The organism is Methylobacterium persicinum (genome assembly GCF_022179525.1).
GTDB classification, from domain to species: Bacteria; Pseudomonadota; Alphaproteobacteria; order Rhizobiales; family Beijerinckiaceae; genus Methylobacterium; species Methylobacterium persicinum.
This window is the reverse complement of sequence record NZ_BPQX01000030.1, coordinates 1-87,829: the sequence shown is the minus strand read 5'-3', so window position 1 is coordinate 87,829 and position 87,829 is coordinate 1. Positions and strand designations below refer to the sequence as shown.

General features: G+C 69.5%; 81 protein-coding genes, 2 tRNA genes and 1 other RNA gene. 62 read left to right on the top strand and 22 right to left on the bottom strand.

Translation table 11 applies throughout. The features are described 5' to 3' along the window. The first annotated feature begins 870 nt into the window (after positions 1-870). From MFF22_RS13345 to MFF22_RS13240, 22 genes are all read left to right on the top strand, one after another. Positions 871-1,311, top strand: coding sequence for a VOC family protein (locus MFF22_RS13345; RefSeq protein ID WP_238249458.1), 441 nt, complete (start codon positions 871-873; stop codon positions 1,309-1,311). Between the two features lie 52 nt (positions 1,312-1,363). Further along, positions 1,364-1,762, top strand: an RNA gene (gene rnpB, locus MFF22_RS13340) — RNase P RNA component class A. A gap of 403 nt (positions 1,763-2,165) precedes the next feature. Then, positions 2,166-3,221, top strand: coding sequence for a 16S rRNA (cytosine(1402)-N(4))-methyltransferase RsmH (gene rsmH, locus MFF22_RS13335; protein WP_238249457.1), 1,056 nt, complete (start codon positions 2,166-2,168; stop codon positions 3,219-3,221). Then, entirely contained in the window at positions 3,218-3,628 is a 411-nt protein-coding gene (gene ftsL, locus MFF22_RS13330) for a cell division protein FtsL (RefSeq protein ID WP_238249456.1), read from the top strand. The genes rsmH and ftsL overlap by 4 nt, the downstream gene beginning before the upstream one ends. Positions 3,629-3,785: 157 nt before the next feature. Continuing rightward, entirely contained in the window at positions 3,786-5,570 is a 1,785-nt protein-coding gene (locus MFF22_RS13325; protein WP_238249461.1) for a peptidoglycan D,D-transpeptidase FtsI family protein, read from the top strand. Further along, positions 5,567-7,021, top strand: a complete 1,455-nt coding sequence (locus MFF22_RS13320; RefSeq protein WP_238249455.1) for a UDP-N-acetylmuramoyl-L-alanyl-D-glutamate--2,6-diaminopimelate ligase — start codon at positions 5,567-5,569, stop codon at positions 7,019-7,021. Before MFF22_RS13325 ends, MFF22_RS13320 begins: the two co-directional genes overlap by 4 nt. A 90-nt stretch (positions 7,022-7,111) precedes the next feature. Beyond that, positions 7,112-8,596, top strand: coding sequence for a UDP-N-acetylmuramoylalanyl-D-glutamyl-2,6-diaminopimelate--D-alanyl-D-alanine ligase (locus MFF22_RS13315; RefSeq protein WP_238249454.1), 1,485 nt, complete (start codon positions 7,112-7,114; stop codon positions 8,594-8,596). Positions 8,597-8,617: 21 nt separating this feature from the next. Continuing rightward, the gene (gene mraY, locus MFF22_RS13310) at positions 8,618-9,703 is read left to right on the top strand and encodes a phospho-N-acetylmuramoyl-pentapeptide-transferase (protein ID WP_238249453.1); all 1,086 of its coding nucleotides are present in this window, start codon (positions 8,618-8,620) and stop codon (positions 9,701-9,703) included. Between the two features lie 221 nt (positions 9,704-9,924). Continuing rightward, positions 9,925-11,286, top strand: a complete 1,362-nt coding sequence (murD, locus tag MFF22_RS13305) for a UDP-N-acetylmuramoyl-L-alanine--D-glutamate ligase (protein ID WP_238249452.1) — start codon at positions 9,925-9,927, stop codon at positions 11,284-11,286. A gap of 312 nt (positions 11,287-11,598) precedes the next feature. After that, entirely contained in the window at positions 11,599-12,765 is a 1,167-nt protein-coding gene (locus tag MFF22_RS13300) for an FtsW/RodA/SpoVE family cell cycle protein (protein ID WP_238249451.1), read from the top strand. Further along, complete coding sequence (gene murG / locus MFF22_RS13295) at positions 12,762-13,886, top strand: undecaprenyldiphospho-muramoylpentapeptide beta-N-acetylglucosaminyltransferase (protein ID WP_238249450.1); 1,125 nt, start codon at positions 12,762-12,764, stop codon at positions 13,884-13,886. The genes MFF22_RS13300 and murG overlap by 4 nt, the downstream gene beginning before the upstream one ends. 48 nt (positions 13,887-13,934) lie before the next feature. Further along, positions 13,935-15,338 (top strand): UDP-N-acetylmuramate--L-alanine ligase, encoded by a 1,404-nt coding sequence (gene murC / locus MFF22_RS13290; RefSeq protein WP_238249449.1) that lies wholly within the window; start codon positions 13,935-13,937, stop codon positions 15,336-15,338. Next, complete coding sequence (locus MFF22_RS13285; protein WP_238249448.1) at positions 15,296-15,880, top strand: endonuclease domain-containing protein; 585 nt, start codon at positions 15,296-15,298, stop codon at positions 15,878-15,880. The genes murC and MFF22_RS13285 overlap by 43 nt, the downstream gene beginning before the upstream one ends. Then, positions 15,877-16,803, top strand: a complete 927-nt coding sequence (murB, locus tag MFF22_RS13280) for a UDP-N-acetylmuramate dehydrogenase (protein WP_238249447.1) — start codon at positions 15,877-15,879, stop codon at positions 16,801-16,803. Before MFF22_RS13285 ends, murB begins: the two co-directional genes overlap by 4 nt. Before the next feature lie 35 nt (positions 16,804-16,838). After that, positions 16,839-17,759, top strand: a complete 921-nt coding sequence (locus tag MFF22_RS13275) for a D-alanine--D-alanine ligase (RefSeq protein ID WP_238249446.1) — start codon at positions 16,839-16,841, stop codon at positions 17,757-17,759. Continuing rightward, positions 17,726-18,688: a cell division protein FtsQ/DivIB gene (locus MFF22_RS13270; RefSeq protein ID WP_238249445.1), complete on the top strand. Its 963-nt coding sequence runs from the start codon at positions 17,726-17,728 to the stop codon at positions 18,686-18,688. The genes MFF22_RS13275 and MFF22_RS13270 overlap by 34 nt, the downstream gene beginning before the upstream one ends. A gap of 59 nt (positions 18,689-18,747) precedes the next feature. Beyond that, a complete protein-coding gene (ftsA, locus tag MFF22_RS13265) occupies positions 18,748-20,070 on the top strand; it encodes a cell division protein FtsA (RefSeq protein WP_238249444.1) in 1,323 nt (440 codons plus the stop codon). A 198-nt stretch (positions 20,071-20,268) separates the two neighbouring features. Further along, positions 20,269-22,032 (top strand): cell division protein FtsZ, encoded by a 1,764-nt coding sequence (gene ftsZ, locus MFF22_RS13260; protein WP_238249443.1) that lies wholly within the window; start codon positions 20,269-20,271, stop codon positions 22,030-22,032. A 393-nt stretch (positions 22,033-22,425) separates the two neighbouring features. Then, positions 22,426-23,370: a UDP-3-O-acyl-N-acetylglucosamine deacetylase gene (gene lpxC / locus MFF22_RS13255; protein ID WP_238249442.1), complete on the top strand. Its 945-nt coding sequence runs from the start codon at positions 22,426-22,428 to the stop codon at positions 23,368-23,370. A 207-nt stretch (positions 23,371-23,577) separates the two neighbouring features. Next, positions 23,578-24,459, top strand: a complete 882-nt coding sequence (locus MFF22_RS13250) for an outer membrane protein assembly factor BamD (RefSeq protein WP_238249441.1) — start codon at positions 23,578-23,580, stop codon at positions 24,457-24,459. A 248-nt stretch (positions 24,460-24,707) separates the two neighbouring features. Then, complete coding sequence (gene recN, locus MFF22_RS13245) at positions 24,708-26,375, top strand: DNA repair protein RecN (protein ID WP_238249440.1); 1,668 nt, start codon at positions 24,708-24,710, stop codon at positions 26,373-26,375. A 180-nt stretch (positions 26,376-26,555) separates the two neighbouring features. Continuing rightward, on the top strand, positions 26,556-26,753 hold the full coding sequence (locus MFF22_RS13240) for a hypothetical protein (RefSeq protein ID WP_238249439.1): 198 nt from the start codon (positions 26,556-26,558) through the stop codon (positions 26,751-26,753). Positions 26,754-26,775: 22 nt separating this feature from the next. On the opposite strand, the gene MFF22_RS13235 is transcribed toward MFF22_RS13240, so the two are convergent. Further along, complete coding sequence (locus MFF22_RS13235) at positions 26,776-27,021, bottom strand: hypothetical protein (protein ID WP_238249438.1); 246 nt, start codon at positions 27,019-27,021, stop codon at positions 26,776-26,778. A gap of 308 nt (positions 27,022-27,329) precedes the next feature. Between MFF22_RS13235 and pstS the strand changes: the two genes are divergently transcribed. From pstS to phoB, 6 genes are all read left to right on the top strand, one after another. Beyond that, a complete protein-coding gene (gene pstS / locus MFF22_RS13230; protein WP_238249437.1) occupies positions 27,330-28,370 on the top strand; it encodes a phosphate ABC transporter substrate-binding protein PstS in 1,041 nt (346 codons plus the stop codon). A gap of 85 nt (positions 28,371-28,455) precedes the next feature. Further along, a complete protein-coding gene (gene pstC, locus MFF22_RS13225) occupies positions 28,456-29,430 on the top strand; it encodes a phosphate ABC transporter permease subunit PstC (RefSeq protein ID WP_238249436.1) in 975 nt (324 codons plus the stop codon). 14 nt (positions 29,431-29,444) lie between these two features. Continuing rightward, positions 29,445-30,332, top strand: a complete 888-nt coding sequence (gene pstA / locus MFF22_RS13220; RefSeq protein ID WP_238249435.1) for a phosphate ABC transporter permease PstA — start codon at positions 29,445-29,447, stop codon at positions 30,330-30,332. Positions 30,333-30,386: 54 nt separating this feature from the next. Then, on the top strand, positions 30,387-31,184 hold the full coding sequence (gene pstB / locus MFF22_RS13215) for a phosphate ABC transporter ATP-binding protein PstB (RefSeq protein WP_238249460.1): 798 nt from the start codon (positions 30,387-30,389) through the stop codon (positions 31,182-31,184). Positions 31,185-31,319: 135 nt separating this feature from the next. After that, a complete protein-coding gene (gene phoU, locus MFF22_RS13210; RefSeq protein ID WP_238249434.1) occupies positions 31,320-32,033 on the top strand; it encodes a phosphate signaling complex protein PhoU in 714 nt (237 codons plus the stop codon). A gap of 266 nt (positions 32,034-32,299) precedes the next feature. After that, entirely contained in the window at positions 32,300-32,995 is a 696-nt protein-coding gene (gene phoB / locus MFF22_RS13205) for a phosphate regulon transcriptional regulator PhoB (protein WP_238249433.1), read from the top strand. A gap of 194 nt (positions 32,996-33,189) precedes the next feature. Here phoB and MFF22_RS13200 read toward each other — a convergent pair whose 3' ends face one another. From MFF22_RS13200 to MFF22_RS13190, 3 genes are all read right to left on the bottom strand, one after another. Further along, positions 33,190-35,358 carry a protein-disulfide reductase DsbD family protein gene (locus MFF22_RS13200; protein ID WP_238249432.1) on the bottom strand — a complete coding sequence of 723 codons (2,169 nt, stop codon included), beginning with the start codon at positions 35,356-35,358 and terminating at the stop codon, positions 33,190-33,192. Positions 35,359-35,482: 124 nt separating this feature from the next. Continuing rightward, on the bottom strand, positions 35,483-37,306 hold the full coding sequence (locus MFF22_RS13195) for an aminopeptidase P family protein (protein WP_238249431.1): 1,824 nt from the start codon (positions 37,304-37,306) through the stop codon (positions 35,483-35,485). Positions 37,307-37,372: 66 nt separating this feature from the next. After that, entirely contained in the window at positions 37,373-38,305 is a 933-nt protein-coding gene (locus MFF22_RS13190; protein WP_238249430.1) for a 50S ribosomal protein L11 methyltransferase, read from the bottom strand. Positions 38,306-38,868: 563 nt separating this feature from the next. On the opposite strand from MFF22_RS13190, the gene modA reads away from it, so the two are divergent. From modA to modC, 3 genes are read left to right on the top strand one after another with little or no spacing between them, the layout of a single operon-like run. Further along, positions 38,869-39,693, top strand: coding sequence for a molybdate ABC transporter substrate-binding protein (gene modA, locus MFF22_RS13185; protein ID WP_370877606.1), 825 nt, complete (start codon positions 38,869-38,871; stop codon positions 39,691-39,693). Further along, positions 39,690-40,385, top strand: a complete 696-nt coding sequence (modB, locus tag MFF22_RS13180) for a molybdate ABC transporter permease subunit (protein WP_238249428.1) — start codon at positions 39,690-39,692, stop codon at positions 40,383-40,385. Before modA ends, modB begins: the two co-directional genes overlap by 4 nt. Then, positions 40,382-41,506, top strand: a complete 1,125-nt coding sequence (modC, locus tag MFF22_RS13175) for a molybdenum ABC transporter ATP-binding protein (protein WP_238249427.1) — start codon at positions 40,382-40,384, stop codon at positions 41,504-41,506. The genes modB and modC overlap by 4 nt, the downstream gene beginning before the upstream one ends. Before the next feature lie 399 nt (positions 41,507-41,905). Here modC and MFF22_RS13170 read toward each other — a convergent pair whose 3' ends face one another. From MFF22_RS13170 to MFF22_RS13145, 6 genes are all read right to left on the bottom strand, one after another. After that, positions 41,906-43,066, bottom strand: coding sequence for a M20 aminoacylase family protein (locus MFF22_RS13170; RefSeq protein WP_238249426.1), 1,161 nt, complete (start codon positions 43,064-43,066; stop codon positions 41,906-41,908). Beyond that, positions 43,063-44,283: a GNAT family N-acetyltransferase gene (locus MFF22_RS13165; protein ID WP_238249425.1), complete on the bottom strand. Its 1,221-nt coding sequence runs from the start codon at positions 44,281-44,283 to the stop codon at positions 43,063-43,065. Before MFF22_RS13165 ends, MFF22_RS13170 begins: the two co-directional genes overlap by 4 nt. Before the next feature lie 69 nt (positions 44,284-44,352). Further along, complete coding sequence (locus tag MFF22_RS13160) at positions 44,353-44,658, bottom strand: type II toxin-antitoxin system RelE/ParE family toxin (RefSeq protein WP_238249424.1); 306 nt, start codon at positions 44,656-44,658, stop codon at positions 44,353-44,355. Beyond that, complete coding sequence (locus MFF22_RS13155; protein ID WP_238249423.1) at positions 44,655-44,945, bottom strand: type II toxin-antitoxin system ParD family antitoxin; 291 nt, start codon at positions 44,943-44,945, stop codon at positions 44,655-44,657. Before MFF22_RS13155 ends, MFF22_RS13160 begins: the two co-directional genes overlap by 4 nt. Before the next feature lie 221 nt (positions 44,946-45,166). Then, complete coding sequence (locus tag MFF22_RS13150; RefSeq protein WP_238249422.1) at positions 45,167-45,919, bottom strand: glycerophosphodiester phosphodiesterase family protein; 753 nt, start codon at positions 45,917-45,919, stop codon at positions 45,167-45,169. Further along, positions 45,916-46,392 (bottom strand): RidA family protein, encoded by a 477-nt coding sequence (locus tag MFF22_RS13145; RefSeq protein WP_238249421.1) that lies wholly within the window; start codon positions 46,390-46,392, stop codon positions 45,916-45,918. Before MFF22_RS13145 ends, MFF22_RS13150 begins: the two co-directional genes overlap by 4 nt. 271 nt (positions 46,393-46,663) lie before the next feature. Here MFF22_RS13145 and MFF22_RS13140 point away from each other — a divergent pair, with 271 nt between their 5' ends. From MFF22_RS13140 to MFF22_RS13130, 3 genes are all read left to right on the top strand, one after another. Beyond that, entirely contained in the window at positions 46,664-47,854 is a 1,191-nt protein-coding gene (locus MFF22_RS13140; RefSeq protein WP_238249420.1) for an aspartate aminotransferase family protein, read from the top strand. 25 nt (positions 47,855-47,879) lie between these two features. Next, a complete protein-coding gene (argF, locus tag MFF22_RS13135) occupies positions 47,880-48,866 on the top strand; it encodes an ornithine carbamoyltransferase (RefSeq protein ID WP_283206178.1) in 987 nt (328 codons plus the stop codon). Between the two features lie 125 nt (positions 48,867-48,991). Next, positions 48,992-49,978: an Hsp33 family molecular chaperone gene (locus MFF22_RS13130; protein WP_238249419.1), complete on the top strand. Its 987-nt coding sequence runs from the start codon at positions 48,992-48,994 to the stop codon at positions 49,976-49,978. Positions 49,979-50,109: 131 nt separating this feature from the next. On the opposite strand, the gene MFF22_RS13125 is transcribed toward MFF22_RS13130, so the two are convergent. Further along, positions 50,110-51,801 (bottom strand): methyl-accepting chemotaxis protein, encoded by a 1,692-nt coding sequence (locus MFF22_RS13125; protein WP_238249418.1) that lies wholly within the window; start codon positions 51,799-51,801, stop codon positions 50,110-50,112. 188 nt (positions 51,802-51,989) lie between these two features. Then, entirely contained in the window at positions 51,990-53,855 is a 1,866-nt protein-coding gene (locus MFF22_RS13120) for a glycoside hydrolase family 15 protein (RefSeq protein WP_238249417.1), read from the bottom strand. Between the two features lie 246 nt (positions 53,856-54,101). Here MFF22_RS13120 and MFF22_RS13115 point away from each other — a divergent pair, with 246 nt between their 5' ends. Both MFF22_RS13115 and MFF22_RS13110 read left to right on the top strand, forming a co-directional pair. Next, on the top strand, positions 54,102-54,821 hold the full coding sequence (locus MFF22_RS13115) for a response regulator (RefSeq protein WP_238249416.1): 720 nt from the start codon (positions 54,102-54,104) through the stop codon (positions 54,819-54,821). Beyond that, a complete protein-coding gene (locus MFF22_RS13110) occupies positions 54,818-56,248 on the top strand; it encodes an ATP-binding protein (RefSeq protein WP_238249415.1) in 1,431 nt (476 codons plus the stop codon). Before MFF22_RS13115 ends, MFF22_RS13110 begins: the two co-directional genes overlap by 4 nt. Positions 56,249-56,454: 206 nt before the next feature. Here the strand turns inward: MFF22_RS13110 and MFF22_RS13105 are convergent, their stop codons facing one another. The 6 genes from MFF22_RS13105 to urtA all read right to left on the bottom strand — a co-directional run bounded on the left by MFF22_RS13105 (position 56,455) and on the right by urtA (position 64,969). Beyond that, positions 56,455-58,611, bottom strand: coding sequence for a methyl-accepting chemotaxis protein (locus MFF22_RS13105; RefSeq protein ID WP_238249414.1), 2,157 nt, complete (start codon positions 58,609-58,611; stop codon positions 56,455-56,457). 181 nt (positions 58,612-58,792) lie between these two features. Then, positions 58,793-59,488, bottom strand: coding sequence for an urea ABC transporter ATP-binding subunit UrtE (urtE, locus tag MFF22_RS13100; protein WP_238249413.1), 696 nt, complete (start codon positions 59,486-59,488; stop codon positions 58,793-58,795). 184 nt (positions 59,489-59,672) lie between these two features. Beyond that, positions 59,673-60,458, bottom strand: a complete 786-nt coding sequence (urtD, locus tag MFF22_RS13095; RefSeq protein ID WP_370877608.1) for an urea ABC transporter ATP-binding protein UrtD — start codon at positions 60,456-60,458, stop codon at positions 59,673-59,675. An 11-nt stretch (positions 60,459-60,469) separates the two neighbouring features. Then, positions 60,470-61,615, bottom strand: coding sequence for an urea ABC transporter permease subunit UrtC (gene urtC, locus MFF22_RS13090; protein WP_238249411.1), 1,146 nt, complete (start codon positions 61,613-61,615; stop codon positions 60,470-60,472). Positions 61,616-61,847: 232 nt separating this feature from the next. After that, on the bottom strand, positions 61,848-63,422 hold the full coding sequence (gene urtB / locus MFF22_RS13085; RefSeq protein ID WP_238249410.1) for an urea ABC transporter permease subunit UrtB: 1,575 nt from the start codon (positions 63,420-63,422) through the stop codon (positions 61,848-61,850). A gap of 251 nt (positions 63,423-63,673) precedes the next feature. Continuing rightward, on the bottom strand, positions 63,674-64,969 hold the full coding sequence (gene urtA, locus MFF22_RS13080) for an urea ABC transporter substrate-binding protein (RefSeq protein ID WP_238249409.1): 1,296 nt from the start codon (positions 64,967-64,969) through the stop codon (positions 63,674-63,676). 151 nt (positions 64,970-65,120) lie between these two features. On the opposite strand from urtA, the gene rocF reads away from it, so the two are divergent. The 14 genes from rocF to MFF22_RS13015 all read left to right on the top strand — a co-directional run bounded on the left by rocF (position 65,121) and on the right by MFF22_RS13015 (position 72,985). Further along, on the top strand, positions 65,121-66,086 hold the full coding sequence (gene rocF / locus MFF22_RS13075; RefSeq protein WP_238249408.1) for an arginase: 966 nt from the start codon (positions 65,121-65,123) through the stop codon (positions 66,084-66,086). Then, complete coding sequence (locus tag MFF22_RS13070; protein WP_238249407.1) at positions 66,083-66,937, top strand: urease accessory protein UreD; 855 nt, start codon at positions 66,083-66,085, stop codon at positions 66,935-66,937. The genes rocF and MFF22_RS13070 overlap by 4 nt, the downstream gene beginning before the upstream one ends. 104 nt (positions 66,938-67,041) lie before the next feature. Then, positions 67,042-67,115 (top strand) — tRNA-Cys (locus tag MFF22_RS13065). A gap of 215 nt (positions 67,116-67,330) precedes the next feature. After that, a tRNA-Asn gene (locus MFF22_RS13060) sits at positions 67,331-67,406 on the top strand. 253 nt (positions 67,407-67,659) lie between these two features. After that, a complete protein-coding gene (locus MFF22_RS13055; protein WP_238249406.1) occupies positions 67,660-68,595 on the top strand; it encodes a phage major capsid protein in 936 nt (311 codons plus the stop codon). A gap of 329 nt (positions 68,596-68,924) precedes the next feature. Continuing rightward, complete coding sequence (locus tag MFF22_RS13050) at positions 68,925-69,503, top strand: head-tail connector protein (RefSeq protein WP_238249405.1); 579 nt, start codon at positions 68,925-68,927, stop codon at positions 69,501-69,503. Next, complete coding sequence (locus MFF22_RS13045; protein WP_238249404.1) at positions 69,503-69,826, top strand: head-tail adaptor protein; 324 nt, start codon at positions 69,503-69,505, stop codon at positions 69,824-69,826. The genes MFF22_RS13050 and MFF22_RS13045 overlap by 1 nt, the downstream gene beginning before the upstream one ends. Then, positions 69,823-70,401 carry an HK97 gp10 family phage protein gene (locus tag MFF22_RS13040; RefSeq protein ID WP_238249403.1) on the top strand — a complete coding sequence of 193 codons (579 nt, stop codon included), beginning with the start codon at positions 69,823-69,825 and terminating at the stop codon, positions 70,399-70,401. Before MFF22_RS13045 ends, MFF22_RS13040 begins: the two co-directional genes overlap by 4 nt. A 2-nt stretch (positions 70,402-70,403) precedes the next feature. Beyond that, entirely contained in the window at positions 70,404-70,610 is a 207-nt protein-coding gene (locus MFF22_RS13035) for a hypothetical protein (protein ID WP_238249402.1), read from the top strand. Further along, a complete protein-coding gene (locus MFF22_RS13030; RefSeq protein WP_238249401.1) occupies positions 70,607-71,041 on the top strand; it encodes a DUF3168 domain-containing protein in 435 nt (144 codons plus the stop codon). Before MFF22_RS13035 ends, MFF22_RS13030 begins: the two co-directional genes overlap by 4 nt. Beyond that, positions 71,038-71,484, top strand: coding sequence for a phage tail tube protein (locus MFF22_RS13025; protein ID WP_238249400.1), 447 nt, complete (start codon positions 71,038-71,040; stop codon positions 71,482-71,484). The genes MFF22_RS13030 and MFF22_RS13025 overlap by 4 nt, the downstream gene beginning before the upstream one ends. Next, positions 71,481-71,918, top strand: coding sequence for a gene transfer agent family protein (locus MFF22_RS13020; protein WP_238249399.1), 438 nt, complete (start codon positions 71,481-71,483; stop codon positions 71,916-71,918). The genes MFF22_RS13025 and MFF22_RS13020 overlap by 4 nt, the downstream gene beginning before the upstream one ends. Next, positions 71,915-72,049, top strand: coding sequence for a hypothetical protein (locus tag MFF22_RS24695; RefSeq protein ID WP_283206176.1), 135 nt, complete (start codon positions 71,915-71,917; stop codon positions 72,047-72,049). Before MFF22_RS13020 ends, MFF22_RS24695 begins: the two co-directional genes overlap by 4 nt. A gap of 156 nt (positions 72,050-72,205) precedes the next feature. After that, complete coding sequence (locus tag MFF22_RS13015; protein ID WP_238249398.1) at positions 72,206-72,985, top strand: hypothetical protein; 780 nt, start codon at positions 72,206-72,208, stop codon at positions 72,983-72,985. 66 nt (positions 72,986-73,051) lie between these two features. Here MFF22_RS13015 and MFF22_RS13010 read toward each other — a convergent pair whose 3' ends face one another. The 3 genes from MFF22_RS13010 to MFF22_RS13000 form a co-directional block, all read right to left on the bottom strand. After that, positions 73,052-73,480 carry a DUF2442 domain-containing protein gene (locus MFF22_RS13010; RefSeq protein WP_238249397.1) on the bottom strand — a complete coding sequence of 143 codons (429 nt, stop codon included), beginning with the start codon at positions 73,478-73,480 and terminating at the stop codon, positions 73,052-73,054. 4 nt (positions 73,481-73,484) lie between these two features. Continuing rightward, the gene (locus MFF22_RS13005; protein ID WP_238249396.1) at positions 73,485-73,712 is read right to left on the bottom strand and encodes a DUF4160 domain-containing protein; all 228 of its coding nucleotides are present in this window, start codon (positions 73,710-73,712) and stop codon (positions 73,485-73,487) included. A gap of 103 nt (positions 73,713-73,815) precedes the next feature. Next, entirely contained in the window at positions 73,816-74,082 is a 267-nt protein-coding gene (locus MFF22_RS13000) for a hypothetical protein (RefSeq protein WP_238249395.1), read from the bottom strand. A gap of 43 nt (positions 74,083-74,125) precedes the next feature. On the opposite strand from MFF22_RS13000, the gene MFF22_RS12995 reads away from it, so the two are divergent. The 12 genes from MFF22_RS12995 to MFF22_RS12940 all read left to right on the top strand — a co-directional run bounded on the left by MFF22_RS12995 (position 74,126) and on the right by MFF22_RS12940 (position 87,332). Further along, entirely contained in the window at positions 74,126-76,336 is a 2,211-nt protein-coding gene (locus MFF22_RS12995; RefSeq protein WP_238249394.1) for a hypothetical protein, read from the top strand. A gap of 3 nt (positions 76,337-76,339) precedes the next feature. Continuing rightward, positions 76,340-76,918 carry a hypothetical protein gene (locus tag MFF22_RS12990; RefSeq protein WP_238249393.1) on the top strand — a complete coding sequence of 193 codons (579 nt, stop codon included), beginning with the start codon at positions 76,340-76,342 and terminating at the stop codon, positions 76,916-76,918. Then, positions 76,915-77,292 (top strand): DUF6950 family protein, encoded by a 378-nt coding sequence (locus tag MFF22_RS12985; protein WP_238249392.1) that lies wholly within the window; start codon positions 76,915-76,917, stop codon positions 77,290-77,292. Before MFF22_RS12990 ends, MFF22_RS12985 begins: the two co-directional genes overlap by 4 nt. An 858-nt stretch (positions 77,293-78,150) precedes the next feature. Then, complete coding sequence (locus tag MFF22_RS12980; RefSeq protein WP_238249391.1) at positions 78,151-78,933, top strand: hypothetical protein; 783 nt, start codon at positions 78,151-78,153, stop codon at positions 78,931-78,933. After that, complete coding sequence (locus tag MFF22_RS12975; protein ID WP_238249390.1) at positions 78,933-79,640, top strand: hypothetical protein; 708 nt, start codon at positions 78,933-78,935, stop codon at positions 79,638-79,640. Before MFF22_RS12980 ends, MFF22_RS12975 begins: the two co-directional genes overlap by 1 nt. 15 nt (positions 79,641-79,655) lie before the next feature. Next, positions 79,656-80,696: a hypothetical protein gene (locus tag MFF22_RS12970; RefSeq protein WP_238249389.1), complete on the top strand. Its 1,041-nt coding sequence runs from the start codon at positions 79,656-79,658 to the stop codon at positions 80,694-80,696. Then, the gene (locus tag MFF22_RS12965) at positions 80,693-81,550 is read left to right on the top strand and encodes a hypothetical protein (protein WP_238249388.1); all 858 of its coding nucleotides are present in this window, start codon (positions 80,693-80,695) and stop codon (positions 81,548-81,550) included. Before MFF22_RS12970 ends, MFF22_RS12965 begins: the two co-directional genes overlap by 4 nt. After that, positions 81,550-83,667, top strand: a complete 2,118-nt coding sequence (locus tag MFF22_RS12960; RefSeq protein WP_238249387.1) for a pectate lyase family protein — start codon at positions 81,550-81,552, stop codon at positions 83,665-83,667. Before MFF22_RS12965 ends, MFF22_RS12960 begins: the two co-directional genes overlap by 1 nt. Positions 83,668-83,865: 198 nt before the next feature. Then, positions 83,866-84,618, top strand: coding sequence for a hypothetical protein (locus MFF22_RS12955; RefSeq protein WP_238249386.1), 753 nt, complete (start codon positions 83,866-83,868; stop codon positions 84,616-84,618). 3 nt (positions 84,619-84,621) lie between these two features. Further along, positions 84,622-85,050, top strand: coding sequence for a 3TM-type holin (locus MFF22_RS12950; protein ID WP_238249385.1), 429 nt, complete (start codon positions 84,622-84,624; stop codon positions 85,048-85,050). Further along, complete coding sequence (locus MFF22_RS12945; protein ID WP_238249384.1) at positions 85,047-85,520, top strand: hypothetical protein; 474 nt, start codon at positions 85,047-85,049, stop codon at positions 85,518-85,520. Before MFF22_RS12950 ends, MFF22_RS12945 begins: the two co-directional genes overlap by 4 nt. Before the next feature lie 333 nt (positions 85,521-85,853). Next, the gene (locus MFF22_RS12940) at positions 85,854-87,332 is read left to right on the top strand and encodes a methyl-accepting chemotaxis protein (RefSeq protein ID WP_238249383.1); all 1,479 of its coding nucleotides are present in this window, start codon (positions 85,854-85,856) and stop codon (positions 87,330-87,332) included. Positions 87,333-87,633: 301 nt separating this feature from the next. Here the strand turns inward: MFF22_RS12940 and MFF22_RS12935 are convergent. After that, a partial coding sequence (locus MFF22_RS12935) for an SDR family oxidoreductase (RefSeq protein WP_238249382.1) occupies positions 87,634-87,829 on the bottom strand: 196 nt, incomplete at its 5' end.

Here is an 87,829-nt window from a genome sequence, read left to right as displayed (position 1 = left end):
TTGTTGCGATGCCGCAACAAGGTCTAAGACCACACCGCCCTAATGGTAAAGCACATTCATCGTGCGGGCTGATGAGGTGCTGGGCATCCTGCTTGGCCGCCTGGCGTTCGGGGCAAGCATTCAGCGCATTAAGCTTAATACGATTGCGGTGTCATCCATCGCTCCGGCCTCCGAGAGATTGAGACAAAGGAAACTTGCACTCGATCCTCTAAGTAACGGGCGAGATGCGATGGAGCGCATGCCCTTCGGTGGGGATGTCCCTCGGCGTTCAAGACCCGTGATGGAGCGCAGCGAGCTCCCCCTTTTGTGGCTCGGCCCCCGGGGGCCATGTCGGGCACGCGTGGCCCAGGCCACCATGACGCGCGCAACCAGCGATATCATGCCTCCACGGCACCGGTCGGGCTGAGGCGACATTCGCCTCTCGCCCCTCCTCAACCCTCCTCCCGAGCGGTATTTGAGCGGAAACCGTTCGAATTCATCGATCCAGCAGATTTCTGCGACGCAAACCAGAACCACGGTTCGCTTCTACCCGTGACGAGTCTTCGGCCTGATCCGTGGCGGCCGCGCCGCTCATTTGGGATGGCTATGGTTTTCCGATCCCTCGACGCCAGTCCGGTGAGACAATGGCGTTCCGGCGGGAAACGGTGGACTCCAAGGAGGCGGCCGGTGGCCCTCGCGATTGGCAGACCCTGGCGCCGTCGGCGAAACGCCGGCCGGGATCGTGGGACTGGCCTACACCGCGAACGTTACGGCGCTAATTGATGCGGCGACCGAAGGGCTTGCCGCGTCGCGCGTTCTGCGGACGCAAAGGCAACCGGCGTCTCGGCCAGACTGCCGTCACGCCATCAGCAAGAACGGGATGGATCCATCATGGAATACCTGCACACGATGGTGCGCGTTGCCGACCTCGACCGGGCGCTTGCCTTCTATGTCGATACGTTCGGTTTGAAGGAAGTGCGCCGCATCGAGAACGAGAAAGGCCGCTTCACACTCGTCTTCCTGGCGGCCCCCGGGGATGTGGCCAGGGCCGAAGCCAGCAAGTCGCCCCTCGTGGAGCTAACCTACAACTGGGATCCGGAGACGTATTCCGGCGGCCGCAACTTCGGGCACCTCGCCTATCAGGTGGATGACATCTATGCATTCTGCGGCAAGCTGAAGGATGCGGGCGTCACCATCAACCGGCCGCCCCGGGACGGACGCATGGCGTTCGTGAAGTCGCCGGACGGCATCTCCATCGAGATCCTGCAGAAGGGCGACGCCAAGGAACCGCAGGAGCCGTGGACCTCCATGGAGAACACCGGCACGTGGTGAGCCGGCGCACCCCTTGACCGCGCGGGCGGCGAGGGCCCATGTCGCCCCCGGATCAGCCGGCCGGGCAGCCGCTCCGGATCCTTTCGGATCCGGGGAGGAAAGTCCGGGCTCCATGGAGAGACGGTGCCGGATAACGTCCGGCGGGGGCGACCCCAGGGACAGTGCCACAGAGAGCAGACCGCCCCGGACTCGTCCGGGGTGAGGGTGAAAGGGTGCGGTAAGAGCGCACCGCGGACGCGGCAACGCGGACGGCACGGCAAACCCCACCGGGAGCAAAACCGAATAGGGGCGGCGCGTCCCCCGTGAGGGGGGCAGGCCCGCTCTCCAGGCCAGTCGCCCGGGTTGGTTGCTCGAGGCGGTCGGCAACGGCCGTCCCAGAGGAATGGCTGCCACGCCGGAAGGTGCGAGCCTTCCGGCCCTACAGAACCCGGCTTACAGGCCGGCTGATCCACCTTTCGCAGAAAACATCAGTCTGGCCAGGGCCTTGCGGCGCGAGCCGGCTGCCGCATTCCCGGCGGAAACTGCCGAAAAACTCACCAACGGTTAACCTTGCCGGGTTCTACATCGGAGCGTGGCGCACGCGCCCTGCGCGCGTTGACGACCTTCCGAGGCCCATGATACCCGGCACCCTCCCGTCAGCGGCGACTATCGGATCGCCGGGCGTTACCTGCGGACCCGCAGGGCTCGTCCGTGCGCGGGTGTTCGCGCCCATCGCCTCCGTCGCTGCTCCCGTCACGCGAGCCGCTCCCGTGCGGTCCGGACCAGGGCGAGATGAGAGTGAGCGCACGTCCCCATGCTTCCGCGCCCTTCGGCGGGCGGGTCGCCTCCGGCCTTCCTTTCTGCGGGGAAGGGGCATGAGGAGCGCGCCCCCGCGGGCAGGTGCGGCCCCCCATCCCCAACCCGGCATGCCCCACGTCCCGGTGCTGATCGCCGAGGTAATCGAGGCCCTTAAGCCCACGGGTGAGGGAACGATCATCGACGGCACCTTCGGCGCGGGCGGCTACACGCGGGCACTGCTGGCCGCGGACCCGGCCCTGCATGTCCTCGCCATCGACCGGGACCCGCGGGCGATCCTCGGCGGGCAGGCCCTGGTGGCGGAGGCGGCCGGCCGCCTCACCCTCGTGCCGGGACGCTTCGGCGACCTCGATACCCTCGCCGCGGAGGCGGGGGCGGAGCCCATCGGCGGGGTGGTCCTCGACATCGGCGTCTCCTCGATGCAGCTCGACACTCCCGAGCGTGGATTCTCCTTCCGCCATGACGGCCCCCTCGACATGCGGATGGGCAACGACGGTCCGAGCGCCGCCGACCTCGTCAACGACGCGGACGAGGCGGAGCTCGCCGACATCATCTATCACTATGGCGAAGAGCGCCGCTCCCGGGCCGTGGCCCGGGCGATCCACGAGGCCCGCCGCCGGGGCCGGATCGAGGGCACCGCGCAGCTCGCGGAGATCGTCGCGGGCGTGGTCCGCGTCGAGCCCGGCAGCCACATCCATCCGGCGACCCGGACGTTCCAGGGGCTCAGGATCGCCGTGAACGACGAACTCGGCGAACTCGTCCGGGCATTGCACGCCGCCGAGCGGGTGCTCGCCCCCGGGGGACGGCTCGCGGTCGTCACGTTCCATTCCTTGGAAGACCGCATCGTCAAGCAGTTCTTCGCCGCCCGGAGCGGGCGCGTCGACCAGGGCTCCCGGCACCTGCCGTCCCAGGGCGGACCGGAGCCGCGCAGCCTGAAGCCCGTCACCAAGGGTCCGGTCCTGCCGGGCGCGGCGGAGCTGGCCCGCAATCCCCGCTCGCGCTCGGCCAAGCTCCGCGCCGTCGAGCGCACGGAATCCCCGGTCCCGGCTCCGCTCGGGGCCCTCGAGACCCTGGCGTCCCTGCCGGAGAGAAGCCGCGGAGGGGTCCGCCGATGATTCGCCTGCTCAACCTGCTGGCGATTGCCGGGCTCGTGGCCTCGGCGGTCTACGCCTATTCCATCAAGTACGACACGCTGTACCAGGCGGGTCAGGTCTCCAAGGTCCAGATCGCCCTGCACAAGGAGCGGCAGGCCATCGCGGTGCTGCGTGCGGAGTGGCAGCTGCTGACCCGGCCGGACCGCCTCCAGGCGGCGGTGGAGAAGCACCTTGCCCTGGTCCCGATCGGCACCGCCCATCTCGGCCGGATCGCCGACCTACCCGCCCGCCCCGAGCGCGGCGACGAGATCGGCCGGCTGCTCGCGGCGACGGCGACGCCCAAGGAGAAGGGCACGCCCGAGCCGCGCACCACGGGCGCCATCAGCCGCACCGTGACGACGACCCGTACCCCGACCGCCACGAGGTAGGCCCTTGTCCGACGCGCAGGATCTTTCGGAGCGCCGGGAGCCGGTCTTCGGCACGCCCGGTGACGAGCCAGCAGACGAGGTTCGGGCGGATCACGCCGGGCAATCCGCACGGGAGCCCGCCGCCGAGCCCGTCTCGCAATCCGATGCCGCGCGCCTGATGCAGGCCGTGGAGGAGGTGCTGGCCCCCCGGGATTCCCGCGCCGTGCGGACGCGCCGCCTCATCGCCAACATGTTCCGCCTCGCCATCGAGCGGTCGCATACCCGGGTGGCCTTGGTCGGCCTCGTCTTCCTGGGCGTGTTCGGCACGATCTCCGGCCGTCTCCTGACCATGGCCATCTTCGGCGAGCCTCCGAGCCAGGAGCACCGGGCCGCCGCGACCTCCTCGACCGCCTTCCGCCCGGACATCGTGGACCGCAACGGCGAGATCCTGGCCACCGATATTCGCACGGTCTCGGTCTTCGCCGAGCCGGGCAACATCTACGACAAGGACGAGGCGGTGGAACTGCTCACCGCGGTCCTGCCCTCGCTGAACGCTTCGGAGCTGCGGGCCAAGCTGGCCTCGCGGAAGGACCGCAAGGGCGCGGGCTTCGTGTGGGTGAAGCGCGAGCTGACGCCCAAGCAGCAGGCCGAGGTCCACCGGCTCGGCATCCCCGGCATCGGCTTCCTGCCGGACCACAAGCGCGTCTACCCGAACGGCACCGCCGCCGCCCACATCCTGGGGGCGACGAACCTCGACGGCGTCGGCATCGCGGGCATGGAGAAGTACATCGACTCCACCGGCCTGCAGGCGCTCAACAGCTTCGGCCTCGTCGCCAAGCAGGCGGATCTCAAGCCGATCCAGCTTTCCCTCGACCTGAGGGCCCAGTTCGCCGTCCGCGACGAGCTGGCCAAGGGCATCGAGCACTTCAAGGCCAAGGCCGGCGCCTCGATGATCCTCGACGTGAAGACCGGCGAGGTGATCGCCCTGGTCTCCATGCCCGACTTCGACCCCAATGATCCCAAGGATGCCCTGGCGCCCGACCGGATCAACCGAATGAATGTCGGCGTCTACGAGATGGGCTCGACCTTCAAGGCCATGACGCTGGCCATGGCGCTGGAATCGGGCAAGTACAACGTCAACTCCACGTTCGACACCCGCGGCGGCGTCCTCAACTGGGGCCGTCAGAAAATCCACGAGTACCACGGCACCAACCGGGTCATCACCATGCCGGAGGTGTTCACGCACTCGTCCAACATCGGTTCGGCCAAGATGGCGCTCGGCGTCGGCGTGCCCGGGCACAAGGCCTTCCTCAAGAAGATGGGCCTCACCGAACGGCTGCGCACCGAGTTGCCGGAGAGCGCGGCCCCCATCGTCCCGTCGCGCTGGAGCGAGATCAACACCATCACCATCGCCTTCGGCCACGGCATCGCCGTCGCGCCGCTCCAGGCGGCCATGGCGGTGGCGGCCATCATCAACGGCGGCGACTTGATCACGCCGACCTTCCTGAAAACCGATTCGGATTCGGTCAAGGCGCGGTCGACCCACGTCATCTCGCCCCAGACCTCCGAGGCGATGCGCTTCATCATGCGCCTCAACGCCACCGAGGGCTCGGCGAAGAAGGCATCGGTCCCGCTCTACTACGTCGGCGGCAAGACCGGGACGGCCGAGAAGGTCATCGGCGGGCGCTACAACAAGAACCGCCTGTTCACGACCTTCATGGCGGCGGCGCCGATGAACGACCCGAAATACCTCTTCGTCACCATCATGGACGAGCCGCAGGGCCTGCCGGAATCCGGCGGCTACGCCACCGCGGCCTGGAATTCCGGCGTCGTCACCGGCAAGGTGATCGAGCGCGTCGCGCCGATCCTCGGCCTGCCGCCACAATTCGAGGCGCCGGTCCGGCCATTCCCGCAGATGGTCAAGCTCAACGCCTATCACGTCAACCAGTTGGGCGGCCCGTGACCCGCCTCGCCGCCCTCTTCCCGGAGGCCGAATCCCTCGCGGATGCGCCGGTCGCCGGCCTGACCGCCGACAGCCGGAAGGTCGTCCCGGGTGGCGTGTTCGTCGCCGTGCCGGGGACGAAGGCGGATGGGCGGTTCTTCGCCGCCAGGGCCGCGGAGGCGGGGGCCCTGGCCGTGGCCGGGGAGGGCGACCGGCCCGCCGACCTGCCCGACACCACCGCGTGGATCGCCGTGCCCGACGCCCGCCGGGCCCTGGCCCTCGCCGCCGCGCGGTTCTCCGGACGCCAGCCCGCCACCGTGCTCGCCGTCACCGGCACCGCGGGCAAGAGTTCGGTCGCCGACTTCGTCCGTCAGATCTTCTCACGGATGGGCCGGGACTCCGCGAGCCTCGGGACGGTGGGCATCGTCACCAACCGGGGCGCGCAATACGGCTCCCTGACCACCCCCGATCCCGTGACGCTGCACGAGACCCTCGCCCGCCTCGCCGACGAGGGAATCACCGAACTCGCCATGGAGGCCTCCTCCCACGGCATCGAGCAGCGGCGCCTCGACGGGGTGCAGCTGACCGCGGCGGGCTTCACCAATCTCGGACGCGATCACCTCGACTATCACGCGAGTATCGAGGACTATCTCGCTGCGAAGATGAGGCTTTTCACCGATTTGCTTCCGCCGGGTTGCCCGGCGGTCGTCAATGGGGACGGAGCCTTCGCGGACCGGGTGATCGCCACCGCTTCGGCCGCCGGACGTCCGGTGCGCACCACCGGACGGAGCGGGAACGACATCCGCCTCGTGGAAGCCCGGACCGAGGGTTTCGCCCAGGCGCTGACCCTCGAAGCCGGCGGCCGGACCTACCGGGCGAGCCTTCCCCTGGTGGGCGGGTTCCAAGTGGAGAACGCCCTCGTGGCGGCGGGCCTCGCCCTGGCCGCGCCGGCCGGCGCCGCCGACCCGGATGGGGTCTTCGCCGCCCTCGACCACCTCACCGGCGTGCCCGGCCGGATGGAGCGGATCGGCATCGCCCGGGGCGGCCTGTGCCTCGTGGACTACGCCCACAAGCCGGAGGCCTTGGAACAAGTGCTCATGGCGCTTCGCCCCTTCGCGACGGGGCAGCTCGTGCTGGTGTTCGGTTGCGGCGGCGACCGGGACCGGGGCAAACGTCCCCTGATGGGCGCCATCGCCCAGCGCTTCGCGAACATGGTGATCGTGACCGACGACAATCCCCGCACCGAGGAACCCGCGGCGATCCGCCGGGCGATCCTCGATACGGCGCCGGACGCGGAGGAGATCGGCGACCGGGAGGCGGCGATCCGTGCGGCCGTCGGGCGGCTCGGGCCGGGCGATGTGCTGGTGGTGGCCGGCAAGGGTCACGAAACCGGCCAGATCGTGGGTGATCGGGTGCTCCCGTTCTCGGATCACGACGTTCTGCGTGCCGCGATCGCCGAAGTGGGGGCGTGATGACTGTCCGGTCTGCGCACCCAACCGAGCGCATCCCCTCTCACCGCCTGCGGGGAGAGGGGACCATCGTCACCTCCGACAGGATCTGAGATGACCCCATCGCAGGACGATTCCCCCCTCTGGACGCCGGACGCCCTCGAAGCGGCCACCGGCGGGCGCTGGATCGGCGACCGACGGTCTATCTCCGGCGCGTCCATCGACACCCGCACGCTTCAGCCCGGCGACCTGTTCTTCGCCATCCGCGGCGATGTCCGGGACGGCCACGACTTCGTCGCGCAGGCCCTCGGCAACGGCGCCGGGGCTGCCGTGGTGAGCGAGGGCCGGGCGGAAGACCTCACGGCCGCCGGCCCGGTGCTCGCCGTGCCGGGGGAGGGGGCCGACCCGGTGCTGACCGCCATGGAGCGGATCGGCCGGGCCGCCCGCGCCCGGAGCCATGCCCAGGTCGTCGCGGTCACCGGTTCGGTCGGCAAGACCGGCACCAAGGAGGCCCTGCGCCACGTCCTCTCGGGGCAGGGCCCGACCCATGCCTCGGCCGCCTCGTACAACAATCACTGGGGCGTGCCCCTGACCCTGTCCCGGATGCCGGCGAGCGCCCGCTACGGCGTGTTCGAGATCGGCATGAACCACCCCGCCGAAATCCTGCCCCTGACCCGGATGGTCCGCCCGCAGGTGGCGCTCGTCGTCACCGTCGAGCCGGTGCATATCGAGCACTTCCCCTCCGTCTCGGCCATTGCCGACGCCAAGGGCGAGATCTTCGCCGGGCTCGAACCGGGCGGCGTGGCGGTGCTCAACCGCGACAACCCGCATTTCGCCCGCCTCGCCGCCCACGCCATGGCCTCGGGGGCAGGGCGGATCGTGAGCTTCGGCGAACATCCGGAATCGGATGTGCGCGCCAACCGGATCATCCTGCGCCCGGACCTTTCGGTGGTCGATGCCTCCGTGATGGGCCAGCCCGTCACCTACAAGCTCGGCATGGCCGGGCGGCATACGGCCCTCAACTCCCTCGGGGTGATGGCGGTGGTCCATTCCCTCGGGGCCGACCTCGCCGCAGCGGCCCTGTCGCTCGCCGCCCTGTCGCCGCCGGCCGGCCGGGGGGAGCGCACGGCGCTGGAGATGCCGGGCGGCACCGCCTGGCTCGTCGATGAGAGCTACAACGCCAACCCGGCCGCCGTCCGGGCGGCGCTGGCGACCCTCGCCGGGATCGAGACCGGCCCCCGGGGGCGCCGGATCGCGGTGCTCGGCGACATGCTGGAACTCGGCACCGCGAGCCCCGACCTGCACCGGGATCTGGCGGGGGCGGTCGAGGCGGCCGGCGTGGACCTCGTCTTCGCCGCGGGGCCGCTCACCCGCCATCTCTACGAGGCCCTGCCCGTCCGCCACCGCGGCGCCGTCGCCGACACCTCCGTCGATCTGGTCGAGCCCCTCACCAAGACCCTGCGGCCGGGCGACGCCGTGATGGTCAAGGGCTCCAACGGCAGCCGCATGGGCCGGATTGTCGAGGCGCTCAAAGCCCGTTACGCGGCGCCGCAGACGCGCCGCGATTCCCTGGGCGGCCCCGCCGCCACCCGCGCCTGAACAGAGGGGCCAAGCGCCCGGATGCTTTATCTCCTTTCGGATCTGAGCAGCACCTTCACGCCGCTCAACGTGTTCCGCTACATCACCTTCCGGACCGGCGGCGCGATGTTCACCGCGGGCCTGTTCGTGTTCTGGTTCGGGCCATGGATCATTTCCCTGCTGCGCCTGCGCCAGGGCAAGGGCCAGCCGATCCGCGAGGACGGGCCGCAGACCCATCTGCTTACTAAGCGCGGCACGCCGACCATGGGCGGCCTGATGATCCTGGCCGGGTTCATCGTGGCGGTTTTGCTCTGGGCGAGCCCGCGCAACCATTACGTCTGGGTGACCCTCACCGTGACCCTCGGCTTCGGGGCCATCGGCTTCTATGACGACTACCTCAAGGTCACGAAGCAATCGCACAAGGGGTTCTCGGGCAAGTTCCGCCTGGGCCTGGAAGGTCTGATCGCCCTGGCCGCCTGCGTGACGATCTCGGCCTATTCGCCCGCGAGCCTCCAGAACCAGCTCGCCTTCCCCGTCCTCAAGGATGCCCTGCTCAACCTCGGCTGGTTCTATGCCCTGTTCGGCGCCTTCGTGATCGTCGGGGCCGGCAATGCCGTGAACATGACCGACGGCCTCGACGGCCTCGCCATCGTCCCGGTGATGATTGCCTGCGCCACCTTCGGCATGATCGCCTACCTCGTCGGCAACTCCTTCACGGCCAGCTACCTGCAGGTGAATTACGTCCGCGATACGGGTGAACTCGCCGTGGTCTGCGGGGCGGTGATCGGGGCAGGGCTCGGCTTCCTGTGGTTCAACGCGCCGCCCGCGCAGATCTTCATGGGCGACACGGGCTCCCTCTCGCTGGGCGGCCTCCTCGGCGTCATCGCAGTAGCGACCAAGCACGAGATCGTCCTGGCGATCGTCGGGGGCCTGTTCGTCCTGGAGATGATGTCGGTCATCATCCAGGTCGCTTCGTTCAAGCTGACGGGCAAGCGCGTCTTCCGCATGGCGCCGATCCACCACCATTTCGAGCAGAAGGGCTGGAAGGAGCCTCAGGTCGTGATCCGCTTCTGGATCATCGCCGTGATCCTGGCCATGGCCGGTCTCGCGACGCTCAAGCTTCGGTGACGTCGATTCGCGCGAGCAGGTGGTGTAACACCTTCGGAACACGGCCATTCCCGGCATTCCCCTCATCCTGAGGTGCTGCGGAGCGGCCTCGAAGGAGCCCTCCAGATCCCCCCGCGATCCCTGGAGCTCTTCGTCGAGGCCCGCTGTCGCGGGCACCTCGGGATGAGGCGGGAGCAGGGAGCGGCAGTCCCGTGCCGTCGTAGCCTTGCTTGAGCTGACCCATGACCCCCGTCACCACCTTTCCTGGCCAGCGTGTGGCCCTGTTCGGCCTCGGCGGGTCGGGGCTCGCCACCGCCCGGGCGCTGATCGCCGGCGGGGCGCAGGTGGTGGCCTGGGATGACGGCGCCGAGGGCGTCGCCAAGGCGCAAGGCGAGGGCATCCCCACCGCCGACCTGCGGGGCGAGGACTGGTCGGGCTTCGCCGCCCTGATCCTCGCGCCCGGCGTGCCGCTGACCCATCCCGAGCCGCACTGGACGGTGCGGCTGGCCCGGGAGGCCGGCATCGCGATCATCGGCGATATCGAGCTGTTCTGCCGGGAGCGGAGGGCCCGGGCGCCGGGGGCTCCGTTCGTGGCCATCACCGGCACCAACGGCAAGTCCACCACCACCGCCCTCATCGCCCATGTCCTGCGCCAAGCCGGGCGCGACGTGCAGATGGGCGGCAATATCGGCACGGCGATTCTGTCCCTGGAGCCGCCGGATCCGGCGCGCGTCCACGTGATCGAGATGTCGTCCTTCCAGATCGACCTGACGCCCACCCTCGATCCCGGCGTGGGGGTGCTGATGAACATCACCCCCGACCACCTCGATCGCCACGGCACGATGGAGCAGTACGCGGGCATCAAGGAGCGCCTGATCCAAGGGGCGGATCTGGCCGTGGTGGGAATCGACGACGCCCCGAGCCGGGCCATCGCCGACCGCCGGGGGGAGCGGCTGGTGCGGGTGCATGTCGGCTCCGGTCCGGCCCCCGCCGAGGGACTTTCGGTGAGCGAGGGAATCGTCCGCGACGCCTCGGGGGAAGACCTCGCCGACGTGAACGGGATCGGGTCCCTGCGGGGTGCCCACAACTGGCAGAACGCCGCGGTGGCGGTCGCGGTGGCCCGGTCCCTGGGCCTCGCCCCGGAGGCGATCCGGGCCGGGCTCGCCTCCTTCCCCGGCCTGCCGCACCGGATGGAGGAGGTCGGCCGCCGGGGCTCTGTCCTGTTCGTCAACGATTCGAAGGCGACAAACGCCGATTCGACCGAGAAGGCCCTCACCGCCTTCCGGGACATCCACTGGATCCTCGGCGGCAAGGCCAAGGACGGGGGCATCTTCCCCCTGGTCCCGTATTTCGAGCGGGTGGCCCACGCCTACCTGATCGGGGCGGCGAGCGACGCCTTCGCCGCGACCCTGGAGGGTGCGGTGCCCTTTACCCGCTGCGGCACCCTCGACGTGGCGGTGGAGAAAGCCGCGGAGAACGCCGCCGCCTCCGGGGCGCCGGAACCCGTGGTCCTGCTCTCGCCGGCCTGCGCCTCCTACGATCAGTTCCGCAACTTCGAGGTGCGTGGCGACCGGTTCCGGGAGCTGGTGAAGGCGCTGCTTTAGGGAACGCATCCCCTCTCCCCGCTGGCGGGGAGAGGGCTGAGCCCCCCTTGTAGGGGGCGAAGCGAGGCGGCAGCCGGGGGTGAGGGGGTCGGCCGGACGAGGCTCATCCTGTGAGCCCCCTCACCGCCGCTCCGGCTTCGCCTCCGCTTCCCGCCGACACGACGAGGTGTCGGCGGGCCTCTCCCCGCAGGCGGGGAGAGGGGAACCCCGCGACATTCCCTGCGAGCCACGTGTCGTAGCGAAGCGTTTACCATTCGGGGACACTCTCCCGGCTCGCGCCGCAGGCCGGCGCCGGGAGGCACCCGCACGCCCATGATGTCCCGCGCCGAACGCACCCCCCTGACGGACTGGTGGTGGACGGTCGATCGCGGCCTCCTCGCGGCGCTCGTCGCCCTGATGGTGGCCGGCCTCGTCTTCCTGATGGGCGGCGGCCCGCCCGTGGCCGAGCGTATCGGCCTGCCGACCTTCTACTTCCTCAACCGCCAGGCGATGTACCTCGCCCCGACGGTCCTGCTGATCTGCGCCGTGTCGTTCCTGAGCCTGCGGGGCATCCGGCGGCTGGCCCTGATGACCTGGGTCGGCGGGGTCGCCCTGTGCCTGCTCGCCGGCAAGTTCGGACCGGAGATCAAGGGCGCGCATCGCTGGATCCAGTTCGGCTCCTTCGGCCTCCAGCCGTCCGAGTTCGTGAAGCCCGCCTTCGTCGTGGTCGCCGCCTGGGCCTTCTCGGAGGGCGCCCAGCGCCGGGACATGCCCGGGGGGCTCTTGGGCCTGCTGATCCTGCCCGTGACCATCATCCCCCTCCTGCTCCAGCCGGATTTCGGCCAGACCATGCTGATCACCATGACGTGGTCGGCCCTGATCTTCGTGGCCGGGCTGCACCTGATCTGGGTGGGCGTGTTCGGCGTCGTCGGGCTGGCCGGCGTCTTCGCCGCCTACACGTTCTTCCACCACGTCCGTGAGCGCTTCAACCGCTTCTTCGACCAGGATTCGGGCGACAGCTTCCAGGAATTCTGGTCGCGGGAATCCTTCCGCTCCGGCAGCTGGTTCGGCACCGGCCCGGGCGAGGGCATCGCCAAGCGCCACCTGCCGGACGCCCATACCGACTTCATCTTCTCCGTCACCGGGGAGGAGTTCGGGGTGATCGTCTGCCTGTGCCTCGTGGCCCTGTTCGCCTACATCGTGCTGCGCGGCCTCAAGCTCGCCCGGCGCACGGACGATACGTTCTCGCGTCTGGCGATCACGGGGCTGACGACCCTCTTCGGCCTTCAGGCGTGTATCAACATGGCGGTGAACACCCAGCTCATGCCGGCCAAGGGCATGACGCTTCCCTTCGTCTCCTACGGCGGCTCGTCGCTGATCTCCCTGGCGCTGGGCACCGGCTTCCTCGTGGCCCTGACCCGCAAGCGCCCGCGCACCGTGCTGTTGAGCCAGAAGCCCCCCGGGACCGCGCCGTCCGCCGTCGCCGGGGTGAAGCAATGACCGTCTTCACGCCGACGATCCTGCTCTGCGCAGGGGGCACGGGGGGCCATCTCTTCCCGGCCGAGAGCCTCGCCCACGCCCTCCGGGAGCGCGGCGTGCGGGTGGCCCTCGCCACCGACGCGCGGGTCGATTCCATCGCCGGGGACTTCCCGGCCTCCGAGATCGTGACCATCCGCTCGGCGACGCCGTCCGGCCGCAACCTCCTCCGGCGCGCGACGGCGGTCGTGACCCTGGGGCGGGGTTTCGGCGACGCGGCGAAGGCCATCCGGCGGATCAACCCGGCTGCCGTGGTCGGCTTCGGCGGCTACCCCACCGTGCCGCCGGTGCTCGCCGGGCAGATCCTGCGGGTGCCGACCATCCTCCACGAGCAGAACGCGGTGATGGGCCGGGCCAACGCCTTCCTGGCCCGGGGTGCGCGGACCATCGCCACCGGCTTCCAGGACGTCAGGGGCATCCCCGACAAGGTGACCGCCCGGCGCGTCCATACCGGCAATCCCCTCCGGCCGGCGGTGATCGAGGCGGCCCGCACGCCCTATCCGGCCCTTGGGGAGGGGGACACCTTCCGCCTCCTCGTGTTCGGCGGCAGCCAGGGCGCGCGGATCATGGGCGAGATCGTCCCCCCTGCCATCGAGCGGCTCCCGGCCGACCTGCGCCAGCGCCTGCACGTCACGCAGCAGGTCCGGCCCGAGGATCTGACCGCGGTCCAGAACCGCTACCTCGCCCTGGGCCTCGCCGGCCTGGACGCGGCGCCGTTCTTCAAGGACCTTCCGGCCCGGATGGCGGCGAGCCACCTCGTCGTCTCGCGTTCGGGCGCCTCCACCGTCTCGGAACTCGCGGCCATCGGCCGCCCGGCGATCCTCGTGCCGCTGCCCGGCGCCCTCGATCAGGACCAGGCCGCCAACGCCGCGACCCTCGAGACGATCGGTGCCGCCATCGCCGTGAAGCAATCGGCCTTCACCCCGGACCGGCTCGCCGCCGACCTCATGGAGATGTTCGAAAACCCCACGAAATTGACCCGGGCGGCCGATGCGGCGAGAAGCGCGGGAATTCACGATGCCGCCGAGCGGCTGGCCCAGGTCGTCGTCGAGACATGCGTCTCCGAGACGACGGCCCATCCCTGATCGCCGTATTCAGGCGCAGGATGCCCAATCGACCGAAGGTTTGACCCCATGAAGCTGCCCGAAAAGCTCGGCCCCATCCACTTCATCGGCATCGGCGGCATCGGCATGTCCGGCATCGCCGAGGTGATGCACAATCTCGGCTATACGGTTCAGGGCTCGGACGCGTCCGACAACGCCAATGTCCGGCGGCTGGCGGAGAAGGGGATGCGGACCTTCGTCGGCCACGACGCCGCCAATGTCGCCGACGCCGGCCTCGTCGTGGTCTCGACGGCGATCCGCCGGGACAACCCCGAGCTTGAAGCCGCCCGCGAGGCCCGCCTGCCGGTGGTGCGCCGGGCGGAAATGCTGGCCGAGCTGATGCGGTTCAAGTCCTGCGTCGCGGTGGCGGGCACCCACGGCAAGACCACGACCACCTCCCTCGTCGCCACGCTCCTCGACGCCGGCAACCTCGACCCGACGGTCATCAACGGCGGCATCATCAACGCCTACGGCACCAACGCCCGCATGGGTGCGGGCGAGTGGATGGTGGTGGAGGCCGACGAATCCGACGGCACCTTCCTCAAGCTGCCGGCTGACGTGGCGATCGTCACCAACATCGACCCCGAGCACCTCGACCATTTCGGCTCGTTCGATGCCATCAAGGACGCCTTCCGGCGCTTCATCGACAACATCCCGTTCTACGGCTTCGCGGTGATGTGCATCGATCACCCCGTGGTGCAGGACCTCGTCGGCCACATCGAGGACCGGCGGATCATCACCTACGGCGAGAACCCGCAGGCCGACGTGCGCCTGATCGACGTCGACCTGAAGGGCGGCCAGAGCAGGTTCCGGGTGATGATCCGCGACCGGCGACCGGGCTACCGGATGGAGATGGAGGATCTCGTGCTGCCGATGCCGGGCAAGCACAACGCGCTGAACGCCACGGCGGCCCTCGCCGTCGCCCACGAGCTGGGCGTGAAGCCCGAGGCGATCCGCAATGCGCTCGCCGGCTTCGGTGGCGTGAAGCGGCGCTTCACCCGCACGGGGGAGTGGAACGGCGCCGCAATCTTCGACGATTACGGCCACCATCCCGTGGAGATCAAGGCGGTGCTGAAGGCCGCCCGATCCTCCACCGACCACGGGGTGATCGCCGTGGTGCAACCCCACCGTTACAGCCGGCTCCAGTCGCTGTTCGACGATTTCTGCACCTGCTTCAACGACGCCGACACGGTGATCGTCGCCCCGGTCTACGCGGCCGGCGAACAGCCCATCGAGGGATTCGACCGCGACAGCCTCGTCGCGGGCCTGCGCTCCCGCGGGCACCGGGATGCCCGGGCCCTGGAGAAGCCGGATGATCTCGCCGGCATCGTCGCGGAGCTCGCCAAGCCCGGCGACTACGTGGTGTGCCTGGGCGCCGGGACCATCACCCAGTGGGCCTACGCGCTGCCGGGCGAGCTGGCATCGCGGGGGTGAGGGTGGACGGCGCAGGGGCGGAACGCACGCAGTTCCGCAGGCAGTTGCGGGGGACCCTCACGGAGGCGGAGCGCCGCCTCTGGTATCGCCTGCGCGACCGCCGCCTCGCCGGCTTCAAGTTCGTCCGGCAGGAGGGCATCGGCCGTTACGTGGCTGACTTCCGCTGTCGCGACGCTCGGCTGGTCGTCGAGGTCGATGGCGGCCAGCATGCCGAGAGCGACCACGACCGTGTCCGCGATGCGTGGCTGAAGGCACAGGGCTATCGCGTGCTGCGGTTCTGGAATGCCGAAGTGATGACGAACACGATCGGAGTTCTGGACACGATCCTCTCCGCGCTCCCCCCCTCTCCCCGCCTGCGGGGAGAGGGCCGAGCCCCCCTTGCCGGGGGCGAGGCAAGCCCGGAGGGCGATGGTGAGGGGGGCCCGCCGGATGAAACTCCTCCGGCCACGCCCCCTCACCCCCGGCTGCCGCCTCGTTTCGCCGACGACAAGGTCGGCAAAACCCTCTCCCCGCAGGCGGGGCGAGGGGGAGAGCACCCATGACCCACCTGTCCGACAAGATCCGCGCCGCCGCGCCCTCCCTCAGGGGCCGGCTTGTGGCCGGTGCCAGCCTCGCCGACCTGACGTGGTTCCGCGTCGGCGGACCGGCGGAGGTGCTGTTCACCCCCGCCGACGAGGAAGATCTCGCCACCCTGCTCGCCGCCCTCGATCCCGCCGTACCGGTGACCGTCATCGGCCTCGGCTCGAACCTCATCGTGCGTGACGGCGGGATTCCCGGCGTCACCGTACGCCTCGGCGGCAAGGCGTTCGGCTCGGTGGCCATCGACGGCGAGACGATCCGCGCTGGAACCGCCGTTCCGGACATGCGCCTCGCCAAGGCGGCGGCGGAAGCCTCCCTCGACGGGCTCGCCTTCTACCGGGGCATCCCCGGCTCGGTCGGGGGCGCCCTGCGCATGAATGCCGGCGCCCATGGCGGCGAGACCACCGGCGTGTTCGTCGAGGCCCGGGGAATCGACCGGGCGGGCAACCTGCGCACCTTCGACCACGGACAGATGGGCTTCTCCTACCGCCACTGCTCCGCACCGGAGGACGTGATCTTTACCCAGGCCCTATTCCGGGGCCGCCCCGGGGAGCGCGCGGCGATCGAGGCGGAGATGGAGCGGGTCACCGCCGCCCGGGAAGCCGCCCAGCCGATCCGCGAGCGGACCGGCGGCTCGACCTTCGCCAACCCCGAGGGAGGCAAGGCATGGCAGCTCATCGATGCCGCCGGCTGCCGGGGCCTCGCCCGCGGCGGGGCGCAGGTGAGCGAGATGCATTGCAACTTCCTGATCAACCGCGGCGGCGCCACCGCCGCCGACATCGAGGGTCTCGGCGAGGAGGTCCGCCGCCGGGTCCGCGAGACCAGCGGGGTGGAGCTGCGCTGGGAGATCAGGCGGATCGGCGTACCATCGTCGGCCGAGTCCTGAACCCGCTTCACCCGAACACGACCGGAGCCAGCCCCATGACCCGCCACGTCGCCGTCCTGATGGGCGGATCCTCCTCCGAACGGGAGGTCTCCCTGAATTCCGGCAAGGCCTGCGCCGACGCCCTGGAAGGGGAAGGGTTCAAGGTCACGCGAATCGATGTCGGGGCCGACATCGCCTCGGTCCTCACCGCGCTCCGGCCGGACGTGGCGTTCAACGCCCTCCACGGGCCGGATGGCGAGGACGGCACCATCCAGGGCCTCCTGGAAATCCTGAAGATATCCTACACCCATTCCGGCGTCCTCGCCTCGGCGCTCGCCATGAACAAGGAGCGCGCCAAGACGGTGATGCGCGCCGCCGGAGTCGACGTGCCCGGGGGCATGGTCGTTAACCGGTTGGAGGCCGCCGCCCATCACGTCCTCCCGCCCCCCTACGTGATCAAGCCCATCGCCGAAGGGTCGTCGATGGGTGTGATCATCGTGCGCGACGGACGTTCGCATCCGCCCCAGATCCTTGCCTCCGACGAATGGCATTTCGGCGAGCAAGTCCTTGCCGAACCTTACATTGCCGGCCGCGAGCTGACCTGCGGAGTGATGGGCGACAAGCCCCTCGGCGTCATCGAGGTGAAGGCGACGACCGAGTGGTACGATTACGACGCGAAGTATGCGCCGGGGGGCTCCATCCATGTCCTCCCGGCAGAACTTAAACCAAATGTTTACCAGCGCGTCCAAGAGTTGGCGTTAACGGCGCATGAAGCGCTGGGCTGTCGGGGCGTCAGCCGTGCCGACCTTCGCTACGACGACACGCCGGGTGGAACCGGCGCGCTGGTCGTGCTGGAGGTCAACACGCAACCCGGCATGACCCAGACGAGCCTTGTGCCGGATATGGCGGCCCATGCGGGCCTGAGTTTCGGTGAGCTCGTCCGATGGATGGTGGAGGACGCTTCCCTGAATCGCTGAACCCGGGCACCGCCCGGGCTGCGGGTGCCTATGCGCGGCCTGCGGGCGGTTCGTTCTGGCGGTTCGCCGCCCGCTTCCCCTCCCGGGCCCTCTCGGTGCGCCGGGTCCGCTCCGGCCAACCCCTCGTCGGCCGTCTGCCCCGGGGGACGGGGATCGTCGGCGTTTCGGCCGCCCTCGCGGCCCTGTCCCTGGCGGGCTTCGTCGCCAGCGGGCGGTACGAGGCGTTCACGGCGGAGCAGGGACGTCCCATGGACGTCATCGCCCGCTTCTGCGGGTTCGGCGTCAAGCGGGTGACGATCACCGGCATCTCGCGGATGTACGAGCGCGAGGTCCTGGCCGCCGCAGGGATCGATTGGCGGTCCTCCGTCCCCTTCCTCGACGTGAACGAGGCACGGGAGAAGCTCCTGCGGGTTCCGCTCATCGCCCAGGCCTCGGTGCGCAAGATCTATCCCAACGACATCGCCATCACGCAGGTCGAGCGGGAGCCCGCCGCCCTGTGGCAGAAGGACGGCGTCATCAACGTCATCGCCGCGGACGGCACGGTGATCGACGCCATGCGGGACGACCGCTACGCGAGCCTGCCCCTCGTGGTGGGCGACAACGCCAACGCCAAACTGCCCGAATACCTCGCCCTGGTCGCCGCCGCCGGCCCCCTGGCGGACCGGATCAAGGCGGGCACCTATGTGTCGGGCCGTCGCTGGACTCTCAAGCTCGACGGCGTCGACGTGCGCCTGCCCGAGGAAGACCCGGCCGGAGCCCTCGCCCGCCTCGTGCGGCTGGAGCGCAAGGACGGAGTCCTGGAGAAGGACATCATCGCGGTCGACCTGCGCATGGCCGACCGGATCGTGGTGCGCCTGACCGAGGAGGCCGCGGCCGCCCGTGCCGAGGCTCAGCAGAAGCAACAGAAGAAGCCGGGGGCGCCGACATGATCCCCTGCGTCGCGCCATCCTTCCCCGCCCGTCCCGCCTTTCGCGTCCGGTAGCGTTTCATGCACAGCCAACACGGCCTCACGCCGCGTCTGAAGCCGCTCTCGGCCCGCCGCTCGACGATCCTCTCGGTCCTCGACATCGGGACGAGCAAGGTGGTCTGCCTGATCGCGGAACTGCAGCCCGCCGAGGCGCTCTCGACCCTGCGCGGGCGCACCCACCTCGCGCGGATCATCGGCATCGGCCATCAGCGCTCCCTGGGGCTGAAGGGCGGCGCCATCGTCGATCTCGAGGCGGCCGAGGGCTCGATCCGGCAAGCGGTCCACGCGGCCGAGCGCATGGCCAAAGTCGAGGTCCAGTCGGTCATCGTCAATATGTCCGGCGGTCGCCTCGCCTCGCAGCACTTCCAGGCGCGGGTGAACGTGCGTTCCGGCAGCGTCACCGGCTCGGACGTGGAGCGGGTGTTGGAGACGGCGAGCGCCCACGGCGTCAGCCCCGGCCGGGCCGTCCTGCACGCCCTTCCCACCGGCTATGCCCTGGACGGGCAGGGGGCGGTGATCGACCCCTCGGGCATGATCGGCGAGGCGCTCGGCGTGGATCTCCACGTCGTCACCACCGAACTCGCCGCCGCCCGCAACGTCATGCTGGCGATCGAGCATTGCCACCTGGGCGTCGAGGCGGTGATCGCCACGCCCTACGCCGCCGGCCTCTCGGCCCTCGTGGACGACGAGGCGGAGATGGGCGTTTGCGTCGTGGACATGGGCGGCGGCACGACCAGCGTCGGCGTGTTCTCGGGCGGCCACTTGGTCCATTGCGATGCGGTGGCGGTGGGCGGCCACCACGTCACCATGGACATCGCCCGGGGCCTCTCCACCCGGGTCGCGGCCGCCGAGCGGCTCAAGACCCTCTACGGCTCGGCCCTGTCCACGCCCTCCGACGAGCGCGACATGATCGCGGTCCACGGGGTCGGCGAGGACGAGGGCGACGCCCCGGCCCACATCCCGCGCTCGCAGCTGGTGCGGATCATCAAGCCCCGGGTCGAGGAGGTGGTGGAGCTGGTGCGCGACCGCCTGCGCAACGCCGGCTTCGCCGCCCAGGCCGGACGCCGGGTCGTGCTCACGGGCGGGGCGAGCCAGCTCGTCGGCCTGCCCGAAGTCGCCCGCAGGGTGATGCAGGGGCAGGTCCGGATCGGGCGGCCCCTCGGGATCCGCGGCCTGCCCGAGGCGGCCAAGGGACCGGCTTTCTCCGCGGCGGTCGGCCTGCTCGTCTACCCGCAGGTCGCCCACGCCGAGTACTTCGAGCCGCGCGGGCACGGTGCCTTCGCCGCCACAGGCACCGACAGGTACATCCCGCGGGTCGTCCGCTGGATCAGAGAAAGTTTCTAGAGCGTTTTCTGTAATCCCCGGACCACAGAAACCGCTCTAGTCCATTGTTTTTGCCGCATTTTCTGGCGCCGAACCGGCGTCCACTTCGGCGGAAAATGCTCTAAGGCTTCGCGCCCCGCAGGGGGCGCGGCGCCCGAACCGGAAAGCCGGCGCCGCGAGGCGCCAATCGACAGCGAAGTTCAGCAGAGGCTCGACACCATGGCCATCTCCCTCCAGGCGCCGGACATCCGGGAACTCAAGCCCCGCATCACCGTGTTCGGCGTCGGCGGCGCCGGCGGCAACGCGGTCAACAACATGATCGAGTCCGGCCTTCTCGGCTGCGAATTCGTGGTGGCCAACACCGATGCCCAGGCGCTGACCTCCTCGAAGGCCGAGCGCGTGATCCAGATGGGTCTCAACGTGACCCAGGGTCTCGGCGCCGGCTCGCATCCGGAGGTCGGCTCCGCCGCCGCCGACGAGGTCATCGACGAGATCCGCGACCAGCTCTCGGGCGCCCACATGTGCTTCATCACCGCCGGCATGGGCGGCGGCACCGGCACCGGCGCGGCGCCGGTCATCGCCCGGGCGGCCCGGGACATGGGCATCCTCACCGTCGGCGTCGTGACCAAGCCGTTCCAGTTCGAGGGCGTGCGCCGGATGCGCACGGCCGAGTCCGGCATCCAGGAACTCCAGGCGGCGGTCGACACCCTGATCGTGATCCCGAACCAGAACCTGTTCCGGGTCGCCAACGAGAAGACCACCTTCGCCGACGCCTTCGCCATGGCCGACCAGGTGCTCTACTCGGGCGTGGCCTGCATCACCGACCTGATGGTCAAGGAAGGCCTCATCAACCTCGACTTCGCCGACGTCCGGGCGATCATGCGCGGCATGGGCAAGGCGATGATGGGCACTGGCGAGGCGTCCGGCGAGAAGCGCGCCAACCGCGCCGCCGAGGCCGCCATCGCCAACCCGCTCCTCGACGACGTCTCCATGAAGGGGGCCCGCGGCCTGCTGATCTCCATCACCGGCGGCTCGGACCTGACCCTCTACGAACTGGACGAGGCCGCGACCCGCATCCGCGAGGAGGTCGATCAGGACGCCAACATCATCCTGGGCGCCACCTTCGACGAGAGCCTCGACGGCATCATCCGCGTGTCCGTGGTCGCCACGGGCATCGAGCCGGCCCTGATCTCCGCGAACTCGACCAACAACCCGGTCGTCGCCGAGACCGAGCAGCGCATCGCCGAAGTCGCCGAGCGCCTGCGCGCCGAGGCCCGGGCCCGGGCGGCCTCGCCGGTGCCGAGCATCCGCACGGAGGCCGCGGCCCCCGCCGCGGCCCCCGCGCCGATCCAGCAGGCTCCCGCCGCGCCCCTCGCCACCGCCCCCATGGCCCCGGCCGGCGAGCCGCGGACCGAGATGCGCGCCGAGCCGATGCCAGTCGCGAACCGGGACGACGTCCTCCTGGCCCAGGTCCAGCCCCGGGCGGCGGCGCCGTTCGTCCCGGCCCCCGCCGCGCCGCGGATCGAGCCCGCGCCGCAGCTCCACAACGGCCCGTTCGTGCCGCCGCGTCCCGAGGCGCCCGCCGGCGCCCCGTCCCTGGCCCGCGCCCCGCGGATGCCGCAAATCCACGAGCTGCCGCCCATCGCCCAGACCCAGCTGATGGCGAACCGCACCGCCGAGGATTCGGCGCCGGAATCCAAGCGGACCTCCCTGCTGCGGCGGCTCGCCACCGTGGGCTTCGGCGGTCGTCGTGAGGACGAGGGCGTGGCTCCGGCGCGGCCGACCGCGCCTCCGGCTCCCCCGGCCCCGGCCTCCTATCAGCCGCAGCTGCCCCCGGCCCCCCGGGCGCCCATGCCCCAGGCCCCGCAGTACCGGCCGGCCCAGGGAAGCCTCGACGGCCAGGGTCGGTCCCTGCCGCAGGCGCGGATGATGGACGACGACCAGCTCGAGATCCCGGCCTTCCTCCGCCGCCAGGCGAACTGACCGCCCGAACGTCACCGAGACTATTCAACCTCACGTTGTGCAACTCTTCGGAGGGGCACGGCGTGGGGTTTGTCGTATTGACGTTGTACCTGTGCAAATGATGTATCGCCGCCACAGATCCGCCCAGGATCCGCCGCGCGTTAACCTTTTTTTAACCCGTTGGACAGGCTGCACTTTATCGGTTTGCGGATCCGGCGCAGCTTGTAACACGCGGTAAGAATCCGTGATTTGGCTGGCCTGCACAGCGCGGCTATAGCTAATCCCGCAAGAACGAGTGTGCCGCGGGGATACAACCTGTCAGCGGCGTCAGGGGCATCAAGCAGCGGACGGATCGAAGCGCGCGCCATCTCCACCACGGATTGGCGAAGCCGGATTGCGGCCGAGGGCTCAGGAATGCGAACGAACAATCAGACCACCCTCAAGGCGGCAGCGACGCTCTCGGGCGTAGGTGTCCACTCCGGGAACCCCGCCTCCCTCACCATCCGTCCAGCCCCCGCCAACCACGGCATCGCCTTCCTCCGCACCGGTACCCCCCTCGGCAACGACCGCCTCATCAAGGCCCACCACGCCCTAGTTTCCGCCACCGAACTCTGCACCGTCATCGGTGACGTCGAGACCGGGGCCGTTGCCACCATCGAACATCTGATGTCCGCCCTGTTCGGCCTGGGCGTCGACAATGCCCTCGTCGAAATCGACGGGCCCGAGCTTCCCATCCTCGACGGTTCGGCCAAGCTCTTCGTGGAGGCGATCGACCGGGTCGGCCTCACCACCTGTGCCGCTCCCAAACGCTGGCTGAAGGTCCTGCGCCCCGTGCGGATCGAAGTGGGCCGCGCCTTCGCCGAGCTTCGCCCCATCGACCGGGGCTTCCGCCTCGACGTGGAGATCGATTTCGACAACCCGGTGATCGGACGCTCGCGGAAGGCCATGGACCTCTCGCCGGCGTCCTATCGCCGGGACGTCGCGGACGCCCGCACCTTCGGCATGATGAAGGACGTGGAGCGCTACTGGAAGGCGGGCTTCGCCCTTGGCGCCTCCCTCGAGAACACCGTCGCCGTGGGCGAGAACGGTGTGGTCAACCCGGAGGGCCTGCGCTTCGCGGACGAGTTCGTCCGCCACAAGATCCTCGACGCCGTGGGCGACCTCGCCCTGGCGGGTCTGCCGATCCAGGGGGCGTACCGCTCCTATTGTGGCGGCCACCGCATGAATGTCGGCGTGCTCTCCGCCCTGTTCTCGGACCGGGCCAACTACGCCATCGTCGAAGCGGCCGGCAGCCGCCAGGGCACCCTCGTCGATCTCGGGGCGAGCATTGGGCTCGCGGCCTTCGTCGCCGACGTCTGAGAGGCCTCCGGCGCCCACGGGTTGTGTCCGGCGGACCACACCTCCGCTCCAATGCGCGCCGCCTCACCATCGCCGCTTTCACGCCCGAATCGAGCGTCACGGTTTAACCGCCCGTAAATGGCGGGCACGGCTCCCCGGAGCCGGAGACCACCACGGGTTGGCATCCCGGCGGCGTTAACCGCTCCGGGTGGGGGAAAGAGCGCGAGAATGCCTGTCACCATTCGTCATCGCGGCCTCACGGCTCTGGCGGCCCCGCTCGTGGCCGTGCTGGGCCTGGGCCTCGGCGGCTGCGACTTCGATCCCACCGGGATCTTCGCCGAGAAATACAAGCCGGAGGTCGTGCCGGATGTCCCCGCCGACAAGCTCTATAGCGAGGGCTTGGCGAAGATGGAGGACAGCGACTACGAGGGTGCTGTCAAGAAGTTCGACAGCCTCGACAAGCAGTACCAGTATTCCGACTGGTCGCGGAAGGCGCTGCTGATGACCGCCTACGCGAATTACGAAGGCCAGAAGTACGACGACGCGATCAACGCCTCGAAACTGTACCTTCAGCGGCATCCGTCGAGCAAGGACGCGGCCTACGCGCAGTATCTTATCGCGATGTCGAACTACAAGCAGATCCCGGATATCACCCGCGACCAGGACCGCTCCGAGAAGGCCCTTGTCGCCCTCCAGGAGCTCGTCCAGCGCTATCCGACCTCCGAATATGCGGCGGATGCCAAGGCCAAGATCCAGATCACCCGCGACCAGCTTGCGGGCAAGGAGATGGAAATCGGCCGCTACTACCTCGAGAAGCGCAACTTCCCGGCGGCGATCAACCGGTTCCGCGATGTGGTCTCCAAGTATCAGACCACTCGCCATGCCGAGGAGGCCCTTGAGCGCCTGACCGAGGCCTATTGGGCCCTCGGCATCCCGCAGGAGGCGCAGAATGCTGCCGCGGTGCTGGGCCACAACTTCCCAGACTCGCCCTGGTACAAGGATGCCCACGCGCTCCTGGCCAGCAACGGCCTCGAGCCGCGGGAGGAGAAGACCTCGTTCCTGTCCAAGGCCTTCCGCTCGATCACCGGGCGCACCGCCTCGGCGGAGTAAGCGGCCCGGCCCCCCACGTCGTCATTGCGAGCATAGCGAAGCAATCCAGGGCCGCGGGCCGTCTCAAGACGGGGCGCATCCCTGGATTGCTTATTTGCGCTCGCAATGACGAGGGTGGTACGCGGGCGCCCTCCGGGCCGCCGCCCAAATTTTCAGGTGAATCGCGCCCCCGCCCGGCTTATGTGTGCTCTCCGTTCCCGGGGAATGCCCCGGGTCCCTCTTCGTCCCCTGGGATCCCCCGCCGCAGCATGCTCGCGCAGCTCGCGATCCGCGACATCGTTCTGATCGACAAGCTTGAGCTGAATTTCCGCGAGGGTCTCAGCGTCCTGACCGGCGAGACCGGCGCGGGCAAGTCGATCCTGCTCGACGCCTTCGCGCTGGCCCTGGGGGGACGGGGCGACGGACGCCTCGTGCGCTCCGGCGAGTCCCAGGGCGGGGTGACGGCGGTGTTCGACGTGCCCCTGGATCATCCGGCCCGCCGCATCGCCGCCGAGGCCGAGCTCGATACCGAGGGCGACCTGATCCTGCGCCGGACCCAGATGTCGGACGGGCGCACCCGCGCCTTCGTCAACGATCAGGCGGTGGGCGTGCAGGTGTTGCGGGCCATCGGCGCGGCCCTTGTGGAAATCCACGGCCAGCACGACGACCGGGCTCTGGCGGATCCCGCGTCGCACCGGGCGATCCTCGATGCGTTCGGTGGCCTTCAGGCGCAGGTGGCCCGGGTCGCGGCGGCCTCCCGGGCCCTGCGCACCGCCCGCACGGCCTTCATGGACCACCGGGAGAGGGTCGAGACCGCCCGCCGGGAGGCGGATTTCCTGCGCCATGCCGTCGAGGAACTCGGCGACCTCGCTCCTCAGCCGGGGGAGGAGGCGAGCCTCGCCGAGCGTCGCACGGTGATGCAGCAATCGGAGAAGGTGGCCCGGGAGCTGAACGAGGCACTGGACGCCGCCGGGGGCCCCCACTCCGCCGTCCCCCATCTCTCCGCGGCGCTGCGCAAGCTGGAACGGCGGGCGTCCCTGCTTCCGGTCCTGATCGAGCCCTGCATCGGCGCCCTGGACGCGGCCCTCGTCGCCCTCGACGAGGCACGGGCGGCCATCGAGGCGGCGACCGCAGAGGCCGAGTTCGATCCCCGCGAATTGGAACGTGTGGAGGAGCGCCTGTTCGCCCTCCGCGCCGCGGCGCGGAAATACAATGTCGCCGCCGACGACCTCGCGGATCTCGCGGGGCGCTTTTCCGCGGATGTGGCGGCCATCGATGCCGGAGAGGCCGAACTCGCCGTCCTCGCGGCCGCGCAGGAAAAAGCCGAGGCCGCCTATGCCGCCGCAGCGGAGACCCTGAGCGCCGGACGCCGGAAGGCCGCGCGCCGGCTCGATGCGGCGGTGCAGGCCGAATTGCCGCCCCTGAAACTGGAGCGGGCCCGGTTCATCACCGAAATCGCCACCGATCCTGCCTCCCGCGACGCGGCGGGGATCGACCGGGTCGAATTCTGGGCTCAGACCAATCCCGGAACCAAGCCGGGCCCGATGATGCGGGTTGCCTCCGGCGGTGAGCTATCCCGGTTCATGCTGGCCTTGAAGGTCGTCCTGGCCGACCGGGGCTCGGCCCCGACCCTGATCTTCGACGAGATCGACACCGGCGTGGGGGGCGCCGTCGCGGATGCCATCGGCCTTCGCCTCGCCCGCCTCGCCGACACGGTGCAGGTAATCGCCGTCACCCACGCACCGCAGGTGGCGGCGCGGGCGGCCACCCACCTGCTGATCGCCAAGGCACCGGTGAAGGGCGCCGGACGGGTCGCGACCCGTGTTTCGACCCTTCCGGTGGAGGACCGCCGGGAAGAGATCGCCCGCATGCTCGCCGGCGCCACGGTGACCGACGAGGCCCGCGCCGCCGCCGCCCGGCTTCTGCAGGGCGCCTGACAGGCCCCGAAAAGCACGAAAACCTCCACCGCACCGGTCCACGCCGAGTCGGATCGCCGCAGGGGAGGGATTAAGCTTAACGATAGGTTGACGGTAACGGTCGATTAACCAACTCATGCGATGAAAGTAATCGCGCCGGCCATCCTATGGTCGAGCCGGTTGTGGGTGTGGGAGAAGACCATGATCCGGACGGTCGCCGAGACGGGAACGCCCTCAGCCTCCGCGAAATCGGGAACGGGGATCGATACCGGGCACCTTGGGCAGACCCTGCGCAGGGTCTACGAGGGCAGCATCGACACCCAGCCGATTCCCGATTCGCAGATCGACCTGCTCCTTCGCCTGCGCCACAAGGAACGGGACCGTCGTCAGTCCCTCTGAGCGGACGGGCCGGTCGCCTTCGTCACCACCGCCGTGCCCCAGGTTGGCGGCCATACTCCGCCGCCCTGATCCGCGTGAGAACCCGATCGAGGTTCACCAGCAGCTCGGCCTCTTCCCGCTGGGCGTCCCCGGCTTCGGCCGGGCTCTTCGCGAAACGCCGCCGGGCCTGACAAAGGGCCAGGGCGCGCTCCACCTCTTCTCGCTCCGCATGCAGGGCGAGCCAGGCCGCATCCGGGCCCTCGCCCTCTTCCGCCGGCCACCTCGCCACTGTGCGAATCCTCTTCCTGGCTGTCCCGGCGCCCCTCCGCATCCGGGGCAATAGGGTATCAACGCCGTAGGGAGCGATCCCGTGCCATGGCCGGTCCACCGGGATCACCGGCCCCCGGCCCGAAGGCGGATCGAATCGAAAAATCAGATTCTTAGGGCCGCCGGACAGGGGCCGCGAAACCCTCGTGTCATCGCCCTGTCATAGGACCGTCGTACCGCCCCGAGCGCCGGCCGGGCCAGTTGGCCCAGTGGACATGCGCCGCACCGACCTCGTCATGTCGGCGCACCCCGACCGAGACGGAGACATCCTTGAGACCCTTCGCTTACGCGCTCGCCATCGGCCTCGCGACGGCCCAGATCGCCTCTGCAGCTTTGGCTGCCGACATCACGGGAGCGGGGGCGACCTTCCCCTTCCCGGTCTACTCCAAGTGGGCCGAAGCCTATCGCAAGGATACGGGCACGGGCCTGAACTATCAGTCGATCGGTTCTGGCGGCGGCATCAAGCAGATCCAGGCCAAGACTGTCGATTTCGGCGCCACCGACGCTCCGCTCAAGGGTGAGCAGCTCGGCAAGGACGGCCTCGTGCAGTTCCCGACCGTCATGGGCGGTGTCGTGACCGTGGTGAACATCCCCGGCATCGAGGCGGGCAAGCTCAAGCTGACCGGCGACGTGATCGCCGACATCTACGCCGGCAAGATCTCCAAGTGGACCGATCCGCGGATCGCCAAGCTCAACGACGGCGTGAAGCTCCCCGACGCCAACATCACCCCGGTCTACCGCTCGGACGCGTCGGGCACGACCAACATCTTCACCACCTACCTCTCCCAGGTCTCCGAGCCTTGGAAGAAGGATTTCGGTGCGGCCACCACCGTGTCCTGGCCCGTCGGGCAGGGCGGCAAGGGCAACGAAGGCGTGACCGCGACGGTGAAGCAGGTGCCGAACTCCATCGGCTACGTCGAGTTCGCCTACGCGAAGCAGAACAAGCTCGCCTACGCCCTTATCCAGAACAAGGACGGCAAGTTCCCCGAGCCGACCGACAAGGCGTTCCAGGCGGCCGCCGCCAGCGCCGACTGGAAGGCCGCCCCGGGCTTCGGCATCTCGCTCACCAACGAGCCGGGCGCCGATTCCTGGCCGATCACCGCCGCCACCTTCATCCTGGTCCACAAGGATCCGGCTGATCCGGCTAAGGCCGCGGAAGTCTTCAAGTTCTTCGATTGGGCCTACAAGAACGGCGACAAGCTCGCCACGGACCTCGACTATGTCCCCCTGCCGGACAACGTCGTCGGGCTGATCCACGAGGAGTGGAAAACGGTCAAGGGTAAGGACGGAAAGCCCGTCTTCAACATGTAAATTGTCGGGGGGAGGGGGCTCTGACCCCCTCCCTCGCAATGCGGCACGGGTCGCGATAACAGTGACCGACCATAGAGAAACGCGGATGCCCGCCTTGACGCAGTCCATCGCCCTCGCCGAGCAGCGTAGCGCCGTGCGAAAGGGCCCGAGCCGCGGCCTCGATGCGGTCTTCCGTGGCTGCTCCTATGCGGCGGCGATCCTGGTCCTTCTGGTCCTGGCCGGCATCCTGGGTTCGATCATCTACGGCGGCTGGCCCGCCTTCCAAGAATTCGGCTTCGGCTTCCTCACGTCCAGTGCCTGGAATATCGGCACCGAGCAGTATGGCGCCCTCGTCGCCGTCCTCGGCACCGTCGCCTCCGCCGTCCTCGCGCTGCTGATCGGCGTGCCGGTCTCCCTGGGCATTGCCATCTTCCTCACGCAGCTCTGCCCCGGTTGGGCGCGCAAGCCGGTCGCCATGACGATCGAGCTGCTCGCCGCCGTCCCGAGCATCATCTACGGGATGTGGGGCCTGTTCGTGTTCGCGCCGCTCTTCGCACGCTTCGTGCAGATCCCGGTCTCGAACCTCGTGGAAGGCATGCCGATCCTGGGCACCCTTCTCTATGCCCGCGTCCCCTCGGGCGTCGGCATCTTCACTGCCGGCATCATCCTGGCGATCATGATCGTGCCGTTCATCGCCTCGATCGCCCGGGACATGCTGGAGCAGATCCCCACTGTCCTGCGGGAGAGCGCCTACGGGATCGGCTGCACGACCTGGGAGGTGGTGCGCCACGTGCTGGTGCCGCAGGCCGCCGTGTCGATCATCGGGGCGATCATGCTGGGCCTCGGACGCGCCCTCGGCGAAACGATGGCCGTGACCTTCGTGGTCGGCAACGCCAACCGGCTCTCGGCCTCGATCTTCGATCCGTCCTCGACCATCGCGTCGCGGATCGCCAACGAATTCAACGAGGCGGACGGCCTGCAGCTCAACGCTCTGATGGCGCTCGGCTGCATCCTGTTCGTCATCACGTTCATCGTCCTGATCATCGCGCGGCTGCTCACCCGCCGCGTCCGGGCCGCCTGAGGAGCCTCGCCGTCATGGACGCCGCCAACACCCTCGCGACGCTTCAGACCCGGGAGAGCCGGGTCCGCCCCGGCCGGCGCATCGCCGACCGGCTCCTCAAGGTCTCGTGCCTCATGGCCACGGTGGTTGGCGCGATCGTCCTCGGCTCGATCCTGCTGATGCTGATCATCCAGGGCGTCCGCGGCTTCAGCCCGAACCTGTTCACCCAACCGACCCCCGGGCCCGGCTCGGAGGGGGGCGGGATCGCCAACGCCATCCTCGGCAGCCTCATCCTGACCACGATCGGGATCGTGGTGGCGACCCCCATCGGGGTGATGGCGGGAACCTATCTGGCGGAATACGGCCGGCATTCGAAGCTCGCCGACGTCATCCGCTTCCTCAATGACATCCTGCTCTCGGCGCCCTCGATCCTGATCGGTCTGTTCGTCTACACCCTGATGGTGCGGCCGATGGGGACCTATTCCGGCTGGGCCGGCGGCGTGGCCCTGGCGATCATCGCCGTGCCGGTGATCGTCCGTACCACCGAGGACATGCTCCGGCTCGTGCCGGGCACCCTGCGGGAGGCGGGAGCGGCCCTGGGCGCGCCGCCCTCGATCGTGATCACCAGCGTGACGTGGCGGGCCGCCTCCGCCGGTATCGTCACCGGCATCATCCTGGCCCTGGCTCGGATCGCCGGCGAGACGGCGCCCCTGCTCTTCACTGCCCTGAACAACAATTCGTGGTTCTCCTCCGACCTCATGGGCGGCGTGGCGAACCTGCCCGTGATGATCTACCAATTCGCTCTCTCGCCCTATCCCAACTGGCAGGGCCTGGCCTGGGCCGGAGCGCTCCTGATCACCGGGACAATCCTGGCCCTGTCGATCGTCGCCCGCTTGGTGATCAAGCCTCAGCGCGCCCGCTAAGGGCGTGACGTTCGCATCCCACACGAGGACATGACGATGAACGCCGCCTCCGCGATGCCTGCCGGAGACCTGAACCGGGGGAACCCTTCCACGGGCCGCGCCGTGCGCATCGCCGTCCGGAACCTCAACTTCTATTACGGGGCCTTCCACGGCCTGAAGAACGTCGACATCGATTTCTACGACCGGCAGGTCACGGCCCTGATCGGCCCGTCGGGCTGCGGGAAGTCGACCCTGCTGCGCACCTTCAACCGCATCTACAGCCTCTATCCGGAGCAGCGGGCAGAGGGCGAGATTCTGCTGGACGGCAAGAACGTCCTCGATCCGAACCTGGACCTGAACGAGCTGCGCTCGCGGATCGGCATGGTGTTCCAGAAGCCCACGCCGTTCCCGATGTCGATCTACGACAACGTGGCTTTCGGCCTGCGCCTCTACGAGAAGTTGCCGAAATCCGAACTCGACGGGCGCGTGGAGGAATCCCTGCGCAAGTCCGCCCTGTGGGACGAAGTGAAGGACAAGCTCAAGCAGCCCGGCACCGGCCTGTCCGGCGGCCAGCAGCAGCGGCTGTGCATCGCCCGCACGGTGGCGCAGAAGCCGGAGGTGATCCTATTCGACGAGCCGACCTCGGCCCTCGACCCGATCTCGACGGGCCGCATCGAGGAGCTGATGGAGCAGTTACGGGACGAGTTCACCATCGTGATCGTCACCCACAACATGCAGCAGGCGGCGCGCATCTCGCAGTACACGGCCTTCATGTATCTCGGCGAGCTGGTGGAATTCGGTCAGACCGACCGGATCTTCATGAACCCGACCGAGCGGCGCACACAGGATTACATCACCGGACGGTTCGGCTAGAGCATTTTCCGCCGAAGTGGACGCCGGTTCGGCGTTAGAAAATGCGGCCAAAGCAATGGTCTAGAGCATTTTCTGTGATCCAAGGATTACAGAAAATGCTCTAGATGTCGCGACACAGACTGAGCGGAGCCCATCATGCCCGGCCACATCGTCTCGTCCTATGACACGGACCTGGAAGATCTGCGCCGGCAGATATCCGAGATGGGCGGAGTCGCGGAGAAGATGACCGGCGAGGCGACCCTCGCTCTGGCCCGGCAGGACGAGAGCCTCGCCCAGGCCGTCATCCTCGCCGACAAGCGTCTCGATGCCCTCCAGCGGGAGATCGAGGAGAAGGCTGTCCTGCTCATCGCCAAGCGTCAGCCGATGGCGGTGGACCTGCGTGAGACCATCTCCGCCATCCGCGTTTCCGGCGACCTCGAACGGATCGGCGACCTCGCCAAGAACGTGGCCAAGCGCGTCACCGCCATCGCCGACCAGTCGCCCGCCCAGAAGATCGTGCTCGGCGTGCGCCACATGAGCGACCTCGCCGAGGGCCAGCTCAAGGACGTGCTCGACGCCTATGCCAGCGCCGACCTCAAGGCGGCCCATGACGTCTGGGAACGGGACGGCGAAATCGACGCCCTGTACAACTCGCTGTTCCGCGAGCTCCTGACATACATGATGGAAGATCCGCGCAACATCTCGTTCTGCACGCATCTGCTGTTCTGTGCGAAGAACGTCGAGCGAATCGGGGATCACACGACCAACATCGCCGAGACGATCCATTATCTCGCCACCGGCGAGATCTTCATGGGCGACCGACCGAAGAACGATTCCTCGAACTATGCAACCGTCGCGCCGGGGGCCTGACGCGCGTCCGACAGGATCGCCGCGGGGACGCGCCGCGCGCGACGGGCGCGAGGCCGGCAGAGGCGCGGCAATGGTCCTGAGCCGGGCGGCACAGGACCCTACCGCCTCGCCTGCGGCGACCGTGGCGGTGCGGATGTGGGCACCGGAAAGTCTCTGTTGATGGCGGGGCCGACCGGCTTCAGTCCGGCCACGCCCCGTATCAGCGTTGCCCAATCCCCTCGGCCGCGTCCGGCTGGGGCAAATCGGCGTGGAATGGACCATCGGCCATGCGTGTCCTGATCGTCGAGGACGAAGAGGCGCTCTCGACCCTCCTGCGGTACAACCTCGAGGCGGAGGGCTTCTCGGTCGATGCCGCCGCCCGCGGCGACGACGCCGAACTCTTGCTCGCCGAGCGTACCCCGGACCTCGTGCTGCTGGACTGGATGCTGCCGGGCCTTTCGGGGATCGAGCTGTGCCGCCGGATCCGGGCCCGCCGCGAGACCGAGCGGCTGCCGGTGATCATGCTGACGGCCCGGGGTGAAGAGGGCGACCGGGTCCGCGGCCTCGGCACGGGCGCGGACGACTACATCGTCAAGCCGTTCTCGGTGCCGGAGCTGCTGGCCCGGGTCCGGGCCCTCCTGCGCCGGGCCAAGCCGGCCCATGTGGCGGACCGGCTGGCCGCGGGCGATATCGAGCTGGACCGGACCGGGCATCGCGTCCGGCGCGGGGGGACCGAGCTCCACCTCGGGCCGACGGAGTTCCGGCTTCTCGAATTCCTGATGCTCAGCCCCGGCCGGGTCTTCTCCCGGGAACAGCTCCTCGACGGGGTCTGGGGCCACGATGTCTACATCGACGAGCGCACGGTGGACGTCCATGTCGGGCGCCTGCGCAAAGCCCTGAACGGCCCCCGCCAGACCGACCCGATCCGCACCGTGCGCGGCTCGGGCTATGCCTTCGACGAGACCTTCTCCCTGGAGCCATGACGCCGTCGGCCGTGGCCGCGGCGGTGTCTAGAGCATCTTCCGGGAAACTTGGACCACGTCATCACGACGGTCGTTGTGAGCGAAGCGTAGCAAGCCAGGGATCCGCTCAGTTCTGAGATGTCCCGCTGCCCTGGATTGCTTCGCTCCGCTCGCAATGACGGAAAGCATGCGATCCAAAGATTTCCGAAACCGTTCTAGCGGTCGAGTGCGGCGCTGCGCCCCCGGTCGGGGAGGGCGGCGAGGGCATCGAGGACGGTGCCTTCGGTGAGGATCTGCGGGAGAACCCGGGGCGCCCCGCCATCGGCGTAGAGGAGGTAGAGGGGCACGCCGCTGCGGCCGTGCTCCTCCAGCAGGCGGGTGATCTCGGGGTTCTGGTTGGTCCAGTCTCCCTTGAGGGAGGCGACGCCCTTGGCCCGCATCGCCGCCAGCACCGCGGGCCGGGAGAGGGAGGTGGCCTCGTTGACGGCGCAGGTGATGCACCACGCCGCCGTCAGGTTCACGAAGACCGGCCGCTTGGCCTCCAGCAATGCGTCGAGCCGCGTGCGGCTGAAGGGCTCGATCCCATCGGCGGCCTGCGCCTGTCCGGGGATGACAGGCTGATGCGCGAGGCCGAGGCCCAGGGTCGCCACGGCGATGAGGGCGAGGCCGGCGAGACCCTGGAAGATCCGTTCGCCGAAGGGCGTCGCGGCGCGGCTGCGCTCCCAGGCCCAGGCGGCGAAGCCCACGAGCACGACGCCGATCAGCGCGGCGAACAGCCCCCGCGCATCGACCTGCTGCGCCAGGATCCAGATCAGCCACGCCGCCGTCGCGTAGACGGGGAAGGCCAGGGCTTGTTTCAGGACCTCCATCCAGGCCCCCGGTCGGGGCAGGATCCGCAGGGCGGAGGGCCACACCGTCAACGCCAGGAATGGTAGCGCGAGCCCGAGGCCCAGGGCGGCGAAGACGCTGAGGGCCACGGGCGCACTCTGCGTCAGGGCGAAGCCCACGGCCGCGCCCATGAAGGGCGCGGTGCAGGGTGTCGCGACCAGGGTGGCGAGCACCCCGGTGAAGAACGATCCCGGCAGGCCCGACCGGCGGGCGAGGCCATCCCCGATACCGGCGAATCGGCCCCCGAGGGAGAAAACGCCGGACAGGCTCAGGCCCACTGCCACAAGGAGATAGGCAAGGGCCGCCACGACCGGCGGCGACTGCAGTTGAAAGCCCCATCCGAGGCTCGCCCCGCCGCCCTTCAGGGCGATCAGCAGTGCCGCGAGACCCAGGAAGCTCGCGAGCACGCCAGCCGTGTAGGCGAGGCCGTGCAGGCGCACCCGCGACCGGCTCTCGCCGGACTGGCGGACGAGTCCGAGCAGCTTGATGGAGAGGACCGGGAAGACGCAGGGCATCAGGTTGAGGATGAGCCCCCCGAGCAAGGCGAGGCCGATGGCCGCCAGCAGGGTCGGCTGATCCGCGACGGGAGCGGAGACGGGAGTGGGTGGCGCCTGCGTGCGGAAGGGTGCCGCGGCGGGGGCCGGGGAAGGCGCTCCGACAGGCTCGTCACCATAGGAGAAGGCGAGACGGACGGTGCCGTTGCCGGTCTCCTCCTCCACCGTCAGCACGCCGGGGAGGGAGGTGGGGGCGGCCTTGTCGTCCCCCCGGGCCAAGGTGAGATGCAGCCCGGACGCATCGATGCTCATCACCTGTTCGGCGGCATTGTCGATGGCGGTCTCGGCATAGGGGAAATAAGCCGCGGACTTGATCGTCTCGGGCTTGAGGCCCGCCGCGGCGAAGTCGAGGCGCAGCCGGTCGCCCTGGCTCGACAGGTTGAGCGGCCAGACCGGGGCGACGGGCAGGGCCGCCCGCGCCCGGGCGAACAGGGCGACGTTGTCCGGGTCGGGCTTGGGATCGCCCACGGGCAGGGTGATCTGCAGGTCGGCCGAGCCCGGCACGCATTCCGTCTCGCAGACGAGGTAGGTTAGCTTGCCGGCGATCCGCACCGGGTCGGCGGGGTCCAGGCTCGGCGGCGGCGTGACGGGGATGAGGAGCGTCACCTCATCCTCGTAGCCGTAGTTCATGAGCGTGGCGATCGGGATCCGGTGGGGCGCGGGCCAGCGCATCCCCCCCGTGCCGAAGCCCGCGGGCATGGTCCAGGTCACTTCGGGGGGCAGGCCGGAATCGCCGGGATTGCGCCAGTAGACGTGCCAGCCGGCCTTCAGCCGCATGTGGATGGCGAGGGTGAAGGGCGTGCCCCCCGCCACGGCCGCCGGCTCGGCCAGGAGGCTCGCCTGCACGAGATCCGCGGGGGTGCGGAAGCCCTGCGCCGGGCTTTGGGCCATCGCCGGGCCGAGGCCGAGGCAGGCGAGGATCAGGAGCAGACGGACGATCATACGGGGCTCTTCGCGCCGGGAGGCCGGAAGTTTCTCCCCGGCCCCAGCGGCTTTTACGGGGCGGGGAGCCCAGGACCAAGCGGTCACCTCGCCTCGCCCTCCCTCAACCCGGGAAATCGGGCGCTCAGCCCTCGAGCGGGGCCGTCGCCTCGTCTAGCCAAGCGGCCGTGGGCCCATCCACCAGGGGCGACAGGGCCTCCCGGACGCGGGCATGGTAGCCATCGATCCAGGCGCGCTCGCTCGCGTCGAGCAGGGAGGCATCGATCAGCCGCCGGTCGTAGGGAACGAGGGTCAGGGTCTCGAAGCCGAGCACCGGCCGCTCGCCCCCCGGAACCGTCCGGGGCTCCACGAGGACGAGGTTCTCGATGCGGATGCCGTAGCGGCCGGTGGCGTAGTAGCCGGGCTCGTTCGAGAGGATCATCCCCGGTTCCAGGGCCACGGTGCCGGTCTTGGCGATGCGCTGCGGCCCCTCGTGCACGGAGAGGAAGGCCCCGACCCCGTGGCCGGTACCGTGGTCGAAGTCGAGGCCGGCCCGCCACAGGGGCGCCCGGGCGAAGGCGTCGATCTGGGCGCCCGTCGTGCCCCTGGGGAAGACCGCCCGGGAGATGGCGACATGGCCCTGGAGCACCCGCGTGTAGCGGTCGCGCATCTCCTGGGTCGGCGCGCCGATGGCGAGGGTGCGGGTGATGTCGGTGGTGCCGTCCGGGTACTGGGCACCGGAATCGACCAGGAAGAGTTCGCCCTGCCGCACCGGGCGGTCGGTCTCGCGGGTGACCCGGTAGTGGACGACGGCGCCGTTGGGGCCGGAACCGGAGATGGTGGGGAAGGAGACGTCGCGAAGGTCCCCGCCCGCCGCGCGGAAATCCTCGAGCGCTTCCACCGCCGCGATCTCGGTGAGGTCGCCCGCGGCCGCCCGCCCGTCGAGCCACGCGAGGAAGCGCACCACGCTTGCCCCGTCGCGCAGATGCGCGGCCCGGGTGCCGGCGATCTCGGCGCCGTTCTTCACCGCCTTCATGGCGGTGATCGGATCCTTGCCGACATCCACCGTGCCGCCCGCGGCCTCGACCCGGTCCTTCAGGGCCGCGGTCCCCGTCGCCCCGTCGAGGCGCACCCGGGCGCCGGCCAGGGAGGCGATTCCCTCGTCGAGATCGGCCCGCGGCGCGACCTCCGCGATGGGGTCCAGGGCGGCGCGCAGGGCGGGGTCGATGTCGCCGGAGGTGAGGAACAGCCGGGCGCGGCCCTCCCGCGGCAGGATCGCGTAGCCGAGGGCGAGGGGTGTGTGGCCGATATCGCCGCCGCGCAGGTTGAAGGCCCAGGCGAGGTTATGCGGGTCCGAGATCACGAGGGCATCGCAGGAATCGGCCTCCAGCGCCGCCCGCACCCGCGCGAGCTTGTCCGCCGCCGCCTCGCCCGCCAGGGCCTCGGGATGGGCCACGACCCGGCCGGCGGGGGGCTTCGGGCGCCCGGCCCAGCAGGCATCGATCGGGTTCTCGGGCAGGGCGCGCAGGCTGCCGCCGGCCTTCGCCGCCGCCCGCTCCAGGCGGCTCACCCCATCGGGCGTGTGCAGCCACGGGTCGTAGCCCAACACCCGGTCCCGGCCGAGATGCTCGGCGAGCCACGCCTCCGGCGACTTGTCCGACAGCGGCACGACGGTTACCAGCCCGGTATCGACCTGGGCAGGCGCCTGGAGGGTGTAGCGCCCATCCACCACGAGGGCGGCGGAGTCGTTCAGGATCACGGCGGTCCCCGCCGATCCGGTGAAGCCGGTGAGCCACGCGAGGCGCTCGGCATTGGCCGGCACGTATTCCGACTGGTGCTCGTCGGCCCGGGGCACCACGAACCCATCGACCCCGATTTCCCTCAGGGCGGCGCGCAGGGCGGCGATACGCTCCGGTCCCTTACGGTGGCCCGGATCGTCGAAGGTCTGGAAGCGGCGGCGTTCGGTCATGGCGGGAGCCTAGCGCCCGCAACGCCCGGGCGGCAACGGCCCATTCGGCCATTTGGCCGGATGTCGTCACCGGGCGCGCGTCGCCATCGCCCGCGGCGCGGCGCCACCCCGGCGCAGGACGAGATGCACCCAGCCCTCGATCGTCCCCCGCCGGACGAGGGCGAAGCCCTGGTGACGGTAGGCGGAGAGGACGCCGGGCACGTCCCGCTCGATCAGGCCGGACAGGATCAGCGTCCCGCCCCCGGCCACGACGGCGGTCAGGCTCGGCGCGAGCAGCCGCAGGGGCTTGGCGAGGATGTTGGCGAAGACGAGGTCGAAATGGCGGGGCCGGGCGGCCATGCGGTGGCGGGTGCCGGCGGCGTGGTAGAGCTTGAGCCAGGGCCCGAGGCCGTTGAGGCGGGCATTCTCCCGGGCGGTGGTCACGGCCTCGCCGTCGAGGTCTCCCGCCACCACCGGTTGGCGCAGGTCCCTGGCGGCGGCGAAGGCGAGGATGCCCGTGCCGGTGCCGACGTCGAGGACATGGCGCGGCCGGCGGCGCTTGCGCTCGGCGACGAGGGCCTGGAGGCAGCCCAGGGTGGTGCCGTGATGGCCGGTGCCGAAGGCCAGCGCCGCCTCGATCTCGATGGCGAGGTCGTTGGTCCGCCGCGCATCCCGGTCGTGGGCGCCGTGAATCAGGAAACGGCCGGCTCGGACGGGCTTCAGCCCCTCCAGGGAGGCGCGCACCCAATCCTGCTCGGCGATGGTGCGGAACTCGGCTTCGTCCGCCTGGGGCCCGATCACAGGGCGGATCAGGTCGCGGACGAATTGCTCGTCCGGCGAATCGGCGAAATAGGCTTCGAGCCGCCACGTCTTCCCGTCCTCATCCTCGAAGGCGGCCACGGCCGTCTCGGTCGGATCGAACATCTCCCCGAGCAGATCCGTCATCGCCCGCGCCGACCGTTCGTCGGTGTCCAGGCGCAGGACGTGGGTCGGTCGGTGGGGTGGCAGGCCTTCGAGCATGGTCGCCGTGTTAGCGCCCCCGGGCGCCGTGTCACAGGGGGGTGCACGCGCGATCCGCTCCTGGGAGGGCGTCACCTGCGATTCTCACGCGACGGTGCCCAGGAATGCGGCATCGTGTTCAGGCGTTCACCACGCAGACCCGGAACCCGGCCGCCGGGTCGGCGTTTTTGGGGGCTTCGTGACGAAGTCGTTCATGGGATGCGTAAGAGTGATGCGTTCGAGTCGTCCCCTCTCCGGCCAGCCTGGCCCGCATGGGCCGATCGTTCTGGCGCAGGCGCCGGCCCGGCGAACCGATGCGCAATTCGGCCCACCCCTGCCTGATTCGCCCCTCCCGGGCCGGCTCCTGGTGGCCCTCAGCCGCTTGCACAGGGCGGTGGACTGCCTGCCGACCCCGCCCGATCCGTCCGTCACCGGCGGCGACGGGGCCCGATCTGGCGCCGCCTCGCGCCCATGAAGGGGACAACGCCCCCTTGCCCCGGCGATGGAGGGCCGTAAGATCACCGCCATAGCCGGCCGGATATAACGGTCGGGTCCGCGGCGGGGACAGGGTGCGGGGACAGGGTATGGTGCGGATGCGTTCGGCGATCACACGACGGATCTGGCTTTCGGCCCTCGCCTGCCTGCTCCCGTTGGCGGTGCAGCCGGCGCGGGCGGCGGAACCGGTGGTGATCTTCGCCGCCGCGAGTCTGAAGAATGCCCTCGACGACGCCTCCGCCCTGTGGGCGAAGCAGACCGGCAAGGCGACCCGGATCTCCTATGCCGGCTCGAACGCCCTGGCCAAGCAGATCGAGGCGGGGGCGCCGGCCGACCTGTTCATCTCCGCCGACGAGGCATGGATGGATTATGCGGAGAAGGCGGGGAGCATCCGGCCCGGCAGCCGCTTCGATCTCCTGCGCAACGCCCTCGTGCTGATCGCTCCGGCGGGGGCGGGGGCGGGCGCCGACCCGCAGATCGCCCTGGCGCCGGACCTGGGCTCGACGCTCTCCAAGGCCATTGCCGGCGGCAAGCTCGCCATGGCGAACACGGAGGCGGTACCGGCGGGGAAATACGGCAAGGCGGCCCTGGACAAGCTCGGCGCCTGGGAGGCCGTGAAGGGGCAGGTGGCGCAGGCCGAGAATGTGCGCGCCGCGCTTCTGCTCGTCGCCCGCGGAGAGGCGCCGCTCGGCATCGTCTACGCCACGGATGCCGCCGCGGAGCCGAAAGTGCGGGTGGTGGCGACCTTCCCTTCGGACAGCCACCCCCCCATCACCTACCCGGCGGCCCTGACGAAGGATTCAGCCAATCCCGACGCCGCAGCGTTCCTGGCCTTCCTGACGAGCCCGCCGGCCCGGGGCGCCTTCGAGCGGCAGGGCTTCACGGTGATCGCCGCCCCGGGCAGCGGCCATTGACCTTCGGCCTCGGCCCGGACGAGTGGCAGGCGGTCCTCCTCAGCCTGAAGGTCGCGACGAGCGCGACGCTCGTCTCGCTGCCCCTTGGGCTGGCGGTGGCTTGGCTGCTGGCCCGGCGCCGCTTTCCCGGCCGGGCGCTCCTCGACGGTCTCGTCCACCTGCCCCTGATCCTACCGCCGGTGGTGACGGGCTACCTATTGCTCCTGGCCTTCGGCCGACGGGGGGTGCTCGGCGCGCCGCTCGCCGAATGGGGAATCGTCTTCGCCTTCCGCTGGACGGGGGCGGCCCTGGCCTGTGGGGTGATGGGCTTTCCGCTGATGGTCCGGGCGATGCGCCTCTCCCTGGAAGCCGTGGACCGGCGACTCGAGGACGCCGCGGGGACCCTGGGCGCCTCCCCGTTCCTGGTGTTCCTCACGGTGACCCTGCCCCTCAGTCTGCCGGGATGCCTCGCCGGGGCGGTGCTCGCCTTCGCCAAGGCGATGGGTGAATTCGGCGCGACCATCACCTTCGTCTCGAACATTCCCGGCGAGACGCAGACCCTGCCCTCGGCGATCTACACGCTGACCCAGGTGCCGGGCGGGGAGGGACCGGCGCTTCGCCTCACCCTCGTCTCCGTGGCCGTGTCGGTCTCGGCGCTCCTAGCCTCGGAGGCCCTGGCTGCCCGGGCCGGAAGGCGGCTGGGGGTGGGATGACGGCGGGCTCGGATTATTCGGAGGTCATCGCCGTCGACGTGGCCCTCAGGCGCGGCGCGTTCTCCCTCGAGGCGGCCTTCACCGCCGGGCTGGGGCTGACGGCCCTGTTCGGGCGATCGGGCTCCGGCAAGACCACGCTGATCGACCTGATCGCCGGCCTCGCCACCCCGGACCGGGGCCGGATCGCGGTGGCGGGCCACGTCCTCGTGGACCGCCGCGCCCGCATCGTCCTGCCGCCCCACCGCCGCCGGGTCGGCGTGGTGTTTCAGGATGCCCGGCTGTTCCCCCACCTCAGCGTGGCGCAAAACCTCGCCTACGGCCGGGTCTTCGCCCGGCTGCCCCACGATCCGGCGGAGTTCGACGCCGTGACGGGCATGCTCGGGATCGGGCCGCTCCTGGCCCGGCAGCCGGCAGGCCTGTCGGGGGGCGAACGCCAGCGGGTCGCCATCGGCCGGGCCCTTCTGGCGAGGCCCCGACTCCTGCTGATGGACGAGCCCCTCGCCGCCCTCGATGAGGGCCGGAAGGCGGAGATCCTCCCTTACATCGAGCGCCTGCGCGACGAGGCGGGGGTGCCCATCGTCTATGTCAGCCATTCTGTCGCGGAGGTGGCGCGGCTCGCCGGAACGATCGTGGTGCTCGACGCTGGCCGGGTCGCCGCAACTGGTCCGGCCGAAGAGATTTTGCGCCGGGCCGACCTGATTCCCCTGCACGGGGAGCCCGGCGCCCTCCTCGACATGATCGTGGAGGGGCGCGACCCGCGGACCGGCCTCACCCGCCTCACCGGTCAGGCCGGGATGCTGCTAGTGCCGGACCTCGCCCGGCCAAAGGGCGCGACGGTCCGGGTCCGCATCCCCGCCCGGGACGTGCTGGTGGCAACGGAGGCGCCGCAGGGTCTCTCCGCCCGCAACACCCTGCCGGGCCGGGTGCTGGCCCTGGCGTCCGCCGGAACGGGGGTGCTGGTGGAGATCGATTGCGCTGGCGCCATCCTCACCGCCCAGCTGACGGAGGCAGCGGTGCGCGACCTCGGCCTCGTCCCGGGCCGGGAGGTGGTAGCGATCATCAAGAGCGCGGCCTTCGACCCCGCCGGCTTCGGGACCGGGCGGCCGACCATCGCGATCTGAAGGGTCTGGTTCGGGCGGCGCCCCGGCGTTTTGCAAGGTGCCAACCCCGTCCTTGCGAGCATCGCGAAGCAATCCACGGATGCGCCACGATCTGAAGCGTCCCGCTACCCTGGATTGCTTCGCTGCGCTCGCAAGGACGGTGAGGGCGGCAGGGCTCGCTCGACTGACTCCACGATCCGCCGGTGCCGGCCGCGGGGATGCATGATCCCGGGCGGGCCCTGTCCCTCCTCACCCCAGTTGCGTGAGCAGGGTGAGCGCCCCGAAAATCAGCACCGCCGCCACGGACACGCCGAGCAGGATCAGGCTCGCCCGCGATTCGCGCATGTCCGCCGACATTCCGGCCTCCCGGTCCCCCCGATTTTGGGGAAGGATCGCACTGCCCCGGTTCCCTGTCGAGCCTCAGGCGGCGGTGCGGCGCTCCACCATGCGGGCCAGGAACGCACTTCCGATGGGGATAATCGAATCGTTGAAGTTGTAGGCCGCATTGTGCAGCCCGGCTCCAGGGCCAGCGCCGAGCCAGACATAGGCCCCCGGCACCCGCATCGTCATGTCGGCGAAATCCTCGCTGCCCATGCGCGGGGTGGCGTGCGGATCGACGTTCTCGGCGCCCAGCAGTTCGGTCGCGACCTCGGTCGCGGCGGCGGATTGCGCGGGTGCGTTCTCCAGCACCGAGAACACGTCCTGAAGGTCCACCTCGATCTCGGCGCCGTAGGCGGCGGCGAAGCCCGCCGCCAGTTCGCGGATCCGGGTGCCGGCGAGCTTGCGCACCTCCGCATCGAAGGTCCGCACCGTGCCGGCCATGTGCGCCGTCTCAGGGATGACGTTGTAGGCCGAACCGGCCGCGATCCGGGTTATCGAGAGCACGATCGACTTCAGGGGATCGGTGTTGCGCGACACGATGGATTGCAGCGCCTGCGCGAGGCCGGTGGCGACGATGATCGGATCGATGCCCCGGTGGGGCTGCGCGGCGTGGATGCCACGGCCGCGGATGCGGATGTCGAAGAAGTCCGCCGCCGCCATGATCGGGCCGGTGCACAGCTTGATCTGCCCGTGCTGCCCCCCCGGCTGGTTGTGCAGGCCGTAGATCTCGTCGCAGGGAAACCGCTCGAACAGCCCGTCCTTCAGCATGGCACGGGCGCCGCCGAGCCCTTCCTCCGCCGGCTGAAAGATGAACACTGCGGTGCCGTCGAAGTCGCGGGTCTCGGCGAGATAGCGCGCCGCGCCGACCAGCATGGTCGTATGCCCGTCATGGCCGCAGGCGTGCATCTTGCCGGGAATTATGGAGCGGTAGGGGAGGTTGGTCTCCTCCTCGATGGGCAGGGCGTCCATGTCGGCCCGCAGGCCGATGCGGCGGCCGTTGTCGCTGCGGCCCTTCAGCAGCCCGACCACCCCGGTGCCGCCGACGCCCCGGTGGACCTCGCAGCCGAACTTTTCCAGCAGGTCCGCCACGATGCCGGAGGTGCGCACCTCCTCGAATCCGGTCTCGGGATGGGCGTGGAGGTCCCGCCGCAGGGCGGTCAGTTCATCGGAGAAGCCTTGAATGCGGTCGATCGGGTTCATGAATCCTGCTCGTCGGGTGTGCCGCGCCGAAAGGGGGTGAGGGTGTCGAGGACATCGACCGCCTCGGCCACATGGGCCCGCTCACGTTGCAAGTAGTCGGCCACCGCCTTGCGGAGCGCGGGGTCGGCGATGTCGTGGGCGGAGTGCATCAGCACCGGGCGGTAGCCCCGGGCGAGCTTGTGCTCCCCCTGCGCCCCGGCCTCGACCCGCTTGAGGCCGCGCGCGATCGCGAACTCGATCGCTTGGTAGTAGCAAACCTCAAAATGCAGGAAGGGGTGGTCCTCGATACAGCCCCAGTTGCGCCCGTAGAGGGCCGTGTCGCCGATCATGTTGATGGCGCCCGCGATGTAGCGCCCCTGCCGCTTGGCCATGACCAGCAGGATCCGATCCGCCATCCGCTCCGTCAGCAGGGAAAAGAATCGCCGGTTGAGGTAGGGCCGGCCCCATTTGCGGGAGCCGGTATCGACGTAGAACGCGTAGAAGGCGTCCCACACCGCCTCCGTCAGGTCGGCGCCGGTGAGAGGCTCCACGGTGATGCCCGGCGCGAGGGCATCGCGCCGCTCCCGCCGGATGGTCTTGCGCTTCCGGGAGGCGAGGGCGTCGAGGAAGCCGTCGAAGGTGGCGTAGCCGTCGTTCTCCCAGTGGAACTGCTGGTCCGTGCGCTTGAGGAACCCCGCCGCCCCGGCACGCTCCCACTCCGCCTCGCGCATGAAGGTGACGTGGATCGAGGACGCCTCGGTTTCCCCGCGCAGGGCCCTCAGGCCGGCGACCAGGGCGCCCGTCGCCTCGTCTGGGTCAGCGCCGGGGGCGATGAGGAAGCGTGGCCCGGTGACGGGCGTGAACGGCACGCTGACCTGCAGTTTGGGATAGTAGTTCCCCCCCGCCCGCTCGTAGGCATCGGCCCAGCCATGGTCGAAGACGTACTCGCCCTGGCTGTGGGACTTCAGATAGCAGGGGGCCGCCGCGAGGAGCTTGCCCTCGCGCTCCACCACCACATGCAGGGGCAGCCACCCGGTCCGCCGGGAGACGCAGCCCGAATCCTCCAGGGCCGAGAGGAAGGCGTGCGTGACGAAGGGGTTGAACGTCTCGTCGCCCGCCGCGAGGGTCTCGGGGGAGAGGGCGCAGGAATCCCAGACCTGCGCTCCGATCTCCTTGAGGCCAGGGATCGCCCTCACCGTCAGGGTTGCGGCGTCCGGCGGCGCGGAGGCTTGCTTCATGCCCGACAATCTAACGGCCGGAGGGGGAGGGGCAAGCGGCGGATCGCTGCAGGACACGCAGGGGTGCTGTCACTCGGCCGTGAACAGGATCGCTTCGATGTCCCGCGCGCCGCTCAGCACACGCAATACAACGATGCGTAAGTCGATCTCTTCGACCCGGTAGAAGATCAGGTGATCGCCGAACGGTCGTCGGCGAATGCCGCTCGCCTCGTGCCCGATCAATAGCGGGTAGCCCTTGGGCATGTCGCCCAGGGTCATGCAGCGCGCCTCCAGTTCGGCCACGAAGCTGGCGGCGCGGGCGGGATTGTCCCGCCCGATATATGCGCCGATGGCGATGAGGTCATCGACCGCCCTTTCGGACAGGACGACCTTCACGCGTTCATATCCTCGTCGGCAATTCCGAGGGCAGCTCGGACACGGGCGAACGCCTCGCCGACCGGCACCAGCCTGCCAGCCTCGGCATCCGCCAAGCCTTCGGCCAACGCGGCATCGAGCGCCTTCAGCCGCGCAGCCCGGTCGTGCTCCGCCAGATAGCGGGCGCGAACCAGATCGCGGATGTACTCACTCGGAGTGGCAAAGGCGCCCTCTCGCACCTTGTCCCTGACGAATCTCTCCAACTCGTCGGTGAGGATGACGGTCATCTGTCCGCGGGGCGTGGGCATGGCGGGCCTCCTGCGGGCATCATGGCACAGTGAAAATCACTGTCCAAGACGGCTTGAGCCCGAGAGGGGCTCTCGGCCCGTTCCTGCCGTCATCGCGAGCGAGGCGACGCGATTTCAAGCATATTCTGTAATCCATAGATCACAAAAAACGCTCCAGGCCATTGTGATTGCTGAATTTTTCAACGCCGAACCGGCGTGCGCGAAGGCGCGAAGATGCCCCCTCAGGGCACGAACCCCTCGAACACCATCTGGTCCGCATGGGCTCCGGCCGCGGCGCGCTGCTCGGCGGTGCGCACCGTCCAGGCCATGACCGGGGTCCCCGCCAGCAGACGGCACAGGTGGGTCGGAGCGCAGGGCAGGTCGTCAATCCGCCAGGAGAGGAAATCCGGCCGCGTCTCACCGAAATGCAGGAGGTCGCGCAGGCTCCGGCGCCGGCTGTCGGGCATGGCGGCGTAGACGGGGTCGTCCTGATTCGTCTCGGCGACGATCCCCCGGGGGATACGGGCGGGCAGCCCATCGCGCAGCGCCGCGACGATCTCCGGGTCGAAGGATTTCAGCGCCACCGGACCGGCATAGGCGGCGGCGACCTCCGCCGTGCGGCGGGCGAGGCGCAGGTCCCCGTCGAAGGCGGATTTGATCTCCACGATCACCGGCACGGCGCCGGCCACCGCCGCCAGGAAGTCCGGCAGGGTCGGGATCCGCTCCACAGAGCCCGCCACCGCGAGGCGGCCGAGTGCCGCCGCGGAGGTGTCCCCCACCCGCTCGCCCACGTCCGTGAGCCGCCCGAGGGCGAAATCGTGGAACACCATCGCTTCGCCGTCGGCGCTGCGCTGGACGTCGCATTCAATGGCGAAGCCCCCCGCCACCGCCGCGCGGGCGGCGGCCAGGGTGTTCTCCGGCCGCCCGGCGGCGCGGTCGTGCAACCCGCGATGGGCAATCGGCCGCGCGGTGAGCCAGCCGGGGGCCCCGGTCATCCCCGGACCTCGAACATCGCTTCGACCTCGACCGCCGCGTCGAGGGGCAGTTCCGCCACGCCGACCGTGGACCGGGCGTGGCGGCCCCAATGGCCCAGAACCTCGACCATCAGGTCGGAGGCGCCGTTCATCACCCCGGCCACCGCTGAGAAGCCGGGCGCGCTGTTGATGAAGCCGCCCAGCCGCACGCATTGCTCCACCGCCCGGTCGAGGTCGCCCACGGCCGCCTCGAGCTGGGCCAGGACGTTGAGGGCACAGAGGCGGGCGGCGGCCTTGCCGGCCTCCGGGGAGACCGCGCCGCCGACCTTGCCGGTATGCTCGGGGGCGATCGTGCCGTCGGGCCCGAAGCAGACCTGCCCCGAAATCACCACGAGGTTGCCCGTGCGCACGAAGGGCACGTAGTTCGCCACGGGTGCCGCCGCCTTGGGCAGGGTTAGCCCCAGCTTGGCCAAGCGTTCCTTGATCGTGCTCATGCGAAGGCTCCTCGTTCAGGTCGCGGGGGTTCTGGAGCATGGCCGAGGGCGCCCGCGCAAGGGCGGGCGGGGGATTGCGGACAGGCTTGCACACCGCCCGCACGCCCTGCCGGCACACCTGTCCCGCGCCCGGTATGAGCCTTGCGCAATTGACAGGGCGCGCTGCTTCCATAGTAATCGCGCGCGTGCCGCCCGGTGATCGAGGCGGCACTTTCGTTTGCAGCCGCCGAACCCCCGCGCGGCAGAACCATCGTGCGACGGAGACCGGATCGTGACATCCGCCCTTCTGCCGAATTACGCCCGCGCCCCGCTGTCCTTTGCCCGGGGGGAGGGCGCATGGCTCGTCGCGGAGGACGGGCAGCGATACCTCGATTTCGGGGCCGGCGTCGCGGTGAACGCCCTGGGCCACGCCCATCCCCACCTCGTGGCCGCCCTGACCGAGCAGGCCTCGAAGGTCTGGCACGTCTCGAACCTGTACCAGATCCCCGAGGGAGAGCGCCTCGGCCGGCGATTCGTGGAATCGACCTTCGCGGAGGTGGTGTTCTTCTGCAATTCGGGGGCTGAGGCCAACGAGGCGGCGATCAAGATCGCCCGGAAGTACCATGCCGCGGGCGGCCATCCCGAGCGCTACCGGATCGTGACCTTCGAAGGGGCCTTCCACGGGCGGACGCTGGCCACCCTCGCGGCTGGCGGCCAGCAGAAGTACATCGACGGCTTCGGACCGAAGGTCGACGGCTTCGACCAAGTGCCGACCGGCGATTTCGCGGCCCTCGAGGCGGCGATCGGCCCCGAGACCGCGGCCCTGATGATCGAGCCCGTGCAGGGCGAGGGCGGCGTGCGCGTCATCCCGCCGGCGGACCTGCGCCGCCTGCGCGATCTGTGCGACCGGCACGGCTTGCTCCTCATCATGGACGAGGTCCAGACCGGGATGGGCCGCACCGGCAAGCTGTTCGCCTACGAGTGGTCGGGCATCGCGCCCGACATCCTGAGTGCGGCCAAGGGAATCGGCGGCGGCTTTCCGCTCGGCGCCTGCCTCGCGACCCGGGAGGCGGCCCGGGGCATGGTCGCGGGAAGCCACGGCTCGACCTTCGGCGGCAACCCCCTGGCCATGGCCGTGGGTAACGCGGTGCTCGACGTGATCCAGTCGGAAGGCTTCCTCGAGGGAGTCGCCCGCACCGGCCTCGTGCTCAAGCAGAAGCTCGCGGCGCTTCGCGACCGTCACCCCAAGGTGATCGAGGAGATCCGGGGCGAGGGCCTGATGGTCGGCCTCAAGCTCGGGGTGCCGAACACCGAATTCGCCGCGGCGGCGCGGGAGGCCCACCTCCTCGTGATCCCGGCCGGCGACAATGTCGTGCGGCTGATTCCGCCGCTGATCGTCACCGAATCGGACGTCGATGAGGCGGTCCGGCGGCTCGATGCCGCCGCGTCCGGGTTCGATGCGCTGCGCGGGGCGGCCGAGTAAGGCGCCGCCGGAAAGTCCTATCACGATGACCACGCTTACGAACGGCCGGGCCACGGCCCCGGCCCCGGCCAGTCCCGGGGGCGCCGCGGCGCCCCGCCATTTCCTCGATCTGTCGGATTTCTCCGGAACCGAGATCCGCCGCATGCTCGATTCCAGCGCCGCCATGAAGGCGGTGCGCCGGAAGGGGGAGCGCCCGGCGGAGCGGCCCCTCGTCGGCAAGACCTTGGCGATGGTGTTCGACCGCCCCTCGACCCGCACCCGGGTCTCGTTCGACGTGGCGATGCGCGAACTCGGCGGCGAGACGCTGATGCTCACCGGTTCGGAGATGCAGCTCGGCCGGGGTGAGACCATCGGCGATACGGCGCAGGTACTCTCGCGGTTCGTGGATGCGATCATGATCCGCATTCTCGATCACGGGCAGATGCTGGAACTGGCCGAATACGCCACCGTGCCGGTGATCAATGCGCTGACCAAACACTCGCATCCCTGCCAGATCATGGCCGACGTGCTGACCTTCGAGGAGCACCGCGGGCCGATCCAGGGCCGCACGGTGGCGTGGTCGGGGGACGCGAACAACGTCTTCGCGAGCTGGGTCCACGCCGCCGCCCGGCTCGACTTCACCTTGAACGTCGCCTGCCCGCCGGAATTGTCGCCGCCATCCAGCCTCCTCGCCTGGGCGAAACGGGAGGGCGCGCGCCTGAACGTGACCACCGATGCCCGTGCGGCGGTGGACGGGGCGGATGCCGTCGTCACCGATTGCTGGGTCTCTATGGGCGACGACGACGAGAGCCACAGGCACAACCTGCTCTCGCCCTACCGGGTCGATGCCAAGCTCATGGCGGCGGCCAAACCCGACGCGATCTTCATGCATTGCCTGCCCGCCCACCGGGGCGAGGAGGTGACGGCCGACGTGATGGACGGGCCGCAATCGGTCGTGTTCGACGAGGCGGAGAACCGCCTCCATGCCCAGAAGGGCATCCTCGCTTGGTGCCTCCAGGCGGCCGGGGCGTAGGGGCCGGGCCGGACGGTCTCACCGTCTTCGCGGGCGCAGCGGTCGCCCGAGCCGGGCCGGGCGAGGGGGGCCTTTGGGAGCCCCGTTCCGGGTAACCATATGAAGGGGGTATCCCCGGAGAGACAATGACCGCAGGAACCGCGACCCCCGATATCGATGACGCCGTTCTGCCCTTCGCCGTCGAGGCCCTCGACGTGCGCGGGCGAGTGGTACGGCTCGGGCCTTCGATCGACACGATTCTGCGCCGCCACGGCTATCCCGACGCCGTCGCGCGGCTCCTCGGCGAAGCTGCGGCGCTGACGGTGCTCCTCGGGGCCTCGCTGAAGTTCGAGGGCCGGTTCCAGCTCCAGACCAAGACCGACGGTCCGGTGGAGATGGTCGTCGTCGACTTCGAAGCCCCCGACCGGCTCCGGGCGACGGCGCGGTTCGATGCGGCGCGCGTGGCGGCCCTGGGTACCGGCCCGGTGCGGGACGCCGACCTCATCGGCAACGGCCACCTCGCCATGACCATCGACCAGGGCAGCGCGGCGAGCCGCTACCAGGGCGTGGTGCCGATGGAGGGCCAGAGCCTGGAGGAGGCGGCTCACCAGTATTTCCGGCAATCCGAACAGATCCCGACCGTGGTCCGCCTCGCCGTCGCCGAGTCGGTGGAGGAGGGCGCCGGCCATTGGCGGGCCGGCGGGCTGATCGTGCAGTTCCTGCCCCAGTCCATCGACCGGGCGCGGCTGGCGGACCTGCCCCCCGGCGACATCCCGGAGGGCCATGCGCACCTGGGTGCCGACGCACCGGAGGACGATGCCTGGGTCGAGGCCCGCTCCCTGGCGGCGACCATCGAGGACCACGAGCTCGTCGATCCGAACGTGTCGAGCGAGCGGCTCCTCTACCGTCTGTTCCACGAACGCGGGGTGCGGGTCTTCGACCGCCAGCCGGTGCACGAGACCTGCCGCTGCTCGCGGGAGCGGGTGATGGGGATGATCCGGTCCTTCAGCCCGGAGGAACGCCGGGACATGGTGGCGGACGATGGGCGGATCGTCATCACCTGCGAGTTCTGCTCCCGGCGCTACGATCTCGATCCGGTCGAGGTGGAGTCGGAGATCGGCCAGGCCGGCTGACACGGCGGTGTCGTCCGGCACGCGCGCAACGAAACGGCCCGGGGACGCACCATCGAGCAGGTGGCGCAGCCCCGGGCCGTGTCGCTTCGCTCACGAAGTCGGGATGCGGGGCCCCGTGACGCCCCGTATTCTCACGCCGCGCGGACGTTTCCGAGGAAGCGGGAGACCTCGGCGGTGAGGTGCTCGGACTGGCGGGACAGTTCGCCGGAGGCGGACAGCACCTGGGTGGCGGCCGCGCCGGTATCCTCGGAGGCCCGGGCGACGCCGACGATGTTGCTCGTCACCTCGTTGGTGCCGGTGGAGGCCTGCGCCACGTTGCGCACGATCTCCTGGGTCGCCGCCCCCTGCTGCTCCACCGCCGCGGCGATGGAGGTCGCCACCGCGTTGATCTCGCGGATGCGCCCGGTGATCCCTCCGATCGCCGACACCGCCTGATCGGTCACCCCCTGGATCTCGCTGATCTGCCCGCCGATCTCGTCCGTGGCCTTGGCGGTCTGGTTGGCCAGCTCCTTCACCTCGGCCGCCACCACCGCGAAGCCGCGGCCTGCCTCGCCCGCCCGGGCCGCCTCGATGGTGGCGTTCAAGGCCAGCAGGTTGGTCTGCGAGGCGATGTTGGAGATCAGCCCGACCATGTCACCGATCCGCGCCGAGGTCTGGCGCAGGGCCTGGACCAGGGCCGCCGTCTGGTCGGCCTCGCCCACCGCGACCCGGGCCAGCTCGGCCGAGCCCTGCACCTGCCGGCCGATCTCCTGCACCGAGGTGCCGAGTTCTTCGGCCGCCGCCGCCACCGTGCTCACGTTGGAGGACGCCTCCTCCGCCGCCGCCGCCACCGTGGTCGACTGCGCCGCCGCCTCGCCGGCGGCCGAACTCAGCTGCTGGGCCGTGGCCTGCAGCTCCGTGGCCGAGGCCGAGACCATGCCCACGATGCCGCCCACCGCCGACTCGAACCCGTCGGCCAGTTCCAACATCGTGCGCTTGCGCTCCAGGGCGGCGGCCTCGTCGGCGATGCGCTTCAGCTCGGCCTGCTCGGCGGCCTTCTGCGCCACCATCGCCTTGATCCCCTCGACCGCCTTGCCGACCGCGCCGATCTCGTCCCCGCGCTTGGCCTCGGCGATCGTCGCGTTCACGTCTCCTTGCGCCATCCGCTGGAGGACCGCGACGAGGCTGTTGAGCGGGCGGGTGACGCCGTAGATGGACACGACGGCCGCAGCGGCGAAACCGGCCAGGACGCCGAATGCGCTGAAGAGCATCATGCTGTGGCGGGTGTTGTCGGTTGTCACGGTGAGCTCTGCGGACCCCTTCCGCATGTACTCGCCGATGTCCTCTCCGAGCTTGTTGCCGACCTCGACCATGGTCCCGAAAGTCGGGTCGATGGTCTTGTGGACGAGTTCGATGGCCTCGGCGTTGCGGTTGGCGGAAGCGAGACGGCGGACCTCCTTCACATCTTCAACGTAACGGTTCACGCGCTTCGTCTGCGTTTCGATGCGCTCGGCGAAGCTGGGGGCCTGATCGCGCAGGGCCGTCAGGGCGTTCTGCATCTGGGGCAGCGCCGCCTCGAACCCGACATTGGCGGCCTTGATCTGATGATCCTCGGTCTCGGCGATGACCCGGTAGACCCAGTAGTTCAATTCGAAGATCAACCGGTTGATCCGCCGGGCCGTCGAGGCGGCCTCCGCCTCGTGATTGACGAAGGTCGTGTAGGCCTCGTCGATATAGGTCATTCGACCTTGGGCATACCAGATGCAGCCGCCCACGATGAAAGCGATGATGGCAATCACGCCAGAAAGCTTTGTGAGGATTTTAAAGTCTGACAGGCGGGGCATTCCAAGACTCCGATGGTCCGATCCATCGTGAGCCGCAAAAATTGACAACTGGAATACACCAGAAGGATTTTGAATATATCTATGGAACAAATCCACTCACGTCGGCAAACAAGGATACTAATCTTGTGTTTTAGACTCGTTGGGAAACACAACTTGTACAAGAAGTCATCATTTACCCTGGGCGCGGCCTATTCCGCCGCCCGCCGTTCCGTCCCGGCCTCGTCGCCAACGAGACCGAAGCGGGCGATGGAGGCGTCGAGGCGCAGGGCCGCATTGATCAGGGCCATGTGGGAGAAGCCCTGGGGCGTGTTGCCTCTCTGCTCGCCGGTCGCCGGGGCGATCTCCTCGGCGAAGAGGCCGACGTCGTTGCCCCGGGCGATCAGCCGCTCGAAGGCCGCCTTGGCCTCGGCAGTCCGCCCGTCGAGGGCGAGGCAGCCGACCCGCCAGAAGGCGCAGGCGGTGAAGGCGCCTTCGTCGCCCTCGAATCCGTCCTCCATCCGGTAGCGGTAGATCAGGTCGCCGACGCCCAGTTCGTCCTCGATGGCGGCCAGCGTCGAGCGCAGGCGCGGATCGGAGGGATCGATGGCACCGAACAGGGCGACGCGCAGTACCGCCGCGTCGAGATGGTGCGAGCCATAGGCCCCGGTAAAGGCGCCGCGCTCCTCGTTCCAGCCCTTCTCCAGGTACTCGGCGCGGATTTCGGCGGCGGCCTGCTCCCAGGCGGCGATCTTGTCCTCCGGCACGCCCCGGATCTTGCGGCCGATGCGGGCGGCATCGGTGAGCGCCACCCAGATCATCGCCTTGGTGTGGACCTGCTGGCGGGGTCCGGTGCGCAGCTCCCAGATGCCGTGATCCGCATCGTGCCGATGCTGGATCGCCCTGGCGGTGAGGTTGTCGAGCACCCTCGGGAGGCGGTCGTTGACCTTCTCCGGCGGGTCGTAGTCGACAGCCTCCAGGAACACGCACAGGGCGCGGAGTAGTTCGCCGTAGATGTCGTGCTGGTCCTGGCCCTCGGCGGCGTTCCCCACCAGCACGGGGCCGACCCCGTTCCAGCCGGACAGGTGCGTGAGCGCCTCCTCGGGCGGGATCGTATCGCAGACGCCGTACATCAGGCGGGTATCACGGCCGTAGGTCGTGTCGCGCTCGCGCAGGAAGCGGAGGAATTCCGAGGCCTCGCGGACGTAGCCGAGCATGACGAACGCCGTCACCGTGAAAGCCGCATCGCGCATCCAGGTGAACCGGTAGTCGAAGTTGCGGTTTCCGGGCACCGCCTCGGGCAGGCCGGCGGTCGCCGCCGCGACGATCCCGCCCGAGGGCGAGTAGGTGAGAAGCTTGAGGCAGAGGGCCGAGCGGAGCACGGCCTCCCGGTAGGGCCCCTTGTAGGTGCAGCGGGCACTCCACCGGTTCCAGTAGCCCTCCGTCGCGGCGATCCGCTTCTGGGCACCTGCGAGGTCGTCGATGCCGGCGCCCTCCATGTCCTCGCCGTGGGTGAGGACGAGGTAGGCGGTCTCCCCGGCCGCCAGCCGGAAGGACACCACTGCCATGTCGCCCTCGACGACCGGGCAGGGGGTGGCGTTCACGCGCAGCCGCCAATCCCCCGCCTCGAACAGCACCGAGCCCGCCGCCTCGATGGGCGTGCAGGGCCGGCGGGCGTAGTCGAAGGTGGGGCGGACGGTGAAGTGGCCCTCGACGGTCCCCTCCTCGCAGGTCAGCAGGCGGATCAGGCGGCTCTCACCTTCTCCGTCGGGCCCTTCGTCGGGTTCCGGGCTCGGTGGGTTCACGGACATCGCATCGGTGAGGCGGGCCCGGCCGGTGGCGGTCTCGAACGTGGTCTCGAGGATGTTGGTCCCGGGGCGGTAGCGGCGGCTTGTGTCGCCGAGCCCCGCGAAGGACACCGCACAGGAGCCCCCCGCATCGTCGTCGAGGAGCCTGAGGAACAGGGCGGGGGAATCGTGGCGCGGCCAGCACAGCCAGTCGACGGAACCGTCGCGGGCGATCAGCGCGCAGGAGTGGGTATCGCCGACGATGGCGTAATCGCTGATGGGCTTCGACACGGAGGTACCGGTTGCGCCCGCGCCGGAATCGGCGGGAGACGTGACAGGGGAGTTAGCCGGGTATGCCGGGGCGTGGAGTCCGGCTCGACGATTCGCCGCAGTGCGGTCGAAGGCGCGGTATCTGGCGCCGGGCGAAGTTGGAAACGTCGGTTTACAAAATGGTTCCGGCCAGATCTTCGAATATCGGCGCGTCCGGGGCATAATCGAACGATGACAACCGCCGATCCACTCTCCGAAACCCGCACGATGACGGCAACGGCCTCGCCCCATATCCTCGTCGTGGAGGACGACAGGGAGATTTCGGCCCTCGTGGCGCGCTACCTGCGCGGCAACGACTGCCGGGTGACGCTGGCGGGCGACGGCCGGGAAATGGACCGGGCCTTGGGAGAGGCGCGGATCGACCTGATCGTCCTCGACCTGATGCTGCCGGGGGAGGACGGCTTCAGCCTGTGCCGGCGCCTGCGCGAGACCTCGCAGATCCCGATCCTGATGCTCACGGCGAAGTCGGAGGAAGTCGATCGCATCCTCGGCCTCGAACTGGGAGCCGACGACTACCTTGCCAAGCCGTTCAACCCGCGGGAACTGCTGGCCCGCATCAGGGCGATCCTGCGGCGGGTCTCCGCCGAAGCCCCGGACAACGACGACCGCAAGCGCCTGCACTTCGCCGGATGGACTCTCGACGTGGCCCTGCGCCAACTCCTGAGCCCCGAGGGCGCCAGGGTCTCGATCACCGGGGCGGAGTTCGACCTGCTCCAGGCCCTGTGCCTGCGGCCGGGGCGGGTGCTCTCCCGCGATCAGCTCCTCGACCTGACCCAGGGCCGGGCCGCCGGGCCGTTCGAGCGCAGCATCGACGTGCTGATCTCGCGGATCCGCCAGAAGATCGAGCGGGATACCCGCAACCCCGAATATATCCGCACCATCCGCTCGGGCGGCTATTTGTTCACGCCGGAGGTCACAAGGTCATGACCCTCGCAGGCCTCCGCGCCCGCCTGCGCCCCCGGAGCGTGGCCGGGCAGATCGCCCTCCTCGTGGTGGCCGGCATCGCCGTGGCGCATGTGGTGGCCACCACAGCCTTCTTCCTGCTGCACGAGCCCCAGAACCCCGATGCCCTGCCGGGCGTCGCCGCCGCCCGGGTGGGGGTGCTGGCCCGCCTCCTCGATGCCGCCGACCCCGCCGTGCGGCCGGCGCTGCTCGCCGCGGGCGCGCGGTCCCTTCCCCTCATCGAGCTCGATGCCTGGGACGGGAAGGCGCCGGCCAACGCAGAGCGGGTGCCGAACCACGCGGTGATCCGCCGTATCCGGGCGGCCGCCGGGCGCCCCGTGATGGTGACCGCCCTGGCGCCACTTGAGAAGGACGGGCAGTTGCGGGTCGGCATCAAGACCCAGAACGGCGCGATGCTGCGGGCGACCCTGGTGGACGACCCCCTCCGCCCGCCGCGGCAGGGGGCGTTGATCTTCACCGTGGTGTTCCTGGCTTTGACCCTGGCGCTTCTCTGCGTCTGGGCGACCCGGGCGCTGACGGCGCCGCTGGCCCGCCTCGCTGGCGCGGCGGAGGCCTTCGGCGCCCGGGACGACCACGTCGCCCTGCCCCAGGCGGGGCCCGAGGAGGTCCTGGCGGTCTCCCGGGCCCTCGACCGGATGCGCTCCCGCGTCCGGCGACTGATCGACGACCGCACGCAGATGCTTGCCGCCATCAGCCACGACCTGCGCACCCCGATCACCAGGCTTCGCCTGCGCGCGGAGTTCATCGAGGACGAGGGCGCCCGGGCCGCCACGCTCCGCGACCTCGACCAGATGAACGGCCTCGTGGAGGCGGCACTGTCCTTCGTCCGGGACGGGCAGGCCCGGGATGCCGGCAGCCACAGCCTCGTGGACCTCGCCTCCGTCGTGCAGACGGTGTGTGACGGCTTCACCGATATCGGCGCCCCGGTCAGCGTCGAGCGCAGCCGCCATGTCCTCGTCCGCGGCCAGCCGGACGAGCTGCAGCGGGCGATCACCAACCTCGTGGACAATGCGGTGAAGTACGGCGGACAGGCCCGCCTCGTCATGGAAGGATCGCCCCGGGGGGTGCGGGTCTGCATCATCGATTCAGGGCCGGGCATCCCCGACGGTGAGCGGGAGACGATGCTGCAGCCCTTCGTCCGGGGCGACCGGGCGCGGAACCTCAACGCCGCCAGCGGCTTCGGGCTCGGGCTGTCCATCGTCCAGGCGATCGTGGAGGCCCATGACGGGCGCCTCAGCCTGGAGAACCGGCCCGAGGGAGGCCTGTGCGCGGCGATCGAGCTTCCGCTCGCGGCAGGACACCCGGAGCTCCGCAAGGGCTCCACCTCCGGCGCGGCCCCGGCGGAGATCGCCGACCACCGGAAGGACGTCGAAGACCTTTTGGTGTCTTAGGACATTGTCCGCCGAAGTGGGCGACGGTTCGGCGTTGAAGCGTTTTCTTTCATCCTTGGATCGCCTCCTCCACGGTCATTGCGAGTGGAGCGAAGCAACTCAAGGGTCCGCACCATCCCGAGAGGTTCCGCCGCCCTGGATTGCTTCGCTCCGCCCGCAAAGACGGAGAGGCGGCAATAGAGAGGCAACGACGAGGGGGCGGCCCCTCACGCCGCCCTGACGTTCTGGAGGAACTGGGCGACCTCGGCGCGAAGCCTGTCCGACTGAGAGGAGAGCTGGCCGGTGGCCTGGGCGACGGAGGAGGCCGCACGCCCCGCCTCGTCGGCGACCCGGGCCACCTCGGCGATGTCCGAGGTCATCGCGCTCGTGCCGGCCGAGGCCTGGCTCATGCTGCGCACGATCTCCTGCGTGGTCGCGCCCTGCTGCTCGACCGCCGCCGCGATGCCCGTCGTGGTGCGGTTCATCGCCTCGATCTGTGCGGTGATGGACTGGATCGCCTGCGATGCGCCGTCCGTGGCGGTCTGGATGGAGGCGATCTGCTGGCCGATCTCGTCCGTGGCGCGGGAGGTCTGGGCAGCCAGTTCCTTCACCTCGCTCGCCACCACCGCGAAGCCGCGCCCGGCTTCCCCGGCCCGGGCCGCCTCAATGGTGGCGTTCAGGGCCAGCAGGTTGGTCTGGCCGGCGATGGCCGAGACGATCCGCACGACGTCGCCGATGCGCGTCGCCGCGGCGGAAAGGTCCGCCACCGTCTGGCCGGCCCGGCCGGCCTCGTGGACCGCGGCCTCCGACATCCCGGCGGCCTGCTCCACCTGCCGGCTGATCTCCTGCACCGTCGAGCCCAGCTCCTCGGCGGCCGCCGCCACGGTGGTGACGCTGGCCGCGGTCTGCTGCGCCGCGCTCGCGACGCTGGTCGAGCGGCCGGACGTCTCCTCGACCGCGTGGCGCATGGTGCCGGAGGTATCCTGAAGGGTCGAGACGGCCCCGGTCACCTCATCGACGATGCCCACCACCGACTGTTCGAACCGACCCGCGAGGTCCTGCAGCATCGCCCGGCGGGCCTGCTCCTCGCGCATCCGGGCAGCCTCGGTGGTCTTCAGCTGCTGCGCGGCCTCTTCCAGGGTCATGTCGCGGATGGTCACGACGGCGCGGGCGATGTCGCCGATCTCGTCGGCGCGGCGGCTGCCGGCCACTTCCGTCAGGTCCTCGCGGGCGGCCAGGGCCTTGAGGGCGCGGGTGAGGGCGCCGAGGGGGCGGACGATGGAGCGCGCGAGGAGCAGGCCGAGCGCGGCCGTCGCCGCGAGCACGCACAGCCCGATCAGAACGAGGGTGCGCGACAGGGCCCGGGCATCCTCGATCGCCTCGGCCTGCGACTGCTCGGCGAGGACCGTCCAGGGAGCGCCGAGCACGGAGACCGTCGAGGCGGCGCCCATATGCGCCTCGCCCGCGGCGTCGAAGACGAAGCCCTCGCTCCGCTTCAGGTTCTCGGCCGGGACGCCGAGCGTGGCGACGGACGAACCCGCCTTCGCGTTCGGGTTGAGGGGTGGATCGCTGCGCAGGAGGCCGTCCGGCCCGGCGGCCATCACCTGCCCCGTATCCCCCAGGCCGGTGCGCTTGGACAGCACTTGGTCGAACAGGGTGGGCGTGACGCGCATGACGATGAAGCCGATCCGCTCGACCGCCTGCGACGTGCCCATCGCGACGTTGGCGCGCTTGGTCATCGCCCGGCCGATGAAGGCGGACGGGCCGGCGCCAACGGGATAGGGGGCGAAATCCTCGAACAGGACGGTGTTGGGATCGGCCGCCTTCAGCCGTTCCACGAGGTGGCCCAGGGCCGAACCCTTGAGGGTCGCGTCGGAGAGGGTGGCCGCGAAATCCTCGCCCTTGGTCGTCGTGTAGACGATCCGGCCGCCGTCATCGAGGAACATCAGGTCGGCATAGCCCGGCTGCGCCACGAGCTTGCGGGCGATCTCCTGCACCTTGCCGTGGCGGCGCCCGTACATCCCGGTGGCGGAGCCGCCATCGAGGGCGATGCGCTCCTCGACGGTCTTGGGCGCCCGGAACGCCTCGACCACCGCAGCGAAGTCAGGCCGCGACGGGTCGAGGGTCTCGATCAGGTCGGGGAAATTCGACACGATCTGCGGATGCGAGGCGACCGCGATGAAATCCGCCTGCATCCGGTCGGCCATCACTTCGATGCTGTCCCGGCGGGCGGAGGCGGCGAGGTGGAGCCGCTCGCCCGCCGCCTTCAGGAGGCCGGCCCGCGCCGAGTACCAGCTGATTCCACCCATGGTCGCGGCACTCAAGAGCGCCAAGCCGATCGTCATGGCCGGCAGGCGGACACTCAGCCGCGAAGAGATGATCATGACAGACTTTCCGCCCCAACAAGTTCCTTTGGAAGGCTAAGGGGACGGCGTTGAGATAAATTTAAGCCGAGGCGAGGGGATACACGCTTCTGTTTTCGCGTGGCGCTTCAGAACACGTCGCGCTCGTTGCACGATCCCAACATCCGGCCGCGCAATGCCGGGAAATGCGCCACGCTCTCCCTCACACCGACATCCGCTTCAGCACGTCGGCCTCGACCATCGCCGCGCGCGGCCCCGAGAGGACGACCTGCCCCCGGTCCATGACCGCGTAGCTGTCGCAGAGATCGCGGGCCCATTCGAAGTATTGCTCGACCAGCACGATCGCCATCTCGCCCTTGCCGCGAAGGTAGGTGATCGCCCGCCCGATATCCTTGATGATCGAGGGCTGGATGCCCTCCGTGGGCTCGTCGAGGACGAGGAGCTTCGGGCGGGTGACCAGGGCGCGGCCGATGGCGAGCTGCTGCTGCTGGCCGCCGGAGAGGTCGCCGCCGCGGCGGTGGAGCATGTCCTTCAGGACCGGGAACAGATCGTAGATCTCGGCCGGAACGTGCCGGTCCCGGCGCTTGAGGGGCGCGAAGCCGGTCTCGAGGTTCTCCTTCACCGTGAGCAAGGGGAAGATCTCCCGGCCCTGTGGCACGAAGGCGATGCCCGCCCGCGCCCGGTCATAGGGGGCGAGGCCCTGGATCTCGCGGCCATCGAGGCGAATCGCCCCGCTGCGCACCGGCTGCTGCCCGACGATGGCCCGGAGCAGGGAGGTCTTGCCGACGCCGTTGCGGCCGAGCACGGTCGTGACCTGCCCGGCCTCGGCAGTCAGCGAGACGCCGCGCAGGGCCTGCGCCGCGCCGTAATACAGGTCGATGCCCTCGACGCTCAGCATGATGGTCTAATCCCGGCGGCAAATGATCTGCGAGTCCCGTCCGCAACCTCATCCTGAGGTGCGGCGTCAGCCGCCTCGCAGGAGACTTCCAGGGATCGCCGCGGGCTCTGGAGCCCTCCTTCGAGGCCCTCGCTTCGCGACGGCACCTCAGGATGAGGGGGGAGGCGTTGGGGGAACTCGTTCATCACCGCCCCAGATACACTTCGACTACCTTCGGGTCGGCCGAGACAGCGTCGATGGAGCCTTCGGCCAGCACAGCGCCCTCGTGCAGGCAGGTGACCCGGCATTGGAGCGCCCGAACGAAGTGCATGTCGTGCTCCACCACCACCACCGCGTGGTCCCCGGCGATCCGGCGGAGCAACTCGGCGGTCTGAACGGTCTCGGCGTCGGTCATGCCGGCCACCGGCTCGTCCACGAGGAGGAGCTTCGGGTCCTGGGCGAGGAGCATGCCGATCTCTAGCCACTGCTTCTGCCCATGGCTGAGGTCCGCCGCCGGGCGCCCCCGGTGGGGGAGGAGCCCGACCGTGGTGAGGATCGCGTCGATCCGCTCCGCAGCCACCCGGTTGCGCCAGCCGAACAGGGAAGCCGCCGCCGCCCGCGGCCCCTTCAGGGCGAGCAGGATGTTGTCGGCCACGCTGTGGCTCTCGAACACGGTCGGCTTCTGGAACTTGCGGCCGATGCCGAGGTCGGCGATGGCCGGCTCGTCGAGGGCCAGCAGGTCGTGCGTGCCATCGAACAGGGCGATGCCGCTGTCCGGCCTCGTCTTGCCGGTGATGCAATCCATCATCGTGGTCTTGCCGGCCCCGTTCGGGCCGATGATCGCCCGCATCTCCCCCGGCGCCAGGGTCAGGGACAGGCCGCGCAGGGCCTTGTAGCCGTCGAAGGTGACGCGCAGGTCATCGACGTAGAGCAGCGCCCCCGTCACCTTCGATTTGTTGGCCGGCCCGACGGCCGTCGCGGGCGGGTCCATCACGGCGGTGCTCACGAGCCCTGTCCCTCTTCCGCGAGCTTCGGCGCAATCTCCGGCTCCGGCGGCAGCGTCGCCGCCGCCCGCCGGCTGCCGAATTTTTCCATGAGTGTGCCGACGATGCCGCGGGGCATGAACAGCGTGACGACCACGAACAGGGCGCCCAGCGCGAACAACCATGCATCGGGCATAGCGCCCGTCAGAATGGTCTTGGCGTAATTGACGATCACCGCGCCGAGCGCCGCCCCGACGAGGGTGCCGCGCCCGCCGACCGCCACCCAGATCACCGCCTCGATCGAGTTGCCGGGCGCGAACTCGCCGGGGTTGATGATGCCGACCTGCGGCACGTAGAGGGCGCCGGCCACGCCCGCCATCATCGCCGAGACGGTGAAGGCGAGCGTCTTGAAGTGCTCCGGCCGGTAGCCGAGGAAGCGCGTGCGGCTTTCGGCATCGCGCACGGCGATCAGGATTTTTCCGTAAGCCGAGACGGTCATCGCGCGGGCGATCAGGTAGCCGAAGGCCAGCGCGATGCCGGTGGCGACGAAGATGCCGACGCGGAAGTTTTGGGACTGGACGTTGAAGCCCAGAAGATCCTTGAAGTCGGTGAGGCCGTTATTGCCCCCGAGCCCCATGTCGTTGCGGAAGAAGGCGAGCATCAGGGCGTAGGTCATCGCCTGGGTGATGATCGAGAGGTAGACCCCCGTCACCCGCGAGCGGAAGGCGAGCCAGCCGAACAGGAAGGCGAGCAGCCCCGGCACGAGGAGCACCATCAGCGCGGCGAAGGCGAAGTGGTCGAACCCATACCAATACCAGGGCAGGGCCTTGTAGTTCAGGAACACCATGAAGTCGGGCAGAACCGGATTGCCGTAGACGCCCCGGCTGCCGATCTGGCGCATCAGGTACATGCCCATCGCGTAGCCGCCGAGCGCGAAGAACGCCCCGTGGCCGAGCGAGAGGATGCCGCAATAGCCCCAGACGAGGTCGAGGCTGACGGCGAGCAGGGCATAGGCGAGGTACTTGCCGAACAGCGAGACGAGGTAGGTCGGCAGGTGCAGCCCGGAGCCCTCCGGCACGACGAGGTTCAGCACCGGCACGGCGAGGCAGAAGGCCGCCAGCAGGCTGAGGAAGATCGCGCCCTTGAGGTCGATGAGGCGGGTCATAGGGCGTCTCCGGAGGTTCGCATTCCCTCGCCCCGCTTGCGGGGAGAGGGCTTCGGCGACCTTGTCGTCGCCGAAGCGAGGCGGCAGCCGGGGGTGAGGGGGCGACGACGGAAGAGCCTCTTCCGGACGCATCCCCTCACCGTCGCTGCGGCTACGCCTTCGCTTCCCACAAGGACGACGAGGTCCTTGCGGGCCTCTCCCCGCATGGCGGGGAGAGGGGAACACCTGAGCCTCACGATTCCACCGCCCGGCCCTTGAGCGCGAACAGCCCGCGCGGGCGCTTCTGGATGAACAGGATGATGAAGATCAGCAGCCCGATCTTGGCGAGCACGGCGCCGATATACGGCTCGGCGAGCTTGTTCACGACGCCGAGCGTCAGCGCAGCAACGAGCGTCCCCCACAGGTTCCCGACGCCGCCGAACACCACCACGAGGAACGAGTCGATGATGTAGCCCTGGCCGAGGTTCGGCGAGACGTTGTCGATCTGCGACAGGGCCACCCCGGCGATTCCCGCGATGCCGGAGCCCAGCCCGAAGGTGAGGGCATCGACGTAGGGCGTGCGGATGCCCATTGCCGCGGCCATCCGCCGGTTCTGGGTGACGGCCCGGGTCTTCAGCCCGAACGAGGTCTTTCGCAGGACGAAGAGCAGGCCGAGGAACACGGCCATGGAGAACAGGATGATCCACATCCGGCCCCAGGTGACGGAGAGGCCGTAGAAATCGAAGGCGCCGCTCATGAAGGCGGGGGCGCCGACCTCCCGGTTGGTCGGCCCGAAGATGGAGCGCACTGCCTGCTGGAGCACGAGGCTGACGCCGAAGGTGGCGAGAAGGGTTTCCAACGGCCGCCCATAGAGGAAGCGGATGACGAACCGCTCGATCAGCACGCCGACCAGCCCCGCCACGAGGAAGGCGCAGGGGATGCTGATGGCAAGCGACCACGGGAACAGGGCCGGCGCCTTGGTGCGGATCGCCTCCTGCACGAGGTAGGTCGTGTAGGCGCCGAGCATCACCATCTCGCCATGGGCCATGTTGATGACGCCCATCACCCCGAAAGTGATGGCGAGCCCGATCGCCGCCAGCAGCAGCACCGAGCCGAGCGAGATCCCGTACCAGACATTCTGGAGCGCCCCGAGGATCGCAAGCCGAGTCTCGATGGCCGCGATGCCCCGGGCGGCGGCGGCGCGCACCGCCTCGCTCGGGTCGGCGCCGAGGCCGCGCAGGATGCCCATGGCGTCGCCGTCGCCCCGGGCCTGGATCGCGGGAATCGCGGCGAGTTTTTCCGCCTCGGCCGTGCCGGGCTTGGCGAGGAGCACCGCGGCGCGGGCCTCGGTCATCGCCTGCTTGACGGCGGCGTCCTTCTCGTGAGCCAGCGCCGTGTCGAGGGCGGGCAGGGCTGCGGCGTCCCGGGCCTTGAACACGGCATCCGCCGCCTCCCGGCGCTTGGCCGGATCGAGGCTGACGAGGTTCAACTGCCCCTGCGACGCCTCGATGGTCCGGCGGACCCGGTTGTTGGCCCGCACCGGCTTGAGGGCGGGATCGTCCTGCGCCGGGGCGCCGGTCCTGGCATCGACGATTCCGGTTGCCTGCCGAATGAGCAGCGTCTTGTCCGAGGGCCGGACCAGCAGCCGCCCGTCCGACAGGGCCGAGAGGATCACCCCCGCCCGCGGATCGCCGCTCGCCGCGAGCCCCGCGACGCCGGCCTCGATCTCCGCGTAGCCGTCGCCGGCGAGCTGTGCGTAGGGATCGGGCCCCTGGGCGAGCGCGGGGGCAGAGAGGAGCAGGAACAGGAGGGCGAGGAGGCGGGTCATTCGTTTGTCCTCTCGGATGAGCCGAAGCCCTCTCAGGACAGGGCACCGGTACCCCTCTCCCCGCCTGCGGGGAGAGGCCCACGGACACCTTGTCGTGTCCGTGGGAAGCGAAAGCGAAGCCGGAGCGGCGGTGAGGGGGCTTACAGGATGCGACGCCTCCGTCCCGCCCCCTCACCTTCGGCTGCCGCCTCGCTTCGGCGACGACGAGGTCGCCGAAGCCCTCTCCCCGCAAACGGGGAGAGGGATCCCACTCACGCCCCGCCGCACTTCTTGGTCTTGGTGTTGTAGTTGCCGCAGTTGAGCTTCACCCAATCGGCCTCGAGGTCCTTCGAGCCCTCGAGCTGCTTCGACCACGCCTCGCCGGGGATCAGCTTGTCGGTCTTCCACACCACGTCGAACTGACCGTTCGCCTCGATCTCACCGATGAAGACAGGCTTGGTGATGTGGTGGTTGGGGAGCATCGTGGCGGTGCCGCCGGTGAGGTTCTTCTGCTCGATGCCGGGCAGGGCGGCGATGACCTTGTCCGGGTCCGTCGTGCCGGCCTTCTCGACCGCCTTCACCCACATGTTGAAGCCGATATAGTGCGCCTCCATCGGGTCGTTGGTGACGGCCTTCGGGTTATTCTTATAGGCCTGCCACTTCTTGATGAACTCCTCGTTCTCCGGCGTCTTGATCGATTCGAAATAGTTCCACGCCGCGAGGTGCCCGACGAGGGGCTTGGCGTCGATGCCGGCCAGTTCCTCTTCGCCCACAGAGAAGGCGACGACCGGTATGTCGGTGGCCTTGATGCCCTGGTTGCCGAGCTCCTTGTAGAACGGCACGTTGGCGTCGCCGTTGATTGTCGAGACCACGGCGGTCTTCTTGCCGGCCGAGCCAAACGCCTTGATCTTCGACACCTCGGTCTGCCAATCCGAGAAGCCGAAGGGCGTGTAATTGATTAGGATGTCCTCGTCCTTGACCCCCTTGGACTTGAGGTAGGCTTCGAGGATCTTGTTGGTGGTGCGCGGGTAGACGTAATCCGTACCCTCCAGCACCCAGCGCTTGGCGCCGCCGCCATCCTCGGACATCAAGTAATCGACCGCCGGGATCGCCTGCTGGTTCGGCGCGGCCCCGGTGTAGAACACGTTGCGCTCGCTCTCCTCGCCCTCGTACTGGACGGGGTAGAACAGGATGTTGTCGAGTTCCTTGAAGACCGGCAGCACGGACTTGCGCGACACGCTGGTCCAGCAACCGAACACGGCCGAGACCTTGTCCTTGCTGATGAGCTCGCGGGCCTTCTCGGCGAAGAGCGGCCAGTTCGAGGCCGGATCGACCACCACCGGCTCCAGCTTCTTGCCGAGCACGCCGCCCTTGGCGTTCTGCTCGGCGATGAGCATGAGCATCGCGTCCTTCAGGGTGGTCTCGGAGATCGCCATCGTGCCCGAGAGCGAGTGCAGGATGCCGACCTTGATGGTCTCCTCCGCCCGTGCGGCGCCGGTGGCGAGCGCGCTCAGGCTCAGTCCGGCGGCCAGGGCCGCGGCCGAACTCCAGGTCTTCCAAGCTATCACGGTCTACCCCTTTTGGTCTGCACGAGACGAGGCAGCCTTCGCAATGCGCATGCCAGTTTTTTGGGCAGTCCAGGTCTGCCTGCGGGCGTGGTAGAAGAGGCTTCCGATGGGCTACGTCCTGCGGAAACCCGCGACCTTCGATGGAACTCCGATGCGCGATTCCCCCGAGTCCCCGCAGCGCATCGCCCTGATCGGCGCGCCCATCGAGGTGGGCACCAGCGAGCCCGGCGCCCTGATGGGTCCGGCCGCCCTGCGCACCGCAGGCCTCGTGCGGACCCTCAGGGATCTCGGCCACGCGGTGGAGGATCGGGGCGACCTCGCCCCCGCGGGACTCCATCCGGGGGAAACGGGCCTCCCGGCGGTGGCCGCCTGGGCGACTGTGCTGTCGGAGGCGGTGGAGGCGGCCCTGGATGCCGGGGACTTGCCGGTGGCGGCCGGGGGCGATCACAGCCTGTCCCTCGGCTCGGTGGATGGGGCCATGCGCCACTGCGCCCGGGTCGGGCAGCCCCTGAGGGTCCTGTGGCTCGATGCCCATGCCGACTTCAACACCCCCGAGACATCGCCCTCCGGCAACGTGCACGGCATGCCGCTCGCGGCGTTGTGCGGCGAGCCGGGCTTCACGGGCCTGTTCCGTCAGCCCGCCCCGCCGCCCCTCGACCCGCAGCGAGTCCACCTGTTCGGACTCCGCTCTGTGGATGCCGGGGAGCGGGCCCTCGTCCGGGCCCGGCGGGTCGGCGTCACCGACATGAGGGCCATCGACGAGTTCGGCGTCGTGGCGCCCCTGCGCCGGGTGCTGGAACGGGCTGCCGCTGAGGGGGCCCACCTCCATGTCAGCCTCGACATCGACTTCCTCGATCCGTCGGTGGCGCCGGCGGTCGGCACCGCAGTCCCCGGTGGCGCCACCTTCCGGGAAGCACACCTGATCATGGAGATGCTGCACGATTGCGCCCTTGTGCGCTCCCTCGACGTGGTGGAGCTCAACCCGTTCCTCGACGAGCGCGGACGCTCCGCACGGGTGCTGGTGGAGCTGGTCGCCAGCCTGTTCGGACGGCGCATCCTCGATCGCTCGCCCACGATTCCGGAGGATCTGCCTACGGAACAGGCAGGCCGGGCATGAGGGCGATGCCCACGGAAGGGGCAACTCCTGCTGGCCGGCAGCGCTCGGTGGGGACGGTCCGGCTCGCGGTGTGCTCGGTGGGGGAGGCCGGTCCGACCCGCATCGACGACCTCTCGGAGGCCGGCCCCTCGCGGCTGCGCTTCCCCCGGGTCGGCGGCGCGCTTGAGGCCGTGCTGGTCAACACCGCGGGCGGCATTGCCTGCGGCGACGTCTTCCACGTGGGCCTCGACCTCGCGGCGGGGAGCGACCTTGTCTTCACCACCACCGCGGCGGAGAAGGTCTACCGTTCGGACGGCCCCGAGAGCCGGATCGACAACATCGTACGGATCGGCGACGGCGCGCGCCTCGCGTGGCTGCCGCAGGAGACGATCCTGTTCGACCGGGCGCGGCTGCGGCGGCGCTTCGAGGCGGACCTCGCCCCCGGCGCGGCCCTGCTGGCCGTCGAAATCGTCGCCTTCGGCCGCGCGGCGCGGGAGGAGCGGATCGGGGACGGTCTCTTCGTGGACGCGTGGCGGGTGCGGCGGGGCGGGCGTCTCGTCTACGCCGACACGGCCCGACTCGACGGAGCGATCTCCGATCTCCTCGCCCGGGCGGCCATCGGCGGCGGTGCCGGCGCGGCGGCGACCCTGCTCGACGCCTCGCCGGGTGCGGAGGGGCGCCTGGAAGAGGCCCGCGCCCTGCTGGAGGATCTCCATCGGGCGGGGGAGGGGGTGGAGACTGCCGCCAGCGCCTGGAACGGGCATCTGGCTTTGCGGATGCTGGGGCGCTCCGTGGGGCCCGTGCGCGAGCGGATCACGCGGTTCCTGACCCTGTATCGCGGCCTTCCGATGCCCCGGGTGTGGCAGACGTGAATTGAGGGCGTCGCAACCGTTGCCTGCCGGGGTCGACCTCTGCTAGAGACGCGGTCTCCGGGGCCGTCCGCCAGGCCCCGCGCGGCCTGTGCCGCGGACGGTATGGCCTCGTGGCGGAGTGGTTACGCAGAGGACTGCAAATCCTTGTACGGGGGTTCGATTCCCTCCGAGGCCTCCATCCTTCCCTGACAAATTGATCGTGACGCAGACCCCGTCTCAGGGGCCACGTATCCTTCGCGTTGTGTGCCGCAACGCTTCCCACTTGTCCTCTGAACCAGCACTGCCGGCGGATGGCTTTGCCGTGCCCAACCGGCCACGGGCGGTCCGTCGACATTTATCGTCCCAATGGGCTCTTGCGCAGCTCGGCCACCCTGTGTAGAGACAGCTCCGCGATCCCCGATAGCTCAGTTGGTAGAGCAGGCGACTGTTAATCGCCTTGTCGCAGGTTCGAGTCCTGCTCGGGGAGCCATCAAACTTCCAACATCTTCGAAAGTCTCGGCTTTCTGATCTCGCTCCCGCACCGGGTGCTGAGGTGCGGGAATAGCGTTGCCGTCCCAGCGGTCGGCAATCCGGTCGGCGAGCTTCTTTCGGTTGGCGCCGCGCACATTGGTGGCGCTCTCGCGGCTTCCTTCGGCCTACCCGAATCATGCATTGAGCTCGGCCTCCGTCGCGCCGTTCTCGCGCGCAAGACGCCCGGCCAGCGCGTCGCCGAGAGCGAGGCGGTGAAGGCGGCGGGCCAGCGCGGCGACAGCTGGAAGGGCTCCCTCGCCGTCGAGGTCAAGGCGATCACCGCGGCCTCGGCCACGGGCGTGTCGGCCACCACAGCCCTCGTGCCGGCCGACCGGGTCGACGGGAGGGACCTGCCGCGGCGGCCCCTGACGATCCGCGCTCTGCTGATGCCGGGCCGCACCGCGTCGAGCATCATCGAGTATGCCCGCCAGACCGTGCGCACCCTGAACGCGGCGACGGTCGCGGAAAACCCGTCCGCGGCCAAGCCGCAATCGGACATCCAGTGGGACATCACCAACACCAAGGTGGCGACCATCGCCCACTGGATCCCGGCCTCGAAGCAGATCCTGTCCGACGCGCCGCAATTGCAGAGCGAGATCGACGGCGAGTTGCGCTACGGGCTGGAATTCGCCGAGGAACAGCAACTCCTCCTCGGCGACGGCACCGGCACCAACCTCCTCGGCCTGATGCCGCAGGCGACGGCCTATGCCGCCCCGACCGGCGTGACGGTGGCGGGCGAGACGCGGATCGACCGGATCCGCCTCGCCATGCTCCAGGCGACGCTCGCCCTCTATCCGGCGACGGGCCACGTCCTGAACCCGGCCGATTGGGCGGCGATCGAGCTCACGAAGGATTCTCAAGGCCGCTACATCTGGGCGAACCCCGCCGGCCTGATCGGCCCGACGCTCTGGGGCCTGCCGGTCGCCGTCTCCCTGGCGATGCCGCAGAACGCCTTCCTCACCGGGGCGTTGCGCTACGCGGCGCAGATCTTCGACCGCGAGGATGCGGCCGTCCTGATCTCCACCGAGGACCGGGACAACTTCGTGAAGAACATGGTGACGCTGCTGGCCGAGGAACGCCTCGCCCTCGTCGTGCGGCGGCCCCAGGCGCTCATCAAGGGCACCTTCGCGGCCCAGTCCGGCGGCTGATCCCCGCGCGCCTCCTCATCCTCCTGCCCCCTGCTCGTGCCCCCTGCTCGTGCCCCCTGGAGAATTCCGTTTGTCCGATCTCGTCGCCATGACGGCCAAGACCACCTTCCACAATCCCCGCCTGCGCAGCGACAGGAACGGCCTCGTCGAAGCCGGCGACCGGTTCGAGACGGACCTCGCCCATGCGCGGGACCTGCAGCGCCTCGACCATGCCGAGCCGGTCGAATCCCTCGACGGCCGCGAGGATCCGCCGCTGGCGCCCCACATCAGGTGTCGCAACGGGACCTCGACGCCGACCGCCGCCGCCGGGCCGCGCCGGCCGGGCGGCCGTGACCCCCACCGTCGTCGAGCCGCCGCCTGCTCTGCTCACCCTCGCCCAGGTGAAGGCGCATGTCCGTCCGGACACCGACGAGGCCGACGACACCCTGCGCGACCTCATCGCGGTCGCCCAGGCCCATTGCGACGGGCCGGGCGGCTGGCTCGGCGCGTCCCTCGGGCCGCAGATCCTCGAACTCCGTGCGCCGGGTTTCCCCGCCCTCGACGGCGTCCCCCTGCCGTGCGGCCCGGTGAACGGGATCGTCGCGGTGTCCTTCACGGCCCCGGACGGCCGCGCGGCCACCCTCCCGCCATCCGCCTGCCTCCTCGACGGCGACGTGCTCCTGCCCGCGCCCGGCCAGACCTGGCCGGCGACCGCGGCGCGGCCCGACGCGGTGCGCCTGCGCTACCGGGCCGGCTACCCGCCCGCCGCCGATGGCGGTGCCGCCCACGCCGTGCCGCCGCCGATCCTGCAGGCCATGCTGATCATGATCGCGCTGCTCTACGAGAACCGCCTCGGCGACGTCGCCCTCGCTGGGAACCGCGCCGTGGCGGCCCTGCTGGCGCCTTTCCGCCGCTGGGGGAACGGGTGATGGATCCCGGCCGGCTCGACCTGCGGGTCACCTTCCTCCAGCGCCCCGGCGAGGGCCGCGAGCGCGGCGCGTATGAGGCGGCGTTCACCCTCTGGGGGAATTACCGCCAGGAAACGTCCCGCGAGGCCGCCGAGGGCGGCCGGGCGCAGGACGTGGAGAGCGGCACCCTCGTGGTGCGCGACACGGCCCAGTCGCGCACGCTCACCAACGCGGACCGCTGCCTCATCCTCGGCCGGGACTTCGCCATCGAGGGCGTCGGCCTGCCCGACCGGCGAAGCCGCCTGATCCGCCTGCGCGTCTCCTCGCATCTCGGCGGCGCATGAGCCTCGATCTCGGCGACCTCGCCGCGGGGGCCGGCCGCGTCCAGTCCGCCCTCGACATCACCCCGGCGGCCCGGGCCTTCCGCCGGGCGCCGGGCGTGCTGCCGGGCCTCCGGCTCCTCGACGCCGCCGCCGACATCGTCGGCCTCGAACGCCTCTCCGGCCAGATTGCCAAGTACGCGGTGAAGCTGGCGCTGCGCGGCGACCACGCGGCCGAGGCGGCGGCGGCGCGGATGGTGGAGACGATGCGCGGCCGGGTGCCGGTCGATACCGGGCGCCTGCTGCACGGGATCGGCTGGCGCAGGGACGGGTCTCTCATCACCGTGGAGGCGAGCGCCATCCACGGCGCCGCCGACTACGCCCGCCATGTGGAGTTCGGCCACCGGACTGCGGTAGTCGCCGACGCGGCGTTCTTCGCCGCCGACACCCACGCCGCCCTGCATGCGCGGGGCGCGGCGGGGGCGGGCGCGGTGGCGGCCGAGCCGTTCTTCTGGGATGCCGTCCGCGAGGGCCTGGCGCTGTGGCGCGACGGCCTCGCCGACGCCCCCGCGACCGTCTGGACCGAGGGAGAGCCGTGACCATGCCGAAGGTGCGCGTCGGCCGGGACATCGTCGTGCGGGCGAACGATGTCGCGACGGTCATCTACATCGCGCGGCCGGAGCCCTACGAGCGTGTGCCGAGCGCCCATGTGGCGATCATCGAGGCGAGCGGCGCGGGCGAGCGGATCGCCGACGAGGCGCCGCCCGCGCCCGCGCCCGCGCCGAAGCCGATCGATCCCGCGCCGTGACGCCGGAAACCGCCCTCATGGCGGCGATCACCGACCTGCTGGTGGCCGATCCGGCCGTCGCCGCCCTGGTGGCGGGCCGGGTGTTCGACGAGGTGCCGAACGACCGCAAGCCCGGCACGGGCGCGCCCTACATCTATCTCGGCCCGATCAACCGGCAGCGCGTGCCCTTCGACTGCGCCACGGTGTGGCAGATCCGCTGCCGGATCTACGCGGTGACGACGGCCTTCGGGCGCAGCCTCGGCTGGCGCCTCATCGAGGCGATCGCGACCGCCCTCGACGGGAAGGACGCCCCGGCCGTGGCGCTGCCCGCGCCCTTCAGCCTGCAGAGCCGCCTCGACGTCACCCAGGCGGGCGACGTGATCGATCCCCTGGCCCCGAAGGCGCTGTTCCTCGACCTCACCACCACCATCGCCAAGGACGCGGCCCCATGAGTTCCCCCGATCTCCTCGCCGGCAACCGCTTCCGGGTGCTGCGCTCGGCCGGCGGCGCGCCGGAGACCTTCACCTTCCTCTGCATCGCGCAGACGAAGACGCTGACGCAGACGAACACCTTCGAGGACGCGACGGTGCCCGATTGCGACACGCCGCTGGCGATCCCGAACCGCAAGAGCATCCTGACCTCGCGCGGCTGGAGCGGCCGGCTGGCGGGCGTGGCCGACGCCAAGCGCTTTCAGGACCTGCAGGCCGACGCGAATGCCGAGACGCCGCACCGCTACCAGTTCCTCATCGACAAGAGCGCGGCGCAGGGCGGCGGCACCTACACCGGCGCGGTGTTCTTCGAGAGCCTGGAACTGACGAGCCAGAACAACGGCCTCGTGAACTTCACGGCGCAGTTCCGGGGCGACGACGCCCTCACCTGGGCGGCGGCGGCGTGACCGGGGCCGTCACCGGCCGCACGGTGGTCGATGCCGACTTCGCCGGCCAGCGCCGCCGCTTCCAGCTGCGCCTGGGCGAGATCGGCGAACTGGAGCGCCTGACCGGCGCGGGCATCGGCGCGATCCTCCTGCGGATCGCGAGCCATCAGTTCTCGGTGCGGGACGTGTGGGACACGATCCGCCTCGGGCTGGAGGGCGGCGGCACCTCGGCCGTGGAGGCGAGCGCCCTGGCGCTGCGCTACCGCGACGCGCCGCTGATCGACTTCCTGCCGCTGGCCGGGTCCATCGTCGCGGCGGCGGTGAACGGCGTGACGCCGGCCGCGCCGGGAAAACCGGCGACGGAGGGGAGCGACACCACCGCCCCGGCGACCTCTCCGTCTTCTACGCCGCCGGGGCCGCCGCCGGCTGGACCCCCGAACACGTGGACCGCATGACGCTCCCCGCCTTCCATGCGGCGCTCGATGGGCTCGTGCGGGCGCATGGGGGCGGGGAGGCGGGGCCGAATGTCAGCGCGGAGGAGTTCGCGCGGGTGTTGGCGGAGGAGATGGCGGCGGGGCGGGCTTAGACATATCAATATGCATCTGGTATCTTTGAAATAATTATTAATATCAATATAGCGCGTGTACTGAGACGACTTTTATTTTATTAGTAATTTAAGATGCCGAAATAATGAAGAATATACCTGAAACTTAGCTTCGTTAATAAATAATTTATGATTATAATGAACCAATCCAGGTTCATAAAAATAAGTTTTCAAGAGTTAATATTGGAGGAAAAAGGTTTGTTTAAAAACTTAACTAAAATATTATGGAATCTGACCAGCTGCGATCATCAGAAGATCGAGCGTATATATTGGTTATTTTCTCTAATGATTGCCGCCCTTGCCACCAGCGCGGCTTTCGCTGCTGCATATTATACTTTCAACGCATATGTAGAAGCTGCCCGACAGGCAGGTATCGCTCAAAAAGCTTTAGATAGCTCTACTAGGCCTTGGCTCTTCATTGATCGCCTTGCACTGGAAGGACCTTTGGTCGTACAGCAAGGGAATGTTTCTCTGAAAGTAAAGGCCGTAATGAAAAACTATACTCAATCGCCAGCCCTTGGAGCAACGCTTGTAGCAAAGCTTCAGCAGATCCGACCCGGATTTAACTACCCACAGAAAGAAACGAAAACGATCTGTAATGAATTTAGAAACGATACAATGTTGAATTCATCTGTTATAGCAAACGAGTCAACTCTATCATGGCCTGCAGCCGCGACCAAAACAATTGATCGGAATGGTCTGTTTCCTTCTGCGAAAAGCGATAAAAAGTATACTCAGCTCTCGCTGGTTTGCTGTCTGAACTATTTCGGACTGGATGGCAAGTCACATCAAACGGCAGTTCATGCCCAAATATCAAACAACCAACAAAGCATCTTCTTCGATCCCGACCAAGGGACGTTTGAGCCAAATGATATAAATATGAATATCGATTATATGATTCCGAACGATTCCAATTGACAAGATTCAATTGATAAATAAGTTCAGAGCAGTACATCTTCAGGTCTATGACTTAAACACACGAAGTCAAGCCGCCGCCGAGTGATCCAACCCAATCGCCGCCAGCCGCACCGTCTTCGGCAGCAGATGCGTCCCGCCCTCGTAGTACCGCCACATCCTCGGCGAGACGCCCAACGCCGCCGCCGCCTCGGCTTGGCTCAGTTTCGGTGAACGCCCCAGGCGCCACGCCTTGAGCCACGCCGCGCCTTGCTCCAGGGCGAGGCGCCAGAGCGTGTCGGTCGCAATCTCCATGTCGTCGGTCCAATGGGCGTTCCAGCCCCATTCGCCGACGCGGACTTGGCTGAACGCGGCAGGGTCGTCCCGCAGGGGCGCGAACACCGCGTAGGCGTCGAGATGGGCGCCGACATCCACCGGCGTCTCCGTCCCGTTCTTCCACGTCACGATGAGGGTGCGGCCGGAGGCTGGCCGGATCGCCTTGATGCTCTGTGCGTCCACGGTCTCAGCTCCTCGTGTTCAACCGGTCCCATTCGGCCTGCAGCCGGTCGCGGTTCGCCCGCGCCCAGTCCATCGCCTCGCCGCCCCGGCGCGCCTCACCGGCCAGGACGTCCAGCGTGGCGATCACCACCAACGCGCGCCAGCCGCGCCCCTCGATGTGGAAGTGCGGCGGGTGATGGTCGTCGGCGTAGATGGCGATCTTGCAGGTGTTGAAACGCTGGATCGTCGCCATCGCCCGCCCCCATCGGCCCACATCGTATAGGCAATGGTTGCCGCAATGTCCAGCGAAAAACGGCAATGGTTGCCGCTTTGGCTGTCGCCGAGGAAGGATTGTCTCAGTCTGCCGCGTCGGGGGGACGCCGCCGCGTCAGCGCGGCGTAGAGGGCCGGCGGCAGCACCTTGCGGGCCGGGCGCATCCGCGCCAGTTGCGCGTCGGTGAGTTCGGCCGCGTCCGGGTCAGCGGCGATGGCCGCCTGGAGCGCGGCCTCGTCCTCGTCGGTGAGAAGCGGCGGCGACGCGAGGCGTGTCCCGATGCGTCGGCGCGCGGCGTCGTCCGTCATGTCCACCCCGGCAAGTCCCTTGGCCGGCGGCTGTCTTCTCACGCCGTCCCCTGTCCTGTGAACCCGCGTCGCGGAGCCCCGCCCGATGGCCGAACCCCTCGTCATCCAGTTCGCCGCCGACACGTCCCGCGCGCAATCCGCCATGGCGAGCCTCACGGCGCAGGTCGTCGGCAACATGACCCAGATCGGCGTCGCCATGGCGGGGGGCGCCGCCAACGCCAACGGCTTCGGCGCGGCCCTGGAGGGCATGAAGGCCAACGCGGTCCGGACCGCGACCGCCGTCGGCGCCGATGTCAAAGCCATCGCGGGGGCCACCGGGGCCGCCGTCGCAGCCGAGGGCGCGACCCTGCAGAGCGTCGCGTCCGCGTTCACGGCGGCCGCCGTCACCTCGAACACGGCCACGGCGAGCGCCCGGGCCGGCGTCGCCGCGACCGCGACGGCCCTCGGCACAGTGAGCGCGCAGTTGCCGGCCCTGGGGCAGCTCGCCGTCGCCCTCGGCGTGGCCGGCGGGGCCTATCTCACCATCTCGACGGCCGTGTCGGCGGCCAATGCGCAGATCGCCCGGTTCACCGCGCTCAGCGCCGAGGCCGAGCGGACCGGCTTCGGCATCGGGATCCTGCAGCGCTTTCAGGACGTGGCGAAGGAGGCCGGCCTCGCCGTCGAGGAGATCGACCACGCCCTGCGCCATGCCGCGCAGGCGACCACGCCGCGGTTCGAGCAGGACAACCCCGTCCGCAAGCAGCTCACCGACCTCTTCCAGAGCGGCTACACCGGCGACTTCCAGTCGAAGGGGCTGGCGGATTACCTCGGCGCCCGGGACGCGGAGACTCGCCTGCGCGCGGTCGTCACCGCCCTGCGCGAATTGCGCGACCTCGGCCTGTCGCTCGCGGCCGTCGATCTGGCGGAGAAGGTGTTCGGCGCCGACACGGCGGAGCGCATCCGCACGGGCCGCCTCGACATCGAGGCCATCGCCGACGCCCTCGACCGCAAGCGGGACGATCTGATCACGCAGGAACAGGTCGACCGGGCGGTGGACTTCCGGGATCGGCTGGACGCCGCCTACGCGGCCATCGCGAAGGTGCTCGAAACCTCCCTCGCGGTGACGGAGGCGGGCTACGCCATCGACCGCGCCTGGCTCGCCGTCGTCGAGACGACGGCCAGGGCCGCGGTCAACGCCGGCCAGTTCCTCGACGCGATGCTGAAGGCCGCCCGGGCCGGCGATGGGCAATCGCCCCTGGCGCCGCGCCAGCGCCTGCCGGGCGAGGGCAGCCTCGGCGCCGATCTCGGCGAGATCGCCGGCCAGTCGGCCCGGGGCCGCACCCTCTACGACAGGCCCATCGGGCCGGAGCGCCCGGCGGAGTTCATCACCGATCCGCCCGAGCCGCCCCGCCGGCCCCTGAGCTTCTTCACCGAGCAGGCCCATGCCCGGCCGGCGCATCCCCGGGACGGGGGCGCCGGCGCTGCGGCCGATCCGCTGGAGACCTTCGTCCACGGCCTGGAAAAGTCCGCGGCCGCCGCGAAAGCCGAGGCGGAGGCGTTCGATCGGAGCGACGCCGAGAAGAATGTCGCCGTCCAACTCGCGCGGGCGCAGGAAATCGCCAGCCAGAACGGACGCAGCCTCACCGAGGCCGAGACGCAGGCCGTGACGCGGGCGGCCCATGCCGTCGCGCAGTACCGCGATCAACTCGCCGACCTCGAACAGCAGCAGCGCCAGGGCGCGGAGACGGCGCGCTTCTTCGGCGACACGGTCGCCAACAGCCTCGCGGACGCGATTGTCAACGGCCGGACCTTCGCCGACATCCTGCGCGGGGTGCAGGCGCAGCTCGGCCGCGCTGCGCTGCAGGCGGTGTTCACCGGCCAGGGGCCGCTGGCCGGCCCGTTCGGCACGGCGCCCGCGGCGAGCGCCCCGGCCGGCGGCAACGCGGTGGGCGGCCTCGCCGGCCTGTTCGGCGGTGGGTTCTCCCTCGCCGGGTTCGATCCGCTGCCCGCGCATTTCGCGGCCAATGGCGGCCCGGTCCAGGCCGGGCAACCCGTCACCGTGGGCGAGATGGGCCGCGAGGTGTTCGTGCCGCAGCAGAACGGGACGATGTTTCCCCTGGCGAAGGGCCCGGGGTGGGGCGCCGCCGCCGGGCCGATCGCGCTCACGGTGGATGTCTCCGGGGCGCGGGGCAATCAGGAGATCATGAGCATGGTCCATGCGGGGGTCGCCGCGGGCATGGCGCAGACGGAACAGCGCATCGGCCGCAGCATCAACGGCATCGTCGCCAACGGGCGGCGGCGCTACGCCCGGGCCTGACCGATGGCGATCTTCGACGCCGCCGGCCGCGCCGCAGCATCGGGTGAGGCCGTGAACGGCGCCCTCCTGGCCTTCTTCGACTTCCTCGACGCGCCGACCCGCGTGCATGACGGCTTCGGCCCGCTCCTGGCCGGCGGACAGGTGTGGCAGGGCATCGGCGTCCTCGGCGCGGTCTCGGACATCGAGGCGGCGGTCGGCGGGCAGGCGCCCCCGGTCACGTTCACCCTGTCCGGGACGGGCGACGCGATCCGCGACGACGTGCGGAACGCCCGCACGAAGGTGAAGGGGCGGGCCTACTCCGTCAGCCTGCAGTTCTTCGGCGACGCTCTCCGCCCGCTCGGCAACCCTTACATCCTCTATCGCGGGGTCATGGACCGGCTCGTCCACCACGCGTCCGACGTGAACACCTGGACCGCGCAGCTCACCGCCGAGACGCTGTTCGCCCGGCGCGGTCTCCCGCCCTTCGGCAGCCTCACCGACCGGGATCAGCAGCGCCGGTATCCCGGCGACACCGGCCTGTTCATGATCCCCGCCATGCAGAACCGGAGACGGCCGTGGAACCCGGCGATCCCCGACCGATGATCGCCTACCTGCGGCAGGCGGCGCGCGAGCCCTTCGCCTGGGGCGTCTCCGATTGCGCGCTGTTCATGGCGGATTGGGTGCGCGTCGCCCGGGGCGTGGACCCTGCCGCGTCCCTGCGCGGGCGCTACCGCTGCCATCTCGGCGCGGCCCGTCACATCCGCCGCCGCGGGGGCATGGAGGCGATGGGCCGGGATCTGGCGGCGCAAGCGGGCCTGCCCGAGACGACGGCCCCGGGGCCGGGGGATATCGGGTTGGTGCGCGATCCGCTGGCGGGCCCGGTCTTCGCGATCCGCACCCGGATCGGATGGGCGGCCAAGGGACCCGGGGGCCTCGCGCTCGGCGCCTTCCCCGTCATCGTGGCGTGGCGCATCTGATGCCGGCGGCGATCGGGACCGCGCTGCTGGCGGAGACGGCGCTCGCCGGCACGACGATCTTCGGCGTCACGACGGCGACGGTCGTGGGCTACGCGGTCATCTCCGGGGCCTTCCTCGCCCTGCAACAGGTGGTCGAGGCGCTGACGCCCGCCCAGAAGCGCAACGACGCGCAGGTCACGGTGCGCCAGGCGATCCCGCCGCGCCGGGGCGGGCACGGCCGCGAGAAGCTGGGCGGCGCCATCTTCTTCCTCGACGTGCAGGGCGGCGTGCTCACACGCGGCGTCGTGCATTTCGCCGGGAGGCTCTGCCACATCCGCGAGGTCTGGCTCGGCGACGTCCGAACGGGCCTCGTGGCCCAGAATGGCGGCGTGGTCCCCGACCGCCTCTACCAGGGCAAGATCGCCATCGAATCCTACCTCGGCACCGACGACCAGGGCGTCTCGGCCGCCCTGTCGCGCTACGGCTACTGGACCCCCGCCGCGCGCCTGAAGGGGCTGGCCTACAGCGTGGTCGTCGCGACGCCCCTGAAGCACGGCGAGAAGATCTTCCCAGAGGGCGCGCCCGACGTGCGCCTCGTGGCCGATCTCGTGGCCTGCTACGACCCGCGCAACCCGGCCCACGACCCGGCCGACCGGGCGACGTGGGCGTGGTCGGACAACGCCGCCATCGTCCTGCTCGACTATCTGCACGACGGGAGCGGCTACGGCATCCCGTTCGGCGAGATCGACCTCGACAGCTTCGCCGCCCTGGCGGACGTCTGCGACGAGGACGTGCCGCTGCTGTATCCGAGCCCGGAGGGGGACACGCACGGGCCTGCGGCTCTCGCCGGCCGGCCTGCCGGCCTATGGCGAACCGACCGTGCGCCTCGTCCTGCCGTCCTTCGGCATCGACGCCACCTTTACGCCCTCGGCCGGCAAGCTCACCGGGCCGTTCAAGGCCGAGCCCGTGCTCGATCTCGCCTCGCTCGATGCCTCAGCCTATGCATGGTCCCCGTCGGAGGAAGGCACTGCGCCACCGCTGCCGGACGCGAGCTCGCCCGCGCCGGCAGCGGTCCCGACCGGCGTGGCGTATCAGGCGATCCGCACCAGCACCGGGGGGCAGGTCACCGGCCTCGCGGCCCGCTTCACCGCGAATCCGGTCGCGGGGCGGATCGACCTCGTGCTGATCGGTCGGTTCAGGGCCGCCGGCACGGGCGAGTGGGCGGACATGGCCAGCCAGGACGGCGCCGCCGTGGCCGGGCCCCTCGACGACGGCGGACAGTACGAGGCGCAGGTGGCGTGGCTGTCCAGCACGTCCATCGGCGACTGGGGCGACACGATCCCCTTCACCCTCGCGGCGGACACGACCCCGACCGGCGCGCCGGCCGGTTTCGCGGTGACGGGCGGCCCGGGCCAAGCGCGCTTCGCCTTCACCGCACCGAACGCGGCCAACTTCGCCTCCGCGCGGCTCTACCGATCCACCACCACCAGTTTCGCCAACGCGGTGGCCGTGAAGACCTTCAACGGGGCGCCGAACCAAGCCTTCGACGGGACGGACGCGCGCCCCGCCGGCACCTGGACGTACTGGGTGCGGGCCTTCAACGCCTCCGGCTTCGGCGACGCGTCGAGCACCGCAGGCCCGATCACGGTGACGGTGGCCTGATGGCGGATCGGCCCTGGAACCCGATCCTCGTGCCCTCCGCCGAGCAATGGGGGCTGAAGAACGCCACACGGACGGGGGGCCAGTCGTTCTCGGGCCACGAGCAGCTGACCCGATCCCCGGCCGCGCGCTGGGCCGCGTCGCTGACCATTCCCTGCGGCACCCGGGAGACGGTGCTGGCGATGCGCGCCGCGCTCGCCCTCGGCCGGTCGCAGGTCTGGATCGTCGGGCCGGTGGAGGTGTCGCGGGCGCCGTGGTTCGTGGATCCGATGACCGGCGGCGGCATCAGCTATGGGATGGGCGCGGTCGCCTCGGCCTACGATCCCGCCTTCGAGACCAATCCCGACACCGCGTCGGCCCTGGATTTTCAGATCGCCGTTCCCGCGCCGATCAATACGGCGACGTTGACGATCCAGCGCAATCGAGGTGGCTTGCTCCAGCCTGGCATGATGTGCTCGATCGCCGGCCGTCTCCACCTCATCACCTCCTTGCTGACGGGCGATCCCGGCGCCGACGTCGGTGATGCGAAGCCAGGGCAGATCGACATCGAGGTCCGTCCTTGGACGCGCGCCGACTATCCGGCGGCCACCCCCGTCGAGTTCGGGCGCCCGGTCTGCCGGATGCGCCTCGCCTCGGACGATACCGGCGCACTGCACTTGCAGCTCAGTCGAGCCGGGTCGGTGTCCCTCGACCTGATCGAGGCATTCTGATCCTCAGGAGTTTCCATGTCGCTCCCCGGGCCGTCACCGGCGAATTCGCCGGCACAAAACTATGCCGCCATCGGTGCAGCGTTCGACTTGCTGGACAATCTCCAGCAACAGGGTCGAAACCTCTCCTCGGCCATCGACAGCCTCGGCCACAGCGCGGCTCAAGCCGACAGCCTGTTGCGCGCTGGTATCGACGAGGAAGCCGCCGCTCGTCAGGCCGCGGTCTCGGGGCTCGGCCGCACGATCGACTCCGCTTTCCTCGCGGCGCTGACGGCTCTGCTCGCCACGGATCAGCCCGGCGAATGTCCTGCCGCCTTCACCGGCGGTCCGCTCGGGACCACGGCCAGCACCTCGCCGCTGGACCCCGCCGGCAGTACGCCGTTCGCGTTCGGACGCGCCTATGCCGTCACCGGCGGCGGCACCATCGCCCCTCGCGTCGCGATCCGGTGGGACCTTGACGCGATCTATGTTCTGAGGACGCGCTACTGGCGCATCGCCGACGTGCTCGATCCGAACAACAACGCGGTCGACATCGGCATCCAATGGCTCGACCAGGCCGGAGGCGATGCCGGCTCGGCTCTGGTGGCGCGGGACAGCAATCTGCGGGTGCAGGACGGCCCGCGCACCGTCAGCGTCCGAGTGCCGTCGCCGCGTGGTGCCGGGCCGGTCATTGCGCCGCCGGCGGGGGCCCATTCCTGGCGGCCATTCCTGCGCGCCTACGGCTCGGATGGAGCCACCGGCGTCTCGCTTCTCGGCGCGCGGGATGTGACCTTCGCCGGGCTCTACGCGCCGGATGTGAGCGCCATCGCCGCGCGCCTCGGCACGGTCGAAGGACAGCTCGCCGCCGGCCTTCCGCTCACCGCGCCGATCCTGCCGTCCTACGCCGTCGCCGACCTGCCCCGCCCGGGCCGTCGCGGGCGCAAAGCCTTCGCCTCGGACGGCCGCGCGCCGAACGCCGCCGGCCTTCTCGAAGCCGCCAACGCGGGCACGGGCGTGGAAGTCACCGACAACGGAAGGGCCTGGGTCATCGCCGGGACCAATCAGCAGGTGCAGGCATGAACGCGATCACGCCCCTCCAGCGCTGGAAGCGCGACGACTGGACGATCCCCTGCACGCTGCAGGATGCATCGGGAACAGCCGTCGATCTCACCGGATCACAACTGTTTGGCGAACTGTGGCTGCCGGGCTACCAGACGTTTCAACCGCTCACCCCCGCCAATGGCGGCATCGTTCGGGTGTCCGATGGGCAGGGCAAGTTCAAGGTCGTTGCCCCGCGTGCGCTCACCGCCCTCGCGACCAGCGGCTTCGCAGGGAGCGATCCCAGGGAGAGGACCCGCATTCTCGTCTATCGGATCGACACCTTGGGCACGCGGCAGACCCTCGGGGTCATCGTCTTCGACGTCTTCGACGTGGCGGACACCCGCACGATCGATCAGATCCCGGCGGCGGCTCTGGTCTCGCAGAGCACCACGCTGACCTTGATCGTCGCCACCGCGCAGGGCGCAGCGGGCCCCTCGCAGATCGCGGCGGCGGCGATCACAGATGGCACCGAGATCGGGCGGTCTGTCCTGAGGGCGACGGACGCCGCGGCGGCTCGCGCGGCTCTGGGCGTGCCGTCCATCGGACGCTCGGCGGTCAACGACACGAACTACCCGGTGAAGGCGACCGACACCTATGTCGGCGTCGCCGCGCTGACGGCTCCTCGCACGCTGACACTCCCACCGGCCGCCACCTATCCGCCGGGGCAGCCCCTCTGCATCGCGGACGAGAGCGGCGCCTGCGGGACGAGCAACCCGATCATCATCGCGGCGGCAGGGCAGGACAGCATCGGCAGCGAGCCGAACGTGACGATGCAGAGCCCCTACCAAAAGGCCGTGCTCCACTCCAACGGCAGCAACCTGTGGACCCTGTGATGCCCTTCTCACGCTTCGTCGCGGCGGCGCTGACGGCGCTCGCCTTCCCCTCGGCATCCGCCCAGGCCGATCAGCTTCTGGGACCGGGGCGGATCGACAGTGCGGGACGGGTCATCCTGCCCGGCGGTCCTGCGCTCGGCCGATGGCAAAACAACTTGTACACCGCGACGCCCGACAACCTGAGCGTCGCCAAGCCCGGCAACAGGATCCCGTTCCAGCGTCCCGAGAGCGGCGCCGTCGTCCGTAGCTACGACGACAAGATGCAGGACACGCTGCAGGCCGCCGATTTCGGGGTGAAATGCGATGGCACCTCCGACATCGTGCCGGCCCTGGCCAGGGCGCTCAACGCGGGCAAGGGCTACGTGGCGGGGCGGGAGATCCTGCTTCCGCCGGGCCTCTGCGCCTATGGCAGCACAACCTTACTGTCAGGCAGCAACATCACGATCAGCGGCGCGGGTCGCGACAAGACGGTGATGAAGCCCCTCGCGCCCGGTTACGCCGCGTTCCAGATCGGCAATCCGTCCGATGTGAACCCATGGGTGGCGCCGAACGTCGGGGCGTTCTCGACGGCGCTGATGTCGCTGCGCAACTTCACCATCGACACGATCGGCAAAGGCTCGGGCGCCATCATCATCGACAAGAGTTCGACCCAGACGACGCTCGACGGCATGGGGTTCAACGGCAATCCGCCGGGCGGCTATCTCGTCCTGGCCTACGGCGACACGGTCAAGATCAGCAACGGCAGCTGTTATCTCGGTGACCCGACCGCTTGGTGCTACGGCTTCGATACCTGGGGTCACAACCACGAAATCACGGGCAACACGCTCTACGGGTTCGGCGGCTACGGCAACGGCGGGAACGGCGTCCGTATCCTGCAGACGCAGTACGGCATCCCGAAGGTCGCGATCAGCAGCATCACCTCCGCGGGCGGCGTCGCGACCGTCACGACGTCCTCGCCGCACGGTTACACAACCGGCACCTATGTCGCCATCCGGGGGGCGGCGCAGGCCGCCTACAACATCACCTACTCGGCGCCGATCACCGTCACCGGGCCGGCGACCTTCACCTATCCCGTCTCGGGTTCGCCGGCCTCGTCCGCCACGGTGGCGAGCGGACAGACGCTCTACGCCACCAGCGACGTCTACGGCACGGCTCACCGGATCGAGGGCGCGGTGATCTCGCGCAACTTCTTTCTGCTCGGCGGCCCCCAGGCCATCGAGATCAATTCGAGCCTCTATACCCGCGTCATCAACAACGTGGTCGATCAGGCCATCGTCCGAAACATCACAGTCCAGAACAACGCAGCCGAAGCAGGCATCATCAGCAATTACATCGGCTCGGCCGGAGCGACGACCAATCCCAGCAATATCGGCATCGAGATTGCGCCCAACGTCGGCTGGGGCACGAAAGTCGTCGGCAACGACTTCCTGAATCTCAACTTCGGCCTCGTCGCGGACAGCGATGGTTCGGGCGCCATCCCCGATCTCGCCGTGATCGGCAACAACTTCAACCTGATCGGAACCGCCTCGCTTGTGCTGAACAGCGTGCGGAAGGGCGTCATCACCGGCAACATCGACAGCGGGTCGCCCGCGGGCGGGTCGGTTTGGACCGCCGCAGCCTACTCGCCCGGCACCTACGCGATGGCGGGCAACATATGGTCGGCCAGCCCGTCGACCGTGTGGGATACGGCGAGCAGCTACACCACCGGCAACGTCAATGGCCGCTATTCCGGAGCCGTCCGGCAGGTCGTCACCGGCAGCGCCAACGGAACGGCCTACCCTGCCAACGCGACCGCCCCGCAGTTCGTGGGGGCCGGCATCTCGAGCAACGAGAGCACCGTCAACATTCCGATGCCCTTCGCCGGGACGCTGCGGAACTTGACCGTCGCCACCAACGCCAGCCCCGGCACCGGGCAATCCTACACCGCCATCGTGATCGTCAACGGGGGACAGACCGCCCTGGCCTGCACGATCACCGGTGCCGTCCAAGCCTGCACCGACACGTCGCGCGCGGCGCCCGTCGCGGCGGGACAGACCTTCTCGCTGCAGGTCACCGGAAGCAGCGGCTCGGCGGCGGCCTTGTTCCGGTTCAGCGCCGAATTCGATCCGATGAACTGACGCAAGGGGGGGCATCTCCCGGGCACACCCGTCTCCTCCGGACGCGCGCATCGGCTGACGCAGCGCCCGAGCGCCTGCGTCACGGGACCATCGCCGTGCCGACGGTCCTTGAAGGCGTCGGCACCGTCAGCATCTGCGCCGCCGCAAAAGGGCGCCGCAAGCGGGCGCCGCTCGACCCACCCCCATCGCGAGGACGACATGACGGCCCTGCCGAGCCCCAACGCTCGCGCCGCGTTCCTTGCTGCGGCCCGCCTTGCCCCGTTCCCCGGCTGGCTCTCGCCGGGGCAGGTCACCGGCCTGGAGACGATCCTCGGCGCCTGCCCACCGGATCTCGGCGTCGCGCAGACGGCCTACTGCCTCGCGACCGCCTTCCACGAGACGGCCCGCACGATGCAGCCGATCGAGGAGTTCGGGCGCGGCCGGGGCAAGCCCTACGGGCCGAGCGGCTTCTGGGGCCGGGGCTACGTGCAGCTCACGTGGCGGGCGAACTACGCCCGGGCGAGCGCGCGCCTGCACGCCCTGGGCCTTTTGGCGGGGGACGAGGATCTGGTGGACCGGCCCGCTCTGGCCCTGCGGCCGGACGTGGCGGCGGCGATCCTGTTTCACGGCATGGGCGAGGGCTGGTTCACCGGGGCGCGGCTGTCGGACTTCTTCGGCCCCGGCCGCTGCGATCCGGTCGGCGCCCGGCGCATCGTGAACGGCACCGATTGCGCCGGGCCGATCGCCGGCTACCACGCCGCGTTCCGGGCGGCGCTGACGGCGGCGATGCGCTGCCCGGACCCGGCGCCACCCCCCGATCCGCCGACGGCGTCCCCCGACCCGAGCCTGCCCCAGCCCGCCCCCTCCGGCGGGCTTTTCCGTGGCCCATGCCCGGCTCCCGCGACCGCCCGGCCGGGCTGGTTCGGCCGCCTCCTCTCCACCCTGCGCGACAACCTGCGGAAAGGCGCCTGACCCATGAGCTTCCTCGCGATCCTGCCGGCGCTGCTCGGCGCCCTCGCCCCGATCCTGCAGAAGGCGATTCCCGACGAGGGGCAGCGGATGCAGGCGCAGCTCGACCTGCAGCGCGCCCTGCTCGACGGGCAATCCGACCTCGCCCGCGCCATGGCGGAGGTGATGAAGGCCGACGCCGCCTCGGAAAGCGCGCTGACGCGCAACGCCCGGCCGATCACCGTGCTGTGGGCGCTGGCGATGATCACCTGGGTGGGGGTGGCGGCGCCGCTGCTCGGCCTGCAGGCCGAGGTGGTGAAGGCCCTGGCCGGCGTGCCGGAGTCCCTGTGGTCGCTGCTGACGCTCGGGATCGGCGCCTACATGGCGGCGCGCACGGCGGACAAGTTCATCGAGGCCAGGGTGACCGAGGCCAGGGTCGCTGAGGCCAAGCGGTGATCCGCACCCCGGAGGCTGCGCCGATGTCGCCGACCTTTCCCCACGGGCCCACCGACGAGGAGCGCGCCGCCCTGCCGGGCCGGGTGTCGAAGCTCGAATCGAACCTCGACACCCTGCGCCGGGACGTGGCCGACGAGTTCAAGGAGATGCGCTCGGAGAACCGCCGCCAGACGGAGGCGATCCTGGCCAAGATCGAGGCGCAGGGCCGCGACTTCTCGGACGCCCAGGCCGAGGCCCTGCGCAAGGGGCAGTTCTCGCTGTCGAGCACGTTCAAGACGCTGGTCACCGCCGGCGGCTTCCTGCTGGCCATCGTCGGCGCCGGCGCGACGGCCCTCAAGGCGCCGATCGAGGCCGACATCGCCCGGGACCGGGCGGACATTCAGGACTTGAAGCGCACGACGATGGGCCGGGAGGAGCTGCTGGTGCGGCTGCGGTTGATCGAGCGAGAGGCGGGGAGGGGCTGGCCGTGATTGGGCGGGGTTCGGTCGTATCAGGGGTGGGGCAACAACACGGAGGGGATCAGAAATCTGCTTTCCGTTGGGGGTGGTTTTCCGCCAGTCTACCTCCAAGCGGCTTTGCCATGGAGCGGACCTCGTTTCTGCGCACCACACTCCTCTCCAATCGTTGCCGATGAGCCGTTGCGCATTTCAATGCAGAATCTCTTTTATATGAGGCACATAAGATCGCTTTTCTCATTTGCCTTAGTATAATTATACCAAATCTGATACGTAATCGTTATTAAGCATTTTTTATGGGTGTTGTGCCTCAATAGGACTATATCGATTTTCAAGAAGTTGGACACAATGCTGTTCGGCAATCAGAAGTTGCAAGCTCAGCTGAAGGCGCTTGACGCTTCACACGCGTTGATCGAGTTCGATCTCGCCGGCAAGGTCGTCACTGCCAATCCTAATTTCCTGGCGGTCCTCGGCTACAGCCTCGAAGAGATCCAGGGGCGGCACCACTCCATGTTTGTGGATCCGGCTGACCGGGAGAGCCCCGCCTACCGGACCTTCTGGGAGGCCCTGCGCCGCGGCGAACATCAGGTCGCCACTTACAAACGCATCGGCAAGGGCGGCAAGGAGGTCTGGATCCAGGCGAGCTACAGCCCGCTCATCGGACATAACGGCAAGCCTTATGGCGTATTCAAATGCGCCACCGACATTACCGCACAAACGCTGCGCAACGCGGATTTCGAGGGCAAACTGAACGCTCTTGAACGGTCGCAGGGCATCATCGAGTTCAACCTCGATAGCACGATCATCACCGCCAACGAGAACTTCCTCGCGTCGGTCGGCTACAGCCTCGACGAGGTGAAGGGCAAGCGCCACGCGATCTTCATCGATAGGGCCGAACGCGAGAGTGCCGACTACCGGACCTTCTGGGAGGCCCTGCGCGGCGGTGAGTTCCAGCAAGCCGAATTCAAGCGCATCGGCAAGGGGGGCCGGGAGGTCTGGATCCAAGCCACCTATAATCCAGTCCGCGATGCGTCCGGACGCATCGTGAAGGTGGTGAAATTCGCCACCGACATCACCGAGGCCGTTGCTGAGCGGCTGCGGCGAGCCGAGCTGCAGAGAGGTGTCGATCGAGACCTCGACGGCATTGCCATTGCCCTTGCTCAGACCTCGCAGCAGGCTGTCGGTGCGGCTAGCGCCGCCGAGGAAGCCTCCGGCAACACCCAGAGTGTTGCCGCTGGATCCGAGGAGCTGGCCGCCTCAGTCGGTGAGATCAGCGGGCAGGTGAACCGCGCTCTGCAGGTGACGGGACGAGCTGTCGAGCAGGCAGTCGCCACCTCGACCGTCGTTGCCGGCCTCGCTTCCGCCGCTCAGCGGATTGGCGAGGTGGTCGAGATGATCAACTCGATCGCCGGGCAGACGAACTTGCTTGCGTTGAACGCGACGATCGAGGCGGCACGGGCCGGTGAGGCAGGCAAGGGCTTCGCGGTTGTGGCTTCCGAAGTGAAGACCCTCGCGGCCCAGACCGCCAAGGCGACCGAGAGCATCAGCACTCAGATCGCGCAGACGCAAGCCGCCGCGAACCAAGCGGCCGTTGCCATCGCGGGCATCGGTGACACGATCGGGGAGGTCAACGAGATTTCCTCAGCGATCTCGACGGCCGTAGAGCAGCAGGCCGCCGTCGCTCAGGAGATGTCGAGCAACATGCAGGCCATGACTCAAGCCGTGGCGGAGATCAGCCGCAGCGTCAGTCTGATCGCCACCTCGACTCAGGAGGTTAATACCTCAACGCGGCTTGTGCGCGAGGCGTCGCGCGCCATGGTGGCTTAACACCGTGAGTTGCTGCCGCTTCTGCTTCAGCGATTTTCGTCTCAGGTGCATGCTGTTCTAAGACCACCCCGAGCCGAAGTTGTCGGACGACTGACTGGCGTCCGCTTTGAAGGAGTGCCGACAGCGCTCCCGGCGACTAGGTTGGGTCGGAAGCAGGAGGGCTGCTCCGGGTGGAAAGTCGATGTTCTGCTTTCGGTGCGAGAGACAGGAAAGCAGACGATATCCGATAGTTGACGTAGCTCGAAAATGGCCCCTGCGCGCAGTCTGTCTGGGTTGTGCGCGCAGGTGACATCGTTGTGCTTTAGCGAATGCCGCCGCTGGCGGTGATGTTCTCGCCGGTGAGCCAGCGCGCATCATCGGACGCAAGGAACGTCACGACGCCCGCGATGTCATCCGGCCGGCCAGCGCGGCCGAGCGGTGTCTGTGCGACCATCCCAGCCTCCATCTCCGAGCCGGAGATGCCGGCCGTGTGCGTGCCTTCGGTCACCACATAGCCA

Bases quoted from the DNA above. Each gene is read 5' to 3' on its own strand.
- MFF22_RS13345 (WP_238249458.1), top strand. From the start codon at position 871: ATGGAATACCTGCACACGATGGTGCGCGTTGCCGACCTCGACCGGGCG.
- rsmH (WP_238249457.1), top strand. From the start codon at position 2,166: ATGAGGAGCGCGCCCCCGCGGGCAGGTGCGGCCCCCCATCCCCAACCC.
- ftsL (WP_238249456.1), top strand. From the start codon at position 3,218: ATGATTCGCCTGCTCAACCTGCTGGCGATTGCCGGGCTCGTGGCCTCG.
- MFF22_RS13325 (WP_238249461.1), top strand. From the start codon at position 3,786: ATGCAGGCCGTGGAGGAGGTGCTGGCCCCCCGGGATTCCCGCGCCGTG.
- MFF22_RS13315 (WP_238249454.1), top strand. From the start codon at position 7,112: ATGACCCCATCGCAGGACGATTCCCCCCTCTGGACGCCGGACGCCCTC.
- mraY (WP_238249453.1), top strand. From the start codon at position 8,618: ATGCTTTATCTCCTTTCGGATCTGAGCAGCACCTTCACGCCGCTCAAC.
- murD (WP_238249452.1), top strand. From the start codon at position 9,925: ATGACCCCCGTCACCACCTTTCCTGGCCAGCGTGTGGCCCTGTTCGGC.
- MFF22_RS13300 (WP_238249451.1), top strand. From the start codon at position 11,599: ATGATGTCCCGCGCCGAACGCACCCCCCTGACGGACTGGTGGTGGACG.
- murG (WP_238249450.1), top strand. From the start codon at position 12,762: ATGACCGTCTTCACGCCGACGATCCTGCTCTGCGCAGGGGGCACGGGG.
- murC (WP_238249449.1), top strand. From the start codon at position 13,935: ATGAAGCTGCCCGAAAAGCTCGGCCCCATCCACTTCATCGGCATCGGC.
- murB (WP_238249447.1), top strand. From the start codon at position 15,877: ATGACCCACCTGTCCGACAAGATCCGCGCCGCCGCGCCCTCCCTCAGG.
- MFF22_RS13275 (WP_238249446.1), top strand. From the start codon at position 16,839: ATGACCCGCCACGTCGCCGTCCTGATGGGCGGATCCTCCTCCGAACGG.
- MFF22_RS13270 (WP_238249445.1), top strand. From the start codon at position 17,726: ATGGATGGTGGAGGACGCTTCCCTGAATCGCTGAACCCGGGCACCGCC.
- ftsA (WP_238249444.1), top strand. From the start codon at position 18,748: ATGCACAGCCAACACGGCCTCACGCCGCGTCTGAAGCCGCTCTCGGCC.
- ftsZ (WP_238249443.1), top strand. From the start codon at position 20,269: ATGGCCATCTCCCTCCAGGCGCCGGACATCCGGGAACTCAAGCCCCGC.
- lpxC (WP_238249442.1), top strand. From the start codon at position 22,426: ATGCGAACGAACAATCAGACCACCCTCAAGGCGGCAGCGACGCTCTCG.
- MFF22_RS13250 (WP_238249441.1), top strand. From the start codon at position 23,578: ATGCCTGTCACCATTCGTCATCGCGGCCTCACGGCTCTGGCGGCCCCG.
- recN (WP_238249440.1), top strand. From the start codon at position 24,708: ATGCTCGCGCAGCTCGCGATCCGCGACATCGTTCTGATCGACAAGCTT.
- MFF22_RS13240 (WP_238249439.1), top strand. From the start codon at position 26,556: ATGATCCGGACGGTCGCCGAGACGGGAACGCCCTCAGCCTCCGCGAAA.
- pstC (WP_238249436.1), top strand. From the start codon at position 28,456: ATGCCCGCCTTGACGCAGTCCATCGCCCTCGCCGAGCAGCGTAGCGCC.
- pstA (WP_238249435.1), top strand. From the start codon at position 29,445: ATGGACGCCGCCAACACCCTCGCGACGCTTCAGACCCGGGAGAGCCGG.
- pstB (WP_238249460.1), top strand. From the start codon at position 30,387: ATGCCTGCCGGAGACCTGAACCGGGGGAACCCTTCCACGGGCCGCGCC.
- phoU (WP_238249434.1), top strand. From the start codon at position 31,320: ATGCCCGGCCACATCGTCTCGTCCTATGACACGGACCTGGAAGATCTG.
- phoB (WP_238249433.1), top strand. From the start codon at position 32,300: ATGCGTGTCCTGATCGTCGAGGACGAAGAGGCGCTCTCGACCCTCCTG.
- MFF22_RS13200 (WP_238249432.1), bottom strand. From the start codon at position 35,358: ATGATCGTCCGTCTGCTCCTGATCCTCGCCTGCCTCGGCCTCGGCCCG.
- MFF22_RS13195 (WP_238249431.1), bottom strand. From the start codon at position 37,306: ATGACCGAACGCCGCCGCTTCCAGACCTTCGACGATCCGGGCCACCGT.
- MFF22_RS13190 (WP_238249430.1), bottom strand. From the start codon at position 38,305: ATGCTCGAAGGCCTGCCACCCCACCGACCGACCCACGTCCTGCGCCTG.
- modA (WP_370877606.1), top strand. From the start codon at position 38,869: ATGGTGCGGATGCGTTCGGCGATCACACGACGGATCTGGCTTTCGGCC.
- modC (WP_238249427.1), top strand. From the start codon at position 40,382: ATGACGGCGGGCTCGGATTATTCGGAGGTCATCGCCGTCGACGTGGCC.
- MFF22_RS13170 (WP_238249426.1), bottom strand. From the start codon at position 43,066: ATGAACCCGATCGACCGCATTCAAGGCTTCTCCGATGAACTGACCGCC.
- MFF22_RS13165 (WP_238249425.1), bottom strand. From the start codon at position 44,283: ATGAAGCAAGCCTCCGCGCCGCCGGACGCCGCAACCCTGACGGTGAGG.
- MFF22_RS13155 (WP_238249423.1), bottom strand. From the start codon at position 44,945: ATGCCCACGCCCCGCGGACAGATGACCGTCATCCTCACCGACGAGTTG.
- MFF22_RS13150 (WP_238249422.1), bottom strand. From the start codon at position 45,919: ATGACCGGGGCCCCCGGCTGGCTCACCGCGCGGCCGATTGCCCATCGC.
- MFF22_RS13145 (WP_238249421.1), bottom strand. From the start codon at position 46,392: ATGAGCACGATCAAGGAACGCTTGGCCAAGCTGGGGCTAACCCTGCCC.
- argF (WP_283206178.1), top strand. From the start codon at position 47,880: ATGACCACGCTTACGAACGGCCGGGCCACGGCCCCGGCCCCGGCCAGT.
- MFF22_RS13130 (WP_238249419.1), top strand. From the start codon at position 48,992: ATGACCGCAGGAACCGCGACCCCCGATATCGATGACGCCGTTCTGCCC.
- MFF22_RS13125 (WP_238249418.1), bottom strand. From the start codon at position 51,801: ATGCCCCGCCTGTCAGACTTTAAAATCCTCACAAAGCTTTCTGGCGTG.
- MFF22_RS13115 (WP_238249416.1), top strand. From the start codon at position 54,102: ATGACGGCAACGGCCTCGCCCCATATCCTCGTCGTGGAGGACGACAGG.
- MFF22_RS13110 (WP_238249415.1), top strand. From the start codon at position 54,818: ATGACCCTCGCAGGCCTCCGCGCCCGCCTGCGCCCCCGGAGCGTGGCC.
- MFF22_RS13105 (WP_238249414.1), bottom strand. From the start codon at position 58,611: ATGATCATCTCTTCGCGGCTGAGTGTCCGCCTGCCGGCCATGACGATC.
- urtE (WP_238249413.1), bottom strand. From the start codon at position 59,488: ATGCTGAGCGTCGAGGGCATCGACCTGTATTACGGCGCGGCGCAGGCC.
- urtD (WP_370877608.1), bottom strand. From the start codon at position 60,458: ATGGACCCGCCCGCGACGGCCGTCGGGCCGGCCAACAAATCGAAGGTG.
- urtC (WP_238249411.1), bottom strand. From the start codon at position 61,615: ATGACCCGCCTCATCGACCTCAAGGGCGCGATCTTCCTCAGCCTGCTG.
- urtB (WP_238249410.1), bottom strand. From the start codon at position 63,422: ATGACCCGCCTCCTCGCCCTCCTGTTCCTGCTCCTCTCTGCCCCCGCG.
- rocF (WP_238249408.1), top strand. From the start codon at position 65,121: ATGCGCGATTCCCCCGAGTCCCCGCAGCGCATCGCCCTGATCGGCGCG.
- MFF22_RS13070 (WP_238249407.1), top strand. From the start codon at position 66,083: ATGAGGGCGATGCCCACGGAAGGGGCAACTCCTGCTGGCCGGCAGCGC.
- MFF22_RS13045 (WP_238249404.1), top strand. From the start codon at position 69,503: ATGGATCCCGGCCGGCTCGACCTGCGGGTCACCTTCCTCCAGCGCCCC.
- MFF22_RS13040 (WP_238249403.1), top strand. From the start codon at position 69,823: ATGAGCCTCGATCTCGGCGACCTCGCCGCGGGGGCCGGCCGCGTCCAG.
- MFF22_RS13035 (WP_238249402.1), top strand. From the start codon at position 70,404: ATGCCGAAGGTGCGCGTCGGCCGGGACATCGTCGTGCGGGCGAACGAT.
- MFF22_RS13025 (WP_238249400.1), top strand. From the start codon at position 71,038: ATGAGTTCCCCCGATCTCCTCGCCGGCAACCGCTTCCGGGTGCTGCGC.
- MFF22_RS24695 (WP_283206176.1), top strand. From the start codon at position 71,915: ATGACGCTCCCCGCCTTCCATGCGGCGCTCGATGGGCTCGTGCGGGCG.
- MFF22_RS13015 (WP_238249398.1), top strand. From the start codon at position 72,206: ATGAACCAATCCAGGTTCATAAAAATAAGTTTTCAAGAGTTAATATTG.
- MFF22_RS13005 (WP_238249396.1), bottom strand. From the start codon at position 73,712: ATGGCGACGATCCAGCGTTTCAACACCTGCAAGATCGCCATCTACGCC.
- MFF22_RS12995 (WP_238249394.1), top strand. From the start codon at position 74,126: ATGGCCGAACCCCTCGTCATCCAGTTCGCCGCCGACACGTCCCGCGCG.
- MFF22_RS12990 (WP_238249393.1), top strand. From the start codon at position 76,340: ATGGCGATCTTCGACGCCGCCGGCCGCGCCGCAGCATCGGGTGAGGCC.
- MFF22_RS12985 (WP_238249392.1), top strand. From the start codon at position 76,915: ATGATCGCCTACCTGCGGCAGGCGGCGCGCGAGCCCTTCGCCTGGGGC.
- MFF22_RS12975 (WP_238249390.1), top strand. From the start codon at position 78,933: ATGGCGGATCGGCCCTGGAACCCGATCCTCGTGCCCTCCGCCGAGCAA.
- MFF22_RS12970 (WP_238249389.1), top strand. From the start codon at position 79,656: ATGTCGCTCCCCGGGCCGTCACCGGCGAATTCGCCGGCACAAAACTAT.
- MFF22_RS12965 (WP_238249388.1), top strand. From the start codon at position 80,693: ATGAACGCGATCACGCCCCTCCAGCGCTGGAAGCGCGACGACTGGACG.
- MFF22_RS12960 (WP_238249387.1), top strand. From the start codon at position 81,550: ATGCCCTTCTCACGCTTCGTCGCGGCGGCGCTGACGGCGCTCGCCTTC.
- MFF22_RS12955 (WP_238249386.1), top strand. From the start codon at position 83,866: ATGACGGCCCTGCCGAGCCCCAACGCTCGCGCCGCGTTCCTTGCTGCG.
- MFF22_RS12950 (WP_238249385.1), top strand. From the start codon at position 84,622: ATGAGCTTCCTCGCGATCCTGCCGGCGCTGCTCGGCGCCCTCGCCCCG.
- MFF22_RS12940 (WP_238249383.1), top strand. From the start codon at position 85,854: ATGCTGTTCGGCAATCAGAAGTTGCAAGCTCAGCTGAAGGCGCTTGAC.